90 protein-coding genes and 2 rRNA genes (1 of these 92 only partly in view) are annotated in these 89,795 nt (G+C 71.6%); 60 read left to right on the top strand and 32 right to left on the bottom strand.

Annotated features, from left to right (window positions below):
• The 9 genes from AB852_RS28530 to AB852_RS28490 all read left to right on the top strand — a co-directional run.
• Positions 1-140 (top strand): 23S ribosomal RNA (locus AB852_RS28530); the annotation flags it as partial.
• Between the two features lie 118 nt (positions 141-258).
• A 5S ribosomal RNA gene (rrf, locus tag AB852_RS28525) occupies positions 259-375 on the top strand.
• Positions 376-478: 103 nt separating this feature from the next.
• Positions 479-1,123, top strand: a complete 645-nt coding sequence (locus AB852_RS28520) for an HAD family hydrolase (RefSeq protein WP_073793063.1) — start codon at positions 479-481, stop codon at positions 1,121-1,123.
• A 67-nt stretch (positions 1,124-1,190) separates the two neighbouring features.
• The gene (locus tag AB852_RS28515; protein ID WP_073793062.1) at positions 1,191-2,363 is read left to right on the top strand and encodes an acetoin utilization protein AcuC; all 1,173 of its coding nucleotides are present in this window, start codon (positions 1,191-1,193) and stop codon (positions 2,361-2,363) included.
• Between the two features lie 485 nt (positions 2,364-2,848).
• Positions 2,849-3,664 carry a phosphatase gene (locus AB852_RS28510; RefSeq protein ID WP_073793108.1) on the top strand — a complete coding sequence of 272 codons (816 nt, stop codon included), beginning with the start codon at positions 2,849-2,851 and terminating at the stop codon, positions 3,662-3,664.
• A gap of 128 nt (positions 3,665-3,792) precedes the next feature.
• Positions 3,793-4,002 carry a helix-turn-helix domain-containing protein gene (locus tag AB852_RS28505; protein WP_161349187.1) on the top strand — a complete coding sequence of 70 codons (210 nt, stop codon included), beginning with the start codon at positions 3,793-3,795 and terminating at the stop codon, positions 4,000-4,002.
• A 140-nt stretch (positions 4,003-4,142) separates the two neighbouring features.
• Positions 4,143-4,241: a 30S ribosomal protein bS22 gene (locus AB852_RS28500; protein ID WP_003948845.1), complete on the top strand. Its 99-nt coding sequence runs from the start codon at positions 4,143-4,145 to the stop codon at positions 4,239-4,241.
• 328 nt (positions 4,242-4,569) lie between these two features.
• Entirely contained in the window at positions 4,570-5,622 is a 1,053-nt protein-coding gene (locus AB852_RS28495; RefSeq protein WP_073793060.1) for an NAD-dependent epimerase/dehydratase family protein, read from the top strand.
• 63 nt (positions 5,623-5,685) lie between these two features.
• Complete coding sequence (locus AB852_RS28490; RefSeq protein ID WP_073793059.1) at positions 5,686-6,756, top strand: lysophospholipid acyltransferase family protein; 1,071 nt, start codon at positions 5,686-5,688, stop codon at positions 6,754-6,756.
• Positions 6,757-6,944: 188 nt separating this feature from the next.
• Here the strand turns inward: AB852_RS28490 and AB852_RS28485 are convergent, their stop codons facing one another.
• From AB852_RS28485 to AB852_RS28475, 3 genes are all read right to left on the bottom strand, one after another.
• The gene (locus AB852_RS28485; RefSeq protein WP_073793058.1) at positions 6,945-8,240 is read right to left on the bottom strand and encodes a DUF5667 domain-containing protein; all 1,296 of its coding nucleotides are present in this window, start codon (positions 8,238-8,240) and stop codon (positions 6,945-6,947) included.
• Between the two features lie 326 nt (positions 8,241-8,566).
• Positions 8,567-9,433: an ECF subfamily RNA polymerase sigma factor, BldN family gene (locus tag AB852_RS28480; RefSeq protein ID WP_073793057.1), complete on the bottom strand. Its 867-nt coding sequence runs from the start codon at positions 9,431-9,433 to the stop codon at positions 8,567-8,569.
• A gap of 389 nt (positions 9,434-9,822) precedes the next feature.
• A complete protein-coding gene (locus AB852_RS28475; protein WP_073793056.1) occupies positions 9,823-10,770 on the bottom strand; it encodes an HAD family hydrolase in 948 nt (315 codons plus the stop codon).
• Positions 10,771-11,062: 292 nt separating this feature from the next.
• Between AB852_RS28475 and AB852_RS28470 the strand changes: the two genes are divergently transcribed.
• The 6 genes from AB852_RS28470 to hemB all read left to right on the top strand — a co-directional run bounded on the left by AB852_RS28470 (position 11,063) and on the right by hemB (position 18,261).
• The gene (locus AB852_RS28470) at positions 11,063-11,350 is read left to right on the top strand and encodes a glutaredoxin family protein (RefSeq protein ID WP_178391134.1); all 288 of its coding nucleotides are present in this window, start codon (positions 11,063-11,065) and stop codon (positions 11,348-11,350) included.
• 513 nt (positions 11,351-11,863) lie between these two features.
• Positions 11,864-12,634, top strand: coding sequence for a redox-sensing transcriptional repressor Rex (locus AB852_RS28465; RefSeq protein ID WP_073793054.1), 771 nt, complete (start codon positions 11,864-11,866; stop codon positions 12,632-12,634).
• Complete coding sequence (locus AB852_RS28460) at positions 12,631-14,136, top strand: glutamyl-tRNA reductase (protein ID WP_079184982.1); 1,506 nt, start codon at positions 12,631-12,633, stop codon at positions 14,134-14,136. The genes AB852_RS28465 and AB852_RS28460 overlap by 4 nt, the downstream gene beginning before the upstream one ends.
• Positions 14,133-15,092: a hydroxymethylbilane synthase gene (gene hemC / locus AB852_RS28455; RefSeq protein ID WP_073793053.1), complete on the top strand. Its 960-nt coding sequence runs from the start codon at positions 14,133-14,135 to the stop codon at positions 15,090-15,092. Before AB852_RS28460 ends, hemC begins: the two co-directional genes overlap by 4 nt.
• Positions 15,089-16,795, top strand: coding sequence for a bifunctional uroporphyrinogen-III C-methyltransferase/uroporphyrinogen-III synthase (locus AB852_RS28450; protein WP_073793052.1), 1,707 nt, complete (start codon positions 15,089-15,091; stop codon positions 16,793-16,795). The genes hemC and AB852_RS28450 overlap by 4 nt, the downstream gene beginning before the upstream one ends.
• Positions 16,796-17,265: 470 nt before the next feature.
• A complete protein-coding gene (hemB, locus tag AB852_RS28445; RefSeq protein WP_073793051.1) occupies positions 17,266-18,261 on the top strand; it encodes a porphobilinogen synthase in 996 nt (331 codons plus the stop codon).
• Positions 18,262-18,582: 321 nt separating this feature from the next.
• Here hemB and AB852_RS28440 read toward each other — a convergent pair whose 3' ends face one another.
• The 4 genes from AB852_RS28440 to AB852_RS28425 all read right to left on the bottom strand — a co-directional run bounded on the left by AB852_RS28440 (position 18,583) and on the right by AB852_RS28425 (position 22,284).
• Positions 18,583-19,026, bottom strand: coding sequence for a hypothetical protein (locus AB852_RS28440; protein ID WP_073793050.1), 444 nt, complete (start codon positions 19,024-19,026; stop codon positions 18,583-18,585).
• A 180-nt stretch (positions 19,027-19,206) separates the two neighbouring features.
• Positions 19,207-20,112 carry an NAD(P)-dependent oxidoreductase gene (locus tag AB852_RS28435; protein WP_073793049.1) on the bottom strand — a complete coding sequence of 302 codons (906 nt, stop codon included), beginning with the start codon at positions 20,110-20,112 and terminating at the stop codon, positions 19,207-19,209.
• 88 nt (positions 20,113-20,200) lie between these two features.
• The gene (locus tag AB852_RS28430) at positions 20,201-21,631 is read right to left on the bottom strand and encodes an ATP-binding protein (RefSeq protein WP_079184981.1); all 1,431 of its coding nucleotides are present in this window, start codon (positions 21,629-21,631) and stop codon (positions 20,201-20,203) included.
• Positions 21,628-22,284 (bottom strand): response regulator transcription factor, encoded by a 657-nt coding sequence (locus AB852_RS28425; protein ID WP_073793048.1) that lies wholly within the window; start codon positions 22,282-22,284, stop codon positions 21,628-21,630. Before AB852_RS28425 ends, AB852_RS28430 begins: the two co-directional genes overlap by 4 nt.
• Before the next feature lie 300 nt (positions 22,285-22,584).
• Between AB852_RS28425 and AB852_RS28420 the strand changes: the two genes are divergently transcribed.
• The 7 genes from AB852_RS28420 to AB852_RS28390 all read left to right on the top strand — a co-directional run bounded on the left by AB852_RS28420 (position 22,585) and on the right by AB852_RS28390 (position 28,802).
• Positions 22,585-23,124 (top strand): hypothetical protein, encoded by a 540-nt coding sequence (locus AB852_RS28420; RefSeq protein ID WP_073793047.1) that lies wholly within the window; start codon positions 22,585-22,587, stop codon positions 23,122-23,124.
• Positions 23,124-24,383 carry a peptidoglycan-binding protein gene (locus tag AB852_RS28415; protein WP_079184980.1) on the top strand — a complete coding sequence of 420 codons (1,260 nt, stop codon included), beginning with the start codon at positions 23,124-23,126 and terminating at the stop codon, positions 24,381-24,383. Before AB852_RS28420 ends, AB852_RS28415 begins: the two co-directional genes overlap by 1 nt.
• Complete coding sequence (locus tag AB852_RS28410) at positions 24,380-25,141, top strand: ABC transporter ATP-binding protein (protein WP_079184979.1); 762 nt, start codon at positions 24,380-24,382, stop codon at positions 25,139-25,141. The genes AB852_RS28415 and AB852_RS28410 overlap by 4 nt, the downstream gene beginning before the upstream one ends.
• Complete coding sequence (locus AB852_RS28405) at positions 25,138-26,466, top strand: ABC transporter permease (protein WP_079184978.1); 1,329 nt, start codon at positions 25,138-25,140, stop codon at positions 26,464-26,466. The genes AB852_RS28410 and AB852_RS28405 overlap by 4 nt, the downstream gene beginning before the upstream one ends.
• A gap of 145 nt (positions 26,467-26,611) precedes the next feature.
• Positions 26,612-27,001 (top strand): DUF805 domain-containing protein, encoded by a 390-nt coding sequence (locus AB852_RS28400; RefSeq protein ID WP_073793046.1) that lies wholly within the window; start codon positions 26,612-26,614, stop codon positions 26,999-27,001.
• Between the two features lie 62 nt (positions 27,002-27,063).
• Entirely contained in the window at positions 27,064-27,951 is an 888-nt protein-coding gene (locus AB852_RS28395; RefSeq protein ID WP_143201294.1) for a DUF3592 domain-containing protein, read from the top strand.
• Positions 27,952-28,103: 152 nt separating this feature from the next.
• Entirely contained in the window at positions 28,104-28,802 is a 699-nt protein-coding gene (locus tag AB852_RS28390; RefSeq protein ID WP_073793044.1) for a hypothetical protein, read from the top strand.
• 198 nt (positions 28,803-29,000) lie between these two features.
• Here AB852_RS28390 and AB852_RS28385 read toward each other — a convergent pair whose 3' ends face one another.
• Together AB852_RS28385 and AB852_RS28380 are read right to left on the bottom strand one after the other, a co-directional pair.
• Complete coding sequence (locus AB852_RS28385; RefSeq protein WP_073793043.1) at positions 29,001-29,828, bottom strand: DUF4253 domain-containing protein; 828 nt, start codon at positions 29,826-29,828, stop codon at positions 29,001-29,003.
• Positions 29,829-29,879: 51 nt separating this feature from the next.
• On the bottom strand, positions 29,880-30,347 hold the full coding sequence (locus tag AB852_RS28380) for an NUDIX domain-containing protein (protein WP_073793042.1): 468 nt from the start codon (positions 30,345-30,347) through the stop codon (positions 29,880-29,882).
• A gap of 252 nt (positions 30,348-30,599) precedes the next feature.
• Here AB852_RS28380 and AB852_RS28375 point away from each other — a divergent pair, with 252 nt between their 5' ends.
• Together AB852_RS28375 and AB852_RS28370 are read left to right on the top strand one after the other, a co-directional pair.
• On the top strand, positions 30,600-31,094 hold the full coding sequence (locus AB852_RS28375; RefSeq protein WP_073793041.1) for a MarR family winged helix-turn-helix transcriptional regulator: 495 nt from the start codon (positions 30,600-30,602) through the stop codon (positions 31,092-31,094).
• Complete coding sequence (locus AB852_RS28370; RefSeq protein WP_073793040.1) at positions 31,091-31,561, top strand: MarR family transcriptional regulator; 471 nt, start codon at positions 31,091-31,093, stop codon at positions 31,559-31,561. The genes AB852_RS28375 and AB852_RS28370 overlap by 4 nt, the downstream gene beginning before the upstream one ends.
• A gap of 42 nt (positions 31,562-31,603) precedes the next feature.
• Here AB852_RS28370 and AB852_RS28365 read toward each other — a convergent pair whose 3' ends face one another.
• Positions 31,604-32,320 carry an NAD(P)-dependent oxidoreductase gene (locus tag AB852_RS28365; protein WP_073793039.1) on the bottom strand — a complete coding sequence of 239 codons (717 nt, stop codon included), beginning with the start codon at positions 32,318-32,320 and terminating at the stop codon, positions 31,604-31,606.
• 96 nt (positions 32,321-32,416) lie between these two features.
• Here AB852_RS28365 and AB852_RS28360 point away from each other — a divergent pair, with 96 nt between their 5' ends.
• Positions 32,417-33,133 carry a TetR/AcrR family transcriptional regulator gene (locus AB852_RS28360; protein ID WP_178391133.1) on the top strand — a complete coding sequence of 239 codons (717 nt, stop codon included), beginning with the start codon at positions 32,417-32,419 and terminating at the stop codon, positions 33,131-33,133.
• A 119-nt stretch (positions 33,134-33,252) separates the two neighbouring features.
• On the opposite strand, the gene AB852_RS28355 is transcribed toward AB852_RS28360, so the two are convergent.
• Entirely contained in the window at positions 33,253-33,900 is a 648-nt protein-coding gene (locus tag AB852_RS28355; RefSeq protein ID WP_073793038.1) for a TetR/AcrR family transcriptional regulator, read from the bottom strand.
• 95 nt (positions 33,901-33,995) lie between these two features.
• Here AB852_RS28355 and AB852_RS28350 point away from each other — a divergent pair, with 95 nt between their 5' ends.
• Entirely contained in the window at positions 33,996-35,021 is a 1,026-nt protein-coding gene (locus AB852_RS28350; protein WP_073793037.1) for a glycoside hydrolase family 113 protein, read from the top strand.
• Between the two features lie 179 nt (positions 35,022-35,200).
• Here the strand turns inward: AB852_RS28350 and AB852_RS28345 are convergent, their stop codons facing one another.
• The gene (locus tag AB852_RS28345; RefSeq protein ID WP_073793036.1) at positions 35,201-35,602 is read right to left on the bottom strand and encodes a RidA family protein; all 402 of its coding nucleotides are present in this window, start codon (positions 35,600-35,602) and stop codon (positions 35,201-35,203) included.
• A gap of 99 nt (positions 35,603-35,701) precedes the next feature.
• Between AB852_RS28345 and AB852_RS28340 the strand changes: the two genes are divergently transcribed.
• The gene (locus AB852_RS28340; protein WP_073793035.1) at positions 35,702-36,085 is read left to right on the top strand and encodes a winged helix-turn-helix transcriptional regulator; all 384 of its coding nucleotides are present in this window, start codon (positions 35,702-35,704) and stop codon (positions 36,083-36,085) included.
• A gap of 108 nt (positions 36,086-36,193) precedes the next feature.
• Here AB852_RS28340 and AB852_RS28335 read toward each other — a convergent pair whose 3' ends face one another.
• A complete protein-coding gene (locus AB852_RS28335) occupies positions 36,194-37,639 on the bottom strand; it encodes an FG-GAP and VCBS repeat-containing protein (RefSeq protein WP_073793034.1) in 1,446 nt (481 codons plus the stop codon).
• A 439-nt stretch (positions 37,640-38,078) separates the two neighbouring features.
• Here AB852_RS28335 and AB852_RS28330 point away from each other — a divergent pair, with 439 nt between their 5' ends.
• The 3 genes from AB852_RS28330 to AB852_RS28320 all read left to right on the top strand — a co-directional run bounded on the left by AB852_RS28330 (position 38,079) and on the right by AB852_RS28320 (position 42,223).
• Positions 38,079-38,432 carry a hypothetical protein gene (locus AB852_RS28330; RefSeq protein ID WP_178391132.1) on the top strand — a complete coding sequence of 118 codons (354 nt, stop codon included), beginning with the start codon at positions 38,079-38,081 and terminating at the stop codon, positions 38,430-38,432.
• 373 nt (positions 38,433-38,805) lie between these two features.
• On the top strand, positions 38,806-41,049 hold the full coding sequence (gene fxsT / locus AB852_RS28325) for an FxSxx-COOH system tetratricopeptide repeat protein (protein WP_245876955.1): 2,244 nt from the start codon (positions 38,806-38,808) through the stop codon (positions 41,047-41,049).
• 265 nt (positions 41,050-41,314) lie between these two features.
• Entirely contained in the window at positions 41,315-42,223 is a 909-nt protein-coding gene (locus AB852_RS28320) for an endonuclease/exonuclease/phosphatase family protein (protein WP_079184993.1), read from the top strand.
• An 81-nt stretch (positions 42,224-42,304) separates the two neighbouring features.
• Here AB852_RS28320 and AB852_RS28310 read toward each other — a convergent pair whose 3' ends face one another.
• Positions 42,305-43,012: a hypothetical protein gene (locus AB852_RS28310; RefSeq protein ID WP_245876958.1), complete on the bottom strand. Its 708-nt coding sequence runs from the start codon at positions 43,010-43,012 to the stop codon at positions 42,305-42,307.
• A 286-nt stretch (positions 43,013-43,298) separates the two neighbouring features.
• Here AB852_RS28310 and AB852_RS28305 point away from each other — a divergent pair, with 286 nt between their 5' ends.
• Positions 43,299-43,916, top strand: a complete 618-nt coding sequence (locus tag AB852_RS28305) for a hypothetical protein (protein WP_073793031.1) — start codon at positions 43,299-43,301, stop codon at positions 43,914-43,916.
• 40 nt (positions 43,917-43,956) lie between these two features.
• On the opposite strand, the gene AB852_RS28300 is transcribed toward AB852_RS28305, so the two are convergent.
• Positions 43,957-44,430 carry an NUDIX domain-containing protein gene (locus AB852_RS28300; protein ID WP_073793030.1) on the bottom strand — a complete coding sequence of 158 codons (474 nt, stop codon included), beginning with the start codon at positions 44,428-44,430 and terminating at the stop codon, positions 43,957-43,959.
• Between the two features lie 88 nt (positions 44,431-44,518).
• Between AB852_RS28300 and AB852_RS39955 the strand changes: the two genes are divergently transcribed.
• Positions 44,519-44,692: a hypothetical protein gene (locus AB852_RS39955; RefSeq protein WP_178391131.1), complete on the top strand. Its 174-nt coding sequence runs from the start codon at positions 44,519-44,521 to the stop codon at positions 44,690-44,692.
• Between the two features lie 38 nt (positions 44,693-44,730).
• Here AB852_RS39955 and AB852_RS28295 read toward each other — a convergent pair whose 3' ends face one another.
• The 4 genes from AB852_RS28295 to AB852_RS28280 form a co-directional block, all read right to left on the bottom strand.
• Entirely contained in the window at positions 44,731-45,270 is a 540-nt protein-coding gene (locus AB852_RS28295; protein ID WP_107499371.1) for a UTRA domain-containing protein, read from the bottom strand.
• The gene (locus tag AB852_RS28290) at positions 45,267-45,584 is read right to left on the bottom strand and encodes a DUF397 domain-containing protein (RefSeq protein ID WP_073793029.1); all 318 of its coding nucleotides are present in this window, start codon (positions 45,582-45,584) and stop codon (positions 45,267-45,269) included. Before AB852_RS28290 ends, AB852_RS28295 begins: the two co-directional genes overlap by 4 nt.
• A 99-nt stretch (positions 45,585-45,683) precedes the next feature.
• Positions 45,684-45,926: a DUF397 domain-containing protein gene (locus tag AB852_RS28285; RefSeq protein ID WP_073793028.1), complete on the bottom strand. Its 243-nt coding sequence runs from the start codon at positions 45,924-45,926 to the stop codon at positions 45,684-45,686.
• Positions 45,923-46,744 (bottom strand): helix-turn-helix domain-containing protein, encoded by an 822-nt coding sequence (locus AB852_RS28280; RefSeq protein WP_073793027.1) that lies wholly within the window; start codon positions 46,742-46,744, stop codon positions 45,923-45,925. Before AB852_RS28280 ends, AB852_RS28285 begins: the two co-directional genes overlap by 4 nt.
• A gap of 111 nt (positions 46,745-46,855) precedes the next feature.
• Here AB852_RS28280 and AB852_RS28275 point away from each other — a divergent pair, with 111 nt between their 5' ends.
• A complete protein-coding gene (locus AB852_RS28275) occupies positions 46,856-47,266 on the top strand; it encodes an ATP-binding protein (RefSeq protein WP_073793026.1) in 411 nt (136 codons plus the stop codon).
• A 52-nt stretch (positions 47,267-47,318) separates the two neighbouring features.
• Here AB852_RS28275 and AB852_RS28270 read toward each other — a convergent pair whose 3' ends face one another.
• Positions 47,319-47,729 (bottom strand): NUDIX hydrolase, encoded by a 411-nt coding sequence (locus AB852_RS28270; protein WP_073793025.1) that lies wholly within the window; start codon positions 47,727-47,729, stop codon positions 47,319-47,321.
• Positions 47,730-47,900: 171 nt separating this feature from the next.
• Here AB852_RS28270 and AB852_RS28265 point away from each other — a divergent pair, with 171 nt between their 5' ends.
• Positions 47,901-49,157, top strand: a complete 1,257-nt coding sequence (locus AB852_RS28265; RefSeq protein WP_079184976.1) for an aminotransferase-like domain-containing protein — start codon at positions 47,901-47,903, stop codon at positions 49,155-49,157.
• A 74-nt stretch (positions 49,158-49,231) separates the two neighbouring features.
• Here AB852_RS28265 and AB852_RS28260 read toward each other — a convergent pair whose 3' ends face one another.
• Positions 49,232-49,717: a beta-class carbonic anhydrase gene (locus AB852_RS28260; protein ID WP_073793023.1), complete on the bottom strand. Its 486-nt coding sequence runs from the start codon at positions 49,715-49,717 to the stop codon at positions 49,232-49,234.
• A 268-nt stretch (positions 49,718-49,985) separates the two neighbouring features.
• A complete protein-coding gene (gene argS, locus AB852_RS28255; protein ID WP_073793022.1) occupies positions 49,986-51,764 on the bottom strand; it encodes an arginine--tRNA ligase in 1,779 nt (592 codons plus the stop codon).
• A gap of 326 nt (positions 51,765-52,090) precedes the next feature.
• Between argS and lysS the strand changes: the two genes are divergently transcribed.
• From lysS to AB852_RS28230, 5 genes are all read left to right on the top strand, one after another.
• Complete coding sequence (gene lysS / locus AB852_RS28250) at positions 52,091-53,821, top strand: lysine--tRNA ligase (protein WP_073793021.1); 1,731 nt, start codon at positions 52,091-52,093, stop codon at positions 53,819-53,821.
• 1,156 nt (positions 53,822-54,977) lie between these two features.
• Positions 54,978-55,958 carry an ABC transporter ATP-binding protein gene (locus AB852_RS28245; protein ID WP_073793020.1) on the top strand — a complete coding sequence of 327 codons (981 nt, stop codon included), beginning with the start codon at positions 54,978-54,980 and terminating at the stop codon, positions 55,956-55,958.
• The gene (locus AB852_RS28240; RefSeq protein WP_073793019.1) at positions 55,955-56,941 is read left to right on the top strand and encodes an ABC transporter permease; all 987 of its coding nucleotides are present in this window, start codon (positions 55,955-55,957) and stop codon (positions 56,939-56,941) included. Before AB852_RS28245 ends, AB852_RS28240 begins: the two co-directional genes overlap by 4 nt.
• 31 nt (positions 56,942-56,972) lie before the next feature.
• Positions 56,973-57,359: a GntR family transcriptional regulator gene (locus AB852_RS28235; protein WP_073793018.1), complete on the top strand. Its 387-nt coding sequence runs from the start codon at positions 56,973-56,975 to the stop codon at positions 57,357-57,359.
• 338 nt (positions 57,360-57,697) lie between these two features.
• The gene (locus tag AB852_RS28230; RefSeq protein ID WP_073793017.1) at positions 57,698-57,913 is read left to right on the top strand and encodes a hypothetical protein; all 216 of its coding nucleotides are present in this window, start codon (positions 57,698-57,700) and stop codon (positions 57,911-57,913) included.
• A 9-nt stretch (positions 57,914-57,922) separates the two neighbouring features.
• On the opposite strand, the gene AB852_RS38080 is transcribed toward AB852_RS28230, so the two are convergent.
• From AB852_RS38080 to AB852_RS28215, 3 genes are all read right to left on the bottom strand, one after another.
• On the bottom strand, positions 57,923-59,623 hold the full coding sequence (locus AB852_RS38080; protein WP_107499370.1) for a DUF2637 domain-containing protein: 1,701 nt from the start codon (positions 59,621-59,623) through the stop codon (positions 57,923-57,925).
• Positions 59,624-59,683: 60 nt separating this feature from the next.
• Positions 59,684-60,556: a DUF3558 family protein gene (locus AB852_RS28220; RefSeq protein WP_245876954.1), complete on the bottom strand. Its 873-nt coding sequence runs from the start codon at positions 60,554-60,556 to the stop codon at positions 59,684-59,686.
• A gap of 133 nt (positions 60,557-60,689) precedes the next feature.
• Positions 60,690-61,676 carry a DUF3558 domain-containing protein gene (locus AB852_RS28215; RefSeq protein WP_342748506.1) on the bottom strand — a complete coding sequence of 329 codons (987 nt, stop codon included), beginning with the start codon at positions 61,674-61,676 and terminating at the stop codon, positions 60,690-60,692.
• Between the two features lie 199 nt (positions 61,677-61,875).
• On the opposite strand from AB852_RS28215, the gene AB852_RS28210 reads away from it, so the two are divergent.
• Positions 61,876-63,069: an RtcB family protein gene (locus AB852_RS28210; RefSeq protein ID WP_073793015.1), complete on the top strand. Its 1,194-nt coding sequence runs from the start codon at positions 61,876-61,878 to the stop codon at positions 63,067-63,069.
• Positions 63,070-63,088: 19 nt separating this feature from the next.
• On the opposite strand, the gene AB852_RS28205 is transcribed toward AB852_RS28210, so the two are convergent.
• The gene (locus AB852_RS28205) at positions 63,089-63,886 is read right to left on the bottom strand and encodes an SDR family NAD(P)-dependent oxidoreductase (protein WP_073793014.1); all 798 of its coding nucleotides are present in this window, start codon (positions 63,884-63,886) and stop codon (positions 63,089-63,091) included.
• 561 nt (positions 63,887-64,447) lie between these two features.
• Between AB852_RS28205 and AB852_RS28200 the strand changes: the two genes are divergently transcribed.
• Complete coding sequence (locus AB852_RS28200) at positions 64,448-64,939, top strand: hypothetical protein (protein WP_245876953.1); 492 nt, start codon at positions 64,448-64,450, stop codon at positions 64,937-64,939.
• Between the two features lie 68 nt (positions 64,940-65,007).
• Here AB852_RS28200 and AB852_RS28195 read toward each other — a convergent pair whose 3' ends face one another.
• A complete protein-coding gene (locus AB852_RS28195; RefSeq protein ID WP_073793013.1) occupies positions 65,008-65,838 on the bottom strand; it encodes a helix-turn-helix domain-containing protein in 831 nt (276 codons plus the stop codon).
• 106 nt (positions 65,839-65,944) lie between these two features.
• Between AB852_RS28195 and AB852_RS28190 the strand changes: the two genes are divergently transcribed.
• The 3 genes from AB852_RS28190 to AB852_RS28180 all read left to right on the top strand — a co-directional run bounded on the left by AB852_RS28190 (position 65,945) and on the right by AB852_RS28180 (position 68,677).
• Complete coding sequence (locus tag AB852_RS28190; protein ID WP_079184974.1) at positions 65,945-66,580, top strand: TIGR03086 family metal-binding protein; 636 nt, start codon at positions 65,945-65,947, stop codon at positions 66,578-66,580.
• Positions 66,581-66,884: 304 nt separating this feature from the next.
• A complete protein-coding gene (locus AB852_RS28185) occupies positions 66,885-68,012 on the top strand; it encodes an LLM class flavin-dependent oxidoreductase (protein WP_073793012.1) in 1,128 nt (375 codons plus the stop codon).
• Positions 68,009-68,677, top strand: coding sequence for an FMN reductase (locus AB852_RS28180; RefSeq protein WP_073793011.1), 669 nt, complete (start codon positions 68,009-68,011; stop codon positions 68,675-68,677). The genes AB852_RS28185 and AB852_RS28180 overlap by 4 nt, the downstream gene beginning before the upstream one ends.
• A 250-nt stretch (positions 68,678-68,927) precedes the next feature.
• Here the strand turns inward: AB852_RS28180 and AB852_RS28175 are convergent, their stop codons facing one another.
• Both AB852_RS28175 and AB852_RS28170 read right to left on the bottom strand, forming a co-directional pair.
• Positions 68,928-70,205: a glycosyltransferase family 4 protein gene (locus AB852_RS28175; protein ID WP_073793010.1), complete on the bottom strand. Its 1,278-nt coding sequence runs from the start codon at positions 70,203-70,205 to the stop codon at positions 68,928-68,930.
• A gap of 927 nt (positions 70,206-71,132) precedes the next feature.
• A complete protein-coding gene (locus AB852_RS28170; protein WP_079184973.1) occupies positions 71,133-71,753 on the bottom strand; it encodes a hypothetical protein in 621 nt (206 codons plus the stop codon).
• 139 nt (positions 71,754-71,892) lie between these two features.
• Between AB852_RS28170 and hemL the strand changes: the two genes are divergently transcribed.
• The 9 genes from hemL (at position 71,893) to AB852_RS28120 (ending at position 82,053) form a co-directional block, all read left to right on the top strand.
• Positions 71,893-73,233: a glutamate-1-semialdehyde 2,1-aminomutase gene (gene hemL, locus AB852_RS28160; protein ID WP_073793009.1), complete on the top strand. Its 1,341-nt coding sequence runs from the start codon at positions 71,893-71,895 to the stop codon at positions 73,231-73,233.
• A complete protein-coding gene (locus tag AB852_RS28155; RefSeq protein ID WP_073793008.1) occupies positions 73,230-73,952 on the top strand; it encodes a histidine phosphatase family protein in 723 nt (240 codons plus the stop codon). Before hemL ends, AB852_RS28155 begins: the two co-directional genes overlap by 4 nt.
• A gap of 598 nt (positions 73,953-74,550) precedes the next feature.
• A complete protein-coding gene (locus AB852_RS28150; RefSeq protein WP_245876952.1) occupies positions 74,551-75,855 on the top strand; it encodes a polysaccharide deacetylase family protein in 1,305 nt (434 codons plus the stop codon).
• A 108-nt stretch (positions 75,856-75,963) separates the two neighbouring features.
• Positions 75,964-76,620: a TlpA family protein disulfide reductase gene (locus tag AB852_RS28145; protein WP_073793006.1), complete on the top strand. Its 657-nt coding sequence runs from the start codon at positions 75,964-75,966 to the stop codon at positions 76,618-76,620.
• Between the two features lie 104 nt (positions 76,621-76,724).
• A complete protein-coding gene (locus AB852_RS28140; RefSeq protein ID WP_073793098.1) occupies positions 76,725-77,447 on the top strand; it encodes a cytochrome c biogenesis CcdA family protein in 723 nt (240 codons plus the stop codon).
• Positions 77,448-77,451: 4 nt separating this feature from the next.
• On the top strand, positions 77,452-79,287 hold the full coding sequence (gene resB, locus AB852_RS28135; RefSeq protein ID WP_073793005.1) for a cytochrome c biogenesis protein ResB: 1,836 nt from the start codon (positions 77,452-77,454) through the stop codon (positions 79,285-79,287).
• Positions 79,284-80,360: a c-type cytochrome biogenesis protein CcsB gene (gene ccsB, locus AB852_RS28130; protein WP_073793004.1), complete on the top strand. Its 1,077-nt coding sequence runs from the start codon at positions 79,284-79,286 to the stop codon at positions 80,358-80,360. The genes resB and ccsB overlap by 4 nt, the downstream gene beginning before the upstream one ends.
• Before the next feature lie 95 nt (positions 80,361-80,455).
• Positions 80,456-81,112, top strand: coding sequence for an RNA polymerase sigma factor (locus tag AB852_RS28125; protein WP_073793003.1), 657 nt, complete (start codon positions 80,456-80,458; stop codon positions 81,110-81,112).
• Positions 81,109-82,053, top strand: coding sequence for a CU044_5270 family protein (locus AB852_RS28120; protein ID WP_073793002.1), 945 nt, complete (start codon positions 81,109-81,111; stop codon positions 82,051-82,053). The genes AB852_RS28125 and AB852_RS28120 overlap by 4 nt, the downstream gene beginning before the upstream one ends.
• Positions 82,054-82,215: 162 nt before the next feature.
• Here AB852_RS28120 and AB852_RS28115 read toward each other — a convergent pair whose 3' ends face one another.
• Positions 82,216-82,578, bottom strand: a complete 363-nt coding sequence (locus tag AB852_RS28115; RefSeq protein ID WP_073793001.1) for a PLD nuclease N-terminal domain-containing protein — start codon at positions 82,576-82,578, stop codon at positions 82,216-82,218.
• 87 nt (positions 82,579-82,665) lie between these two features.
• On the opposite strand from AB852_RS28115, the gene AB852_RS28110 reads away from it, so the two are divergent.
• Both AB852_RS28110 and mqnP read left to right on the top strand, forming a co-directional pair.
• Positions 82,666-84,117, top strand: coding sequence for a menaquinone biosynthesis decarboxylase (locus AB852_RS28110; protein ID WP_073793000.1), 1,452 nt, complete (start codon positions 82,666-82,668; stop codon positions 84,115-84,117).
• Positions 84,118-84,157: 40 nt separating this feature from the next.
• Positions 84,158-85,078, top strand: coding sequence for a menaquinone biosynthesis prenyltransferase MqnP (mqnP, locus tag AB852_RS28105; RefSeq protein WP_073792999.1), 921 nt, complete (start codon positions 84,158-84,160; stop codon positions 85,076-85,078).
• A gap of 131 nt (positions 85,079-85,209) precedes the next feature.
• Here mqnP and AB852_RS28100 read toward each other — a convergent pair whose 3' ends face one another.
• Both AB852_RS28100 and AB852_RS28095 read right to left on the bottom strand, forming a co-directional pair.
• Entirely contained in the window at positions 85,210-85,767 is a 558-nt protein-coding gene (locus AB852_RS28100; RefSeq protein WP_073792998.1) for a class I SAM-dependent methyltransferase, read from the bottom strand.
• An 11-nt stretch (positions 85,768-85,778) separates the two neighbouring features.
• A complete protein-coding gene (locus AB852_RS28095) occupies positions 85,779-86,285 on the bottom strand; it encodes a hypothetical protein (protein ID WP_143201293.1) in 507 nt (168 codons plus the stop codon).
• A 51-nt stretch (positions 86,286-86,336) separates the two neighbouring features.
• On the opposite strand from AB852_RS28095, the gene AB852_RS28090 reads away from it, so the two are divergent.
• The 5 genes from AB852_RS28090 to AB852_RS28070 form a co-directional block, all read left to right on the top strand.
• Positions 86,337-87,737, top strand: a complete 1,401-nt coding sequence (locus AB852_RS28090; protein WP_483883363.1) for a helix-turn-helix domain-containing protein — start codon at positions 86,337-86,339, stop codon at positions 87,735-87,737.
• Between the two features lie 20 nt (positions 87,738-87,757).
• On the top strand, positions 87,758-88,072 hold the full coding sequence (locus tag AB852_RS28085) for a 4a-hydroxytetrahydrobiopterin dehydratase (RefSeq protein WP_073792995.1): 315 nt from the start codon (positions 87,758-87,760) through the stop codon (positions 88,070-88,072).
• Between the two features lie 118 nt (positions 88,073-88,190).
• Positions 88,191-89,069 carry a phosphotransferase enzyme family protein gene (locus AB852_RS28080; RefSeq protein ID WP_073792994.1) on the top strand — a complete coding sequence of 293 codons (879 nt, stop codon included), beginning with the start codon at positions 88,191-88,193 and terminating at the stop codon, positions 89,067-89,069.
• Between the two features lie 36 nt (positions 89,070-89,105).
• Positions 89,106-89,609, top strand: coding sequence for an ASCH domain-containing protein (locus tag AB852_RS28075; RefSeq protein WP_073792993.1), 504 nt, complete (start codon positions 89,106-89,108; stop codon positions 89,607-89,609).
• Between the two features lie 87 nt (positions 89,610-89,696).
• Positions 89,697-89,795: the start of a class I SAM-dependent methyltransferase gene (locus AB852_RS28070; protein WP_073792992.1), read on the top strand. 531 nt of this gene lie beyond the right edge of the window; only the first 99 of its 630 coding nucleotides appear in the window; the start codon lies at positions 89,697-89,699; its stop codon lies off the right edge, out of view.

Here is an 89,795-nt window from a genome sequence, read left to right as displayed (position 1 = left end):
GGGAAGCCTGCTTCGAGATGAGGACTCCCACCCACTTGATGGGGTAAGGCTCCCAGTAGACGACTGGGTTGATAGGCCAGATATGGAAGCCGGGTGACCGGTGGAGTTGACTGGTACTAATAGGCCGAGGGCTTGTCCTCAGTTGCTCGCGTCCACTGTGTTGGTTCTGAAACCACGAACAACCAACACCCCCCTGCCCCGACCCAAATCTTGGGTTGTGTGGGCCGGTGGGGGTGTGCGGGGTGTGTTTCGTAGTGTTTCGGTGGTCATAGCGTGAGGGAAACGCCCGGTTACATTCCGAACCCGGAAGCTAAGCCTTACAGCGCCGATGGTACTGCAGGGGGGACCCTGTGGGAGAGTAGGACACCGCCGAACTAACTTTATATGAAGGCCGTGGTCTTCAAGAGAACTTGTTTCTCTTGAAGACCACGGCCTTTTTTGCGTTCCCGGGTAATTCCGGGCCGTCTAGGGTCGTCGTATGCGCTACGACCTCGTGATCTTCGACAATGACGGTGTCCTGGTGGACAGTGAGCCGATCTCCAACGGCATCCTCGCCGGGTATCTCACCGAACTCGGGCATCCGACCACGTACGAGGACTCCCTGCGGGACTACATGGGGGCCGCGGTGCACCGGGTGCACGACCTCGTCGGGGAACGCACCGGCCGGCGGTTGCCCGAGGACTTCGACGACGAGCTGCATGCCCGGGTCTTCGCCGCGTTCGAGCGGGAGCTGAAGCCGGTGACGGGGGCGGTCGACGTACTGGCGGAGCTGTCGGCGGAGGGGGTCCCGTACTGTGTCGCGTCGTCCGGGAGCCATCAGCGGATCAGGGTGGGGCACCGTACGGCGGGGCTCGGGCAGTGGTTCGACGACGCGCGGATCTTCAGCGCGGAGGACGTGGGCCAGGGCAAGCCCGCGCCTGATCTGTTCCTGCACGCCGCGGCCCGGATGGGGGTGGCTCCCGCGCGGTGCGTCGTGGTCGAGGACAGTCCGCTGGGGGTGCGGGCGGCGGTGGCGGCCGGGATGGACGTCTACGGGTTCACCGCGATGACCCCCGCCGAGCGGCTCGGGGACGTCACGGGGACCTTCGCGGAGATGCGGGAGCTGCCCGGGCTGCTGGCCTGACCTGCGGGGCCCGGCCGGGCGGACGCCTGTGCGGTCCGGCCCGGGGCCGACCGATACGGTGACGGGCATGAGCGGCCACGCACAGTTGATGTGGGACGAAGCGGTGACGGGCTACGACTTCGGACCGCAGCACCCCATGAACCCGGTCCGGCTGGACCTCACCCGGAGTCTGGTGCGGGCCTTCGGGCTCGACCGGCGGCTGGACGTGGTGGCCGCCAGGCCTGCGGGGGAGTCCACCTTGCGGCTCGTGCACCGGCAGGACTACATCGACGCCGTGAAGGCCGCGTCGGCGGACCCCCGGGCCGCCGACAGCGCGTACGGGATCGGGACCGTGGACGACCCCGCGTTCACGCGGATGCACGAGGTGTCCGCGCTCATCGCCGGACAGTCGGTGGGCGCCGCGGAGGCCGTGTGGCGGGGTGACGCGCTGCACGCGGTGAACTTCGCCGGCGGGCTGCATCACGCGATGCCCGGGGCGGCCGCCGGATTCTGCGTCTACAACGACGCCTCGCTGGCGATCGCGCGGCTGCTGGAGCTGGGTGCCGAGCGGGTCGCGTACGTGGATGTGGACGTGCACCACGGTGACGGCGTCCAGGCCGCGTTCTGGGACGACCCCCGGGTGCTCACCGTCTCCTTGCACGAGCACCCGCGGACGCTGTTCCCGGGCACCGGTTGGTCCGAGGAGACCGGGGCGGACTCGGCGGAGGGCTCGGCGGTGAACGTCGCGCTGCCCGCGGGGACCGGGGACGCGGGGTGGCTGCGGGCGTTCCACGCGGTCGTGCCCGAGCTGCTGGCGGACTTCCGGCCGCAGGTGCTGGTGTCGCAGCACGGGGCGGACACGCACTTCGAGGACCCCCTGGCGCATCTCGCGGTGTCCCTGGACGCCCAGCGGGCCGTTCAGGCGGCCTGTCACGACCTGGCGCACGAGCACGCGGACGGGCGGTGGCTCGCGCTCGGGGGCGGCGGGTACTCCGTGGTGGACGTCGTGCCGCGGTCCTGGACGCATCTGGTGGGGATCGCGGCGGGTGCGCCCGTCGAGCCGGGCGCGGAGGTTCCGGAGGAGTGGCGGCAGGAGGTCTTCGCGCGGACCCGGCTGCCGGGTCCGCGGCGGATGACGGACGGGCGGTGGCCCGTGGAGTGGGCCGCGTGGGACGCCGGGTACGACCCGGCGGACCGGCTGGATCAGGCCGTGCTCGCCGCGCGGCGGGCGGTCTTTCCGCTGCGGGGGCTGCTGGCGTAGGCCGGGGGCGGCGGTTCGTGGGGCTGCCTGTGCCCGTGGGTCCTCGGCTTCCTGGGTTTTCTGTGCTGGGCCCACTTGTTCCCCGTGCGGGTCGCCTTCGCTTGCGCCTTTGGGGTTCCACACCTGGGCCCACTTGTCCCCGTGCGGGTCGTTCGTGGGTGCGCAGTTCCCCGCGCCCCTTCGGTCGCGCCTCTTGCGGTTCCCGTTCGGGTGCGGGTGGTTCTTGGTTGCTCGCGCAGTTCCCCGCGCCCCTGGGTCTGTCCGGCTGAGCGCACTTGTTCCTGTGCCGTCGCTCGTCGGGTGCGCAGTTGCCCGCGCCCCTTTGGGGGCCCACCTGGACGTACCTGTTCCTGTGCGGGTACTCCGTGGATGCGCAGTTCCCCGCGCCCCTTTGGGGCGCCGGGGGTCCGCTGGTTTTTAGGCCGTTCGTGGGGGTGGGGGGTGTTCCGGGGACGGGGGGTGGGGCGGGGGCGGAGCATGGTGGGGTGACGGGTGCGGGGTGGTTGCGGGAGTACCTGGCCGCGGTGGGGCTCGCGGGGGTGGTGGGGACGTCCCGGGAGGGGAGTCTGCGGAGCTACCAGCTGTTCGGCGAGCGTGATCCTCGGGTCCTGCTCGGGCTCGACCCTGTGGCACGGTGGAGCGCGGCGGACGTCCTGGCGCTGATGGCCGCGCGGTGCGGGGTGTCGGGGGACCCGGGGCACCGGACCGGGCGCGATGTGATCGACCCGGTGCTGACCGTGGCGGCGCTGGACGCGTTCGCGGAGCGGATCGGACTCGCCGCCGAGCGGGGGGAACCCGTCCTGCTGGGGACCGGACACCCGGGCAGGCTGCTGGAGTTCTACGTCAGTTTGGCCGGTGCCTTGTCGGCGGCGGGATGTGAAGTCCTCATCCTGGGGGAGGGCAGCCGTGTCGACATAACGACCCGGTTCGGGGTACGCACACACCGGCTCGACTATGCACGGGGGGTCGCGTTCGTCCGGGAGCGCGACCCCGGGTGCGCCGGGGGTGAGACCGGCGCACACACCCATTCACCCCTGCCGGTACGGGTCGCGCTGGCGGCTGCCGCGGCCTCCGGGGGGCTCCTGCCGGCGCTGGTCGTCGGGGACCACGGATGGGTCTGCGGGGCAGGTCAGCTGGGGTTCGAGGCCATCGGGCTGGGGGATACGGACGATCCGGCGTTGTTCGTCGGACAGGCCGAGGGGCGGGTGTCGGTGGCCGTGCCGATCGATGACGCTGCGCGGTCTGTTTACTACCGGCCGCTTACTCGCTATGTACTCAAACGAGCGTGTCTGTCACAGTAGGCCGCCGATCGCTGCTCCTCTTCCCCACTCGCATCACCCGCACCTAGTCTGGGGAGTGAGCGCACAGCGACGAGGAGTCACCGGAGGGGAAGCCGGTGCCCGTCATGTGTGGAAGGTTCAGGTGTGTCATGGCTGCTGCCGATCGGCCTCTGAGCGAGGTCCAGTTCTTGACCGTGGCGGAAGTCGCCTCGGTGATGCGAGTGTCCAAGATGACCGTGTACCGGTTGGTGCACAGCGGTCATCTGCCCGCGATCAGGGTGGGGAGGTCCTTCCGGGTTCCGGAGAACGCGGTCCACGAGTACCTGCGTGAGTCCTACGTGGGGGTGGACACCGCCTGATCGTCCGACTCGATTACAGGCTCGGCTCTCGGGCGGGGTAGGCTGGCCCCCCGTAGGTCGTGTGGGCCCCATTGCAGCCCCGCACCGAGTGATTGTCCCTGCCCAGCAGGGGTTGTCCGAGAAGTGAGCGAGGGTATGACGTGGGCTCTGTAATCAAGAAGCGGCGTAAGCGGATGGCGAAGAAGAAGCACCGCAAGCTGCTGAAGCGCACTCGCGTTCAGCGTCGCAACAAGAAGTAGTTCTCCTTTTGAGGAGAAGCGGTCGGCGGTCCTCCGCCCGGCCTTCCGGGGACATGTCCCGGGAAGGTACGAGGCGGAGCGGTGGCGGATCGCTTCCGGGAACTGCTTCGGCGACGTTGTAACGGCGCGCTACGTGGCCCCTCCACTCCGGTGGAGGGGCCACAGCCCGTTTCCGGGCATTTTTCCCGGCCCGCCGGGTCGCGCGGGCCGTCACAGCCCGGCACCGACCCGCTAACGTGGCCGCCAGGGCCTTCCCCGGGGCGGTCACCGGCCGCGGGGGGCCCACGCGGCACTGGGGCGCGGCGGAGCGGAAGGCAGGCGCTGATTCGTGGGCAAGGTCGTGCTCGTGACCGGGGTGGCCCGGCAGCTGGGGAGCCGGTTCGTGCGGCGGGTCCTGCGGGACCCCGAGGTCGACCGGGTGGTCGCCGTGGACGCGGTGACTCCCGCGCACTCCCTGGGGGGCGCCGACTTCGTCCGCGCGGACATCCGGCACCCGGCGATCGCGCGGGTCCTGGCCGAGCACGCCGTGGACACCGTCGTGCATCTGGATGTGACGGGTACCCCGCTGGGCGGTGGCGGCCGGGTGGCGCTCAAGGAGACCAACGTCATCGGGACGATGCAGCTCCTCGGTGCCTGCCAGAAGTCGCCGTACGTGCAGCGGCTCGTGGTGAAGTCGTCGACGAACGTGTACGGGTCGGCGCCGCGTGATCCGGCGTACTTCACGGAGACCACCGCGGCGAAGTCGCTGCCGAGCGGCGGGTTCGCGAAGGACACCGTCGAGGTCGAGGGGTATGTGCGCGGTTTCGCGCGGCGCCGGCCCGATGTGGCGGTGTGTGTGCTGCGGTTCGCGAACATCCTGGGGCCGCACGCGGACTCCCCGCTGGCCGACTACTTCTCGATGCCGGTGCTGCCGACGGTGTTCGGGTACGACCCGCGGCTCCAGTTCGTCCACGAGGACGATGTGATCGAGGTGCTGCGGATCGGCGCCCGGGAGCCGGAGCGGGGCACCCTCAACAGCGGGACGTTCAACATCGCCGGGGACGGCGTGCTGCTGCTGTCGCAGTGCGCGCGCCGGCTGGGCCGTCCGACGGTGCCGACACCGCTGCCCGCGGTGACCTGGCTGGGGTCGGCGCTGCGGACGCTGGGGCTGTCCGACTTCTCGCCGGAGCAGTTGCGGCTGCTGACCCATGGGCGGGTGGTGGCGACACGTCAGATGCGCGAGACGCTCGGCTACCGGCCCACGTACACGACGGCCGGGGCCTTCGAGGACTTCGTGGGCAGCCGGGGCCCCGGGCTGCTGCCGCCGGAGGCCGTCGCACGGACGGTCGACCGGATCGCGGAACTCGCCGTGCCCGCGCCCGGGGGCCGGACCCGAACCTGACGCAGTGCGCCCGTACGCGCGGCCGGGCCGGTCGCGGGGCGCCAACCGAGGAGCGCAGCAACGATGGCGGACGCCAAGGTCATTCCCTTCGACGACGACCGCTCGCGCGGGGGTGCGCAGCGCCCGGCCCGGCGGCGGTCGGGGCCGGCCCGGCGGTCGGTGCCGCCTGGCCGGACCGCGCCGCCGGGGCCGGTGAGCGAGGTCACGACGCTGCCGGGGCAGCCCGCCGGGCAGGATGATGGGCCGGTGACGGATGAGGTGCGTGAGCCGGGGGTGCCCGGTGGGGCCGGGCGTGACGGCTGGGAGCGGCGGGTCGCCGGGGGGCTGGCGTTCCTGCGGCGCAGGCTGACGGGTGACTACGAGGTCGACGACTTCGGGTACGACGAGGAGCTGACCGATCAGGTCCTGATGTCGTTGCTGCGGCCGGTGTACGAGAAGTACTTCCGGGTCGAGGTGAAGGGCATCGAGAACATCCCGGCGGACGGCGGGGCGCTGATCGTCTCGAACCATTCGGGGACGCTGCCGCTGGACGGGCTGATGATGCAGGTCGCCGTCCATGACCATCATCCGCAGGGGCGGCATCTGCGGTTGCTGGCGGCGGATCTGGTGTTCATGCTGCCGGTGGTCAACGAGCTGGCGCGCAAGGCGGGGCACACGCTGGCCTGCGCGGAGGACGCGGAGGCGCTGTTGCGGCGCGGTGAGCTCGTCGGGGTGATGCCGGAGGGGTTCAAGGGGCTCGGCAAGCCGTTCGGGGAGCGGTACAAGCTCCAGCGGTTCGGGCGGGGCGGGTTCGTGTCGACGGCGCTGCGGACGGGGACGCCGATCGTGCCGTGCTCGATCGTGGGGGCGGAGGAGATCTACCCGATGATCGGCAACTCGAAGACGCTGGCGCGGCTGCTGGGGTTCCCGTACTTCCCGATCACGCCGACGTTCCCGCTGCTGGGTCCGCTGGGGGCGGTGCCGCTGCCGACGAAGTGGACGATCCAGTTCGGGGAGCCGATCCCCACGGAGGGGTATCCGGCGGAGGCGGCGGAGGACCCGATGCTGATGTTCAATCTGACGGATCAGGTGCGGGAGCAGATCCAGCACACGCTGTACAAGCTGCTGGTGCAGCGCCGGTCCGTGTTCTTCTGATCTTTCCGGTCGGCCCTGGTGTACCTCCGACCGGTCCTGGTGTTCTTCCGGGTCCGGTGGCCGAGTAGCCGGGCGGCCGGGTAGCAGGTGGTGCGGTGTACGGGAACGGGGGCGCCTCCGACAAGAGGCGCCCCCGCTCCCGTATCCGGTGTGCGTGAGCGGGTGTGCTGGTGGCCGTGGTGTGCGGGCTACGGGCCCGATTCCTCGGCGTCCAGGCCGAGGCCCGGGAGGAGTCCGGGCAGCAGCGGGGGCAGGGTGACGTCCGGCTTGGGGACCGGGCTGGTCCTGCCCGAGGGGCTGGGGCTGGCCTTGTCCTGTTCCTTGGGGGTGTCGAGGAGGCCGCCGGTGCCGCCGCCGAGGAGTCCTTCGTCCTTCTTGCCGGAGGGGTCCGGCGCGGAGGGTTCGGGACTGCCGCCGCCCTGGTCCCGGGGTGTCGTGTCCCGGGGGGCCTCGCCTTCGCCGGAGCGGGTGGGCGCGGCGGGGCGTTCGGTGCCGTCCTGGGTGGGGCCCGCGGGGGACCGCTCGGTGCGGGGGCCCTGGCTGGGGCCGCCGCGGGGGGCGGGGGGCTCGGGGAGCAGCGAACGCAGGGGTTCGACCTCCTGCTCCATGGCGTCGAAGACGGAGCTGACCTCCTGGCTGACGTCGCCGAGCTGGACGGGCAGCCGGTCGCGCAGGGCGCTCCAGCTGTCGCGGTGGGAGCGGGAGAACGCGGACAGGGCCTGAATGGGGCCGAGGGAGCCGTCGCGTTCGTAGGCGGCGAGGAGGAGGCGGTGGCCCTCGGCGGCGTCGTGGCGCATGCCGTTGAGGGTGCGGCGGACCTCGCCCACGGATTCGTGGTCGAGAGGGCCGCCGCGGTCGCGTTCCATGAGCCTGCGGGCCTCGCTCAGGCGGGTCGACGCCTGGTCGAGGTAGATCTCCCCGCGATCGGTGTCACCGTCGGCGAGGCCCCGCTTGATGTCCTCGACGCCGCGCTTGAGGCCGTAGAGGGAGTCACCGGGGAGGGCGTCGGAGCTCGCGGCGGCCACGCCCCCGAGGGCGCCCGCCGCGACGCCGACCGTGAGTCCGCCCGCGACGAGGCTCTTGCTCAGCCGGGAGCGTGGGCGTAGTTTCCGCAGCGGTCCTGCCCGGTGGGCGCCCTTCGTCCCCTTGCGGGACCGCTGCTCGGGCACCGAAGGGTCCATCGCCCCACCGCCCGCGCCCGCCATCAGCATGGCCTCCATGGCGGCCACGAGCTGCGCGCGCTGGACGATCTTGACCTCGGGGTCCAGCGTGGGTCTGGGCAGGTCGGCGAGACCGCCCGCGAGGGTGAGCAGGCGTTGCTGCTCGGTCCTCGGGCCGGCCGGCGCGGTACCCGCCGGGTCGGGGGTCGCGCCCGGGGCGGACCGCTGATCGGACTGCTCGGCCGCCGGGCCCCGGTCGGTCGGTTCCTCCAGGGCCTGGGCGAAGGCGTTCGCCCGCCGGTGCGCCGATACGTTCGCGATCACTGGCGGCACCTCCTCTCGTCATGACGGTCGACTCCCCAGGGGGTCCTGAGGGTTCCATTCCCTGGCTGCCTCCACTCCTTCGAGTGAGCGGGGGCGGCCGGGGGGTGACCACAGGGAGCCTGTATCCCGCACAACGAGTGGCGCGGCACTTCGGTTACGGACCGGTGGTGACCGGAGTGGCCGGTCAACTGTAGCTCACGTTGGGTGAGTTGCTGGTCGCGCACCGTGTCGGGGCGGGATTCAGGGGTCGGGCGGGCCCGGTGGGGCGGGGGGTCGCCGGGTGTGATGGGGGGCGGGCCGGAGGTGGTGGATGTCGGGTTCACCGGTCAGCGGGCGTCGTCCGGGAGGAGCCGGGCGAGGGTGCGTACGGCCCGGTACTGGAGGGTCTTGATCGCGCCCTCGTTCTTGCCCATGACCCGGGCGGTCTCGGCGACCGACAGGCCCTGGAGGAAACGGAGAGTCACACACTCCTGCTGCTGGGGGTTGAGACGGCGGACCGCTTCGAGGAGGGCGGCGTTGGAGAGGGCCTCCAGGACGGAGTCCTCGGGGCTGCGCTCGACCTCGTTGGCGTCGAGCATCTCGCCGGTCGTCACTTCGAGCCGGAAGCGGCTCGACTTGAAGTGGTCGGCGACGAGGTTGCGGGCGATGGTCACGAGCCAGGCGCCGAAGTCGCGGCCCTGCCAGGTGAACGTGCCGATCCGGCGCAGGGCGCGCAGGAACGTCTCGCTGGTGAGGTCCTCGGCGGTGGCCTTGCTGCCCACCCGGTAGTAGATGTAGCGGTAGACGGTGTCGCTGTACTGGTCGTACAGCCTGCCGAACGCCTCGGCCTCGCCGGACTGGGCGCGTTCGACGAGTTCCATCATGCGGGCGCTGTCGCTGTCCGCGGCGGGCCTGCGGGTGGTCGTCGTGGTCGTCGTGGAGCCCGCGCCGCGGCTGCGCCTGCCGACGGCCGCCGTGCCGTCCGCCAGGGCGTAGCAGGGGCCGGTGGGTCCGGCCTGGGCGGCGGTACGGGTGGCGCGGGAGGTGCGGGGGGACTGCGCGGCGGGACGTGGGGCGGTGTGCGGGGCGGTTGGTGCGGGGACGGCGTATGCGGGGACGGCGTACGCGGTGGGGACGAAGCCGCGCAGGTGGTCGAGGACCGTCGCGCGCAGCGTAGCCAGGCCCGAGGCGTCAACCCCGACGTGTGGGTACACGGGACTCCCAGAGGCAGAGCTTGCATCACGTGCTGTGCGGGACCGTTCACCCGTCGTGGCGACGTGTGGGTACCGGCTTGCGTCTGAGGAGAATAACGCTTCGTACAGGCGGTGCTACGCCCAGTTGCTCAAATCATCGATTACGTCGCTTCTGTTATCGATCGGCGTTGGTTCAAGTGTCGGAGAGTGACAGGTTGTTGACCAAATGGGATCGATACAGGGCGGATGGGGGTGTGTTGTGCTCATTGGGGGTGCCGCTCCTGACGGCTCGTCCGGGTGGACGTGTGTGCGGGTGCGCGGGCGTCCGGGTGTCCGGGTGCCGAGGCGTCCGGGTGGGCGCACCGGGCGGACGACCCGCGGCGGTGTCCGGGCCGAGGTGGCCGTGGAGGTCAGCGGCGGGTCCTGCGGTGCAGGGCGATGGCGGCGGCCGTGCCGCCGGCGACCGCGCCGACGCCCGCCGCCGCGGGGATGCCGACCTTCGCGGCCTTGCGGCCGGTGCGGTAGTCGCGCAGCCGCCAGTCGCGGGCGCGGGCGTGCTTGCGGAGCTTGGCGTCCGGGTTGATCGCGTAGGGGTGGCCGACCAGGGACAGCATGGGGATGTCGTTGTGGGAGTCGCTGTAGGCGGCGCAGCGGGTCAGGTCCAGGATCTCGGCGGTGGCCAGCGCGCGGACCGCCTCGGCCTTGGCGGGGCCGTGCAGGGGTTCGCCGACGAGCCGTCCGGTGTAGACGCCGCCGACGGACTCCGCGACGGTGCCGAGCGCGCCGGTCAGTCCGAGGCGGCCGGCGATCACGGTGGCGATCTCCACGGGGGCGGCGGTGACGAGCCACACCTTCTGGCCCGCGTCCAGATGGGCCTGGGCGAGGGCGCGGGTGCCCGGCCAGATCCGGTCGGCCATGTACTCGTCGTAGATCTCCTCGCCGATGGTCATCAGCTCGGCGACCCGGTGGCCCTTGACGATGGACAGCGCGGAGTCCCGGGCGTCCTGCATGTGCTCGGGGTCCTCGACGCCGGCGAGCCGGAACCACGCCTGCTGCCAGGCGAAGCGGGTGAGCTCGCGGGTGTCGAAGAACTTGCGTTTGTACAGGCCCCGGCCGAAGTGGAAGAGGGCGGCGCCCTGCATCACGGTGTTGTCCAGGTCGAAGAACGCGGCGGCGCGGCGGTCGCCGACCACGGGGAACGCCGGTTCCTCGGGGGTGCCGTCCGGGGCCGGGGCCCGCCGGGCTGATTCGAGGTCCTGCGAGGTCTTGCGGGCTGCCTCCGCCGAGGCCTCGCCTGCGAGCACGCTCCGCGCCGTGGCGGAGCGCCTACGGGAAGTGAGCCATCCGAGAGCGGCCATGCGGTGAGCATAGCCAGTTTGTTCGGTGGTTCCCCGGCGGTGGTGACGCGGTGCGGTGAACATCCGGGTGGCCCTTCCCGCCGCTCCCGGACCCACCTCCGGAACTGGCTCCCGATCCGCCTCCGGTACCGGCTCCGGTGCTGCTCCCGGTACCGCTCACGCTCCGCTCCGGGATCCGGCCCCTGTGCTCCGCTCCCGGTGCCGCTCGACGGCCGGTCGTGCGCGGGTGCGTGGTGCGCGCCGCACTCCCTTCGGTCGCGGGGCTCCCCGGCGCGCGGGGCGCGGGGCGACAATGGGCCGTATGAGTCCCCTCTTTCGACGTACGGAGAAGAAGCCTCCCGCGGAGCGTGTCGTGACGCTGATCGGGAAGCCCGGGTGTCATCTGTGCGATGACGCGCAGGTCGTGATCGAGAAGGTGTGCGGGGAGGTGGGTGCCTCCTGGGAGAAGAAGGACATCACCCAGGACGAGGAGCTGCACCGGCTGTACTGGGAGCAGATCCCGGTGGTGCTGGTGGACGGTGCCCAGCACGACTTCTGGCGGGTCAAGGAGGAGCGGCTGCGGAAGGCCCTGACGGGCTGACGCGCGCCTCCCGGCGGAGGGTCGGCCGGGAGGGCTCGGCGCGGGCTCGCTCGTGGTGCGCGGGGCGGGTGGTTCGTGGGGGGTGGGGCGGGCTGCTCCGCTTGTCGGAGGTCCGTGCGGGTTTGGTGAGTTTGGTGTGGATTCCCTTGGGGCGGGCGGAGGTTGGCCGGAATCGGGCGGTCGAGGGGGGTGTGTTCGGGGAGCGGAGGGGCACTTTAGGGCTAAAGAACGCGTTACGATCGTTGCTGTTTGCATGCTGATTGACCGGGTTCGGCTTCGGGGGCGGGGTTGTTTTGAGGAGTGTGTACCGCTTTGCCCCCTACGGATGAGCGTTCTGGAGGTCCGTGCGCCGGTTCCCGGATCGCGCGCCGGGAGTGCGTGACCCCGGTCACGTTGGCCGGGCAAATCGGACACCATCTTTGTGCACGCGTTCACAAAGACATAGCCTGCTGTCGACGGGGCGGTCCCGGCACCTACGGCCGCCCACAGCCCCGCTCTACCCGCAGGAGCACCGTGGCAACTGGCCGAACACACCGACCGGCGACCCGAAGCCGAGGGATTCCCGAGGCCACCGTCGCCCGGCTCCCGCTGTATCTGAGGGCTCTCACCGCGCTTTCCGAGCGCTCGGTGCCCACGGTCTCGTCGGAGGAACTGGCCGCCGCCGCGGGGGTCAACTCCGCCAAGCTCCGCAAGGACTTCTCCTACCTCGGCTCGTACGGCACCCGTGGTGTGGGCTACGACGTCGAGTACCTCGTCTACCAGATCTCCCGGGAACTGGGTCTGACCCAGGACTGGCCCGTGGTGATCGTCGGGATCGGCAACCTCGGTGCCGCGCTCGCCAATTACGGTGGGTTCGCCTCCCGCGGGTTCCGGGTCGCCGCGCTGATCGACGCCGACCCCGAGATGGCGGGCAAGCCGGTCGCGGGCATCCCGGTCCAGCACACCGACGAGCTGGAGAAGATCATCGACGAGAACGGGGTGTCGATCGGCGTCATCGCGACCCCCGCGGGCGCCGCCCAGCAGGTGTGCGAACGGCTGGTCGCCGCCGGGGTGACCTCCATCCTGAACTTCGCCCCGACGGTCCTCAACGTGCCGGACGGGGTCGACGTACGCAAGGTCGACCTCTCGATCGAGCTCCAGATCCTCGCCTTCCACGAGCAGCGCAAGGCCGGTGAGGAGATCGCCGAGGCCGCGGAGGCGGCGGAAGCGGCCGAGGCGGCCCGGACGGCCCGTGACCCGCGTAAGGGACCTGACGGGGACATGCCCGCCGTGATGCCGGCATGACTCTCCTCGTCGTCGGGCTGAGCCATCGCAGCGCACCCGTCAGCGTGCTGGAGCGGGCCGCGCTGTCCCGTGACAGCCAGGGCAAGCTCCTCCAGGACACCCTCGCCGCGGAGCCCGCCGTGGAAGCGGCCGTCCTCGCGACCTGCAACCGGGTCGAGCTGTACGCGGACGTCGACAAGTTCCACGCCGGTGTCGCGGAGCTGTCCACCCTGCTCGCCCAGCACAGCGATGTCGGTCTCGACGAGCTGACCCCGCATCTCTACGTCCACTACGAGGACCGGGCCGTCCACCATCTCTTCTCGGTGGCCTGCGGACTCGACTCGATGGTCGTCGGCGAGGGGCAGATCCTCGCGCAGATCAAGGACGCCCTCGCCGTCTCGCAGGACCTGCACACCGCCGGACGGCTGATCAACGACCTCTTCCAGCAGTCCCTGCGGGTCGGCAAGCGCGCTCACTCCGAGACCGGGATCGACCGGGCCGGACAGTCGCTCGTCACCTTCGGCCTCCAGCAGTTCGCCGCCGGCGGCGACACCGCGGCCTGGGCCAGGGGCAAGCGGGCCCTCGTCATCGGCGCCGGGTCCATGTCCTCGCTGGCCGCCGCGACCCTCGCCCGGACCGGGGTCAGCGAGATCGTCGTCGCCAACCGCACCCTGGAACGCGCCGAGCGGCTCGCCGCGATCCTCTCCGAGCCCGGTGGCACGGGAGTGTCCGCCCGTGCCGTCCGGATGGACCGGGTGGCCGCGGAGCTGACACGTGCAGACATCGTGGTGTCCTGCACCGGCGCCTCCGGACTGGTCCTGACCGGCCAGGACGTCGCGGACGCCGTCGCCGGACGGGCCATGGAGGACGCGGTCGCCGGGGAACCGGCCAGCCCGCTGGCCCTGCTCGACCTCGCGATGCCCCGCGACATCGACGCCGCCGTCCATGACGTCGCCGGAGTCCGGCTCGTCGACATAGAGTCCCTCGCCGGGGCGTCCGCGGACGCCCCGATGGCCGCCGATGTCGACCAGGTGCGCGCGATCGTCTCCGCCGAGGTCGACGCGTTCGGCGCCGCCCAGCGCGCCGCGCACGTCGCCCCGACCGTGGTGGCACTGCGGACCATGGCCGCCGATGTCGTCGCCGGGGAGATCGCCCGCCTCGACGGACGGCTGCCCGCCCTCGGCGAGAAGGAACGCGCCGAGATCACCCAGACCGTCAAGCGCGTGGTCGACAAGCTGCTGCACGCGCCGACCGTACGGATCAAGCAGCTCGCCGCCGAACCCGGCGGCGCCGGATACGCGGACGCGCTGCGTACCCTGTTCGACCTCGACCCGGAGGCCGTCGCCTCCGTCTCGCGGGCCGACCGGGGCGACAACGACCCGAGGAACGATGCAAGGAGCGACGTACCGAGCGTCGCCCATGTCACCCAGGTCACGAACGTTCCGGGCATCACCGGCGTACCCCAAGACGCCGACGGTGTCCCACCGAACGTCACGAACGGCAGGAACCGAGGACGCGCATGACTGAGAAGGCACTGAGGCTGGGGACCAGGCGCAGCAAGCTCGCCATGGCCCAGTCCGCACTCGTGGCGGAGGCCGTCCGGGAACTGACCGGGCGTGAGGTCGAGTTGGTCGAGATCACCACGTTCGGTGACACCTCGCGCCAGCACCTGGCGCAGATCGGGGGCACCGGCGTCTTCGTGACCGCGCTGCGCGACGCGCTGCTGCGCGGTGACGTGGACTTCGCCGTGCACTCCCTCAAGGACCTGCCGACGACGCAGTCCCCCGACTTCACCCTGGCCGCCGTGCCGCCGCGGGAGGACCCCCGCGACGTACTGGTCGCCCGGGACGGGCTGACGTTCGCCGAGCTGCCCGACGGGGCGCGGATCGGTACCGGTTCGCCGCGCCGGATGGCGCAGCTCAACGCGTACGCCCGAGGTCACGGCATGACCATCGAGACCGTGGCGATCCGCGGGAACGTGGACTCGCGCATCGGATACGTCCGCGCGGGGGAGCTCGACGCCGTCGTGCTCGCCGCCGCCGGGCTGAACCGGCTCGGCAGGATCGGTGACGCCACCGACTTCCTGCCGGTCGACACCGTCCTGCCCGCCCCCGGCCAGGGGGCCCTGGCGATCGAGTGCGCGTCCCGTGACACCGCGCTCGCCGCCGTGCTCGGAGAGCTCGACGACCCGCTGACGCGGGCCGCCGTGACCGCCGAGCGTTCTCTGCTCGCCGCCCTGGAGGCCGGTTGCAGCGCACCCGTCGGGGCGCTGGCCGACCTGTTGGCCGACGGGCAGATCGTCAAGGAAATGCGCCTTCGCGGAGTGGTCGGCAGTACCGACGGCTCCGCGCTGGTCGCGCTGTCCACCACCGGTCCCGTGCCTTCGACGCATGAGCAGGCCACCGCGCTCGGCCGCGAACTCGCGGACGAGATGCTGGCCAAGGGCGCGGCCGGTCTGATGGGGGAGCGAGCACAGTGAGCCCCACCACCGCCAACCACTCCGCCGTTCCCGCGCACGGGCACGTCACCTTCCTGGGTGCCGGACCGGGTGATCCGGGACTGCTGACCCTGCGCGCCGTGGAGGCGCTCGCGGGTGCGGACGTACTGATCGCCGAGCCCGATGTGCTCGATGTGGTCCGGGCGCATGCCAGGGCGGGTGTTGCCGTCCTTGACGCCAACGCCCCCACGGCGGCGCCCCGGTCGCTGTCGGGCGCACCGGAACCGGCTGCTGACAGGGCGTCAACTGCCGTCGGTGGTCCCGTTTTGAGGGACACGGCCAATCTTGTCATGGAGGCCGCGCGCGGCGGCAAGCGGGTCGTGCGCGCGGTTCCGGGCGATCCCGGCCTGGACACCTACGCCGCCGGGGAGATGCTGGCCTGCGCGGCCGGCGGGGTGCCCTTCGAGGTCGTACCGGGTGTCGCGGCGGCCGTGGGCGTGCCCGCGTACGCCGGGGTGCCGCTGCGGGACGAACGGGGCACCGACGTACGGTTCGTGGACGCGCGGACGGCCTCCGAGCGCTGCTGGAGCGAGGTCGGGGCCTCCGACGGGACCGTCGTGGTCTCGGCGACCCTGGAGACCGTCGCCGCGGCGGCCGGTGAGCTGGTCGCGGCCGGCCGCAAGCCGGACACCCCGCTGACGGTGACCGTCGGCGGGACGACGACCCGGCAGCGGACCTGGTCCGCGACGCTCGGGACGATCGCGCAGACCCTCAAGCAGTCGAAGGTGCTGCCGTCGCCCGACGGCGGCCGGTCGGTGATAGCCGTGGTCGGCGAGTGCTCGGCCGCCGCGCAGCGTGACCAGCTCTCGTGGTTCGAGTCGAAGCCCCTGTTCGGGTGGCGGGTGCTCGTACCGCGGACCAAGGAGCAGGCGGCGTCGCTCTCCGACCAGCTCCGCGGTTACGGCGCGGTGCCGCACGAGGTGCCGACGATCGCGGTGGAGCCGCCGCGCACCCCGCAGCAGATGGAACGCGCCGTCAAGGGTCTGGTGACCGGGCGGTACGAGTGGATCGCGTTCACCTCCGTCAACGCGGTGAAGGCGGTCCGGGAGAAGTTCGAGGAGTACGGGCTCGACGCGCGGGCGTTCGCGGGGATCAAGGTCGCCGCGGTCGGTGAGCAGACCGCCGCCGCGCTGATCGCCTTCGGCGTCAAGCCGGACCTGGTGCCCAGCGGTGAGCAGTCGGCCGCCGGTCTCCTGGAGGACTGGCCGCCGTACGACCCGGTCTTCGACCCGATCGACCGGGTGTTCCTGCCGCGCGCCGACATCGCCACCGAGACGCTGGTGGCCGGGCTGATCGAGCTGGGCTGGGAGGTGGACGACGTGACGGCCTACCGGACCGTACGGGCGTCGCCGCCGCCGGCCGACACCCGGGAGGCCATCAAGGGCGGCGGGTTCGACGCGGTGCTGTTCACCTCGTCGTCGACCGTGCGGAACCTGGTGGGTATCGCCGGGAAGCCGCACAACGTCACCGTCATCGCCTGTATCGGGCCCGCCACCGCGAAGACGGCGGAGGAGCACGGGCTGCGGGTGGACGTGATGGCTCCCGAGCCGTCCGTGCACAAGCTGGCCGCCGCGCTCGCCGACTTCGGCGCGGCCCGGCGGGACGCCGCGGTGGAGGCGGGGGAGTACGTGACCCGGCCCAGTGAGCGGCGGCCGGGGGCGCGGCGCAGACGCGCGGCGCCGTAGCGGTAGGACGGGTTCACCAGGGGCGGTCGGTGCTGGACCGGTCCCGTGGTCGTGGCCGGGCGCCGAGCCCGGTCACCGTGTCCGTGAGTCGGCCGGGTACCACCAGTGGTGGTGCCCGGCCGGTTTCGTCGGGCCGGGGCCGTTGGTGCGGGCCCGGTGCGGTGGTGGGGCGGGTGCCGCTGTGGCCGGGTGCTGTGGTGGGCGGGTCCCGCTGTGGCCGGGTGCGGTGGTGGGCGGTGCCGTTGTGGGCCGGGTGGTGCCGCCTGGTGCGGGGGCAGGGCCTAGGTTGGAAGGGTGCGGACGTCCGGTGACGCCGGGCCGCCCGTCCGTTTCCGTCCGGTGGCGGGTCCGGTGCCTGTGCTTGGCGCCGGGGCCGGGCGCGGTACGGGACGTGGCGGGCCGGTGGTGGTGCCGGGCCGTCCGGCCCGGGGCGGACAGCCGTTCCGGGCGTGACGCTACGGAGTTCGACGTTGAGTAAGTACGGTTCTTTTCCCGGGGCACGGCCCCGACGGCTGCGGGCGACGCCCGTACTGCGGCGGATGGTCGCCGAGACCCGGTTGCACCCCGCCGATCTGATCCTTCCCGCGTTCGTGCGGGAAGGGGTGTCGGCGCCGGTGCCGATCGGGACGATGCCCGGGGTGGTCCAGCACACCCGGGACAGTCTGCGGGCGGCGGCCGTCGAGGCGGTGGCGGCCGGGGTGTCGGGGATCATGCTGTTCGGGGTGCCGGAGGAGGGCAAGAAGGACGCCCTCGGCACAGCCGGTACCGACCCGGACGGGATTCTCCAGGTCGCGCTGCGCGATGTGCGGGCGGAGGTCGGGGACGAGCTGATCGTCATGTCCGATCTGTGCCTGGACGAGTTCACCGACCACGGGCACTGCGGGGTCCTCGACACGGACGGCCGTGTCGACAACGACGCGACGCTGGAGCGGTACGCGGAGATGGCGCAGGTCCAGGCCGACGCGGGCGCCCATGTCGTGGGCCCCAGCGGGATGATGGACGGCCAGATCGGGGTGGTCCGCGACGCGCTCGACCAGATCGACCGGGACGATGTGGCGATCCTCGCGTACACGGTGAAGTACGCGTCGGCGTTCTACGGGCCGTTCCGGGAGGCGGTGGGCTCCTCGCTGAAGGGTGACCGCAAGACGTACCAGCAGGACCCCGCGAACGCCCGTGAGTCGCTGCGGGAGCTGGCGCTGGACCTGGAGGAGGGCGCGGACATGGTGATGGTCAAGCCGGCCGGGCCGTATCTCGACGTGCTCGCGAAGGTCGCGCAGGCCGTGGAGGTGCCGGTCGCCGCGTACCAGATCTCCGGGGAGTACGCGATGGTCGAGGCGGCGGCGGAGCGGGGGTGGATCGACCGGGACCGGGCGATCCTGGAGTCGCTGCTCGGGATCAAGCGGGCCGGGGCGAACATGATCCTCACGTATTGGGCTACCGAGGTCGCGCGGGGGTTGCGGGGCTGACCCGGCCCGGTTCGGGTTCGCCCCTTCGGGGGGCGGGGGGCTGCCTCTTGCTGTGCCCCGTTCCCCGCGGGTCGCCTTTGCTTGGGCTTTCGGGGTCTGTCCGGGTGGGCGTACTTGTTCCTGTGCGGGTCGTTCGTGGGTGCGCAGTTCCCCGCGGGTCGCCTTTGCTTGGGCTTCCGAGGTCTGTCCGGGTGGACGTACTTGTTCCCTGTGCCGTCGCTCGGTGGGTGCGCAGTTCCCCGCGCCCCTTTGGGGCGCCCCTGGCTGTTGTTCGTCCGGTGCGGTTCCCCGCGCCCTTTTGGGCGCGGGGACGCGTTGGTGTCAGGCGGTCACGGGGGTGTTCACGCAGTGGTTGGTGCCGGTGTTCTGGACGACGCAGACCCGCATGGTGTGGGTGGAGCCCTCGGGGAGGTTGCGGGTGACCCGGTCGACGTTGTCGGTCTGGCCGACGGTCGACGCCCTGCGTCCGTCGCTGAGCTGGGCCACGAACTCGTACGTGGTGTCGCCGAAGTCGACGACCTCCAGGGTGTCGTCCTGGATCAGGCCCTGCGCGTTCTGGTGCCATTCGCCGTAGCCGAGGCGCTCGGTGCCCGCGTAGTAGGTGACGCGTACGCCGTTGCCGGTGGACGCGGTCGTCGCATGGATCGCCTGTACGGCGGCCGTGGTGTCGGCGGACTGGGCGGCGGCGCTGCCCGCGCCGAACGTCATACCGGTGGTGAGGGCGAGGGCGGTCGTGGCGAGGAGGGCACCGACTGCTTTGCGCATGGAGGGTTCAGCCTTTCGGGTCGTGGAATGCCTTGCGGTACGACCATTGGACCCTCCGTGATTATCGATTGCCATAGGTGAGGGGCGGTTGACGCAATGACGCCTCAGGATGAATTCAGGAGGCATGCGGTGCGCGGATAGGGCCGGTGGCGTATTCGCGTCTTGCCGCTCGGGTTCTGTTTACTTTCCCAGGAGTTCCACCAGGCGGGAAAAGCCGTCGGCGGAGTGGCCTTCCGCCACCGAGCGGTCGAGGAGATCGCGCAGCGGCTCGAAGAAGGCGGGGCTGACGCCCTGGGCGGCGAAGGCGTCCAGGAAGCCGCCGATCGCGGCCTGGTTGACGGCGAGGCTGGAGACATCGGTGAGATGGTCGCCGGAGTCCAGGGCCGCCGCGATACCGGGGACCGCGCCCTGGGTCATCGCGGTCACCCAGTCCGCCAGCAGGGGCGCGAAATCCGTGGCCGGGATGTTCTCCGAGCGGATCATCGCGTACGCCTGGGTGACGCCCATGACCATGCCGTACATGCCCGTGAGCAGGGCCAGGTCGTACAGGGCCGCGTAGCCGGGGTCCGTGCCGGTCCAGCGGGTGCCGCCGAGCGCGGCCAGGGTCGGGCGGTGTGCCTCGTACGCGCGCTCGTCGCCGCTGTAGAGGATGTAACCGGCGGGGGTGGCGATCATCTGGGGGACGGCCATGATGCCGCCGTCGAGGTAAGCGGCGCCCTGCTCCGCCGTCCAGGCGGCCAGTTCGCGGGCCTGGGCGGGGGTGCCGTTCGTGAGGTTCGCGAGGACGCGGCCCTTCAGTGAGGCGGCGATCGGGGTGAGCAGTCCGGTGACGTCGTCGTAGGTGGTGAGGCACAGGATCGTGAGTTCACCCGCCTCGATCGCGGCGGCCGGGGATTGTGCGGGAAAAGCTCCCTGGGCGGTGAGGATTCCGGTCTTCGCCGGGTTCCGGTTCCATACCGTCACCTGGTGTCCGGCCTTGAGGAGCGCCGCCGCCAGGGCCGATCCCATCATTCCCAGACCGATCACCGAAACATGCGCGGGAGCGGGGTCGGGGGAAGTCGTCGCGGTGGTTTCGGGTGCGGGCATGGGAATTCCTTTTCGGGGCGGTGGGGTGTTCCGGGAATGTGTTCATCCTTGTTCGCCCGGCCGCCGCCGACAAGTACCGACCAATTCCTCAGATACGCACCGAAAGGTCAGTGAGGGTTCCCAGGGGGTCCGCCGCCGGAAGGGTCACCGAGATGCTGAGGCCCCCCTCCTCCCGGGGGTGGGCCGTGACCTCGCCGTCGTGGGCGCGGGCGATCGAGCGGACGATGGACAGTCCGAGCCCGGCGCCCTTCGCGGTGACGAGCCGGTCCGTGCCCCGGCGGCGGAACGGCTCGAACAGCGAGGGGATCTCGTACGCGGGGATGACCGGGCCGGTGTTGGCGACCGTCACACCCACCCGGCTCCCCGCCGTCCCGTCCTCCTCCGGTACGGGACCGCTGACGATCTCGATCCGGCCCCCGGGCCCGGTGTTGTGGCGTACCGCGTTCTCCACCAGGTTGTGCACCAGCCGCTCCAGCAGCAGCGCGTCCCCCGTCGTCAGGGCCTCGTCGGCGGTGGACCGGATGCCGACGCCCGCCGCCCGTGCCTCCGCGCCGGTCTGCGCCACGACGTGCTCGACCACGTCGGCGAGGTCGACCGGGGCGCGCTCGGTGAGGGCGTTCTCCGAGGACGCCAGCATCAGCAGTCCGCCGATGAGCCGTTCATGACGGTCGTTGATCTCCAGCAGGTTCTCCCCGAGCCGCCGGACGTCCTCCGAGGCGGTGCGCCGGTGCATCGCCACCTCGACCAGGGCGCGGCCCAGGGTCAGCGGGGTGCGCAGTTCGTGGGAGGCGTTGGCGACGAAGCGGCGCTGTCCGTCGAAGGAGCGGTCCAGCCGCTCGATCATGGTGTCGAAGGTGTCGGCCAGGTCCTTCACCTCGTCGTGCGGGCCGCTCAGCGCGATGCGTTCGTGCAGTCCGCGGTCGGCGGCGGGCGCGTTGGCGATCCGCCGGGCCGTGTCGGTGACCCGGTGCAGCGGGGCGAGGACGCGGCCCGCGATCAGCCAGCCGAACCCGGCCGCCACCCCGCCCACGACGAGCAGGGCGATACCGCTCTGGGTCAGCAGGGCGGTCGTCGCCGCGGACCTCAGCCGGTCCTGCTCCTTCGTGAGCCATTCGCCGGCCTCCTCGCCCTTCAGGACGGTGCCGCCGCGCAGATAGACCCGGGTGTTGCGGTCCAGGGGCGGCGGGGTGGGCAGCGGTACGGCGGAGGCGGAGGCGGCGGCGGACCGCTCGGACGCGGCTCCGCCGGTCAGTATCTTCGGCCCGGAGCCCTCGGTCTGCTGGTCGAACAGGACCTGGGTGAGCCCGAGCAGCAGCAGCCCCGCGATCAGGAACAGGACCCCGTACAGCAGGGTGAGCCGGCCGCGCAGGCTGAGGCGGCGCGGGGCCGTGGGGCGGCGCCGGCGGCGGAGCGCGGTTCGGGGTCCCGGGCCGCGGTGGCCGCGGGACCTCGGTGTGTGCTCGGGGGCTTTCGTGGGCCGGTCGCCGGGCTTCGGGGCCTCGTCGGGGTGGCGGTTCACGGGATGCGGTACCCCACTCCGGTCACCGTCTCGACCAGGGGCGGGGCGGCCAGCTTGCGGCGGAGTTTGAGGATCGTCAGCCGGACCACCCCGGAGAACGGGTCGGCGTTCTCGTCCCACACCTTCTCCAGCAGCACCTCGGCGGAGACCGGTGCCCCGTCGGCGCGCAGCAGTTCGGCCAGTACGGCGAACTCCTTGCGGGCCAGCGGGACGTACCGGCCGTCGCGGTAGACCTCGCGGCGCCCCGGGTCCAGGGTGAGGCCCGCGCGGCGCAGCACCGGGGGCGCGGCGGGGCGGGAGCGGCGGCCGAGCGAGTGGACGCGGGCCGCGAGTTCCGCGAACGCGAACGGCTTCGTCAGATAGTCGTCCGCGCCGAGGGACAGCCCGGCCACCCGGTCGGCGATCCCGGCCGCCGCGGTCAGCATCAGCACCCGTGGCGCGGTGTCCGCGCCGACGAGTTCCCGGCACACGTCGTCGCCGTGGACGGCCGGGATGTCCCGGTCGAGGACCACGACGTCGTAGGCGTGGACCGTCAGGCGTTCCAGGGCCGCCGCGCCGTCGTGCGCGATGTCCACCGCGTGGGTCTCCTCGCGGAGCCATTCCGCGATGGCGTCCGCGAGCAGCGGTTCGTCCTCCACGATCAGTACCCGCATGAGCCCCGTCCCTGCCGCTGGTCCCGCGCCGTGCGCCGTGTCCCGGGCGTGGTCGGCGGCCGGGTGCGCGGTGCTGAGAGGTCCATGGTCCCCGGGGCCGTGTTTCCTCCCCGTTAGTGATCGCTGTGCCTCCGGGGGGAGTTGGCGGCCTCGGCCTTGCCGTCCGGTCGGGCCGCCGGACGGGGAAACGCCCGGGAAACAGCGGGTGGCGTTCTCTCGGAGCCATCGGGCCGGTTCTCGACCGGCCGGGCGGACGGCGCGGACAGCCGCGGCGACGCGGACCGAAGGAGACGAACCACGATGCGATCACGGACACGGGGCACGCTGGCGGCGGTGCCGGTACTGGTGGCGCTGCTGCTCACCGGGTGCGGGGCCGGCGGCACCGACGACAAGGTGGCCTCCGCCGCCGGCGACGGCAAGGGGAAGACGGCCGCCGCCAAGGAGAGCCTGAGCCCCGAGAAGCGCGCGCTGAAGATGGCCCAGTGCATGCGTGATCAGGGGATGGACGTGGCCGACCCGGAGGAGGGCGGCGGCGTCCAGATCCAGGGGCGCGGCAAGAAGATGAGCAAGAAGAAGGTCGACGACGCGATGGCGGCGTGCCGCAAGTTCGCGCCGCAGGGGCTGGACAAGGGCGCCGATCCCAAGGCGATGGACAACATGCGCGAGTACGCCAAGTGCATGCGGGAGAACGGTGTCGAGGAGTTCCCGGACCCGCAGGGCGGCGGGATGCGGCTGGACGCCAAGGTCGCGGAGGACCCGGACGTCCCGGCCGCCGACAAGAAGTGCAAGCCCAAGATGGGCAAGGGCGGCGGCGGACTGCTGGGCGGGGGGAAGCGCTGATGGCCGCGGACACGGACACGGACACGGACACGGACGGGGGTCCGGGGGCCGGTACGGGTACGGGTACTGATACCCGTACCGGTACCGGTGGGGCCGGTGTCGCTCCCGCCACGGCCGACGGGGGTCTCGGGGCGGTGCTCGGCGCGGGCGGGGGTCCGGCCGGGCCCCGGGGCGCCAAGCGGGCCCGCAGGTCCCGCCGGGGGAGGCTGGCCCTCGCGCTGGTCGTACTGATCGCGGGCGGGGCCGCCGCCGCCGCGGCGCTGGGGCTCGGCCGAGCGCAGGACGACACCGCCAGCGCCCCCGCGCTGCCCCCGAAGACCGCCGAGGTGGACCGCCGTGACCTCAAGGACTCCAAGAGCACGGACGGTTCCCTCGGGTTCGGCACCTCACGGACCGCCATCTCCCGGATCGGCGGCACCCTCACCGGGGTCGCGGAGGCGGGGGACACCGTCGGACGCGGCAAGGCGCTGTACGAGGTGGACGACGTGCCCGTCACGCTGATGTACGGGCCGACGCCCGCGTACCGGGCGCTGAAGTCCGGCCTGGAGGGCGATGACGTACGCCAGTTGGAGCGCAATCTCGCCGCCCTCGGGTACAGCGGCTTCACCGTGGACGAGGAGTTCACGGACCTGACCGCCGACGCGGTGAAGGAGTGGCAGGAGGACCTGGGCGTCAAGGAGACCGGCACGGTCGACCTCGGACGGGTCGTCTTCGTGCCCGGCGAGGTCCGGGTGGACAGCGTCGAGGCGGAACAGGGCGCGGCACTCGCGCCCGGCGGCAAGGTCCTCGCGTACACCGGCACCGGCAAGGCGGTGACCGTGGAACTCGAACCCGCCGACCAGGACATGGCGAAGGAGGGCACCAAGGTCGAGGTCGTCCTGCCCGACGACACCGTCGCCAAGGGGGTCGTCGAGGACGTCACCACCGTCATCACACCCGGCGGCAACGGGGAGGACGACGAGGCCGAGACGACCGTCGAGGTCGTCATCGGGCTCACCGACGCCAAGGGCCGCAAGGCCGCCGACTCGTACGCGCTGGCCGCGGTGGACGTGGAGTTCACCGCCGGCACCCGTGAGGACGTGCTGACCGTGCCCGTGTCGGCGCTGCTCGCGCTGTCCGAGGGCGGCTTCGGCGTGGAGGTGGTCGAGGGGACCGCGACGCGCTACGCACCGGTGGAGCCCGGACTGTTCGCGGACGGCCGGGTCGAGATCACCGGCGACGGGATCACCGAGGGCACGAAGGTGGGGGTACCGGAGTGATCTCCCTGGACGGGGTGACCCGGACGTACGCGGGCGGGGTGACCGCCCTGGACGGGGTGTCGCTGCACATCGCCGCCGGTGAACTCGTCGCCATCGTCGGCCCGTCGGGCTCCGGCAAGTCCACCATGCTCAATGTGCTCGGCACCCTCGACCGGCCCACCGCCGGCCGGGTCCGCCTCGACGGGTACCCGGTCGGGGAACTGTCCGACGCCGAACTGTCGGCGCTGCGGGCCACCCGGATCGGGTTCGTGTTCCAGCACTTCCACCTCGCGGCCGGTACCACCGCCCTCGACAATGTCGCCGACGGACTGCTGTACACCGGGCTGCGGAGCGGGGAACGGCGGCGGCGCGCGGCGGCCGTGCTGGAGCGGGTCGGCCTCGGACACCGGCTGGACCATGAGCCGCACGAACTGTCCGGCGGGGAACGGCAGCGGGTCGCCATCGCGCGGGCCGTCGCGGGGGAACCCGCGCTGCTGCTCGCGGACGAGCCGACGGGTGCGCTGGACTCGCACTCGGGGGCCGGGGTGATGGCCCTGCTGCGGGAGCTGAACGCGTCCGGGACGACCGTCGTCGTCATCACGCACGAACGGGAGATCGCGGAGTCGCTGCCCCGGCAGGTGCGGATGCGGGACGGACGGGTGGTCGCGGACGACACCCGCACGGGCGGTGCGACCGCGTTGTCCGGCGAGACGGAGTTCTCGTCCGGGGCGTACTCGTCCGGGGAGTCCGTGTCCGGCGCGGGGGAGGGGACACGATGACCACGTCCAGTGCGGCCGGTGGGTCCGGCACGTCCAGCGGGTCCGGTGGTACCTCCGTCCTCGGGCGGCCCGGGTCGCGCGGGGCCTCGCGGGGCAGGTCGCGTCACGGGTCCCCGGCCGGGGACCGGCCGAGGCTGCGGCCCGCCCGGCTGTCACCGCGCGATGTGGTGAAGGTCGGCGCGGTGGGACTGCGGACGCGTCCGCTGCGGGCGTTCCTGTCCGCGCTGGGTATCGCGATCGGGATCGCGGCGATGGTCGCCGTGGTCGGGATCTCGTCCTCGTCGCGCGCCGACCTCGACCGCACCCTCGACGCGCTCGGCACCAATCTGCTGACCGTCACCCCCGGCAGCACCATGATGGGCGGCCAGGCGACGCTGCCGCTCACGGCGGAGGACATGGTGTCGCGGATCGGTCCCGTCGACGCGGTCTCTGCCATCGGCAAGGTCCCGGACACCAAGGTCTACCGCAACGACAAGATCCCGGCCGCGGAGACGGGCGGCCTCTCGGCGTACGCGGTACGCGACGACCTGCGGACGACGGTCGGCGCCGAACTGCGCGCCGGGAGCTGGCTGAACGCGGCGACCGCCCGCTATCCGGCGGTCGTCCTCGGTTCGGACGCGGCGGCCCGGCTCGGCATCGGGAAGGTCGACCCCGACACCCGGGTCCTCGTCGGACAGCGGTGGTTCACCGTCGTCGGCATCCTGGAGGAGGCCGCGCTCGCGCCCGAACTGGACGCCGCCGCGCTGATCGGCTGGCGGTCGGCCGCCACGTACCTCGGGTTCGACGGGCACGCGACCACCATCTACACGCGCTCCGCCGAGTCGGCGGTCCCGCAGGTGCAGTCCGTGCTGGGCGCGACCGCCAACCCCCAGCAGCCCGACGAGGTCAATGTGTCCCGTCCGTCCGACGCGCTGGCCGCGCAGCAGGCGGCCGGGGAGGCGTTCACCGGGCTGCTGCTCGGGCTCGGCGCGGTGGCGCTGCTCGTCGGCGGGGTCGGGGTCGCCAACACCATGGTGATCTCCGTACTGGAACGGCGGGCCGAGATCGGTCTGCGGCGTTCGCTGGGCGCGACCCGGGGGCAGATCCGGACGCAGTTCCTCGCCGAGTCGCTGCTGTTGTCCGCGCTCGGCGGGCTGGGCGGCGCGGTCCTCGGTACGGGGGTCACCGGCGGGTACGCGGTGTACCAGGGCTGGCCGACGGTCGTCCCGCTGTGGGCGGTGGCCGGCGGGGTCGCGGCGACGCTGGTCATCGGCGGTCTCGCGGGTCTGTACCCGGCGATCCGCGCGTCCAGGCTGTCGCCGACGGAGGCGCTGTCCGCGACCTGAGGAATCCGGCCGGAGCGGGGGCGGGAGGGGACGGAGGCGACTCCGGGTAACGGTTTGATCAGTGTTCATCAAGCCCGCTTACCTTCCCGCCCCCGACCTGACTCAATGATCGGGTCGTACCGGTCATAGGGGGCAGGGGGTTGGCATGTTCCGGTGGTACGCGACCGTGCTCGGACGGTACGCCGTGTTCGGCGGCCGGGCCCGCTGCCGTGAGCTCTGGTACTTCGCCGTGGTGCACGCCCTTGCCACCCTCTGTCTCTACGCCCTGGACGTGACGCTGTTCGGCGCGCGGGCGCCCTGGCTGACGGCCGCGTACACGCTGGTGACCCTGCCGCCCGTCCTCGCGGCGGTGGTCCGGCGGCTGCACGACACCGGGCGCGGCGGGTGGTTCGCCCTGCTGTGGCTGGTGCCGGTCGCCGGCTGGTGCGCGGTGCTGGCGCTGCTCGGGGCGGAGGGGCAGGCCGGTGGGAACCGGTTCGGTCCCGATCCCCGGGGCGGTGTCGAGCCCGCGCCCGGGACCGTCCCGGCCGTGTGACACGTCCCGGCGCCGGGGGCTCGTTCCCCTGGGCGTACGTCTGCTGTGCGGGGGTTGAGCTGGTGAGTACGGTCGATCCGGGTGAGGCGCGGCGCGCGCGGAAGCGGCGGGCCGCCGAACGGAACCGGCGGGGCGCGCCGCTCGGGGTGTTCTTCTGGTGCCTCCTTCTCGCGTACGGCGGGCTCTGGGGGCTCGCGGCGTACGGGGCCGCCGACGCCGCCGCCTTCCCGCTGGCGTCCGGCTACCTCACCGAGGACCTGTTCCCGGTGAACGACACCCCCGGGTACCTGTGGGCGCTGTTCACGGGCACGACCGCCGCCCTGTTCCTGGGGCTGGCGGTCGGTGCGCGCTGCACCACCCGGCTGGGCCCGTACGTCGGCCCCGCGCTGCTCCGCGCCCTCGCGTGCACCGGGGCGGGGCTGGGGCTGCTGCTCGGCGCCCGCGACCTGTGGACCCGGCCGCCCCGGACGGGCGCCTTCGTGGACGCGGCGGGCCGGGCGGGCGCCGAGTGGGGGATCGGGCCGTGGGCCGCGTGGACCTCGCAGTGGTGGGTCCCCGGGCTGTTGCTGCTGATGGCGGTACGGGGTGTGGTGGCGGCCGTGGTCAGGGACCGGGTCCGACGGCGCCGGGACGCGCGGACCCGGGACCTCCTCCGTACCGGCCGCCGGGTCCCCGGCGAGGTCACCGCGGTGTCCGCGACGGGAGTGGAGATCGACGGCCGGCCCCGGCTGGAGTTCGACGTCCGGTTCACCGACCACCAAGGCGTACGGCGGTGGGTGACCCGCCGCGGCTGCTTCGACAAGGCGGCGCTGCCCCGGGTGGGGGACCCGGCGGCGGTGTGGTTCGACCCGGCGGACCCGGGCGACCAGAAGTCGATCCCGGTGGCCCTGACCGGACTTCACGACGACGCCGAGGAGATGCTGGGACGGGACGAGCTGCCGTTCGTGTGACGGGTGGGGGCGGGGGATGCGGGCCCCTGGGACGGGATGCGCCGAACTGTGAGCGCACACCCGTGATTTGACGGTCCGTCCGGACGGTTACTGTCTGGGCCTGTGGTGGTCGGTGGTGATCACCCGTGTCCTGGGCGAAATGGGCTCTTCTGATGACCGATCTCTTCACCGTGTCCGTCGACAGCGTCGAGGGGGCGGCCTTCCACGGCCGTGTCCATCTCATAGGCGCCGACGCCGTGCGGGTGCCCCGCGATGTGACGTTCCCCGTCGCGCTGCTGGTCGACGCGTGGTCCCGGCGGGGCCGTGGCGGACCGGCCGGCGGGGGCGCTCCGGACACGGGGGACGCACGGCTCGACGGGGAGTTCCGCGTCCTGCACGAGTGCCTGCACGGGCGGCTGCTGCGGGTCACCGACGACGGCTTCCTGCTGGCGGACGACGGGACGACGGTCCTCGAACCCCGCCGCCGGGCCGCCGAGGTGTACGACCTGGGAGGCGCGGACCGCGACGAGGTGTCCGCGTACGTCCGCACCCTGACCGACGCCGACGCGTTCGGCCGCCTGGCCGCGTCGGTCGTGACGGGCTACGACATCGGGCCGCTGGTGAACGTGCCGGTATGGAGCGATGTCGCGGCCGTGGAACCCGAGGAGTGGGAGCCCGGCCTGGAGGAGATGGCCACCTGGAGCGAGCCCGCGGACCTCGACTACTGGCGGACCTGGCGACTGCTGGAGACCCGCCCCTTCGAGGAACTTCCCTGCGCCGGGATCACGGTGAAGGTCTCCGACCCCGCGTATCTGGAGCCGCTGGCGGACGGGATGCGCTGGTCGACGGCGTACGCCGGGACGGCGAACTGAACGGGTCGGGCGGGCGCGTCTGCCCCGGACCGGCGGGTGGGCGGTCGTGGCGGTCGTGGCGGTCGTGGTGGGGTCCGACGGGCGTGGCGGGGCCCGGAGGCCGGGCGGGGTCGGCCGTCACGGCTGGTGGTCCGTGGCCCGTGGCCCGTGGTCCGGGCGGTGGTCCGGCCGGGGCCGTGCGGTCCTCGGCGTGGGGTCTCAGTCCCACCAGAAGCTCCATACGTACTGGTCGAGCAGCCGCTCGCGGGCGTACTGCGCGATGCCCGGGGTGTCGGACTGATGGAGATTGTCCGGGCAGAAGGCGAAGTGCTCCGCGGCGAGCGCCTCCGCGGCCTCCTGGGTCCGGGGCGGCGCGGCCGCGGATATCACCAGCTGGTCGTACGTCAGCGCCACGATACGGGTGCCGAACCGGTCCTCCCACGAGCGCATGACCGCGCAGAGCCGTGCCACGTCGTTGTCATGGTTCAGCGGGCCCGACCAGCCGATCACGGCGGGGATGTCCGCGCTGCGGCGCGCGGGGACGAGGGCGAGGCGGGGCTGTCCGAGCCAGCCGTCACCGTCGCTGATCATGTCCGCGAATTCCTCGGCGGCGCTGTCGGGGTCCTCGGGGAACTCGTCGCTGCCTGCCGCGAGGCCCCGCCACGGCGGCTCCTCACGGCTACCGGTCCCGCTCTCGCCGGGCCCGTCCTCGGCCAGCCCCGCCCAGTACTCCGCGAGCACGTCGTCCGCGTCGTGGTCGCCCGGGTAGCTCATCCGGTCGGGCATCAGACCCCACTCGGCCGGGTCCGCGCCCTTGCCGTCGGGGTCCGCGATCAGCACGGGCAGCAGCCCGACGGCACGCCGCGCGGCCGACGCCCGGCCCCAGTCCCCGAACCCGACGGGCTCGGCGGACAGCCACAGCAGCGGCTCGTGCCACGACCCCTCGTGCACGGTGTCGACCAGGGCGCCGGGCGGCAGCTCCAGCCCGAACGCCCGCCCGGTCGGGTCGTCCTGGAGTCTCGGCAGCGCGTTGGGAAGTGAGGCCATGTCCCAGAAGGTAACGGCCCCCACTGACAACGCCCCTTGACCTGGGGTTTCCTATAGTGGACCCAGTCGCCGGTTCCCGGCCGGCCGGACGGCCCACGTCCCGATGTGCTCGATCACGTGGTCGCGGAGTGCGGGCGGCTGGAGGTTCAGTCCACTCACGGCGCGCACGTCCATGGGGACCCGGACCGGCTCGTGGTCGCCGGTGTCGGGGTCGGCGAGTTCGGGACCGTGGCGGAGGCTCAGGTCCATGTCCGTGATGTCGGCGAGGAAGTAGTGCTCCACGACGGTGGTCGCCCCGCCCGGATCGGTCAGGGTCATGAGCTCCTCGACGGGACCGATCGTGGCGCCCAGCTCTTCCATCGCCTCGCGGCGCAGGGCCGCTTCGGGATCGGCGTCACCCGGCTCGACGCCGCCCCCGACCGTCGTGCAGTACGCGGAGCCTCCCGGCCACCCCCGGCGCAGGAACACCAGTTGATCGCCGTCGAAAAGTACGGCGCGGGCCTTGTGGCGGACCTTCATGTCCGGAACGGTAGCGCGTCGTCCACGTCCGGGACGGTGGAGCGTCGCCGTCCGGCCTTCCGGGTGCGATTTCCGGTCAACTCTGTTGTGCGGCAGGGCTGTTCGGGTGCGCCGCCCGGTCGATCGCGGTGGATGCGTCGGCCCGGTGTCCGTAGCCCGCAGTGGGTCGTCCCGCCGTCCGCGGCAAGCCGCTCCATCCGGCATCCCGCAAAATGGTAGCCATGTACATAGTAGCCATGTACGTTATTCGGTATGAGTGAGGATGCGCCGGGTCCGACTCCCGGCTTTCTGGTGTGGCGGCTCGCCAATAAGTGGCGTGCCGCGGTCGATCGCGCGCTGGCCCCGCTGGGTCTGACCCACGCGCAGTACCCGTTGATCTCGTCGCTGTACGGCATGCGGTACGACGGTGAGCGGCCCAGTCAGCGCCAGTTGGCCGACCACACCGGTATGGAGGCGCTGTACGTGTCGAAGCTGGCGCGTGCCCTGGAGTCGGCCGGACTGATCGCGCGCACCCGTGACCCCCGCGACCCCCGGGCCGTACAACTCGCTCTCACCGAGGAGGGCGAGGCCGTCGCGCGGCGGGCCGTCGCGGTGGTCAGGGAGCTGGTCGACCGGTCGATGGAACCGCTCGGCGGCCTCGACAGCTCCCGGGCCCGCGCGTTCACCGACGAACTGACGGCCCTGCTCGACGTACCGCTCGCTCCGCTCCCGCCGAACGACGGGACCACCCAGGGGAGAACGCCATGACCACCGTCCCGTCCACGTCCGCGTCCGCTGTGACCGCGCCCGCCGCCGACGCCCGTGTGCTCGGTCTGGCCCACTACGCCGCCCGCGGGGTCCTGGAGCACGTCCTGGCCCGGCACGGCCTCACGTTCCAGGAGCAGATCGTCCTGCACGCCGCGGCGACCGCCGACGCCCCGCGAACGCCGGACGATCTCGTCACCGAGGTCCAGGGCTCCCTCAAGGCCGATCCGGCCGTCCTGCGCGCGACGCTCGGCGAACTGCTGGTCAAGCGACTGCTCGTCCAGGACGGCGCGCGCCTTCGTCCCACGGACACGGGGCGCGAACTGCTCGCCGCGGCCCGCGCGGAACTCGCCCCCGCGGCGGCCCGCATCTGGGGCGGGATCCCGGCCGGGGACCTGGCTGCGGCCGGTCGCGTGCTCGCCCTGGTCACCGAGCGCGCCAACGCGGAACTCGCGGCGCTGGAAGTCTGACCCGAGGGCGTTCCAAGGGGGCGGCCGCGACCCGGGCGTCCCCTACGCGTGGTCGCGGGTCCCGTCCGCGTGGGCGAGGGCGCTGGGGGTGAGGCGGCCGACGATCGCCGGTGCCTCCCGTACGAGGGTGTCGTCGGTCAGTGCCTCCACCATGAACAGGGCGAAGTCCACGCGGCGGGTCCGGTCGCTGGCCAGTACCGGGTCGCCCACGTGCGCGCTCCATACGGGCAGCCCCTGGCTGTCGCCCTCCTCCAGGGTGCTGCCGCGTACGACGGTCCAGCGGGTGCCGCTGTCGAACACCCGCCGGCACGCCTCCACCTGGTCGTCGATCTCGACGGCGCGGACGAGCTTGCCCACCACGGCGGCGATCCGGACGCCCAGGGTGAACATCCGCGAGTACGTGTCCTTGCCGTCGCGGGTGATGTGCCAGCCGCAGGAGAAGACCAGCCGGGCGCCCGGCCGTGCGTGGTCGAGCACCGCCTGCGCCGTGCCCGACGCGTACTGCCGCACACCCCAGGGCACCAGGACCGTCAGCACCCCGTCGCAGCCGTCCACCGCCCGCCGGATGACCTCCGGGTCGTCCGTGGGTCCGGGGACGACGGTGATCCGGTCCTTGAACGCCGCCAGCTTCGGCACGCTCCGCTCCCGGCACACGCCGACCACCTCGTACCCGCGCTCCAGTGCCAGCCGGACCATGTACTGCCCGAGCTTGCCCGAAGCCCCGATGACGCAGACCCTCTTGACGCGATCCGTGCTCATGGCGCGGTCCCCCTTCGCCGGAATGTCAACCTTATGGTGTAAGGCACGGTAGCCTTATGCTGTAAGCCGGTCAACAGGGGCGAAGGGGAAGCGCGGATGGGCGACGAGGGCGAAGGCCGCCGCAGGACGTCACCGCGTACGCCTCGCGCACCACGTGCGTCAGGCACATCAGGCACACCCCGCGCACCGCTCAGCCGCGCGAGTGTGATCCGTACGGCGGTGGCGGTGGCGGACGAGAAGGGCACCGCCGCGCTCAGCATGCGGGCCGTCGCGGAACCGCTGGGCGTCCAGGCGATGTCGCTCTACCACCATGTCGCGGGCCGGGAGGACATCCTGGACGGCATGGTGGACGTGGTGTTCGGCGAGATCGACCTGCCGCCCCGCGACATGGACTGGAGGAGCGCCGTCCGCCACCGGACGTGCTCCGCTCGTGCCGCGCTCCGCCGCCACCCCTGGGCCGTCGCCCTGATGGACTCCCGCAAGCGGCCCGGCCCGTCGACCCTGCGCCACCACGACGCCGTCCTCGGAACCCTGCGCGGGGGCGGCTTCTCCGTCCCGATGGCCGCGCACGCCGTCTCGCTGATCGACAGCTATCTGTACGGCTTCGTCATGCAGGAACTCAGCCTGCCGTTCAGCGGCCCGGCGGAGCTGGACGAGGTCGCGGGCGCGATCCTGCGCGAGATGCCCGCCGACGCCTACCCCCACCTCGCGGAGATCGCCACCGAGCACGTACTCAAACCCGGCTACGACTACGCCGACGAGTTCGCCTTCGGCCTCGACCTGATCCTGGACGCGCTGGGTCCGGACGAATGAACTCCGCCATCGGGTGACGCCGGGTGGCGCCGGGTGGTGCCGGGTGACGCGGGCTTCCCGGCGAGCGGGGCGGCTGCGTGGCCGGACAGCGGGGCGCGCTGTGCGCCGGCGGGACGGACTCAGCCGCGCGAGCGCTGCCGCGCCTGTTCCTCGGCGGCGTCGAGCGCGGGTTCGAGTGCGGCGAGCGCGGCGCGGAGCAGGTCCGGCAGTGAGCCCGACGGTACGACGAGCCCGCCGCTCGCGAGGGGCGCGGCCGGAGGCCGGAGCCACTGCTGGAGCGCGATCCGGACCGCGGCGGCCACACCGGCCGCGAGGACGCGGGGAGCGGGTGGGTCCGGGTGGCCGAGGCGCTGGTCGATCGCGGCGGCGAGGGGGTGCTCGATCGCCGCGGCGGCGTCGAGGAACGCGTCGCGCAGCGCGGGACTGGCGCTGATCAGCAGCAGCTCGTCGTGGTCGCGCGGTTCGGTGTACTGCTCCAGGATCGCGTCGGCCAGGGCGTCGGCGAGGCGGACGTGGGTGGGCCGGGCGGACACGGCCGCGGCGATCCGGGACTCCCGTCCGGCGGTGACGGCGGCGACGATCGCCTGTTCGCGACTGGAGAAGTAGTTGTTGTAGGTCCTCGGCGAGACCCCGGCCGCCTCGGCGATGTCGTCGACGCGGACATCGGCGGGTCCGTGTTCGAGGGCCAGCCGGAGTGCCGCCTCGCGCAGGGCCACCCGGGTGGCCCGCTTCTTCTCCTCGCGCAGCCCGGTCCGCCGTGTCGTCATGCCCGCAGCATCCCAGCCGGAGTGCGTGCACGCAAACTTGCGTGCACGCAATATTTGCTTCTACTCTCGGGCCCTCCTCCGGAAAGGACACACGCGTGCGAGCCAAGGGCATCTGCTACGACACCGGCTTCCTCCGCGGCGGCACCAGCTCCCGGGAGCACTTCGACCCCGGGCTGGTCGAGAAGGAGCTGACCGTCATCCGCGACGATCTCCACTGCACCGCCGTCCACCTGACCGGCGGCGACCCGGACCGGCTGGAGCTCGCGGCCTGCCTCGCCGCCGGGCTCGGGCTGGAGATCTGGTTCTCGCCCTACCCGCTGGAGCTGACGACCGACGAGATCCTCGTCCTGCTGGCCGACTGCGCGGAGCGCGCCGAACGGCTCCGGGCGACGGGGGCCGAGGTCGTGTTCGTCACCGGCGCCGAACTGAGCGTCATGAACCACGGGTTCCTCGAAGGCGGCGGCACCGAGGAGCGGCTCGCCTGGCTGCTGGGCGACCCGGCCCGCCGGCCCGAGCGGATCGCCGCGGCCGGTGCCCGTCTCAACGCCTTCCTGCGCGAGGCCGCGGCGGTGGTCCGCGCACGCTTCCACGGCAAGGTCACCTACGCCGCCATCCAGTTCGAGGCCGTCGACTGGGACCTGTTCGACTTCAGGACCTTCGAACTCATCCGTACCGCGGAGGTGGCCGACCGGTTCCGGGACGCCGTGCGCAGCCTCGTCGCACAGCCCGGACCCGTCGCCATCACCGGCTTCGGCACCGCCACCTGGCGCGGCGCGGGTGACGTCGCACCCCGCAGCATGGAGATCCTCGAAACCGACCGGGCGACCGGCGCCCCGCTGCGGCTGGCCGGAGCGTACGAGCGCGACGAGGCCGGCCAAGCGGCCTATCTGGGCGAACTGCTGGAGATCTTCGACAGCGAGGGCGTCGACAGCGCCTTCGTGTTCCTCTTCGCCCTGTACAACCTGCCCCACCGGCCGGACGGTGATCCCCACGACGACCTCGACCTCGCCAGCCTCGGCATCGTCAAGGTCTTCGAGGACCGCCACGGCGACACCTACCCCGGTCTGCCCTGGGAGCCGAAGGCCGCGTTCGCCGCCGTCGCCGACCACTACCGGGACTGAGTCCGCTCCGGACCGGGACGCGGCGGACGGACGGCCCCCCGGATGCCCCCCGGAAGCCCTCCCGTCCCCCGCCGCACCGGACCGCCCGGCCCGCGAGGTATCAGGTCGCCCGCCCGGCCCGCCGCCCCGCACCCGTCAGTCGAGCGGGCGCCCACCCCGTCGAGCGGGCGCCCACCCCGTCAAGCGGGCAACCCCAGGTCCACGACCGCGCTGATCTCCACGAGCTGCCCCGGGAAGGTCAGTTCGGCGACGCCGACGGCCGTGCTGGCCGGGTGGTGGGTGCCGAAGTACGCACGGTTGCCGTCCGCCATCTCCGTCGCGTGGTGGCGGAGGTCCACCACGTACAAGGTCTGGGAGACGACCTGGTTCCGGGTGGCGCCGTAGTGGTCCAGGACCCTGTCCAGGTTGACGTGGGTGCGGCGGAGCTGGGCGGGGAAGTCGTCCGCGTGCGCGAACGCGCCCGCCGCGTCGAACGCGAGCTGTCCGGAGACATGGATCAGCGCGCCCGACCTGATCGCCTGCGCGTAGCCGAAGTCGTCCTCGGCCGGGAAGCGGTGGTGGAAGACATCGGGAGTGGACATGGCGTCCGTCCTTCCTTCGCTCTCTTGTGGTTACTCGGAAACCATAGGAGAGTGAGCCTTGACCTGGAAGAACGCACTTTTCGGTGACTGGGGAACCTGATGGTGACCAAGCAACAGCTCAAGGGACTGCCCGAGGACGCGGACCTGCGGCGCGCGGACTCCCTGGCGCGGGAGATCTTCTCGGACGTCGCCAACAAGTGGGCGCTCCTGATCATCGAGGCGCTCGGTGACGGCACGCTGCGCTTCAGCGAGCTGCGGAACGAGGTCGAGGGCATCAGCCACAAGATGCTCACCCAGAACCTGCGCATGCTGGAACGCAACGGCCTGGTCCACCGGAAGGTGCACCCGACCGTGCCGCCGCGGGTCGAGTACACCCTGACCGGGCCGGGCCGGGGCCTGCGCGCCACGGTCGACGCGATGTGCGGCTGGACCCACCAGAACCTCGGTCATATCGAGGACGCGCGCCACCGCTTCGATTCCTGACCCGGTCCCGGGCGGGAAGAAGCGGTAGGCGCGCGTCGGCCACCGGCTGGGGTCCGGTCACCGGACCCGGTGACCGGACTCCGGTCACCGGCGTGACCGGTCGGAGGCTCAGTCGGAGAAGTTGGTGCCCAGCCAGGGGGAACCGGCCGTCGAAATGCCCACGGTGGTCACATAGATACCGGCGGGGGACGTCAGCGTCCCGTTGGCCTGGGAGCGCAGGGTGAACACCGCGCCGTTGCCGCCGTCCTCGCCCGGCGCTCCGACGATCACGTCGCCGCGGCGGTCACCGTTGAGGTCGTCCACATGGACCTCCGAGCCGAACCAGTCCTTGGTCTCGGAGTGGTTCGGGACGCCCGTCGTGTCCTGGTTGAGGACGCGGGCGCCCGCCGTGCTGATGCCGGAACCGTTGGCCGCGCCGTACAGGACGGTGACCGTGCCCTGGTCCTTGCCGCCCGCCAGATCCTCACCAGCCGCGCCGATGACCAGGTCGAGCCGCTTGTCGCCGTTGACGTCCCCGAGATCCAGCTCGCCGCCGAAGGCGTCCTGCTTCTCGCTGCCGCCGGGGACCCCGCTGGTGTTCTGGGTGAACGACTGCCGCGCCCCGTGCGCCGGGCCCGAGCGCGTGCCCTTGGCGATGATCACCTTGCCGCCCAGCGCGGCACCCGCGATGCCGTTGTCCCAGTGGATGCCCAGGACGATGTCCTGGATACCGTCGTTGTCCGTGTCGCCGACATCGGTGATCAGGCCTGCCGGGAGCTTCTGGGCGCCGGAGGTGGTGGCTCCGCGCGACGAACCGGGCAGCCAGTAGTTGGCGTTGTACCCGTCGCGAGTGGAGTACCCGTTGACGAGCAGGTCCTCGCGGCCGTCGCCGTTGGCGTCGCCGGAGTGCAGATTGTGGACCCCGGTGTCCTGGCCGTCCTGGATCGCCGGAGTGACGGTGTAGCGGCCGGCGGGCTTGGCCGAGCGGTTGAAGCCGCCGCGCAGGATGTCGACGGTGGCGGAGCCGCGGGAGGAGATCGCCAGGTCGTCCTTCCCGTCCTTGTTGAAGTCGGCCGCCTCCAGACCCATGGCGAAGTGGTCGTGCTTGGTGGGGCGCGGGTCGGCGACGGTGGAGCCCTTCTTGAGGCCCGAGGCGGAGCCCCACATGATGATGAGGGTGCCGCCGTCCTTGTCGCTGCCCATGTCCTCGCCCAGGGCGCCGATGGCGAGGTCGTCGTAACCGTCGTTGTCGAAGTCGCCGTACGTCGTGTCGCCGCCGAAGAAGTCGTTCTTCTCGGCCGTACCGGGGACCCCGGCGGTGTTCTGGCTGATCGCGACCTTGCGGGTGTCCGAGCGGCCGCCGTAGATGATGACGACCTGTCCTGCGGCGGCCTTGCCCGCGACGGTGGCCCGGCTGGCGGAGACGGCGACGTCCGCGTAGCCGTCCTTGTTGAAGTCCGCGTCGGAGGCGGCGACAGGAGCGGCGGCAGCGGGGCCGGCCGCGAAGGTGAGGAGCCCGCCCGTCAGTGCGGCCACGGCGGCCGTCGCGAGGGCGGGTCTTATGCGCTGGTGCATACGGATCTCCTGCGGTGGGGACGCCCTCTCGGGCGTCCGGGTCATTCGTGCGGGCGTCGCCCGTCGTCGAAGTAGCCGCCCGCCCACGTGCGCCCGGGGTACCGCCCGGTATCGGCGGGGTCCCTGAGACGCACGGGTGTTCGGCGTAAGAGGGACTTCCGAAGGGGGGCGAGGGTTGTAGGGGAATCTGAGGGAACGTCGGGGAATTTCGGTGATCCGTCCCGGGGCCGGTCGGCGCGGTGAGCCGGAGCGGGAGCCGTGCGGCAGCACCAGGGTCCTGGACGGGGTGCGTGCCGTCGGCCCCACCCGGTCCGACGGCACCCCCCGAACGCCCCCACAGAGCCGTTGTGTTGTGCGACGGCGCGGCATCGCTGGAATAGTGGCTGCGGGCGGCCTGTCGGCGGTCGACGGGCGTGCCGCTGGAGCAGGGGGGATCGGCGTGACACGAGCGTGGAAGGTCACGGTCATTGTGCTGGGGGCGGCGGGAGTGGTCTCCACGCCGTTGATCTGGCTGTTGGACGGCCCCGGCGCGGGACAGCTGGTCGGCGCCTCCGTGCAGGCCGGTGCCGGTGTGATGGCCCTGGTCTGGGCACTGTTCCAGCGGTCGGGGGACGGCCCGGACGACTCGGCGACCCGCACCGGGACGGCGGACGCGAGCGGCGGCGGGACGGCCGTCACGGGTATCCGGCGTCCGCAGGGCCGTGGCGGCGGATCGGCGAAGGCGGAGGACACCGGGAACGCCACCGCGTCCGGCGCGGGCAGCAGCGCGGTCACCGGTATCGACTACACCTGAGCGGCCTGCCGGGGGAGCAGATGTGAAGAGGGAACGACCGCGTGGCCCGGGCAGAAGCACTCGGCCTGACGCCTCCGCCGGTGCCCCGGAGGTCACGGTGTCCGGTACCGGCGAAGCCGTGGCGGCCTCCGGCAGTACGGCCGTGACCGGCTTTCGCGGCCCGGCACCGGGGACCGGACAGGCGCCCGGGGGTCCGGTGAGCGTGTCCGGTACCGGGGACGCGAACGCCACCGACGGCGGAGTCGCCAGCACCGGTCATATGCACATCGACACCTTGAACGTGGTTCAGCGCGCGCCCCAGGAACCTGCTCCGTGGCCGCACCAGGTCGGTGTCATCCCGCTCCGGGCGCGCTCGTTCCAGCATCGTGGTGCGGTGGATCAGTTGGCCACGAGGATCGACGGTGGCGGTACGGCTGTGCTGTCCCAGGTCCTGACCGGTATGGGCGGGGTGGGGAAGACCCAGCTCGCCGCCGACTACGCCAGTACCGCGTGGGAGTACGGCGGTCTGGACGTGCTGGTGTGGGTCACCGCGAGTACCCGGGAGGCCGTCGTGGCCGGGTACGCGCAGGCCGGTGTCGAGCTGTGCCGGGCCGATCCGGGTGATCCGGAGCGGGCCGCGCGTTCCTTCCTGGCCTGGCTCACCCCCAAGGCCGGGACGCGGCCGTGCCGGTGGCTGATCGTCCTGGACGATGTCACCGACCCCGCCGACCTGCGCGGACTGTGGCCCCCGGCAGGCGGACACGGCCGCACTCTGATCACCACCCGCCGACGGGACGCCGCTCTCGCCGGGGACGGCCGCCGCCTGATCCAGGTCGGCGTGTTCAGCGAGAGGGAAGCCCTCACCTACCTCGCGACCTCCCTCGCCGCCCACGACCGCACCGAGCCCGCCGACCAACTGGACGCCCTGGTCCGCGAGCTGGGACACCTTCCCCTGGCCCTCGCGCAGGCCGCCGCCTACCTCATCGACTCCGGCGACACCGTGGCCACCTACCGGGAACTCCTCGCCGACCGCACCACCACCCTCACCGACACGGCTCCCGACGCCCTGCCCGACGACCAGGCCCTTCCCCTGGCAGCCGCCTGGTCCCTCTCCGTCGAGCGCGCCGACACCCTGCGCCCCGTCGGCCTGGCCCGTCCCATGCTCCAACTGGTCGCCATGCTGGACGCGAACGGCATCCCCCACGACGTACTCACCAGCCCGCCGGTCCTGGCCCACCTCGCTACCCCGGACACCACCGGGCAAGGAGGCCCGGTATCCGTTCGGGACGCGGTCCACGCCCTGCGGGCCCTGCACCGGCTCAGCCTCCTCGACCACACCCCCGAAACCCCGCACCAGGCCGTCCGCGTCCACCAGCTCATCCAGCGCGCCACCCGCGACACCCTGACCGCCGAGCGGTTCGACCGCATCGCACGCACCACAGGTGACGCGCTCATCGCTGCCTGGCCCGCCATCGAACGCGACACCGGTTTCGCCCAGACCCTGCGTGCCAACGCCATCGCTCTCGCCGGCTGTGCCGAGGACGCCCTCCACCGGCCGGACGTGCACGCGGTGCTGTTCCGTACGGGCTACAGCTACGGATCGAACGGCCAGTTGGTCGCGGCTCGCGACCACTACCAGCACCTTGCCGGGACCATCCGCCACCACTTCGGCGCGGACCACCCCGCCGCATTCGGCGCCCGTAACGATTTCGCCTTCTGGCGAGGTCAGGCGGGGGACGCGGCCGGAGCGGCGGAGACCTTCGCCGAGTTGCTGGCCGATCACGTCCGGCTCTTTGGCCCGGTTCACCGGGGCACCCTCGCCATTCAGGGGAACCTCGCCCGGATGCGGGGGGAGGCGGGGGACGCGGCCGGAGCGGCGGCGGCCTTCGCCGATCTGCTGAAGCGCATGGTGCGTGTGCTGGGTGAAGATCACCCCGACACCTTCACCACCCGAAGCCACCTTGCCAGGATGCGCGGGGAGACGGGGGACGCGGCCGGAGCGGCGGAGGCCTTCGCCGCACTGCTGGCCGACCGGGTCCGGGTACTGGGTGAAGATCACCCCGCGACGGTCACCACCCGGAACAACCTCGCCGCTTGGCGAGGTCAGGCGGGGGGCGCGGCCGGGGCCGTGGATGCTTTCGCCGCGCTGCTGACCGACCGTGCCCGGGACTTGGGCGTAGACCACCCCGACACCCTCATCACCCAGGGGAACCTCGCCTCCATGCGGGGGGAGGCGGGGGACGCGGCCGGAGCTGTGGAGGCCTTCGCCGACCTGCTCAAGCGCATGGTGCGTGTGCTGGGTGAAGACCACCCCGACACCTTCACCACCCGGAACAACCTCGCCGCTTGGCGCGGGCAGGCGGGAGACGTGGCCGGGGCCGTGGATGCTTTCGCCGGGTTACTGGCCGATCGTGTCCGGGTTCTTGGTGAAGATCACCCGGACACGCTCATCACCCGGGGGAACCTCGCCGGCATGCGCGGGCTGGCCGGGGACGCGGCCGGGGCCGCGCAAGCCCTCACCGACCTGCTGGAGCACATGACACGGGTGCTGAGCGAGAACCACCCGCATCTACGGATTGCCCGGGTCGGACTCGACTACTGGCGCGGCCAGGCCAAGAGGAACAAGCGGCGCCGATAGCGCGCTGCCGGGCGGACCGAGGACGAAGCTGTCGACCGTCGCCCCGGATCGATCAAGTGCCGTCCGGCCGGGTTTCGGCGCCCGTGTGTCGGCGCCGCGTCACGTCCGGTGGCGGGCCGGGCGGGCGGGGCGAGATCCGGTGCACCATACGTGGTGCTGACAGCCCGTCCCTTAGTCTCGTCAGGGGAGACGCCGGACGCCATGGGTGTCCGCACCGGGGGAGGCGATCGTGTTCGGAAGAGGTGCGCAGGTGCTCGCGGGCGCCATGGCGGTGGCCTGTGTGATGCTCCTCGGGCCCAGTGCGCCGAGCGGTGCCCTCGTCGCCAGGCCGCTGCCGGACGGGGCCGCCGGGGAGGTCGTCCCGAACCGGGTCATGACGTGGAACCTCTGCAACCCCTGCGACGTGAGCGACCTCGACCGGGCGGCGGAGATAGCCACGTACGCGCCCCAGGTCATCGGTCTTCAGGAAGCCTGCGAGGGTGACGTCAGAAGGATCCGCGACTATCTGGAGAGCCTTTACGGGCTGGTCTACCACGTCGAGTACGGCGCGGTGCTCCAGCACCGGGGCCGTTGCGGCGGGGTGCCGTGGAGTCCGGGCGGCTTCGGCCAGGCGATCCTCTCGGCGGCGCCGATGGAGGACCGCGTCGCCGTGGAGTACCCCGACGGCGGTTCCGAGGACCGCGGATACATAGCGGTCACCACGATGGTGGGCGGCCAGCCCGTCCGGGTCTTCAACACACACCTCGCCCAGCGCCGCCAGGAGGCGATACGGGCGGGCCAGACCGGGGTGCTCGCCAAGGAGGTCGCCAAGCACGAGCGCGCTGTCGTCCTCGGGGACTTCAACGCGGTGCCGCAGTCGCCCGAGCTCACCGGGATCTGGACGCTCGCCGAGGACACGGACCCCCGCTGCCGTCCCGAGCCCACCGGCGAGGGCGTCTGCGGGGTGACCACCGACTGGCAGAGCAAGTTCGACTACGTGTTCCTGCGGGGCATCACCTCGCTCGAACACGACGTCCACCCCAGCGCGTACTCGGACCACCATCTGGTCGCGGCCGACGTGGACCCGACGGTAGAGGTCGCAGGGGCAGGGGCAGGGGCAGGGGCAGGGGCAGGGGCAGAGGCAGAGGCAGAGGCAGAGGCAGGGGCAGAGGCAGAGGCAGGCGCGGCGGGCTGACGGAGGCGGTCGGCGCCGGTCGCCCCGGCATCCGCATCCCCCGCCCTCGCCGCCCCCTCCGGCCCGGCGGCCCGGGTGTCCCTAGAGCTCCCACCACCAGGCTTCGAGCTCATGGTGACCGGCGAACTCCACGGGGACCGCGTACGGCGACCGCCGTGCGACGGACAGCGCGCCGGTGCGGCGGACCACGGCCCGCAGATCCCGTACGGCGGGCATCTCCGCGAGCTCCCCGACATCGGAGGGGCACCCGGCCGGGCCGCTCACCAGGGTCTCGCAGCCGAACGCGTACCAGAGGCCGATCAGATCGTGGTCCCGCTCCTTCTCGGCGGCGACGGCGATCTCACGGACCACGTCGATCAGCGGGGTCCGGCGCGGCGGGACGGCGTCGGGTCCGTGGAGTTCACCGGCGTCGGCCATGCGCCGCCACAGCGCGGTGCCCGCGTCGCAGTAGAGGAACGGCGGGTCGACGTAGCCGTCCTCCAGCCAGGATGCGTAGCCGTCGAAGCCGGGCGCGTCCTCGTCGAACGTGCGCAGACCGGTGAACTCCGTCAGGGCGCCGAAGTACGCGCTCCGCTCGGCGTGGTCGGGGTGCCGCTCGACCGGGAAGCGGTACGTGAACCCGCGCCGCAGCAAGATGTCCATCACCCGGAAGTGCGTGAACGAGCAGTCGTACCCGCCCTGGAACCCGTACAGCGCCGCGAACCGGTCCCGCACCCGTGGATCGTCCGGCCCGGCATGGCCGTCCAGGACCCGCACCGAGTCCGCGACCAGGTCCTCGATCACATGCATGGACAACGGATGCCCCCTCCTTGAGCCACCGGCGACGCGCACAGCCCTGGCCGGGTGCGAGGCGTACGTGAACGCGGCGGTACGTACGCACCCGCCCTCGTGCGCGAGCGTCCCGCATCCAACCACCCCCCACCGAGCCTCCGCCAACGCGAGGAAGCGCGCGGGCCCGAGGCGGTGTCGGTGGGCGGGGCTATCGTGCGGGGCACCCGATGCCTTCCGGGCCGGATACCGGTTTGCCGGGCGGACACCGGTCAGGTCCCGCGCCGTTGCCCCGAGGAGGCACCCGATGGGCGCTCGTTCGTTCATGCTGGCGGCACGGATACCGATGTCGCGCGACGGCTTCGACGCGTGGCTGCGCACACCCCTGCCCGGCCTCGGCATCATCGAGAACCCGTCCGCGATGTACGCGGGGTGGGCCGTCGACGGCGCCGACCCCGACTGGGACATGACCGCGCTCGCCGCCCACTACCCGCAGGCGGTGGCCGGAATCCGCGCCGACCGGGACAAGACCCCCCAGCAACTGCTCGCCGCCCGCGCCGCACGGGGCGACGACCTGCTCCGCCACCGTGACGAGGCGCTTGAGGTCTATCTGTACGACTACCACGGCGAGGAGACCCGCACCCGGACCGACCTCCTGATGCTGGCCGGTGCGGGCCGCTTCGCGCACCCCGGCACCGAAGCGCCGGTCATGTACTGGGGCGGCGACATCGACCCCGGTCTCCCCATGCCCGGTGAAGAGCCCCTCGCGGTCCTGCTCGTCACCAGCACCCGGGCCCGCTTCGTCGCCACCTACCCGCTCGACGCCCTGATCGCGGACCTGACCCCCGTCGAGGCCGACTTCCTCACCCTGACCGGCTACGGCCACCCCGAGAACCCCAGCGGCACACCAACCCTTGCACCATGACAAGTCGCGGGGGGACGAACCCGGGCGGGGCCCAGGAAGTTCACCGGCGCCGCTTGCTGCCCGATACGGCTTCGGGCGCCTCACCGTGTTCCAGATACGCGGTCAGGCCGCTCGCGCGAGCCTGGAACCCGGCGTTGATCCTGCGCACGAGGCGGGGGACGGTGAGCTCCGGCAACCGTTCGGCGTGGTGGAAGCCGTAGCCGCGCAGCTCGTCGGCCTGAAGCCTGATCCGACGGCGGTGATCCACGCCGAGCAGGCCCCCGTCGAAGAGGTAGAGCACCTTGTCCCCCTCCCCGGGGCTGGGCGCCCAGTCGACCACGAGCAGCCGGCCGATACGCGGTGTGATGGCCAACTCCTCGCGGACCTCGCGCACACAGGCTTGCAGGGGCGACTCGTTCCGCTCGACATATCCACCCGGAACGTCCAGATGGTCCTTGTAGGACGGCTCGACAAGCAGGACACGACCGGCTTCATCGAAGAAGAGGGCGCCCGCTGCCATACGGGGGTGGGCCATCTTCGCCTCATGCTCGTTCACAGCCCGGACTCTAACCGCCCGCGAGAACGCGAAGCCTGCGGGCCGGTTCGGCAATGGCCGGGACGGCATGCGTCATGACGATGAGCCGGTGGAACGCGCCCAGGGCCGTGAACCCGAGCTGGACGCGCTCGCGTTGGTCCGCACCCCGGACGACCTGGACGGCCTGGCCGGTCCGCACGCGGACTACCTGGAGCCGGTCGTACGCCGCTACACGCGGGTGCCGTCGCGGCACGAGGGCTGACGGGCTGAGCGTCGGTGCGACCCGGCCCGGGTGCCCGTTCAGTCGTCCAGGTCGATCACGAAGTCCACGACGGTGGTGTCGCCGCGCCGGACGATCGGGTGAGCGACCTCCACGACGCGGCCGGTGTCCGCGATATGGCGCCGGGTGTATCGCAGAACCGGAACACCCGCGCCGATACGCAGGACCGCCGCTTCGTGCTCCGTCGGCATGGCCGCCGTGAACGACTCGGTGACCTGCTTCACGCTGATCCCCAAGGTCGCGAGCTGCGCCCGGGTGCCGCCCGGCCAGGGTTCGTTGATGGGGTCCGCGACGGGTGTGCCGGCCACGTCCGACCAGCGCACGTAGCTGGTGCTCATCTGGGTGGGCTGGTCGTTGTCGTGGAACACGAAGTGCCTGGCGAGCAGCCGCTCCCCGGGCTCACAGCCGAAGAGCGCGGCCAGCTCCGCGTCCGCCCGCACCTGCTCGAACCGCTTGTCGAGTCGGTACTCGGACCAGTCGATCCCCTGGTCCCGGGTGTACGGGGTGGACGGTCCCGTACCTCGCGCGGTCCGGTACCGGTCGGCGTGCTCGCTGGTCATCGTCCTCGGGCGGGTCCTGAGGCCGCGTACGTGGTGAACGCCGCCCAGGTGGTGGGTGCGAGTGCCAGTTCCGGGCCGGTGGTGTTCTTGGAGTCACGGACGTGGACGGTTGCGGGACATGCGGCGACCTCCACGCACGCGCCGCCTTCGTCACCGCTGTACCTGGACCTGTGCCAGCGGTACGCGGTCTCCACGCACTGCCCGCCCTGGTCGCCGCTGTGGCTCGACCTGAACCACGTGTACGACGCTTCGAGGCATTCGCCGCCTTCGTCGCCGCTGTGGGTCGACTTGAACCAGTCGCGTTCCGTGGTCATGGCCACTCCGTCCGACGACGCCGCCTGTCTGCTTCGACTGTGACGGCGTCGCGACGGGTTGCCAACCATGTCCTTTCGGACGATGTACGGCTGCGCGGTTCAGCCTTCGGCCGCGTACGTGGTGAACGCCGCCCACGTGCTGGGCGCGACCGCCAGTTCCGGGCCGATGGGGTTCTTCGAGTCACGAACGTGGATCGTGTCCGGGCAGGCGGCTATCTCGACGCAGGCGCCGCCTTCGCTACCGCTGTAGCTGGACTTGTGCCAGGTGTAGGCGGTCTCAAGGCACTGGCCGCCTTCGTCGCCGCTGTAGCTCGACTTGAACCACTGACGTGCGGTGCTCATTGATCCCCCAGGAGATCGTCCAGAAGGTCCCGGGACCTCTCGACGGAGAGGGCCTGAGTCCGCAGCATTGCATATTTGCGCGAGAGGATGGACACCGTCTCCGGGTCGGAGATCCACTGGCTTCCACGCTGCGTCTCCGCGTACGCCAGGTGCTGGTGATCGGATGTCTCCAGCATGATGAACGGGCCGTCCAGCCCGGCATGTGAGGGGCTGTCCATCGGCATGAACTGGAGTGCCACGGTGGGGAGCCGCGAGCACTCCAGCAGATGGCTGAGCTGCCCCTTGTGCATGGCCGGGTCGCCCAGCGAGAGGCGCAGCACCGGTTCCCAGATCACGAAGCTGACCGTCGGAGGGTTCTTCCGGTGGAGTATCTGCTGGCGCTCCATTCGGCCAGCCGTCTTCGTCTCGATCTCGGACTCCTCGTAGGCCGGAATCCTGTTACGCAGAACCGTGTTCGCGTACTTCTGGGTCTGGAGCAGGCCCGGGAGTACCTGGTTGTCGTACCAGGACAGCGTCACGGCCTCCCGCTCATGGGCCATGTACTGCTCGGCCCACATGGGGAACTGGTCGATCTCGGGGAGGTTGTCCACGCCGATGAACAGCAGGCCCTTGGTGTCGAGGGTGCGGTCCAGCAGTTCCGCGATGTCCGGCTTCAGGGGACGGCGGCCCTGTTCGATCGAGGCGATCGTCTCCTCGTCGAGGCCCACTTCCCCCGCGAGGGTCCGCTGTGTGTAGCCTGCGGCGACGCGGGCCCCGGCCAGCTGCTGGCCGAGCATCTTCATCGATGTGGTGTTCTTGGCACGTTTCCTGGGGCTCATGAGGTCCCAACTTTCACTGGCAGCCCGGACTCCTTTGTCCCACCCCGTACTTGACAGCGGTACGGGGCGACTCACTGCACCACGGTAATCACGCTCCGCAATCTTTGCCATGTGAACGAGTCAACTCAACTGAGCCTCACCCGATCGAAGTTCTTCCTGGGTGAGCTGCAATCCGTCCGTGCCGCGCGGGAGTTCGCGCGGGCGCTGCTCCGTGAGTGGGAGCTGTCCGGGCTCCACGGGTCCGTGGTCCTGTGTGTGAGCGAACTGGCCACCAACGCGCTGCTGCACGGCGCTCCGCGCGACGACGGGTTCTGGCTGCGGGCCGGGTACGACGGGGCGGTGTTGCGCGTCGAGGTGCGGGACGGGGGCGCGGGGGTGCCGTGTGTGGGAGAGGGGGTGCCGGACGAGTCGGGGCGGGGGCTGATGCTCGTCGCCGCGTCGAGTGACGCCTGGGGTGTGGACCGGGACCCGGACGGGAGCGGAAGCGGCAAGGCCGTGTGGTGCGAGTGGAAGGTGCCCTGACGCGGTCCTGTCCCCTTCGGTGTGGACCCGATCGTCCGGATCGGGGGCCGGGTCAGCCCAGTGCAGCGTCCAAGTGTTGCTGTACGGGCTCGAACAGTCCGTACGGGACGTACTGGGGAATCTCGTCATGGGTGACCCAGGCGAACGCGTCCAGCTCATCGGCGTCCGCGACATGCGCTGTACCGCTGACGACCTCACACACCGTGTAGGACATCAGCCGTCCGGTCGCCGGATGGACGCGCTCGCCGAGCGGTTTGAGGGCCTTCACCTTCAGCCCGGTCTCCTCAAGGGTCTCCCGTACGGCCGCGTCCTCGCGTGATTCACCGGGCTCGACCTTCCCGGCGGGGAACTGCCAGGAGAGTCGGCCCTCACTGACCCGACGCCGCACCAACAGCACTCGGTTGTCGTGCACGATGATGGCCGCCGCGACCCCGGGCCGCTCGTCAGCGTTCTGCTGTGTCACGTCTGCTCCTCCAGGACTGCCAGGACTGCCAGGACTGCCAGGACGGGGGAGATCGTATCGACGGGGACGAAGCGGGGCGCCGACTTTCCGGGCACCCGCATCACGTCCGCATCCACCCCCCTTCGGCGTGGACCCGATCGTCCGGATCGCGGAACGGTGGGTGTAGGTGGCATGCGTCTCGTTAGGGTGCCCGGCACAGCCGCCGGGGCCGGACGGGCCCCCGTAACCTCAGGAGTCACCGTGCGGAACGTCGTGGAACCGCCTCCCCTGGCCGCGCGGGTCGCCCGGACAGGCGGCTCACCCGTGCGGGACATCCTCGCCGTGACCTCGCGGCCCGAGGTCGTGAACTTCGCGGGCGGACTCCCCGCGCCGGAGCTGTTCGACCACGAGGGCGTCGCCGCCGCGTTCCGCGACGTGCTCGCGGAGAGCTCCGGGCGGGCGCTCCAGTACGCGACCACCGAGGGCGAACCGGGGCTGCGGGCCGCGCTCGCGGAGCGGACGACCGTCCGGGGGCTGGCCACCGGGGCGGACGACGTGCTGGTGACCACCGGGTCCCAGCAGGGGCTCTCCCTGCTCGCGGGCGCGCTGATAGACCCGGGGGACACCGTCCTCGTGGAGCGGCCGTGCTACCTCGCGGCGATCCAGGCGTTCGCGTTCGCGGGCGCCCGGATCGTGGCCGTGCCGGGGGACGGGGACGGGGTCGACCCCGGGGCGCTGGACCGGCTCGCCGCCGCGCACCGGCCGAAGCTGTTCTACTCCGTGCCGACGTTCCAGAACCCGACCGGCCGGACGATGCCGCTCGCCCGGCGGGAGGCCGTCGCGGAGGTGGCGGCGCGGCGCGGGCTGTGGCTCGTGGAGGACGATCCGTACGGGGAGCTGCGGTTCGAGGGGGAGCGGGTGCCGTGGATCGCGTCGCTGGAGGCGGCGGCCGACCGTACCGTGCTGCTCGGCAGTTTCTCGAAGGTGATGGCGCCGGGCCTGCGGCTGGGCTGGCTGCGGGCGCCGGGCGCGCTGCGGCGGGCCTGTGTCGTGGCGAAGCAGTCCGCCGATCTGCACACCCCGACCGTCAACCAGCTCGCCGCGGCCCGCTATCTCGCGGACCGGGACCTGGACGCCCATGTGCGGACGGTCGCCGCCGCGTACGGGGAGCGCCGGGACGCGCTGCTCGGCGGGCTGGCCGACGCGCTGCCGGAGGGTTCGGTGTGGAACCGGCCCGAGGGCGGGATGTTCGTGTGGGCCCGGCTGCCGGACGGTGAGGACTCGGGGGCCCGGCTGAAGGAGGCCGTCGCGCACGATGTGGCGTACGTGCCCGGGGCGCCGTTCCACAGCGACACCCCGGACCCGGCGACCCTGCGCCTCTGCTTCGTCACGCACACCCCGGACGAGATCCGGGAAGGGCTGCGACGGCTCGGCAAGGTGTTCCGCTGAACGTCACGGCTTCGGCGCGGATCACTCCGTGCTGGTGCGCGTCACATCACGTCACTCACCAGACTTACTTCACTTCACTTCACTTCGTGGAGTTTTCCGGTGCCCACATCGAACACAAATCCGCGTGCGCTCTTATGGGTGATAAAAGGGCTCGCCTTGATGCGGCGAATGGACTGCCGTACGTCCTCGTCCAGATCCGTGAACGACTCCGGGGACCAGAACGGACGCATTCCGACCTCGTGCTGGATGTCCGTCTTGAACTCGTCATCGGTGAACGTGAGCATTCCGCAGTCCGTGTGATGGATGAGGAGGATGTGGCGGGTGCCCAGCAGCCGCTGGCTGATCACCAGGGAGCGGACGGCGTCCTCGGTGATCGCGCCGCCCGCGTTGCGGATGATGTGGGCGTCGCCCTCGCGCAGGCCCAGGATCGAGAAGATGTCGAGGCGTGCGTCCATGCACGCCACGACCGCCAGCCTGCGCCTCGGGGGGAGGGCGAGGGGCCCGGAGAACGCCGCCGCATAGGTCTCGTTGTTCCCCAGGAACTCATCTGTCACAGTCAATTCGTGCCTCGCATTCGATGACGGCCGGCCCCCTGAATTCCACACGCCCCAGGGTGCCGTACCGCTGTGGCGGGGACACCGTAGCGGGCGGTAAATCGAACAGGAAAGAAGCGGCGTCAATGCGTACACAGGACCGCAACGCCCGGCAATACTGCCGAAATGAAAGGGCGCGGACGGGGGAGCGCGCTCCGGCGTGGGAGGCCGCGCACACGCCACAGGGGGCGCCCGGAGGCGCCCCCTGTGAAATGTGTACTCCGTGGCTGCTGGGTTACAGCCGCTCGGGGGTCCGGATGCCCAGCAGCTCCATACCCTGGTGCAGGGTGGCCGCCGTGATCTCGCAGAGGAACAGCCGGTTCCCGACCTGCTCGGGGGTGTCCGCCTTGAGGACCGGGCACTTGTCGAAGAACGTCGTGTAGTGCGACGCGAGCTGGTAGAGGTACGCGGTCAGCTTGTGCGGGGCGTACTCCTTCGCCGCCTCCGTGACCGCCTCGCCGAACTGGTCCAGATGCAGCCCGAGCGCGCGCTCGGCGTCCTCCAGCGTCAGCTCCGGGTGCGCGACCGGCTTGGCCTCGCCCGCCTTGCGCAGGATCGAACGGTTCCGGGCGTACGCGTACTGGAGATACACACTGGTGTCGCCGTGCAGGGACACCATCTGGTCGAGGTCGAACTTGTAGTCACGGCTCGCGGACGTGGACAGGTCCGCGTACTTCACCGCGCCGATGCCGACCTGGCGGCCCCGCTCGCTGATGTCCTCCTCGGAGAGCTGCCCGAGGGTGTCCTTCTCGCGGACGACGGCCGTGGCGCGGTCGATCGCCTCGTCCAGCAGGTCCTCCAGCCGGACCGTCTCGCCCTCACGGGTCTTGAACGGCTTGCCGTCCGCGCCGAGGACCGTGCCGAAGGCGAGCTGCACCGCGCGGACGTCGTCGGTCAGCCAGCCCGCGCGGCGGGCCGTCTCGAACACCATCTTGAAGTGCAGGGCCTGCCGGGCGTCGACCACGTACAGCAGGGTGGACGCCTTGAGGCCGAACACCCGGTCGCGGATCGCCGACAGGTCGGTGGCCGCGTAGCCGTAGCCGCCGTCCGACTTGCGGACGATCAGCGGGGTGGGGTTGCCGTCCGGGCCCTTGACGTCGTCGAAGAACACGCACAGCGCGCCCTCCGAGCGGACCGCGACACCCGACTCCTCCAGGATGCGGCAGGTCTCGTCCAGCATGTCGTTGTACCCGGACTCGCCGACCACGTCGGGGTCGCGGATCTCCATGTCCAGCTTCTCGAAGACCGAGTAGAAGTAGAGCTTCGACTCGTCCACGAAGCGCTGCCACAGCGCCCGGGTCTCCGGGTCGCCCGCCTGGAGGGCGACCACCCGGCGGCGGGCGCGCGCCTTGAAGTCCTCGTCCGAGTCGAAGAGTGTCCGCGCGGCCTTGTACAGCCGGTTCAGGTTGGACATCGCGGTCCGGCCCTCGGCCGGGTCCGCCGCGCCGCCCTGGTGGTCCAGCTCGTGCGGGTGGTCGATCAGGTACTCGATGAGCATCCCGAACTGGGTGCCCCAGTCCCCGATGTGGTGCCGGCGCACGACCGTCTCGCCGGTGAACTCCATCAGCCGGACCGCCGCGTCACCGATGACCGCCGACCGCAGATGGCCGACGTGCATCTCCTTGGCGACGTTCGGCTGCGCGTAGTCGATCACCGTGGTGCCCGGGTGCTCCGCGTGCGGCACGCCGAGACGGCCGCCGTCGTCCGCGAAGCGCGCGGCGAGGTTCGCGGTGATCGCGCGGTCGGTGACCGTGACGTTCAGGAAGCCGGGGCCCGAGACCTCGATCTCCTGGATCACGTCGTCCGCCGGGACGGCGTCCGTGACCCGGCCGGCCAGCTCGCGCGGGTTGGCCTTCGCCTTCTTCGCGAGGGCCAGGATGCCGTTGGCCTGGAAATCGGCCCGGTCGCTTCGTCGCAGCAGCGGGTCCGCGGCGCCGGACTCCGGCAGGGCTGCCTGGAGGGCCGCCGCGAGGCGCTGGTGGACGGAAGCGGAAAGGGACGTGACCGAGGCCATGGAGGGGTGCCGTTCTGCTCGGGTTCCGGAAGGTGCCTTCGGGTGCTGGAAGGCATCTGGGGCAGCCGCCGCCGCTCGCCCCACGGCCGGGCCGGGAGGAGTGCGCACGGCTACAGGCTCCGAGTATCCCACGCGCCCCGCGCCCGCTGAAAAGCCGTTTTCGCCCTTGCGGCGGTAGCTGGGAGAATGGGGCGGACCGCTCTCGTACCACCGCGCCCGACCACGCCGCCGCCCACCGTGCGAGCGGGCCGGGCGGACGGTACGAGGACGGAACGGCGGACCGCCCCACCGGCGGCGCCGCAGGGTCAACACTGGGAAAGAAGGACGTGCCGATCGTGGCTCAGAGCAACGAGACCACCGACTGGGTCTCCCGTTACGCGGACGAGGTCATCGAGGCGTCGGAGCGCCGGGCCCCCGGGAAACCCGTCGTCGTCGCGTCCGGTCTCTCCCCGTCCGGCCCGATCCACCTGGGCAACCTCCGCGAGGTCATGACCCCGCACCTGGTCGCGGACGAGATCCGCCGCCGGGGCCGGACCGTGCGCCATGTGCTGTCGTGGGACGACTACGACCGCTACCGCAAGGTGCCCGCCGGGATCGACGGCGTGGACGAGTCCTGGGCCGAGCACATCGGCAAGCCGCTGACCTCGGTGCCCGCGCCGAAGGGCTCCCCGTACGCCAACTGGTCGGAGCACTTCAAGGCCGCGATGACCGAGGCGCTCGCGGAGCTCGGCGTCGAGTACGACGGCATCAGCCAGACCGGGCAGTACACCGCCGGCGCGTACCGCGAGCAGATCCTGCACGCGATGCGCCACCGCGGCGACATCGACGCGATCCTCGGGCAGTACCGCACCAAGAAGGCGCCGCCGAAGAAGCAGCAGAAGCCGCTGGACGAGGCCGAGGTCGAGGCCGCCGAGGGGTCCGGCGCGGCCGGTGAGGACGACGGCTCCACGGCCGCCGGGTACTTCCCGTACAAGCCGTACTGCGGCAACTGCGAGAAGGACTTCACCACCATCACGTCGTACGACGACGACAGCACCGAGCTGGCGTACACGTGCGACGTGTGCGGCTTCGGCGAGACGGTGCGGCTCAGCGAGTTCAACCGCGGCAAGCTGGTGTGGAAGGTCGACTGGCCCATGCGCTGGGCGTACGAGGGCGTGATCTTCGAGCCGTCGGGCGTCGACCACTCCTCGCCCGGGTCGTCGTTCCAGGTCGGCGGGCAGATCGTCGGCCCGATCTTCGGCGGGGAGCAGCCCATCGGGCCGATGTACGCCTTCGTCGGCATCTCCGGCATGGCGAAGATGTCCTCCAGCAAGGGCGGGGTGCCCACCGGCGCCGACGCGCTGGAGATCATGGAACCGCAGCTGCTGCGCTGGCTGTACGCGCGCCGCCGCCCGAACCAGTCGTTCAAGATCGCCTTCGACCAGGAGATCCAGCGGCTGTACGACGAGTGGGACAAGCTCGGCGCGAAGGTCGCGGACGGGTCGGTGCTGCCCGCCGACGCGGCGGCGTACGCGCGGGCCGTCGGGACCGCCGCGGGTGAGCTGCCCGCGACGCCGCGCGCGCTGCCGTACCGGACGCTCGCGTCCGTCGCGGACATCACGGGCGGTCATGCCGACCAGGCGCTGCGGATTCTCGACGAGCTGGACCCGGAGCGTCCGCTGGGTTCGCTGGACGAGGCGCGGCCCCGGTTCGACAAGGCCGAGGCGTGGACGCTGCGGTATGTGCCGAGCGAGGCGCGGACCGTGGTCCGCGGGGAGCCGGACACCGAGCTGCTGGGCTCGCTGGACGAGCGCGGGCGGGAGTCGCTGCGGCTGCTCCTCGACGGGCTCGACTCGCACTGGTCGCTCGACGGGCTCACCGGGCTGGTGTACGGGGTGCCGAAGGTGCTGGCCGGGCTCGCGCCCGACGCGAAGCCGACCGCTGAGCTGAAGGCCGCGCAGCGGGAGTTCTTCGTGCTGCTGTACCGGCTGCTGGTCGGGCGGGACACGGGGCCGCGGTTGCCTACGTTGTTGCTTGCGGTGGGGGCGGGGCGGGTGCGGAAGCTGCTCGCCGGCTAGCGGTTCTCTCCCGCCCACCCACCCCTCGGCCCCGTCCTCCCCAGGACGGGGCCCTTCGCGTTCCCGGGGCGCCCGGGTCCCGGGGTTTCTTGTGCTGGGCGTACTTGTCCCTGTGCCGTCGCTCGTGGGGTGCGCAGTTCCCCGCGGGCCGCCTTCGCTTGCGCTTCCCAGGTCCGTCCGGGTGAACGTACTTGTCCCTGCGCGGGCCGTTCGTGGGTGCGCAGTTCCTCGCGCCCCTGGGTTTCCTGTGCTTGGCCTGCTTGTTCCTGTGCCAGTACTTCGGTGGTTTTGCGCAGTTCCCCGCGCCCCTTAGGTCGTCTCACCTGGGCGTACTTGTTCCTGTGCGGGCCGTTCGTGGGTGCGCAGTTCCCCGCGCCCCTTGGGTCGTCTCACCTGGGCGTACTTGTTCCCGTGCGGGCCGTTCGTGGGTGCGCAGTTCCTCGCGCCCCTGGGTTTTTTGTGCTTGGCGTGCTTGTTCCTGTGTGGGTACTTCGGTGGTTTCGCGCAGTTTCCCGCGCCCCTTGGGTTCCCCACCTGGGCGTACTTGTTCCTGTGCCGATACGTCGTGGGTGCGCAGTTCCTCGCGCCCCTGGGTGGTGCCCCCTTGCGGGCGCTGTTCGGGTGCGGGCCGGTCCTCGTTTTTGCGCAGTTCCCCGCGCCCCTTTGGAGGCGCCACCTGGGGCTGTTCTCCGTCTGCGGGGACGGGGTTGGACCATCCTCCTCGTGCGGGCGCTCGGCTGCGGGAGGGGGTGGGCGGGAATCTCTGCCCGCAGACTCCGATGCTCTTCAGTCGAGTCACGGAACGTCGTACCGAGCGTGTCGGATCGAGGACGGAGAATCCCGACCGGCACCGACCCGAAGAACCGACCGGACGCGCCCCAAAGGGGCGCGGGGAACTGCGCACAACCCACGAGCGACGGCACAGGGACGAAGTGCGCCCAGCCGGACAGACCTCGGACGCGCAAGCGAAGGCGACCCGCGGGGAACTGCGCACAACCCACGAGCGACGGCACAGGGACAAGTGCGTCCCGCCGGACAGACCTGGGAAGCGCAAGCGAAGGCGACCCGCGGACCCCTTTGACTCGCAGCGTGCCGCACCCCCATACTCTCCGCATCGCATCATTCCACTAACTAACTAGTGAAACGGGGGACCTGAATGAGCGGCGATTCCCACCCGTACGCCGTCGAGGCTCTGGACCTGGGCAAGAAGTACCTCCGAGGCTGGGCCCTGCGTGACGCTTCCTTCCGCCTGCCGGCAGGCTGCATCAGCGCACTCGTCGGCCCGAACGGCGCCGGAAAGTCCACCTTCCTCGGCATCGCCGCGAGGCTGCTGCGCCCGACCACCGGCAGCCTGCGCCTCTTCGGCACGGAGGTGAGCGACCCCGCCGCGCTCCAGCGCGTCGCCTTCGTGGACCAGGAACGCCCGCTCTACAAGGGCTTCAGCGTCGCCGAGACCCTGCGCCTGGGCCGGGAGCTCAACCCCCGCTGGGACCAGGCCGCCGCCGAGCGGATCGTGGAGGCCGGCCGGGTACCGCTCGGCGCCCGGATCGGCACGCTCTCCTCCGGCCAGCGCACCCGCGTGGCGCTGGCACTGGCCTTCGGCAAGCGGGCCGAACTCCTCCTCCTCGACGAGCCGATGGCCGACCTCGACCCGCTCGCCCGGCACGAGCTCTCCGCGCTGCTCCTCTCGGAGGCCACCGAACGCGGACTGACCGTACTGATGTCGTCGCACCTCCTCTCGGAGCTGGAGGAGATGTGCGACCACCTGGTCGTCCTCGCCGACGGCCGTCTCCGGATGGCCGGTTACGCGGACCAGCTGATCCCCGCCCACCGGCTCGTCACCGGACTCGCCGACCCGGGCCCCGGCTCCGGTCACGACGACCACGGAGTGCTGCCGCCCGTCTTCACCGAGCGCCACACCGTGATCGAGTCCCGGATCACCGGACGCCAGTTCACCGCCCTGATCCGGCCCGGAACGGACGCCGTCGACGCGTACGAGAGCGTCGAGCCGAGCCTCGAAGAGGTCCTGCTCGCCTATCTGCGCTCCGCCGAAGCGCCCGCGCTGATCACCCCCGGCGCCGATGTCACCGCCCCCGCCACCGCCCCGGCGGCCCCGCAGAAGGGAAGGGCCGCATGAGCGCCCTGACGACCACCGCGGCGCCGAGCGACCGCGCCGCCGCCCCGGCCCGCGGGCTCCTGCGCGGGACGAGCTGGGTGGTGTGGCGCCGCAACCGCACCGTGCTGCTGCTGCTGATCGGCGTCACCGTCCTGTTCGCCGGGTACTCCGTGTACCTGCACGGAATGCTCGCCGACTTCCTGGCGTCGCCGCAGGCCGCCGCCAAGCCCGGCCAGCTGCTGCCGCACCACGAGGAACGCATGGGCACCGCCTTCTTCCTGCTCGCCTTCCTGCCGGCGATCCTCGGGGTGTTCCTCGGCGCCCCGCTGCTCGCCGCCGAGCAGGAGCACAACACGCTGCGGCTGATCACCACGCAGTCGGTCGCGCGCCTGCGGGTCGTCATGACGATGCTGGCCCTGCCGCTGCTGGTCGTCGCCGTCACCACGGCCCTGATGTCGGTGGCCTTCACCTGGGTGTGGCGTTCGGTGGACACCCGTTTCTCCCACGGCAACTGGTGGACCAGCGACGTCATCGCCACCACGGGCCCGGTCCCGGTGGCGCTCGCCCTTTTCAGCACCGCGTTCGGCATCCTCGCCGGGGCGGTCCTGCGGCGCTCCGTCGCCGCGATGGGCGTCACCTTCCTCGTACTCGTCCTGGGAGCCCAGACGCTGAAGGACCGGGCGCCGGAATACTTCGTCACCTTCCACCAGCTCACGTACCCCTTGGGCGGGGACGCCCCGGAGCTGAAGTCCGGTGAGATCCAGGTGGACAACTGGGTCGGCAGCGCGGACGGCACCCTGCACGGATGGGGCAAATGCGTCCTGATGACGGAGGCCGAGAGCGACGCGTGCGTGAAGAAGCATGGGATCGTGAACGACGTGATCGACTATGTGAAGCTCGATCAGCTGCCCGGCATCCAGTGGTCCATGACGGCGGTACTGCTGGCGATGACCGCGGCCATGCTCGTCGCCACGGTGTTCTGGATGCGGCGCAAGTCGCTGTGAGGCGGCACGTGGGAAGAACGAAGGGGTGACCATGGTCGAGTTCCGGATCGACCGGCGCAGCGGCATGGCCACGTATCTCCAGATCGTGCAGCAGGTCAAGCAGGCACTGCGGATGGGCATCCTGGTCGAGGGGGACCGGCTGCCCACCGCGGCGCAGGTCGCCGCGTCCACACGGGTCAATCCCAACACCACGCTCAAGGCGTACCGGGAGCTCGAACGCGAGGGGCTGGTCGAGCCGCGGCCCGGGGTCGGTACGTTCGTGAGCCAGTCCCTCGCGCGTCCGCCCTCGGAGGACGGTGCGCGGCTGACCGCGGAGCTCGTCGCCTGGATGGACGACGCACGGGCGACGGGGATGGAACGGGAGGACGTCCAGGCACTCCTGGACGCCACACTGGAGCAACGCTTCCCGCCCCCCTGACCCCCGAACCCCAGGGGCGCCCCAAAGGGGCGCGGGGAACTGCGCAAAGGACGAGAACCGCCCCGCACCCGAAGAGCGACCGCAATGGGGCAGCACCTCAGGGGCGCGGGGAACTGCGCACCCCACGAACGACCTGCACAGGGACAAGCGCGCTCAGCACAGGAAACCCGACCGCACAGGGACAAGCGCGCTCAGCACAGGAACCCGGGGGCACGACCGAGGGTGACCCGGACGCCCCCCCTGCGGCCCGCCCGGAAGGGCCCTGCACCGTTCGATGTACCCCCGTCTCCCCCGCGCGCAGGACGAGATCCCGGGGGCCCCGGGGTCATGCTGGAGGCATGAAAGAGATCTGCGCATGGACCGGCTGGATCGTCGGAATCCAGGGCGGACTGGGTCTGCTCGGACCGGTGTGGGGGGACGGCCCGCAGGGCCTGCTCCACCACTGGTTCGACCTGTCCCCGGCCGCGTACGCCGTCATTCTCGTGGGCGGACTGGCACTCGGCATCTGGGCGGACATCTCCCGCAAGCGGGACAAGGTCCGCGCCGCACGCTGAACCCCGCCGTCAGGCGATGTGCTCCTCGGTCATCTCCGTGTTGAGACGGTCGCCGAAGGACTTCACATAGCGCTTCAGCGCGGCGTCGCTCTCCTGTATCCCGTACGTGGACTTGATGTCCGCGCCGAAGGACGCCGGGGTCGGCATACTGCCCTGGCCCTTCGTCGACTGCCGGAACACCTGGTAGTAGGCGTTCTCCTGCGACATCCCCTCCGGGAAGCGGGAGTCCGGCCGCAGCGCCTCCACGGCACCCTGACCGTCGCCTTGCCCGACGCCCTGCCCGACACCCTCGACGGCCGCGTCGACGGCTTCCCCCAGCCGCGCCTCCGAGGGATCGGGCGCCGTACCGTCCGAGGCCGTGCCGTTCGGAACCGCTCCGTTATAGGCCGCTCCGTTCTGGAACGTACCGTCCGGTACCGGGAAGCCGTTGTCCTGCGGATCCCGTTCCGCCCGTGGGCCCGGGATCGTCCCATGGCCGAGCGGCCGGGTCTGGCCCGGTCCTGACGGGACATGGAACCCCGGCCGCGGCGGCTCCGGCCGTACGTACTCCGGCTGCGGGTACTCCTGACCCCGGTGGCCGTCGCCCTGGTGGCCGTCGCCCCGGAAGCCGTCCTCGAAAGCCTGGCCGTCCTCGTACGCCCGCTGGTCCTCGAACCCGCGTTCGTCCTGGTAGCGGCGGCCCTGCTGGCTCTCGTACTGGTCCTGCTCGTCGTACCACTGCTGGTACTGCGCGGGGGGCTCGTACGACGAGGACGGGTCGTAGCCGCCCTCGTACCGCTGCTGTTGCTGCTGCTGCTTGAACCAGGGGCTCAGGCCCTCCTCCGGCTCCGGCTCGGGTCCGGGGTCGGGTTCCGGTTCCCTGCCGGGCTCCGTGCCCGGCTCCGCGCCGGGTTCCGGTGCGCGCCGGGGCGCGGGGGCCAACTGGCGTTCCGGTTCGCGGCCCAGGGCCGGGGCGGGGGCCGCGACCGGTCCGGGGGCCGTGACCTGGCCCTGGGGGGCGACCGGCGGGAGGACGGCTGGTTCGATACCGGCCGCCGCCAGCCCCGAGGGGGCCGTCTCCGCCAGCGGTACCCCGTACTTGGCGAGCCGCAGCGGCATCAGTGACTCCACCGGGGCCTTGCGGCGCCAGGAACGGCCGTAGCGGGACCGCAGCCGGGCCCGGTAGACGAGACGTTCCTGCTCCAGCTTGATGACCTGGTCGTAGCTGCGCAGCTCCCACAGCTTCATCCGCCGCCACAGCAGGAACGTCGGCACCGGGGAGAGCAGCCAGCGCGTCAGCCGCACGCCCTCCATGTGCTTGTCCGCGGTGATGTCCGCGATCCGGCCGACCGCGTGCCGCGCGGCCTCCACGGTCACCACGAACAGCACCGGTATCACCGAGTGCATGCCCACGCCGAGCGGGTCGGGCCAGGCCGCGGCGCCGTTGAACGCGATCGTCGCCAGCGTCAGCAGCCACGCCGTCTGCCGCAGCAGCGGGAACGGGATACGGATCCACGTCAGCAGCAGATCGAGGGCGAGCAGTACGCAGATGCCCGCGTCGATGCCGATCGGGAACACATAGCTGAAGTTCCCGAAGCCCTTGGTCAGGGCGAGCTCACGGACGGCCGCGTACGACCCCGCGAAGCCGATGCCCGCGATGACGACCGCGCCGGCGACGACCACCCCGATCAGAATCCGGTGTGTACGTGTCAGCTCTACTTTCCCGGCCACCGTCGCTCCCCTCCCCGTTCTGCTGTTGCGCGCAACAGCGTGACACAGGTGCCGCAGGTGTCAGGAGGTGGCTTTCGGGGACTTGTTCTTCGCGGGGGCCTCGGGGGAGGCTCCGGCGCCACCGTCCGCGTCCGCCTGCTTGTCCCCGCTCTTGTCCTTCGGCTTGCCCTTGTCGCCGCTCGCGGAGGGCGCCGCGTCCTTCTCGTTGGCCGCGACGACCGCCGCCACGACCTCCTTGGCGGCCCGCTCCGCCGACTTGGTGAGCGCGGCGGCGTCCGGCGTCCTGTCCCCGGCGAGTCCGGCGCCGTTGTAGTCGAGGGTGACCACGACGTTCTCGACCCGGGCGACGACCGTCTGCTGCTTGAAGTCGCCTTCCTTCTTCTTCAGGTCGTAGCGCACGGTCCGCGCCTCGTCGCCCGTGCCGGACAGCGGGGTGGTGCCGAGCTTCTTCGCCCCGTTCGTGGCCTCGGCGTCCTTGACCTGCTTGGCCAGGTACTCGCCCGCCAGCTTGTCCCCCGCGCCACGGGTCTGGTCCGAGTCGAAGCGCAGCAGCGACACGTTCAGCCAGCGGAACTGCGAGCCCTTGACGCCGTTGTTGTCGAGGCTGCTCCAGGAGCAGGTGCCGCGGGTGGCGGTGTCGTCGGAGGTGCTGGCCTTGCCCGCGCCGCCCTTGGGGACGAGATCCTCGCGGGTCTTCTTCGCCAGCGACTCACAGGGGTCGGGGAGCTTGGCGTACGCCGCTTCCGGGACCTTCGGCGCCGACGACCCGCCGCTCGGGGAGGTGGCGGCGCCGGACGCCGACGCGTTCGCCGGGGTCTTCTTCCCCGCGTCGTCCGAACCGGAGTCGGACGAGCAGCCGGACGCGCCGATGATCACCGTTACGGCGGCTGCGCAGGCGAGAACGCGGGTGAGTCGCTGTGCTGGTCGGTGCATGGTTCCTTCACTCGTGACGCTGTGCATCGGTCGTCGTTGCGGGGGGTCCGGTGGGCCACGGTACGCCGAACAGGTGACCGCCGAGGCCGTGACATCCGGTTCCCCGGCGGTCCGGCGGCTGCCCGGCGGACCGTCAGTTGCTGAGCCGCTCGGCCAGCCGCGCGGCCAGGTTCCGCGCCCTGTCCTGCATTTCCCTGCTGCTCGGCGGCTCGCCGGGAACGGTGGGCTGGGCCTCGTACTCGATCGTCACCACCACGTTCGACGTGCGGAACACCACAGTGACCGTGCGGCGCTGTGTGGAGCCCGGACTGCCGAGGGCGTCGTCGACGAAGGCGGCGTCACCGAGGTCGTCGAGGACACGGGGCAGCAGGGCGGTGAGGTCGTCCTCGGTCGCCGCGTCGTCCGGTTCGCCGGAGTTGTCGGCACTGCTGGTGCTGCCGGTGCTGCCGGTGCTGTCCGTGTCTCCGGGGCCGTCCGTGCTGCCGGAGGCGCTCGCGTCGCCCGCGTCGTCCGGTTCGCCGGAGCCGGTCGGGGCGCTGGAGCCGGGGGAGCCGTCCGGCTTCGGGGACGTCTCCCCGGCGGGGCTCTTCCCGGACGCGGTGGCGGGACCGGTGGACGACGACGGGTCCGGGGCGTCCGACGCTCCCGCGGACGGGGTGCCGGACGGCGGGAGTTCCGCGGCCTTCTCCTTGTCCGCGTACACCTCTTCCGCGCGCTGGTCGTCGCTGACGTCGCTGTCGTAGGACACGATCCGGTCCAGATCGACCAGCAGATGGTGGGTGGCGGCGGCCGACTCCGCCTTCCAGCGGCAGCCGACCCGCCGGTCCGTGTCGTACGTGGCGGTCGCGGTGCCCTCGTACGCCTTGTTCCGCTGCTCCTCGTCCGGGTTCTCCTTGATACCGGGGAGCAGCGAGTCGAGGGTGCTCCGGCTGAGGGCGCCGCACGGCTCGGGCAGGGTCCGGTAGCGGCCGGGCTCGGCGGCCGGGACGGCCGCTCCGGCGTCGCCCTGCTTGGCGTCACCGGTGGAACCGCCGCTGTCGTCGCCGGCGGTGCAGCCGGCGAGCAGTGCCGTGAGGAGCACCGCGACGCCCGGTACGTACGCCTTCCGCTGCACGGTCATGCGCTCCTCTCGACACGGGTCGCGCCGGGGGCGCGGAGGTTCGGCGGGGCTTATTCGCTTGCCGCCGGGGACAGGTCGACCGACATTATGTGTATCGCACGCATGGCCGTGGACGCCGGTCCGTCATCCCATTCATGGACCTTGGCTCCGGTATTTGCGCTTACAAACTTTTGAACGATTACGGGGGAAAGAGGGCGCTATGTCGTACGTAGAAGTCCCGGGGGCCAAGGTACCGATCCGGATGTGGGCCGATCCGGCCACCGTGGAGGAGGGCGCGCTCCAGCAGCTGCGCAATGTCTCGACGCTGCCGTGGATCAAGGGCCTCGCGGTCATGCCGGACGTGCACTACGGCAAGGGCGCCACGGTCGGCTCGGTGATCGCGATGCAGGGCGCGGTGTGCCCGGCGGCGGTCGGGGTGGACATCGGCTGCGGGATGTCTGCGGTGAAGACGTCCCTCACGGCCAACGATCTGCCCGGTGACCTCTCCCGGCTGCGCTCGAAGATCGAGCAGACCATCCCGGTGGGCCGGGGCATGCACGACGACGCGGTCGACCCGACCGGCTTCCACGGTTTCGCCACGGCGGGCTGGGACGACTTCTGGACCCGTTTCGACGGGGTCGCGCAGGCCGTCCACTTCCGCCAGGAGCGCGCGACGAAGCAGATGGGCACGCTGGGTTCGGGGAACCACTTCGTCGAGGTCTGTGTCGACTCGCAGGACGCCGTCTGGCTGATGCTGCACTCCGGTTCGCGCAACATCGGCAAGGAACTGGCGGAGCACCACATGGGCGTCGCCCAGTCGCTCCCGCACAACCAGGGCCTGGTCGACCGTGACCTCGCGGTGTTCGTCGCGGACACCCCGCAGATGGCGGCGTACCGCAACGACCTCTTCTGGGCGCAGGAGTACGCGAAGTACAACCGGGCGCTGATGATGTCGCTGCTGAAGGACGTCGTACGCCGTGAGTTCAAGAAGGCCAAGGTCACCTTCCAGCCGGAGATCTCCTGCCACCACAACTACGTGTCGGAGGAGCGCTACGACGGTATGGACCTGCTGGTCACCCGCAAGGGCGCGATCCGGGCGGGCTCCGGCGACCTCGGGATCATCCCGGGCTCGATGGGGACCGGTTCCTACATCGTGCGCGGTCTGGGCAACGAGGAGTCGTTCAACTCCGCCTCGCACGGCGCCGGACGGCGGATGAGCCGCAACGCGGCGAAGCGGCGGTTCACGGCGCAGGACCTGGCGGACCAGACCCGGGGTGTGGAGTGCCGCAAGGACTCCGGTGTCGTGGACGAGATCCCGGCCGCGTACAAGCCGATCGAGCACGTCATCGAGCAGCAGCGGGACCTGGTCGAGGTCGTGGCCAAGCTGAAGCAGGTCGTCTGTGTGAAGGGCTGACGGGGCGGCCGGGCCGGGGTCATCGGGTGCGGTGGACCTTGGTGTTGGACGCCTGGGCGCGGGGGCGGACCACCAGGAGGTCGATGTTGACATGGCTGGGGCGGGTGACGGCCCAGCCGATGGTGTCGGCCACGTCGTCCGCCGTGAGGGGTTCGGCGACGCCCTCGTAGACCTTGGCGGCCTTCTCCTCGTCGCCCCGGAACCGGGTCGTCGCGAACTCGTCGGTCCTGACCATGCCGGGGGCCACCTCGATCACCCGGACCGGACGGCCCACGATCTCCAGCCGCAGCGTCTCGGCGAGTACGTGCTCGGCGTGCTTGGCCGCCACATAGCCGCCACCGCCCTCGTAGGCCGCGTGGCCCGCCGTGGACGACACCACCACGACCGTGCCGTCACCGCTCGCCTCCAGCGCGGGGAGCAGGCACTGGGTGACGTGCAGGGTGCCGATGACGTTCGTCTCGAACATCCGGCGCCAGTCCGCCGGGTCGCCCGTGGCCACCGGGTCGGCGCCGAGGGCGCCGCCCGCGTTGTTCACCAGGACCTCGCACGCGGCCAGGCCCGCCGCGAAGGACTCGACGGCCGCCCGGTCGGTGATGTCCAGCGGATACGCCGTGGCCCGGTGGCCCGCCGCCGTCAGCTCCTCCGCCAGGGCCTCGATCCGGTCCTTGCGGCGGGCCGTGAGCACCACATGGAACCCCTCGGCGGCGAGCCTGCGCGCGGTCGCGGCACCGATGCCGCTGCTGGCACCGGTCACCACCGCCGTACGTCCGGCGCCGGGCGCGGTACGGGACTGGGTGCTGGGGTCCGGGCGGGTCATGCGGGGCTCCTCGGCCTGGGCGGTGGGACGGACTGGGTGAACAGCGCGGGCCGGGTCCACGCGGACGGCTCGTGTGCTGGTACGGCCCGTGCGGGTCCGGGCCGGGGCCCGGGGACGGCTGCGTGCCGCTTCAGGATAGGTCGGCGCCACCGACCCGTGGCGGGCCTGTGGACAACCCGTCGCCCCACCTGTGGACAACCCCGGTCCGGCGGTCGGCCGGGCTCCGCCGGGCCGCCGGGTGCCGAGTCCGGCCCTGTCCGGCCGCCCTGTGCCGTGCCGGGTCGCGACCGCCCGTCCCGGTGCCCGGTGCCGTCACCTGTTGGGTGGCGCCTGCCCCGGGAGGCATCGGGGATACATCGAGGTGTGGTGGCGGGTGAGCGGCGGCCGGAGGAGTGGGTGCGAGTGGTGGACGCGACGCGCGGGTGTGCGGCGACGGCGGAACGGGGCGGTGCGCGGTGGGCGGGGGCCGTCCGGGCCGTACGGGGCGGACGAGGGGGCCGGGGGGTGGGTGCGGCGGCCGTGATGGGCGCGGTGGTGCTCGTGGTGGGGGGAGCGGCGCCGATGAGCACCCTCGTGCCGGCCGCGAACACCCCCGCGCCGTCCAGGACCGACCCCGTGCCGTCCACGACCGAACCCGTGCCACCCGTGACCGCTCCCGCGCCGCCCGAGCCGGAGGCCGATCTGGCTCAGCACGGGAGTGTGTCCCTGGCGGGGGGCGGGGCCGAGCTGCGGTTCACCCCGCAGAACTTCGGTCCGGCCGACATCGACGACGCCACCGTTCGGCTGGACTGGTCCGAGCCGCTCGCGGACGGCCAGTCCCTGCCCGCGTCGTGCGTACGGGCGGACCGCTCGTCCCTGGTGTGCCGGACGGGCGGGCTGGTGGCGGGCAGCCTCGGGGAGCGGATCGACGTACCGGTCCGGTTCCAGGGCGCGCCCAGCGAGGTGACCCTGCGGATCGGCACGCTGTGGAACGGCGGCGCGCGGGACGGCAACCCCGAGAACAACGAGCACGAGGTGCTGGTGCTGGACACGGGGGACGTCTACCACTTCTGACCGGCCGCGCGACCACTGCTGACAGCCGCCCCGGTGCCGTCCGACCGTCCCCGCGCCGACCGTCCGGGTCAGTGGCGGCGGTACGCGGCCGGGGGTACGCCGACGGTCGCGGTGAAGTCCCGTACGAGGTGGGCCTGGTCGGCGTAGCCGAGGTCGGCGGCGAGGGCCGCCCAGTCGACGGCCCGGTCGTTCTCCGCGTGCTCCAGCACCTCGTGCACCCGGTGGCGCAGGATGATCCACTTGGGTCCCACCCCGACGTACGCCGCGAACAGCCGCTGGACGGCCCGTACCGTCAGGCCCGCCTCGCGCGCGAGGTCGGTCACCCGCCGCAGGGACCGGTCGTGGCGGACGCGGTCGGCCAGGGCCGTCGCGAGGCCGGCCCGGGGGTCGGGCGCGGGACCTTCGCCGTGCGGGCCGAGACCCAGCAGGAAGGCGTCGAGCGCGGCCACGCGCGCGTGGTCGTCGTCGGGCGCCAGGAAGGCGTCCGGATCGGGGTCGGGGACCGGGTCGCCGCCGGGCGCGCGCAGCACGTCCGTGAGGGGGAGGTGCCAGCCGGTCCACCGGGACACGGGCGCGTGCGGCGCGAAGGGCCGGAAGCCTCCCGGGCGGAACTGGACACCGCTGACCCGGCCCCGCCGCTCCAGCTTCCGGGTGAACAGCCCGAGCCCGATGCCCGCGACCTCGCCGCGGGGCTCCTGGTCCTGCTGGAAGACGATGTTGACCGACGGGTGCGGGACGACATGGGTGGCGTACGGCTCGGTGAGGTCCCAGTCGATCAGCCAGTAGTGCTCCAGGTACGGGCGCAGCGCCCCGGCGGGGAGGTACCGGCGGAAGCGGACCCGGGCGAGCAGTTCGTCCGCGTCGACGATGCCCCTGGTGTCCCGGCGTGGAGCGGCCATGGGGGGATCGTATGCGTGGCCTTCCCGACCGGGCTGCCGCGTTCGTCCCGGCCGGGCTGTCGCGTTTCTTCAAGCGGTGGCCGGGGGCCGTTCGTACGGTGGCCGTATGAGCGATCTCCCGAAGGACCCCGCATCCGCATCCGCCGACCGCTACCCGCCGGGGCCCGCTCTGGGGCCGCTGCTCGGCGCCTCGGGCGGGCAGGCGGTCTCCCTGGTCCGCGCGGTGCCGGACGACGCGCTGGCGGCGGCCACGCCGTGTGCCGACTACGACGTGCGGGCGCTGGTGAACCATCTGTTCCAGGTGGTGACGCAGTTCCGCGAGCTGGCGCTGAAGAAGCCGTCCGACTTCGGTGACACCCCGGACGTGGTGGGAACGGACGGGCACTGGCGGGAGTCCTTCGCCGCCGCCGTGGACGAGCTGGTCCGGGTCTGGTCGGCGCCGGGCGCGGAGGAGGGCACCACGGGGGCGATGGACATGCCCGCGCGGACGGTGGGGTGCCTGGTGCTGCTGGACCTCACGGTCCACGCGTGGGACCTCGCGCGGGCCACGGGGCGGGAGTACCGGCCCGATCCCGGGGGCGCCGGGGTGGTGCCCGTCCTGGCGACGGCGGTGACGGGGCTGGCGCCCACGGCCCGGCGGATGGGGATGTTCGCCGAACCGCTCCCGGTGCGGGAGGACGCGCCGGACTTCGAGCGGCTGCTGGCGGTCACCGGCCGCGACCCGGGGTGGACGCGGCCGTAGCGGAGACGGGGGCGCGGCGGCCATAGCGGGGGTGTCCGGCGCCCGTGGCGGGGGCTGTGGCCGCCGCAGGGCGCGGAAGGCGATCGGGAGGGCCCGGCGGGCGTGGAAGCGCCCACCGGGCCCTCCGGCGCCCGCTCCGGCCCCTCCAGCCCCACGCCGACACCCTCACACCGCCCCTCACCGCCCCCCACCGATCCCCGTGAGCCCCCTCCCACGCCCCCGCCGGGGTGCGGGAATACCTTGTGCCGGGGTACCGTTCTGTCGGTGTAGTTGAACAATCAACCACTTCTGAGGGTGAGCAGTCATGCAGTTCGGGATCTTCAGCGTCGGCGATGTCACGACCGATCCGACGAACGGCCGTGTTCCGTCCGAGCACGAGCGGATCAACGCGATGACGGCGATCGCGCTGAAGGCCGAGGAGGTCGGGCTCGACGTCTTCGCGACCGGTGAGCACCACAACCCGCCGTTCGTACCGTCGTCCCCGACGACCATGCTCGGCTGGATCGCGGCCCGCACCGAGAACCTGATCCTGTCCACGTCGACCACGCTGATCACCACCAACGACCCGGTGAAGATCGCCGAGGACTTCGCGATGCTCCAGCACCTCGCGAACGGCCGGGTGGACGTGATGATGGGCCGCGGCAACACCGGCCCGGTGTATCCGTGGTTCGGCAAGGACATCCGCCAGGGCATCCCGATGGCGATCGAGAACTACGCGCTGCTGCACCGGCTGTGGCGCGAGGACGTCGTCGACTGGGAGGGCAACTTCCGTACGCCGCTCCAGTCGTTCACCTCGACGCCGCGCCCCCTCGACGGGCAGCCGCCCTTCGTGTGGCACGGTTCGATCCGCTCCCCGGAGATCGCGGAGCAGGCCGCCTACTACGGTGACGGCTTCTTCCACAACAACATCTTCTGGCCCAAGCAGCACACCCAGCGGATGGTGGAGCTCTACCGCGAGCGGTACGCCCACTACGGGCACGGCACCGCCGAACAGGCCATCGTCGGACTCGGCGGTCAGGTGTTCATGCGGAAGAACTCGCAGGACGCGGTACGCGACTTCCGTCCGTACTTCGACAACGCGCCCGTCTACGGGCACGGTCCGTCCCTGGAGGACTTCACGCAGCAGACGCCGCTGACCGTGGGCTCGCCGCAGGAGGTCATCGAGAAGACGCTGTCGTTCCGTGAGTACGCGGGCGACTACCAGCGTCAGCTGTTCCTCGTCGACCACGCGGGACTGCCGCTCAAGACGGTCCTGGAGCAGCTCGACCTGCTCGGCGAGGAGGTCGTGCCGGTACTGCGCAAGGAGTTCGCCAAGAACCGCCCCGCGAACGTGCCGGACGCCCCCACCCACGGCTCGCTGCTTGCCGCCGCCCGCAGCGGCAAGGACAACGGCAACGACAACGGCAGGAAGCAGGAGGTGACCACCGCATGAAGCTCGTCGTCGTATCCGCCGGACTGAGTGTCCCCTCGTCCACCCGGCTGCTCGCGGACCGGCTCACCGAGTCGGCCGTGCGCGGGGCCCCGGGGACGGACGTCCACGTCATCGAACTGCGTGACCTGGCCGTCGACATCGCGAACAACTTCGTCACCGGCTTCCCGGCGCCCGCCCTGGAGGCGGCGCTGGGGAAGGTGGCGGAGGCGGACGCCCTGATCGTGGTCTCGCCCGTGTTCTCGGCCTCCTACAGCGGACTGTTCAAGTCGTTCTTCGACGTGATCGACAAGGACGCGCTGAGCGGGAAGCCGGTCCTCATCGGCGCCACCGGGGGCACCGGACGCCACTCGCTGGTCCTCGACCACGCCCTGCGGCCGCTGTTCGGCTATCTGCGGGCCGTCGTCGTCCCGACCGGGGTGTACGCGGCGTCCGAGGACTGGGGCGCCGAGGGGCTCGCCGAGCGCATCGAGCGGGCCGCCGGGGAACTGGTCGCCCTCACCGCCCCGTCCGCGACGGTCCCCGCGCAGGAGCGGGGCGCGGCGCCCGCGCGCGGGCAGGCACCCCGTACGGTCGGCTCCGTCGAGGACCGCCCGCTCGGGACCGGCTCCCTCAAGGACCGGGTCGTCCCCTTCGAGCAGCAGCTCGCGGCCCTGAAGGTCCGGTGACCCTGCCGGGCACCACGGTCGACGGCAGCACGGACCGCGACACCACGGCAGTGCCGACAACGGCACCACAGGGAACGGCACGGAGAAGTACCCCACGCGCGCGTGGCCGACGAACGTCCGCCACGCGCGCGTAGCCGTGCCCGTGGGTCCGACGGCGGACCGGCTCCCGCGCGCACCGGAGTGCACCGGGGCGGCCGTCCGGAGCGCGGGGGACCGCCGCCGGTGAGTACGCGGGACCGCCGTCGCCGTCTCAGGCGGCTCGCCACGCGCGCAGGCGGGTCGTGAGCCGCTTGCGCCAGCGCCGTACCTGCCGGGCCGGGCGCCGCAGTCTGCGGCGCAGGGACGCCGCGTAACGCGCGCGGGTGCGCCTGCGGTAGCGGCGGCCCCGGGAGGTGCCCAGCTCCGCGAACAGCGACTCGTAGCGGGTGACGATCGGGCCCGGGTCGAAGCGCCGGGCGCTCTCCAGGGCCGCGCTGCCCATCGCCCTGCGGCCGGAGCCGTCGCCGATCAGGTCGAGCATCGCCGCGGCGAGGGCCGGGGCGTCCCCGACGGGCACGAGCCTGCCGTCGACACCGTCGCTGATGATTTCCGCGGGCCCCAGCGGGCAGTCCGTGCTGATCACCGGCACCCCGCAGCGCATCGCCTCGACCAGGGTCATCCCGAACGACTCCGCGTCGGACGCGCTGACCACCAGCGACGCCTTCGCGAACTCCGGTTCGATGGGGGAGCGCGGGCCCATCAGCACCGCGCGCCCGCCCAGCTCCCGCGCGTCCACGAGCTGCTGGAGCCGTTCCTGCTGGGCGCCGCCGCCGTAGATCCGCAGCTGCCAGTCGGGCTGCTCCCCGGCGACCTTCCCGAACGCCTCGATCAGCAGGTCGAACCGTTTCCCCCTGGCCAGCCGTCCCGCCGCGGCGATCACCTTCGCGGAGCCGTCCGACGGGACGACGCCCCGGGGCGCGGGCACGATGTTCGGCACGGGGACGACCGGTACGCCCGGCAGCCGCATCCGCGAGCGGTACGCCACCGCGTCCGCCTCGGTCATCGTGACCAGCGCGTCCAGCGTGCGGTAGTGCCGGGCCAGGACGCCCCGCAGCTCCTTGCCGTGCGCGTCGTGGCGCAGATGCTCCTGGGCGATCCGCAGCGCGGTCGGCGGGCCGAACAGCGAGAGGTACACATTCACCCCGGGCCGGGTCCCGAAGATCACATCGGCGTCGCAGCCCTTCAGGTACTCCCGGGCGCGCAGGTCCACCAGCCGGCTGTACTGGTGGTGCCGTTTGTCCTGGGCGGGGAAGTCCTCGGCGGGCTCATGGAACTCGGGGCGCTCCGCGTCGCCCCGTCCCGCGCGGGTGTCGACCAGCGGGACGAGCGTGACGCGCGGGTCCACCGCGAACCGGGGCTGCTCGCGGTGCCGCATCATCGACGCGATCTCGACCTCGTGCCGGTCGCAGAGGGCGGCGGCGAGATTGAGGGTGGTGCGGATGGTGCCGCCGATCGCGTACGCGTTGTGCAGCAGGAACGCGATCTTCATACGTGTGCCTCCCGTGCCCGGTCGTTCGCGGTTCCGGCACCGCGTCTGCTCACCCGGACGGCGCTCCGAACGCCCCCGACGGTGTCCCTCGGATACTCCGGCGGCTCCATGCGCTTCCTTCCGCTCCACGTCCCACGCACCACACGCGCACGTCACTTCCGCGTACACCGCGCCCCTGCCTTCCACCCGGCCGGGCGGTGTACATCCCTGGAACGCCGTTGGGCACGGCTGGGTTACGAACAACCGTCGGGCAGCTCGGCCCCGGCGTCCCGGGTCGCCCCCACTCGCGCCCCTGGGGTTCCCCACCCGGCCGTACGTGTCCCCGTGCGGGTAGGTCCGGGGGTGCGCGGTTCCCCGCGCCCCTGGGGTTCCCCATCTGGGCGTACGTGTTCCTGTGCGGGTAGGTCCGGGGGTGCGCGGTTCCTCGCGCCCCTGGGGTTCCCATCTGGGCGCGCTTGTTCCCGTTCGGGTCGCTCGGTGGGTGCGCAGTTCCCCGCGCCCCTTTGGGGGCGCCCTCCTGGGGCTGCCGTCCGGCTGCGGGCTGTCAGCGACCGGGGTCGGGGTTCAAACCCCCCTCCTCGCGCAGTCGCCGGACTCACGTAAGGGGGTGGGCGGGAATCTCTGCCCGCAGACTCCGATGCTCTTCAGTCGGGCAAGGGGACGTCGTGCCGAGCGTGTCGGATCGAGGACGGAGAATCCCGACCGGCACCGACCCGAAGAACAAACAGAACGCGCCCCAAAGGGGCGCGGGGAACTGCGCAAACCCACCGAGCGACGGCACAGGAACGGAGTCCGCCCACCCGGACAGACCTACGAAGCGCAAGCGAAGGCGACCCGCGGGGAACTGCGCAAACCCACCGAGCGACGGCACAGGAAACAAGTGCGCCCACCCGGACAGACCTACGAAGCGCAAGCGAAGGCGACCTGTCAGGGCCAGACCAGGCAGTACGGCTGGTGGCCGGCCTCATGCAGACGGTGCGAGAAGTCCTGCCACTCGTGCAGGAGTTGGTAGACGTTGAACGCGTCGCGGGGTCCGCCCCGGTCGGGGACCGTGGACCAGATGAACGCGGCGGCGCCGACCGCTTCCTCACCGACACCGCGCAGTGGGTCGACGACGGTCATGGGCAGCTTGACGACGGCGTAGTCGGGGTGGAGGACGACCAGTTCGAGCGGGGGGACCTTGTGCAGGGGTATGCCCTCGATACCCGTGAGGACCATCGCGGCCATCGTCTCGGGCTTGATCTTGGTGAACATGCCGCCCATGCCCAGCTCATCGCCGCCGAGCTCCTCGGGCCGCATCGAGATGGGCACTCTGGCGGCCGTGGCGCCGTCCGGGGCACCGAAGTATTTGTAGGTCACCCCCACCCGCCCGCTCCTGCTTCCCGTCCGTGCCTGCTCCGTCCCGTCCCGGCCGCCGGGGACATGCGCCCCGGCCGGGATGTGCGCCCCCGGCGTGCCCGCCTCCGCCTCGCGCCGGTGCCTTCCCCGCCGGGCACGCCGGGGGCCCAGGCCGTCGGTGCCCTCGCCCAGTCCGCCACCGCGATGCATATCTCCACCCGACTGCTTTTCCGAGGCGCGCGGTACCCGCCGCGCAACCCGATCATCGTGACAGTGACCTCCCCCGCGCCCGCACGCCGAAACGTGCCGTGAAACACCGAGACGCGGGATGCCGGAAGCCTCTGACACCATGGCTTGTGTGAGCTATTCGTTTGACGCCCCAGTTTCGCAGACGCTTTTCGACCGTGCGGCCCTCGTGACGCCCGGCGGCGTGAACTCTCCCGTGCGCGCTTTCCGCGCCGTGGGCGGTACGCCCCGGTTCATGGTGTCCGGGCGGGGCCCGTACCTGACCGACGCCGACGGCCGCGAATACGTCGACCTCGTGTGCTCCTGGGGGCCCATGATCCTCGGGCACGCCCGCCCCGAGGTCATCGCCGCCGTCCAGGAGGCCGTCGCCCGCGGTACGTCGTTCGGTACGCCGGGTGAGGGCGAGGTCGCGCTCGCCGAGGAGATCGTGGCCCGGGTCGCGCCGGTGGCGCAGGTCCGGCTGGTCTCCAGCGGTACCGAGGCGACCATGTCCGCCATCCGGCTGGCCCGCGGGTTCACCGGCCGCGCCAAGATCGTCAAGTTCGCCGGGTGCTACCACGGCCATGTCGACGCGCTGCTCGCCGCGGCCGGGTCCGGGCTCGCGACCTTCGCGCTGCCCGACACACCCGGCGTGACCGGCGCGCAGGCCGCCGACACGGTGGTGCTGCCCTACAACGACCTCGAAGCCGTACGGGCCGCGTTCGCCGCGCACCCCGGGGAGATCGCCTGTGTGATCACCGAGGCGTCCCCGGGCAACATGGGCGTCGTCCCGCCGGGCCCGGGGTTCAACGCCGGGCTCAAGGAGCTGTGCCGGGACAACGGCGCGCTGTTCATCTCGGACGAGGTGATGACCGGGTTCCGCACCTCGAAGGCGGGCTGGTTCGGGATCGACGGGGTCGAGCCCGATCTGATGACGTTCGGCAAGGTCATGGGCGGTGGCTTCCCCGCCGCCGCGTTCGGCGGCCGGGCCGATGTGATGGCCGCCCTGGCGCCCGTCGGACCGGTCTACCAGGCGGGCACGCTGTCCGGTAACCCGGTGGCGACGGCCGCCGGGCTCGCCCAGCTGCGGCTCCTCGACGAAGCGGCGTACGTCACCGTCGACACCGTCGCCGAGCGGATCAGGACCCTGGTCGCCGACGCGCTCACCAAGGAGGGTGTGGCCCACCGGGTGCAGAGCGCGTCGAACATGTTCTCCGTGTTCTTCACCGAGGACGAGGTCCGTGACTACGCGGACGCCAAGCGCCAGGAGTCGTTCCGCTTCACCGCGTTCTTCCACTCGATGCTCGCGCAGGGCGTGTACCTGCCGCCCTCCGCGTTCGAGTCCTGGTTCGTGTCGACCGCGCACGACGACCGCGCGGTCGAGCGGATCGCCGCCGCGCTGCCGGCCGCCGCCCGTGCCGCGGCCGAGGCCACCGAACCGCACGACGCGGGAGCCCGGGCATGAGCGGGCAGGCCTACGGGACGGCCGCCACCGGCGGCCCGGCGGCGGACGCCGAGCTGACCGTGGTGCATCTGATGCGGCACGGCGAGGTCCACAACCCGGACGGCATCCTGTACGGACGGCTGTCCGGGTACCACCTCTCCGAGCTGGGCCGCCGGATGGCCGACAAGGTCGCCGACTACCTCGCGGACCGGGACATCACCCGGGTGGTGGCCTCGCCGCTGGAGCGCGCGCAGGAGACGGCGATGCCGATCGCCAAGTCCCACGGGCTCGACCTCGGCAGCGACGGGCGTCTCATCGAGGCGGGGAACGTCTTCCAGGGGAAGACGTTCGGCGTCGGTGACGGGGCGCTGCGCAGACCGGAGAACTGGCGGCATCTGCTCAATCCGTTCCGGCCCTCCTGGGGCGAGCCGTACATCGACCAGGTCGTGCGGATGACGGCCGCGCTCGACGCGGCGAAGGACGCCGCGCGCGGGCACGAGGCGGTGCTGGTGAGTCACCAGCTGCCGATCTGGATCGTGCGCAGCTATGTGGAGCGGCGCAAGCTCTGGCACGACCCGCGGCGGCGGGAGTGCACGCTGGCCTCGCTGACGAGTTTCACGTACGCGGGGGACCGGATCGTGTCCGTCGGGTACTCCGAGCCGGCGCGGGATCTCGTACCCCCGCATCTGCTGGCGGGCGCCAAGCCGGTCAAGGGCAAGAGCAAGGCGTTCGGGGCGTAGGGCTGTGCAGCCTCGCCCGTGGTGGTCCCTGGGCTGAGCTGTCCGGTCCCCGTGCTGTCCCGGGCTCCGGGTTTCTTGTCCCTGGGCGTACCTGGTCCCGTGCGGGTCGTCCGTGGGTGCGCAGTTCCTCGCGCCCCTGGGTTTGCTGTGCTGGGCGTGCTTGTCCCTGTGCCGTCGTTCGTGGGGTGCGCAGTTCCCCGCGCCCCTGAGGTCTTCTCCGCTGGGCGTACCTGTTCCTGTGCCGTCGTCCGTGGGTGCGCAGTTCCTCGCGCCCCTGGGTACCTGGTGCTGGGCGCGCTTGTTCCTGTGCCGTCGTTCGTGGGTTTGCGCAGTTCCCCGCGCCCCTTGGGGCGCGTCCCCTTTGCTGTGCTGGTTCGGTGCCGGTTGCTCGTGGTTGCTCGTGCGGGCCCCGGGCGTCTTCGGTGCGCCGCCTTGCCTTGTTGGCTGGCTGGGTGGGGGTGATCAAAAAGGGGTAAAAAGTCGTTCTGGTTCGGTCGTTCTCGGAACCTGTTTGTTCGTTGTGTGCTCTCAAAGTGTGTGCGTCCGGAAATCGGGCGGGCCTTCGGGGGATGCGGGACGACGAGCAGCAGGGGTATTCATGCGGGACTTCAGCCGACGGGGAATGATCGGGGCCGGTGCGGGGGCGGTGGCCGCGTTCGGGGTCGGGGCGTGCGGATCGGGTGGCGGGGGTACCGGCGACCGGGGGCGTGGGAGCGCTTCCAAGGAGCCTTCGAAGGGCGGCGGGTCCAGTGCGCCGGGGGCCCGGCCCATCGGGGACGGGTCCACGTCGTTCACGGGGAAGCAGCCGCACCAGCCGCCCGCGCCCGTCCCGCTGGAGCCCGGACAGACCCCGCCGCAATTCGTGATCTTCTCCTGGGACGGGGCCGGGGAGATCGGCAACGGACTGTTCCCGCGCTTTCTCGATCTCGGCCGGGAGTACGGCGCGCATATGACCTTCTTCCTCTCGGGGATCTATCTCCTGCCGGAGTCGAAGAAGCGGCTGTACCGTCCGCCGAACAACCCCGTGGGCGCGTCGGACATCGGATATCTGAAGGACGCCAACATCCGGCGGACGATCAAGAACGTGGACCGGGCCTGGCGGGACGGCCATGAGATCGGGACGCATTTCAACGGTCACTTCTGCGGCGGTTCCGGGTCCGTCGGCAACTGGACCGGGGCGCAGTGGCGCAGCGAGATCGAGCAGGCGAGGTCGTTCGTCAAGAACTGGCGCACGAACACCGGCTGGACGGATCTGCCGTCGCTGCCGTTCGACTACGACAAGGAACTCGTCGGCGCCCGCACCCCGTGTCTGCTCGGCCAGGAGCGGTTGCTGCCGGTCGCCCGGGAGCTGGGCTGGCGGTACGACTCGTCCTCGCCGGGCGGCACCCAGCGCTGGCCGGAGAAGAAGGGCGGGGTCTGGGACCTGCCGCTCCAGGCGATACCTTTCCCCGGCCGTTCGTTCGAGGTGCTGTCGATGGACTACAACATCCTCGTCAACCAGTCCGGCAACGCCACCAAGGGCCCGGTCCGGCACCACGACCGCTGGCGCGACCAGGCGACCGGGGCGTTCCTCTCGGGGTTCCGCCGCGCGTACGAGACCAATCGCGCGCCGCTGTTCATCGGCAACCACTTCGAGCAGTGGAACGGCGGCATATACATGGACGCCGTCGAGAACACCATCAAGGAGATAGCGGACAAGAAGGATGTACGCCTCGTATCGTTCCGGCAGTTCGTGGACTGGCTGGACGTCCAGCGGCCCGAGGTCCTGGACAGGCTCCGGGCCCTGGACGTGGGACGGGAGCCCGCCGGCGGCTGGCGGACGTATCTGGCGGGCGGCGAGCGCGGCGGGACGAATGGGGCGGACCGGCAGACCGCCGGGACGGTTTCCGAGGGGTCCCGGTAGGGGGACCGGCTCACCGTGCCAGGGGCCTCGTACGCCGTGTGACATGGGTGTTCGACCCCTCCAGGGGGGTGCGGAAGATCCCTGAATGAGGCATGCGAAACTTTTCACATGAGTGCCGTTCGCCGTGCCCCGCAGAGCCCAGCCGCAGCACCCCGCACTCCCCGCCGGGAGGAAAGAAGCCGACGGCGAAGCCGCGGCGCCCTGGCGGTCCCGGCCGTGGCGGGGGCCGCGCTGCTGCTGACGGCCTGCGGTTCCGGAGGCGCGAGCGGTGGCTCCAACAGCACCAACTTCGTGGCTGGTGACGCCGGTGTCTCCACGGTGAAGAAGGCCGATCGCCGGGACGGGCCGAAGCTGGACGGCGAGACCCTCGAAGGCGGACAGCTGGACGTCGCCGACTTCAAGGGCAAGGTCGTCGTGCTGAACGTCTGGGGCTCCTGGTGCCCGCCGTGCCGTGCCGAGGCACCCGGGTTCCAGAAGGTCTCCCAGGACCTGAAGGCGGACGCCGAGTTCGTCGGCATCAACACCCGCGACTCCAGCAAGGGCCCGGCCGTCGAGTTCGAGAAGAACTTCGGCGTCACCTACCCGAGCCTGTACGACCCCATGGGCAAGCTGATGCTGCGCTTCCCCAAGGGCACGCTGAACCCGCAGTCGATCCCCTCCACGCTGGTCCTCGACCGGGAGGGCCGGGTCGCCGCACGCGCCCTGACCCCCCTCAGCGAGGAGAACCTGCGCAAGATGATCGCTCCCGTACTCGCGGAGAAGTGATCGGTGTGACCACCCTCACCGGGGCCGCCTCCGTCGCGGACCCCCACGTACTGGCCGCCGCCCCGCAGTTCCTCGCCGCGATCGAGGGCCCGAACCAGACGATCATGAGCGGCGCCCTGCTGCTCGCGCTGCCGATCGCGCTGCTCGCCGGACTCGTCTCCTTCTTCTCCCCGTGCGTGCTGCCGCTCGTCCCGGGCTATCTCAGCTATGTCACCGGGGTCGGCGGTGTGGACCTCGCGGAGGCGCGGCGCGGCCGGATGGCGACCGGGGCCGCGCTGTTCGTGCTCGGCTTCACCGTGGTGTTCGTCTCCGGCGGCGCGCTGTTCGGATACTTCGGGGGACAGCTCCAGGAGCACCAGGAGGTGATCACCCGTGTCCTCGGCGGGCTGATGGTCGCGATGGGCCTGTTCTTCATGGGCCTGATGCCCTGGCTCACCCAGCGGGAGTTCCGCTTCCACAAGAAGCCCGCCGCCGGACTCGCGGGCGCACCACTGCTCGGCGCCCTCTTCGGCGTCGGCTGGGTGCCGTGCATGGGCCCGACCCTCTCCGCGGTGAACACCCTGGCCATCAGTGAGGGCACCGCGGGCCGCGGGGCCATACTGACGGTCGCGTACTGCCTCGGTCTCGGACTGCCGTTCATCTTCGCGGCGGTGGCCTTCCGCAAGGCGCTCGGCGTCTTCGCCTGGGTCAAGCAGCACTACGTCTGGGTGATGCGGATCGGCGGCGGCATGATGATCGTGACCGGGCTGCTGATGCTGACCGGGGTCTGGACCACGATCGTCCAGGACATGCAGGGCTGGTCCACCGGCTTCACCGTAGGGATCTGAGCAGATGAGCGACACCAAGGCCAAGGCCGACCGGGGCGACACCGGGGGGAACACCTCCGCGCGCCCCGCCGACGACCTCGGCGCCGCGGGGGCGCAGCTCTCCACCGCCCCCCGCGAGGAGGCCCCGAACCTTCCCGCCATGGGGGTGATCGGCTGGGCGCGCTGGTTCTGGCGCCAGCTGACCTCGATGCGGGTCGCGCTGCTGCTGCTCCTGCTGCTGTCGCTGGCGGCGATCCCCGGGTCGCTGATCCCGCAGCGCGGCACCGACGACTTCCGGATCGAGGACCTCCGCGAGAACAGTCCGACGCTGGCGTCCTTCTACGACGCGGCCGGACTCTTCAACGTCTACAGCTCGGTGTGGTTCTCCGCGATCTACATCCTGCTGTTCGTCTCGCTGATCGGCTGCATCGTCCCGCGCACCTGGCAGTTCGTCGGTCAGCTCCGCAGCCGTCCGCCGGCCGCTCCCAAGCGGCTCACCCGGCTGCCCGCGTACACGACGTGGCGCACCGACGCGAAGCCGGAGGAGGTGCGCGCGGCGGCGCTCGCCCTGCTGAAGAAGGGGCGGTTCCGGGCGCACACCGTCGGGGACGCCGTCGCCGCCGAGAAGGGCTATCTCCGGGAGGCCGGCAACCTCGCCTTCCATATCGCGCTGATCGTGATGCTGGTCGCGTTCGGCGCCGGACAGCTGCTGCGCTACGAGGGCAACAAGCTGATCCTGCCGGGCGGCGGCTTCGCGAACACGCTCACGCAGTACGACGACTTCAAGTCCGGGAACCTCTTCACCGCCGACGACCTGAACGCCTTCAGCTTCCGGTTCGACAAGTTCGTGGGCACCTACGAGCGCACCGGGCCGACCCGGGGCACCCCGCGTACGTTCAAGGCGGACGTCGTGTACAGCGAGGGCGCCGACGGGCCGGAGAAGAAGAAGACCATCAAGGTCAACGAGCCGCTGAACATCGACGGCACCAAGGTCTACCTGGTCAGCCATGGCTACGCGCCCGTGATCACGGTCCGCGACCCCAAGGGCAAGGTGATCTTCAAGGAGCCGGTGCCGCTGCTGCCGCTGGACGCCAACGTCACCTCGTCCGGCGCGGTCAAGGTCATGGACGGCTACCGCAACACGAAGGGCGAGAAGGAACAGCTCGGCTTCAACGCGTTCTTCGTGCCGTCCTTCGCGGGCGAGGGCCAGGGCCAGATGCTGTCCAACTTCCCGGCGCTCGACTACCCGGTCCTCGCGCTGTCCGCGTACCACGGCTCGCTCGGGGTCGACGCGGGTGTGCCGCAGAACGTCTACCAGCTCGACAAGCGCAAGCTGAAGGAGTTCAAGGACGAGGACGGCGAACTCTTCAAGGAGATGCTGCGGCCGGGCGAGACCATGAAGCTGCCCGGCGGCGCCGGTTCGGTCACCTACGAGAAGGAGACCCAGGAGTGGGCCGGGTTCCAGATCACCCGTGAGCCCGGCAGCGGCTGGGCGCTCATCGGCGCGGGCGCCGCGATCGTCGGGCTCGCCGCCTCGCTGTTCATCCAGCGCCGCCGGGTCTGGGTGCGGGCGGTCACCGGCCGCGACGGGGTGACGGTCGTGGAGATGGCCGGCCTCGGCCGCAGCGAGTCCGCGAAGGTCCCCGAGGAACTGTCCGAACTCGCCGGAGCCCTGTACGACCAGGCCCCGACGACCGACGCCGACCGGGCCGATTCCGACGCCGACTCCCCGACCGCCACCGCTGAACCGGACCCCGCCGACGCCCCGACGGCCGCCAAGGAAACGGACCCGGCCCCCACCAGCACGCCCCCGAACACGACCACGACCCCAGCCGTTCCTGCCGAAGGGGCAGAGAAGTGACTCTCGCCGCAGCGACCAACGAAAACCTCGCGAACATCAGCAACACGCTGATCTACTCCGCGATGGCCGTCTACACGCTGGCCTTCTTCGCCTACATCGCCGAGTGGACGTTCGGCAGCCGCAGCAAGGTGGGCCGTACCGCCGCCTCGCTCACCGCCGGGACGAAGTCCGCCGCGCCCGCCGTCACCGTGAAGTCCGCGGGCGGCACCACGGTGCTGGACCGGCCCCAGGTCGTCACCCGGGCCGCCACCGGGACCCGTGACGTCCCCGACGGGCCCGGCGCGGCCGGCGGGACCCTGAAGGGCGATCTGTACGGCCGGATCGCCATCTCGCTGAGCGTCCTCGCGTTCGCCGTGCAGGCGGCCGGGGTCCTCGCCCGCGGCCTGTCGGTGCAGCGGGTGCCGTGGGGCAACATGTACGAGTTCAACATCACGTTCTCCACGGTCGCGACGGGTGTGTACCTCGGTCTGCTCGCGCTGCGCAAGAACGTCCGCTGGATCGGTCTGCCGCTGACCACCATGGTCCTGCTCGACCTCGGTGTCGCGGTCACCGTGCTCTACACCGAGAGCGCGCAGCTCGTCCCCGCGCTCCACTCGTACTGGCTGGTCATCCATGTCTCCACCGCGATCTTCTGCGGCGCGGTGTTCTACGTGGGCGCGATGTCGACGACGCTCTACCTCTTCCGGGACTCGTACGAGAGCAAGGTCGCCCGGGGTGACACCCCCGGCCGGTTCGCCGCCTCGGTGATGGAGCGGCTGCCGTCCGCCGCGACCCTGGACAAGTTCACGTACCGGATCAACGCGGCCGTCTTCCCGCTGTGGACGTTCACGATCGTCGCGGGCGCCATCTGGGCCGGTGACGCGTGGGGCCGCTACTGGGGCTGGGACCCCAAGGAGACCTGGTCGTTCATCACCTGGGTCGCCTACGCGTGCTACCTGCACGCCCGTGCCACGGCCGGGTGGAAGGGCCGCAAGGCCGCGTATCTGGCGCTGCTGGCCTTCGCCTGCTGGCTGTTCAACTACTACGGCGTCAACATCTTCGTGACGGGCAAGCACTCGTACGCGGGCGTCTGACCGCCCGGCCCCGCGACGAAGGGGGCCGCCCATGTGATCCGGATCACGTGGACGGCCCCCTTCGTCATGGGAACCCGGACCAGGGCCCCGGACAGATGGGGGACGTGGACACCAATACGCGGCGGATCAGGGCCCGCGTGCGCGAAGGGGACGCCGAGACCTTCGGCGCGCTCTTCGACACGTACGCCCGGTCCGTCTACAACCATGGGTTCAGGCTGACGGGGGACTGGTCGTCGGCCGAGGACATCGTGTCGCTGACCTTTCTGGAGGCCTGGCGGCTGCGGGGCAAGGTCGACGAGGACGGCGGCTCGCTGCGGCCCTGGCTGCTGGGCATCGCCACCAACGTCACCCGCAACACCCGGCGGGCCGCCCGAAGACATACGGCGGCCGTCGCCAGGCTGCCCCGCCCCGAGGCCGTCCCCGACTTCGCCGACGAGCTCGCCGACCGTATCGGGGACGCGCGGCAGCTCGCGCTGGTGCGCACCGCGCTGGCGAAGCTGCGGCGCCCGGAGCGTGAGGTGCTGGCGCTGTGCGTGTGGTCGGGCCTCGACTACGTGTCCGCGGCGGCGGCCCTCGGGGTGCCGGTGGGCACCGTACGGTCCCGGCTGTCCCGGGCCCGCAAGAAGCTGGCGGCGGCGGTCGGACAGGCCCGCGAAGAGATTCCGGAACACCGGGAACCCCCGCACCGGTACGGACAGATGAGAGGTGGCCGCGCGATCGCGGCCGGGCCCACCCAGGAGGGGAACCGATGAGCACACTTCCCGAGAAGGACCTTCCGCCGGGCCGTCACCGACTCCTCAAGGAGCACCTGATGACCGAGTTCCGGCAGGAAACCCAGGCGGACGCGCGCCAGGCGCGCGGCGCGAAGCGCCGGGTGTGGCCGCGGCCCGCCCTGGTCGCCGTCGCCGCCGCGGCTGTCGCCGCCGGGGTCCTCGTGGCCCTGCCGTCCGACGACAGCACCGGCTCCCGTGACACCGCCGCCAAGCGCACCTCGGACGAGGCCGTGCGGCTTCTGGAGGACATCGCGCTGGCGACCGCGAAGAAGGACACCCCGGACGGCATCCGGGACGACCGGTTCGTCTACATCAAGAGCAGGCTCGGCTACATGCATTACGGCATGGGCAAGAAGCCGAAGCTGGAGCCGGTCCACGACCGCGAGGTGTGGAATTCCGTGGACGGTACCCGCGAGGGTCTGCTGATCGAGGACAACCGCAACGGGCGGATGAAGCTGGAAGCCGACACACCAGGTATCCCGGGCAACACCAACTACCGCGAGCTGAAGAAGCTGCCGACCGACCCCGACAAGATGTACACGTGGCTCTACGCCAACCGTGAAGGGGACAACCCGGCGGACGAGCAGGTGTTCACCCTCTTCGGGGACCTGGTCGGGGAGTCGTTGATGCCCAAGGAGCAGGCCGTGGCGCTGTACCGGGCCGCCGCGAGGATCAAGGCGGTCGAGGTGGTCGACGGCGTCAAGGACGCGGCCGGCCGGACCGGGGTCGCCCTGGTGCGCGAGGACGAGGACGGCTTCCAGGAGCAGCAGCTGGTCTTCGACCCGAGGACCAAGGAGTACCTCGGTGAGCGGGTGGTCGCCGTGCGCGACACCGGGGACGGGCTGAAGAAGGGCCAGCTGCTGGGCACCTCCGCGATCCTCGACCGCGAGATCGTGGACAAGGCGGGCCGCCGCCCCTGATCCGCCACTGACCGGGGCCCGGCGTCCGTCAGCCGTACGTGACGGGCCGCACACCACGTACCGGCGGGCCGCACATCACGTACCGACGGGCCGCGCGTGTCACACCTCACGCCGGGACGCGGGGCGGACGGGGCGGACGGGACCCGTGGGGCCGGCCACGGCTTACGGCTTACGGCCCTGCGGGTCCTCGTCCGGGTCCGTGCGGTCCTCCGGCTCGGGGTCCTGCTCCGACTTGCGCCGGGTCTCCTCGCCGAGGGACTTCAGGAACTCGGGGTTGTCGTCGGGGGCCACCCACTGGGCGCGGCCCCGGGCGCCACCCCGGCCACCGACGGCCGGGGCCTTCCTGACCTTGCCCGCGACGAGCCACGCGACCGGCCCGATCAGCACCTGGCCGAACAGCAGCACGATGATCACCCACACGACCTTGGGGAGGTGCTTGACCTCCTCCTCGGGGGTGTTCAGGCAGTCGATGAAGGCGTAGATCCACAGCGCCAGGATCAGCAGGAACGGCAGATACCTGAGCATGGTGCGTAATCCCCCAGCGGGTGGTGGCGGGCCGTGGCGCGGCCCCGGTGACGGGGCCAGGGTAACCGGTACCGGATACTGGACGGCATGGCTTACGACGATCTTCGCTCCCTGCTCCGGTCGCTCGAACGCGAAGGTGATCTCAAGAGAATCAAGGCCGAGGTCGATCCCTACCTGGAGGTCGGCGAGATCGTCGACCGGGTCCAGAAGGCGAAGGGCCCCGCGCTCCTCTTCGAGAACGTCAAGGGCTCCTCGATGCCCCTGGCCATGAATGTGTTCGGCACGGACCGCAGGCTGCTGAAGGCCCTGGGCCTGAAGTCGTACACGGAGATCACCGAGAAGATCGGCGGGCTGCTCAAGCCCGAGCTGCCGAACGGTTTCGTCGGGGTCCGTGAGGCGTTCGGCAAGCTCGGCGCGATGTCGCACGTCCCGCCGAAGAAGGTCAAGGACGGACCCGTGCACGAGGTCGTGCTGCGCGGCGACGACGTCGACCTCGACACCCTGCCCGCGCTGTTCACCTGGCCGAAGGACGGCGGTTCGTTCTTCAACCTGGGGCTGACCCACACCAAGGACCCCGAGACCGGGGTGCGCAACCTCGGCCTCTACCGGCTCCAGCGCCATGACAAGCGCACCATCGGGATGCACTGGCAGATCCACAAGGACAGCCGCAACCACTACCAGGTCGCCGCCCGGCGCGGCGAGCGGCTGCCGGTGGCGATCGCCTTCGGCTGCCCCCCGGCCGTGACGTACGCGTCCAGCGCGCCGCTGCCCGGTGACATCGACGAATACCTGCTCGCCGGTTTCCTCCAGGGCAAGCGCGTCGAGATGGTCGACTGCAAGACGGTGCCGCTCCAGGTGCCCGCGCAGGCGGAGGTCGTGCTGGAGGGCTGGCTGGAGCCCGGCCGGACGCTCCCGGAGGGCCCGTTCGGCGACCACACGGGCTTCTACACGCCGCAGGAGGACTTTCCGGCGCTCACCATCGACTGTGTGACGACGCGCAAGCGCCCGCTGCTCCAGTCGATCGTCGTGGGCCGCCCGCCGACCGAGGACGGTCCGCTGGGCCGTGCGACGGAACGCTTCTTCCTGCCGCTGCTGAAGATCGTCGTCCCCGACATCGTGGACTACCACCTGCCCGAGGCGGGGGTCTTCCACAACTGCGCGATCGTCGCGATCGACAAGAAGTACCCCAAGCACGCGCAGAAGGTCATGCACGCGATCTGGGGCGCCCACATGATGTCGCTGACCAAGCTGATCGTGATCGTGGACGCCGACTGCGACGTCCACGACCTGGAGCAGGTCGCCTGGCGGGCCCTCGGCAATGTCGACTACTCCCGGGACATCAGCCTGGTGGAGGGTCCCGTCGACCATCTCGACCACGCCTCGTACCAGAAGTTCTGGGGCGGCAAGCTGGGCCTGGACGCCACCCGCAAGCTCCCCGAGGAGGGGTACACGCGGGACGGCGGCTGGCCGGAGATGGTGAGCTCCGACCCGGCGACGGCGGCCACGGTCGACCGCCGCTGGAAGGAGTACGGACTGTGAGCCCCGTACGGGCGCGGCGCGGTACGGCGGGGGAACGCTGATGCCGGCCACCGAGAGCGTCGTCGGCGGGCCGGGTCCGGCCCGCCCGGCGAGCCGGACCCGGTCGTTCCTGCGGCTGGTGATGATCGAGCACTCGGTCTTCGCGCTGCCGTTCGCGTACATCGCCGCGCTGACCGCGATGTTCCAGGACGGCGGCGGCGTCCGGTGGGGCACCCTGCTGCTCGTCACCGTCGCGATGGTGGGCCTGCGGACCTTCGCGATGGCGTGCAACCGGATCATCGACCGGGAGATCGACGCCCGTAACCCGCGCACCGCGAACCGCGAGATCGTGACCGGCGCGGTGAGCGTGCGTTCCGCGTGGACCGGCGCGGCCGTGGCCCTCGCCGTCTTCCTGGGCGCGGCGGCCCTGCTCAACCCGCTGTGCCTGATGCTCGCGCCCGTCGCGGTCGTCCCGATGGTGGTCTACCCGTACGGGAAGCGGTTCACGAACTTCCCGCACGCGATCCTGGCGTTCGCGCAGGCGATGGGCCCGGTCGGCGCGTGGCTCGCGGTCACCGGCACTTGGTCCGGGGACGCGGTGATCCTCGGTCTCGCGGTCGGGATCTGGATCGGCGGCTTCGACCTGATCTTCGCGTGCCAGGACGTCCAGGCGGACCGGGCGCACGGCGTGCTGTCCTTCCCGGCCCGCTACGGCATCCCGGCGGCCCTGTACGGGGCGCGGGTGTGCCACGCGGTGACGATGGCCCTGCTCGTCTGGTACGCGGTGGCCACCGACGCGGGGGTCCTCCTGTGGCTGGGCCTGCTGATCGTCGCCGTCGCGTTCGTGTACGAGCACCGGGTGGTCCGCCCGCACGACCTGTCCCGGCTGAACCGGGCGTTCTTCACGGTGAACGGCTTCATCGGCATCGCGTTGTTCGTCTGCGCGCTGGCGGACCTGGCGGTACGGGGCCTGTCGGTCTGACCTGGGACGGGCGTCGGCCGGGCGCCCGGGGGTGTGTGGTGCCGGGGCGGTCCGGTGTCCGGCGGTCCGACCTCGGGCGCCTGGGGCCCGGCGGTCCGACCTCGGGCTGTCCGTGTGGGCCGGGGCCGGGGTCAGCCAGGGCGGCGCAGGACGAGGACCGTGGTCCCCGCGCACCGGGAGAAGGTGTGCGGCCAGCGGTTCAGCGTGCGGATGCCGCTGAGGCGCCCTTCGGTGAGGCGTCCCGGGAACCGGGGGTCGGTCGTACCGGCGGCCGGGTTCTCCCGGATGTGGACGGCGCCTCCCGGGCGGACGAACCGGGCCGCGTCACCCAGCACCCGGAACACCTGGAGCAGATGCAGGGAGTCCCGGAACGTGACGACGTCCACACTCCCGGGCGCGAGGGAACGCGGCACCGGCCCCGTGTCGATGTCCCAGTGGACGTACCGGTCGGAGCTCCCGTCCCGGCGGGCGGTACGCAACGCGCCCGGTGAGAAGTCGTAGCCCGTCACCCGCGCACCCCTGGCCGCGAGCGCCCGCGTCCACTCCCCGGTCCCGCACCCGAGATCCGCCACGACGGCGCCCGGCCGCATCCCGGTCAGCTCCAGGAAGCCGTCCGCCTCCTCCTCGGTCACCGGATACGGGGTGTGTTCGCTGTGCCACTCGTCCCACTCCCGCGCGGACGGGGGCATCCGACGGCCGTTCACGGGCGGTACGGCGTGGTGTCCGCCGCCGTCTCCGGCACCAGCAGCACCAGGAACCCGGTTCCCTCGCACACCGCGCGGATCTCGTCCTCGTACACCTGGTCGTCCGGGTCGAGGTGCCCCCGGCCGACGGTCAGCACACCGTGGACGAACCCGGTCGCCACCCCCAGCCGGACGGCTTCCCAGGCGGGCGCTGACCCCGACGGGAAGAACCCGTCCACCTCCTGGTACTCCGCACCCACCTCCCACCCGCGCCGCTCCGCGTACCCCCGCAACCGGGCGAACACCGCGTCGGCCTCCCCTTCCCGCCCCGCCTCGCCGCGCACATACAGGGCCACCCGTCGCTCGGGCAGCTCATGGGAGTCCCCGTTGCAGAGGGTGCGCAGGGTTTGCAGACGCTGGGCGGGGGTGATCGGGAGTTTGGCGGGTCCGCTGGGGCTGAACGTCTCTCTGACGTGCGGGCCCGGTCCGTCGGTGTCACACGGAGTCGTACGAGGTGTCGGCACAGGATCTCCCTGACTCGGAGTTGTCGGCTGTGCCAAGCCAAGCGCGGCGGGATGCGCGCCGACCAGGAAGTCGAGCGGCCGCTCACCGGCCATTCACCGGCCACTGGGCCGAGGGAACTGATCACCCGTATCGATGGGTACGAGACTGGAGTTGGACATCATGTGTACGTGGATGCCGGAGCTCAGGGGGCGGTTGTGGCGGGCGTCAACGAGAAGTTGAGGGCAGCCCGCCTGGATCGCGGATGGCTCTCCCAGGAACAGGCGGCCGAAGGCATCTCTGCGGCGGGACGCCTGGCGCTCGACGATCCCCACTTCGCCGTCAGCGAGCGTACGTACCGGCGGTGGGAGTCGGGGACGCCCGGATGGCCACGTCCCGACACTGCGGCGGCACTTCGCACCGCGTTCGGGCTGAATCCTGAACACTTGGGGTTCACGCCCCCGCCGGGACATCCGGCGAGCCTGAACGTATCGGAGGACCCGATGGACCGCCGAAGCTTCCTCGCGACCGGGTCGCTCGCCGCTCTCGCCGTGATCGACTCCGCCGATGTGACGCCGCGCCATATCGACCCGCAGCTCGTCCCGTACTTCTACCAGCAGCTCAACGGCCACTACGCCGCCGACATGATGCTCGGTCCCCGCGATCTCATAGGCACGGTCACCGAGCAGTACCGTCTGATCAGCGGTCTGGCGCGGGCCGCCGGCGGTCCGGTCCGGGAGGAACTGATCCGGGTCGGCGCCACCTACGCCGAGCTGGCCGGGTGGCTGCACCAGGACGCGGGCCAGTGGGACACCTCGGCGTACTGGCACGGCATCGCCCAGACCGACGCCCAGATGATCGGTGACGTGGACCTGGTCGCCTACACGCTGTCCAACGCCGCACATCTGCGATCGGACCTCGGCGACGGCCGTGCCGCCGTCGAGCTCTGCCAACTCGGCCTGGGTCACGACGGCCTGAGCGATCGCATCCGGGTGAACCTGATGCAGCAGCAGGCACACGGCCACTCCCTGCTGGGGCCGGGATCCCGCGCAGAAGTGGACAGCCTCCTCGACGCCGCGTCCCGCGTCGTGGAAGGCGTCGACCCCGAGATCCCCTGGGGAACGGCGGCCCGCCGCAACGCCTACTTCTTCGAGGTCCAGCGGGCGACCTGCTACGGGCGGATGGGGCTGCACCGCGAAGCGCAGGACATCTGGAGCGTGATCAACACCGGGATGCCGCCCGCGGCACGCCGGGACACCGGCGTCTACCTCGCACGTCAGGCCACCGCCTACGCGGCGCTCGGAGAACCCGAACGCGCGGTCGACCTCGCCCGCACCTCCGCGCAGGTGGCCGCCGAGACCCGTTCCGCCCGCCACCTCAAGGAACTGGATGTGCTGCGCAAGGGTATGCGGCGATGGACGAAGGACCCCGTAGGCCGGCGGTTCGAAGAGGCTCTGCGACCGATCACCGTCTGATCCGACCGAAAGGAACCCACATGTCCGCGTCTCCCCTGAGCAGTTCCGAACTCGACCAGGCGCTCGGTGCCCTGCCCGGCTGGACCGCCGGGGACAGCGGCCTCACCGCCGCCTTCACGTCCGACCGGAGCGCCCTGCCCGCCCTGTACGCGGCCGTCGCCGCGGCCGAGGATGAGGCCGACCACCACGCCGACATCCGTATCCTCTACGGCACGGTCACGTTCACGCTCAACACGCATGACGCGGGAGGCGCGATCACCGCGCGGGACACGGCTCTGGCGTCCCGTATCACCGCGCTCGCCGCCGAACACGGCGCGGAGCGGTCCGAGCGTTAGCGGGCGGCATCGGGGACGGGACGAGCCCGGCAGCGGGGTGTTCGGCCTTGGTGCGTCCTTGCCGTACTTGGCCGGTCGCGTCAGAGCTTCGACGGGAGCACCGCGCTAACGTCGACCGATGACCGCCACGCCTGCCGTCCCCGAGAGCGCGGTCCGTGATGCCTGCTCCCAACTCGGCCTCTCGGCGCGGGACATCACCGTGATACGCAGCCACGCCACCCCCGTCTTCCTCCTCCCCGGCGCGAACGCCGTGGCCCGGGTCAAGCCCCTTGTCGAGGAGGCCGACTCGGCTCGTGGAGTGGCCCTGCTCCGCTGGCTCACCGGTCAGGGCTTCCCCGCCGTCGAACCCCTCGATGTACCCCAGCCCGTGCAATGCGGGCCGTACGTCGTCACGCTGTGGGTGCGCTACTCCCAGCACCGGACCGGGGCGCCACCGCCGAGCGCCCTGGGCACGCTCCTGCGTCAGTTGCACGAGCTGCCCGTCCCGCCCGTGGAGCTGTCCCCGTACCAGCCCCTCGCTTCGCTTCACGACGCGGTGACGTCCAGCAGTACGCTCAGCCCGGACGACCGGCGCTGGCTGGAGAGGGCTGTCGAGGAGAGCCGGAGCGACTACCGGGCCCTCCGCTCGCCCCTCGGCCAGGGGTTCGTCCACGGCGACGCCTACCCCGGCAACACCCTCTGGGACGGGGACACCGTACGGCTGGCCGACTGGGACGAAGCCGCCTTCGGCCCCAGGGAGCTGGACCTGGCGAACACCTTCCAGGGCGCCAGATTCGGCCGCACCCGTCAGGAGATCGAGGAGTTCGTCCGTCACTACGGGCACGACCCCTCCCACTGGCCGGGGCTCCGCACCCTGATCACCATGAGGGATCTGCACACGCTGGCGTCGTTCATCCGCCGTGCCGAGGGGGGCGACCCCTCAGCGACGGCACAGCTCAGCCACCGGCTGACCACCCTGAGAACGGGCCGCGCACAGGCCCGATGGGACGTGTACTGAGCAAAGGCGCTGGGACACAGAAAGGTGAAGCAGACCATGGACGACGCGACCCGGCCCCGGGCACACCAACTCATCATCCGAAAGCCCTGTTTCGACCTCATCGTGAGCGGCACCAAAACCGTCGAGATCCGGGTCGGCTACCCCAAGATCCGCAGGATGCGGGTCGGTGACACCCTCCGGATGGTCTCCGGCGACGACTCCCTCACCACCCGCGTCGCACGCATCCATGTCCACGACTCGATCAGCGCGCTGCTGGACGCCGAATCACCCACGGCGATCGGGGGCGGGACCATGAGCCCCGAAGAACTCGGTGACGTGATCCGCGCCGTCTACCCGCCCGACAAAGAAGCCCTAGGTGTCTTCGCGCTCCATCTGACGACCGGGGCGACCCGCTGCCAGCTGATCCCCGCGAAGGCTGACCCGGCTCCACCTCCACACCCCGCCCGGCGGACCGAGGTGATCGCCTACGGCATCCTCCCTGGGGCGCGGGGCGGCACCGCACGCAAGTACTCCATGTGCGCCCTCGCGGTGAGACTTTGAGATGCGGGAGCCGCTCCGCGGCACGTCCGCCACCGCGCCCCGGTCCGACGAAAAACCGATCGTCGGACCTGCTGTAGGGTCCTGCCCGTGGCGAATCATCAGGACGGGACCGGGGCGGCCTACGACGGAGTCGTCGAGCTGTACGCATCACTGTTCGCGAACAGGCTGGAGACACAGCCGTTCACC

The sequence above is a fragment of the Streptomyces uncialis genome (assembly GCF_001905345.1).
Classification (GTDB): Bacteria; Actinomycetota; Actinomycetes; order Streptomycetales; family Streptomycetaceae; genus Streptomyces; species Streptomyces uncialis.
Note: the sequence above shows the minus strand (reverse complement) of the source record. Positions and strands in the feature narration are given on the sequence as shown.

What these genes read in the sequence shown, in the direction of transcription:
- AB852_RS28520 (WP_073793063.1), top strand. Translation starts at nt 479, where the DNA reads ATGCGCTACGACCTCGTGATCTTCGACAATGACGGTGTCCTGGTGGAC.
- AB852_RS28515 (WP_073793062.1), top strand. Translation starts at nt 1,191, where the DNA reads ATGAGCGGCCACGCACAGTTGATGTGGGACGAAGCGGTGACGGGCTAC.
- AB852_RS28505 (WP_161349187.1), top strand. Translation starts at nt 3,793, where the DNA reads ATGGCTGCTGCCGATCGGCCTCTGAGCGAGGTCCAGTTCTTGACCGTG.
- AB852_RS28490 (WP_073793059.1), top strand. Translation starts at nt 5,686, where the DNA reads ATGGCGGACGCCAAGGTCATTCCCTTCGACGACGACCGCTCGCGCGGG.
- AB852_RS28475 (WP_073793056.1), bottom strand. Translation starts at nt 10,770, where the DNA reads ATGGCCGCTCTCGGATGGCTCACTTCCCGTAGGCGCTCCGCCACGGCG.
- AB852_RS28470 (WP_178391134.1), top strand. Translation starts at nt 11,063, where the DNA reads ATGGGCCGTATGAGTCCCCTCTTTCGACGTACGGAGAAGAAGCCTCCC.
- AB852_RS28460 (WP_079184982.1), top strand. Translation starts at nt 12,631, where the DNA reads ATGACTCTCCTCGTCGTCGGGCTGAGCCATCGCAGCGCACCCGTCAGC.
- hemC (WP_073793053.1), top strand. Translation starts at nt 14,133, where the DNA reads ATGACTGAGAAGGCACTGAGGCTGGGGACCAGGCGCAGCAAGCTCGCC.
- AB852_RS28440 (WP_073793050.1), bottom strand. Translation starts at nt 19,026, where the DNA reads ATGCGCAAAGCAGTCGGTGCCCTCCTCGCCACGACCGCCCTCGCCCTC.
- AB852_RS28435 (WP_073793049.1), bottom strand. Translation starts at nt 20,112, where the DNA reads ATGCCCGCACCCGAAACCACCGCGACGACTTCCCCCGACCCCGCTCCC.
- AB852_RS28425 (WP_073793048.1), bottom strand. Translation starts at nt 22,284, where the DNA reads ATGCGGGTACTGATCGTGGAGGACGAACCGCTGCTCGCGGACGCCATC.
- AB852_RS28420 (WP_073793047.1), top strand. Translation starts at nt 22,585, where the DNA reads ATGCGATCACGGACACGGGGCACGCTGGCGGCGGTGCCGGTACTGGTG.
- AB852_RS28415 (WP_079184980.1), top strand. Translation starts at nt 23,124, where the DNA reads ATGGCCGCGGACACGGACACGGACACGGACACGGACGGGGGTCCGGGG.
- AB852_RS28405 (WP_079184978.1), top strand. Translation starts at nt 25,138, where the DNA reads ATGACCACGTCCAGTGCGGCCGGTGGGTCCGGCACGTCCAGCGGGTCC.
- AB852_RS28400 (WP_073793046.1), top strand. Translation starts at nt 26,612, where the DNA reads ATGTTCCGGTGGTACGCGACCGTGCTCGGACGGTACGCCGTGTTCGGC.
- AB852_RS28390 (WP_073793044.1), top strand. Translation starts at nt 28,104, where the DNA reads ATGACCGATCTCTTCACCGTGTCCGTCGACAGCGTCGAGGGGGCGGCC.
- AB852_RS28385 (WP_073793043.1), bottom strand. Translation starts at nt 29,828, where the DNA reads ATGGCCTCACTTCCCAACGCGCTGCCGAGACTCCAGGACGACCCGACC.
- AB852_RS28380 (WP_073793042.1), bottom strand. Translation starts at nt 30,347, where the DNA reads ATGAAGGTCCGCCACAAGGCCCGCGCCGTACTTTTCGACGGCGATCAA.
- AB852_RS28375 (WP_073793041.1), top strand. Translation starts at nt 30,600, where the DNA reads ATGAGTGAGGATGCGCCGGGTCCGACTCCCGGCTTTCTGGTGTGGCGG.
- AB852_RS28370 (WP_073793040.1), top strand. Translation starts at nt 31,091, where the DNA reads ATGACCACCGTCCCGTCCACGTCCGCGTCCGCTGTGACCGCGCCCGCC.
- AB852_RS28365 (WP_073793039.1), bottom strand. Translation starts at nt 32,320, where the DNA reads ATGAGCACGGATCGCGTCAAGAGGGTCTGCGTCATCGGGGCTTCGGGC.
- AB852_RS28360 (WP_178391133.1), top strand. Translation starts at nt 32,417, where the DNA reads ATGGGCGACGAGGGCGAAGGCCGCCGCAGGACGTCACCGCGTACGCCT.
- AB852_RS28355 (WP_073793038.1), bottom strand. Translation starts at nt 33,900, where the DNA reads ATGACGACACGGCGGACCGGGCTGCGCGAGGAGAAGAAGCGGGCCACC.
- AB852_RS28345 (WP_073793036.1), bottom strand. Translation starts at nt 35,602, where the DNA reads ATGTCCACTCCCGATGTCTTCCACCACCGCTTCCCGGCCGAGGACGAC.
- AB852_RS28340 (WP_073793035.1), top strand. Translation starts at nt 35,702, where the DNA reads ATGGTGACCAAGCAACAGCTCAAGGGACTGCCCGAGGACGCGGACCTG.
- AB852_RS28335 (WP_073793034.1), bottom strand. Translation starts at nt 37,639, where the DNA reads ATGCACCAGCGCATAAGACCCGCCCTCGCGACGGCCGCCGTGGCCGCA.
- AB852_RS28320 (WP_079184993.1), top strand. Translation starts at nt 41,315, where the DNA reads ATGGCGGTGGCCTGTGTGATGCTCCTCGGGCCCAGTGCGCCGAGCGGT.
- AB852_RS28310 (WP_245876958.1), bottom strand. Translation starts at nt 43,012, where the DNA reads ATGCATGTGATCGAGGACCTGGTCGCGGACTCGGTGCGGGTCCTGGAC.
- AB852_RS28305 (WP_073793031.1), top strand. Translation starts at nt 43,299, where the DNA reads ATGGGCGCTCGTTCGTTCATGCTGGCGGCACGGATACCGATGTCGCGC.
- AB852_RS28300 (WP_073793030.1), bottom strand. Translation starts at nt 44,430, where the DNA reads ATGGCCCACCCCCGTATGGCAGCGGGCGCCCTCTTCTTCGATGAAGCC.
- AB852_RS39955 (WP_178391131.1), top strand. Translation starts at nt 44,519, where the DNA reads ATGCGTCATGACGATGAGCCGGTGGAACGCGCCCAGGGCCGTGAACCC.
- AB852_RS28295 (WP_107499371.1), bottom strand. Translation starts at nt 45,270, where the DNA reads ATGACCAGCGAGCACGCCGACCGGTACCGGACCGCGCGAGGTACGGGA.
- AB852_RS28290 (WP_073793029.1), bottom strand. Translation starts at nt 45,584, where the DNA reads ATGACCACGGAACGCGACTGGTTCAAGTCGACCCACAGCGGCGACGAA.
- AB852_RS28285 (WP_073793028.1), bottom strand. Translation starts at nt 45,926, where the DNA reads ATGAGCACCGCACGTCAGTGGTTCAAGTCGAGCTACAGCGGCGACGAA.
- AB852_RS28280 (WP_073793027.1), bottom strand. Translation starts at nt 46,744, where the DNA reads ATGAGCCCCAGGAAACGTGCCAAGAACACCACATCGATGAAGATGCTC.
- AB852_RS28265 (WP_079184976.1), top strand. Translation starts at nt 47,901, where the DNA reads ATGCGTCTCGTTAGGGTGCCCGGCACAGCCGCCGGGGCCGGACGGGCC.
- argS (WP_073793022.1), bottom strand. Translation starts at nt 51,764, where the DNA reads ATGGCCTCGGTCACGTCCCTTTCCGCTTCCGTCCACCAGCGCCTCGCG.
- AB852_RS28245 (WP_073793020.1), top strand. Translation starts at nt 54,978, where the DNA reads ATGAGCGGCGATTCCCACCCGTACGCCGTCGAGGCTCTGGACCTGGGC.
- AB852_RS28240 (WP_073793019.1), top strand. Translation starts at nt 55,955, where the DNA reads ATGAGCGCCCTGACGACCACCGCGGCGCCGAGCGACCGCGCCGCCGCC.
- AB852_RS28235 (WP_073793018.1), top strand. Translation starts at nt 56,973, where the DNA reads ATGGTCGAGTTCCGGATCGACCGGCGCAGCGGCATGGCCACGTATCTC.
- AB852_RS28230 (WP_073793017.1), top strand. Translation starts at nt 57,698, where the DNA reads ATGAAAGAGATCTGCGCATGGACCGGCTGGATCGTCGGAATCCAGGGC.
- AB852_RS28220 (WP_245876954.1), bottom strand. Translation starts at nt 60,556, where the DNA reads ATGCACCGACCAGCACAGCGACTCACCCGCGTTCTCGCCTGCGCAGCC.
- AB852_RS28215 (WP_342748506.1), bottom strand. Translation starts at nt 61,676, where the DNA reads ATGACCGTGCAGCGGAAGGCGTACGTACCGGGCGTCGCGGTGCTCCTC.
- AB852_RS28210 (WP_073793015.1), top strand. Translation starts at nt 61,876, where the DNA reads ATGTCGTACGTAGAAGTCCCGGGGGCCAAGGTACCGATCCGGATGTGG.
- AB852_RS28205 (WP_073793014.1), bottom strand. Translation starts at nt 63,886, where the DNA reads ATGACCCGCCCGGACCCCAGCACCCAGTCCCGTACCGCGCCCGGCGCC.
- AB852_RS28200 (WP_245876953.1), top strand. Translation starts at nt 64,448, where the DNA reads ATGAGCACCCTCGTGCCGGCCGCGAACACCCCCGCGCCGTCCAGGACC.
- AB852_RS28195 (WP_073793013.1), bottom strand. Translation starts at nt 65,838, where the DNA reads ATGGCCGCTCCACGCCGGGACACCAGGGGCATCGTCGACGCGGACGAA.
- AB852_RS28190 (WP_079184974.1), top strand. Translation starts at nt 65,945, where the DNA reads ATGAGCGATCTCCCGAAGGACCCCGCATCCGCATCCGCCGACCGCTAC.
- AB852_RS28185 (WP_073793012.1), top strand. Translation starts at nt 66,885, where the DNA reads ATGCAGTTCGGGATCTTCAGCGTCGGCGATGTCACGACCGATCCGACG.
- AB852_RS28180 (WP_073793011.1), top strand. Translation starts at nt 68,009, where the DNA reads ATGAAGCTCGTCGTCGTATCCGCCGGACTGAGTGTCCCCTCGTCCACC.
- AB852_RS28175 (WP_073793010.1), bottom strand. Translation starts at nt 70,205, where the DNA reads ATGAAGATCGCGTTCCTGCTGCACAACGCGTACGCGATCGGCGGCACC.
- AB852_RS28170 (WP_079184973.1), bottom strand. Translation starts at nt 71,753, where the DNA reads ATGCATCGCGGTGGCGGACTGGGCGAGGGCACCGACGGCCTGGGCCCC.
- hemL (WP_073793009.1), top strand. Translation starts at nt 71,893, where the DNA reads ATGGCTTGTGTGAGCTATTCGTTTGACGCCCCAGTTTCGCAGACGCTT.
- AB852_RS28155 (WP_073793008.1), top strand. Translation starts at nt 73,230, where the DNA reads ATGAGCGGGCAGGCCTACGGGACGGCCGCCACCGGCGGCCCGGCGGCG.
- AB852_RS28150 (WP_245876952.1), top strand. Translation starts at nt 74,551, where the DNA reads ATGCGGGACTTCAGCCGACGGGGAATGATCGGGGCCGGTGCGGGGGCG.
- AB852_RS28145 (WP_073793006.1), top strand. Translation starts at nt 75,964, where the DNA reads ATGAGTGCCGTTCGCCGTGCCCCGCAGAGCCCAGCCGCAGCACCCCGC.
- AB852_RS28140 (WP_073793098.1), top strand. Translation starts at nt 76,725, where the DNA reads ATGAGCGGCGCCCTGCTGCTCGCGCTGCCGATCGCGCTGCTCGCCGGA.
- resB (WP_073793005.1), top strand. Translation starts at nt 77,452, where the DNA reads ATGAGCGACACCAAGGCCAAGGCCGACCGGGGCGACACCGGGGGGAAC.
- AB852_RS28125 (WP_073793003.1), top strand. Translation starts at nt 80,456, where the DNA reads ATGGGGGACGTGGACACCAATACGCGGCGGATCAGGGCCCGCGTGCGC.
- AB852_RS28120 (WP_073793002.1), top strand. Translation starts at nt 81,109, where the DNA reads ATGAGCACACTTCCCGAGAAGGACCTTCCGCCGGGCCGTCACCGACTC.
- AB852_RS28115 (WP_073793001.1), bottom strand. Translation starts at nt 82,578, where the DNA reads ATGCTCAGGTATCTGCCGTTCCTGCTGATCCTGGCGCTGTGGATCTAC.
- AB852_RS28110 (WP_073793000.1), top strand. Translation starts at nt 82,666, where the DNA reads ATGGCTTACGACGATCTTCGCTCCCTGCTCCGGTCGCTCGAACGCGAA.
- mqnP (WP_073792999.1), top strand. Translation starts at nt 84,158, where the DNA reads ATGCCGGCCACCGAGAGCGTCGTCGGCGGGCCGGGTCCGGCCCGCCCG.
- AB852_RS28100 (WP_073792998.1), bottom strand. Translation starts at nt 85,767, where the DNA reads ATGCCCCCGTCCGCGCGGGAGTGGGACGAGTGGCACAGCGAACACACC.
- AB852_RS28090 (WP_483883363.1), top strand. Translation starts at nt 86,337, where the DNA reads ATGCGCGCCGACCAGGAAGTCGAGCGGCCGCTCACCGGCCATTCACCG.
- AB852_RS28085 (WP_073792995.1), top strand. Translation starts at nt 87,758, where the DNA reads ATGTCCGCGTCTCCCCTGAGCAGTTCCGAACTCGACCAGGCGCTCGGT.
- AB852_RS28080 (WP_073792994.1), top strand. Translation starts at nt 88,191, where the DNA reads ATGACCGCCACGCCTGCCGTCCCCGAGAGCGCGGTCCGTGATGCCTGC.
- AB852_RS28075 (WP_073792993.1), top strand. Translation starts at nt 89,106, where the DNA reads ATGGACGACGCGACCCGGCCCCGGGCACACCAACTCATCATCCGAAAG.